The sequence below is a fragment of the Pseudomonas anuradhapurensis genome, assembly GCF_014269225.2.
In the GTDB taxonomy this organism is placed as follows: domain Bacteria; phylum Pseudomonadota; class Gammaproteobacteria; order Pseudomonadales; family Pseudomonadaceae; genus Aquipseudomonas; species Aquipseudomonas anuradhapurensis.
Window position 1 is genome coordinate 2,108,855 of sequence record NZ_CP077097.1, and the last position, 112,211, is coordinate 2,221,065.

Consider the following 112,211-nt stretch of genomic DNA (forward strand, 5'->3'; position numbering starts at 1 on the left):
GCGACAACCGTATCGGTGTCATTGATGAAGCTCAGCTGGCATTCTTGAACGCCCATCCTGACAGGGTGCGCCTGCAAGGCAACCCGCTGCCCCCGGCCACACTGGAACGGATGAACGAGCAGGTGTGGCTGCCACCCGTGCGGCCATTACCTGAGCAGCCCGCTACCCACGAGTCGGACCGTTGGCTGGAAGGTGTGAGTGGGCAGGAAGCAAGCCGGCGCAGGGGGGCTTGGCAAGCGTTGCGCGCCGAGCAGGGCAGCGCCGACTTTTTTGCCTATCTCGAAGAGTTGCTGGGGGCTCCCGAGTTCATGCGCCAACCGGTAGAAATGCGCCGACGGGTGGGCGAGTTGCTCGAAACCATGCAGCACAATGCGGTTGTCCGCAGTGCCATGTTCCGCCAGGCTGCGATGCCGCGCGGACGCGCCGATCTCGATGTGTTGGTGACAAGGCTTCAGGTTGCATTGCGCACCGAAGGAGTGAGAGGGCGGCGGGTGGAACGGGGGCTGCGCGATCTGGCTCGTGAGCTGTTCCGGCTGGAGCAAGTCAACCGATTTGCAACTCAGCATATCGAGCGCTTGCGCTTGGTGCCCGGCCAAGCCAGTTCGAATGACGTCTACCTCGCCTTCAGAGTGGGCCTGGCTGACGCATTGGGCATTCATGGGCAACCGACCTACCTGAACCTGCAACACGTTCGCAGTGTAACGCCTGAGGTGCTGTCAGAAGCCGAAGCCATGGTGTATGAAGCTGAAACGCCTGAGACGTTGAGCCAGTTTCTGTCGCGGCAATTTTTCTGGGAAGAATATGTCCGTGGCGCTTATGCCGACCAATTCGCCGCGATTCGTCAGGAATACGCGCCGCAGCTAGCTGCACTGGAGCCCGAGCCGGGTCAGGCGCATGCCCCGATGGACGCTGTAAACAGGATTGTCGCCCAGCGCCAGGCGGCAGAGCGTGCACTGACCTTGGAACTGGCACGTGGCAATGGCTGGGCGTGGTGGCACTTTGCGCCGTCCCATGGGCCTGGCCTTCGAGCGTTTACCCGGCTGTCGAGGCAATTGGAGCAAAGCCTCGAAACCTGGCAAGGCTCGTCGACCGATGCGGAGTATCACGCGCGCTTCTCGGTTGCGCAGACATTGCGTCAGGTCTGGTACTCAGGCTTGCGCGGTGAAGGCCCAGCCTTCAATCCTGCTATCGAGGGACTATCGGTTAGCACGCTGCCGGAGCTTCCGGTGGGTATCCGCTTCGACAGGCTTCGTACATTGTCGCTGTGCAACCAGCAGCTCACGGTCATTGAGGGTGATTTTCTACGGCGCTTTCCCAATCTGGAACTGCTCGACCTGTCGGGCAGCCGTATTTCCCGACTGCAAGGGCTGGAGCACTTGCCGCACCTGCGCAGCTTGAACCTTGGGGGCAACCTGCTTGATACAGTGTCAGGCCTCGAAAGCCTGGGGCAGTTGGTCGAGTTGGACCTCAGTGGTAACAGGTTGGAGGTATTCCCGGCCGGTATCGATCGTTTGACCCACCTTACAAGCCTGGACTTGGCCTTCAACCAGTTGAGTGAGCTTCCAGAGCGGCTGGGTTCGCTGTCAGCGCTCGAGAACCTGCAGCTCGGTGGCAACCTGTTGACCGACCTGCCACGCGCTATCGGTAACCTGGCGCGGTTGAACATTCTCAACCTTGGTAGCAACCGATTGAGCGTGGTTCCGGAAAACCTGAATAGCTTGGCAAGGTTGACCCAGCTATACCTGCACCATAACGCTATTGTGCTTGACGCCGTAAGCGAATCGCGACTGGAGTGGTTCTCAAGACTAGAGGTGCTGAGTCTGGAGGGGAATCCGCTAGGCAGCGTCCCACCGCTGCGTTACAACGTCCACCTGCGTTATTTGTCCCTGCGTGCCACTGGATTGAGGGCTTTCCCGCTTCAATTGATGCTGAATCATCCAGGCCTGAGTGTGGACTTGCGTGGCAATCACATCACTGCCTTGAACGAGGATGCGCTGCGTTGGGTGGAGGCACAGCCTCAAACGGTCAACCTCGAAGACAATCACTTGAGTGAGGCGGTAATGGTTCGTTTGCGCGAAGCCTTGGGGCGTCTGCAATTGCAACGAGCCAGGGAAGAAGAGGGGAACGTGGTCGCGATTCGAAAACCGCCAAGCCGCCGAGGCTAGGTATTCAAGCCATGGCCCACAGCGGGTGGGCCATGGCTTGGGGCGGTTAGCGGCGGCGGAACAGCGGCAGCGGCTCGTCGGTGGCAGCCTGGTAGGTCACCGAAAAGTCTTTCAGGCTTTGCAGCGCGTCTTCCGGGTCCTTGTCGGCACGGATGGCGAACGCGTCGAAGCCGCAACGGGCCATGAAGAACAGCTGGTCGCGCAGCACGTCACCAATGGCCCGCAGCTCGCCCTTGAAGCCGTAACGGTCACGCAGCAGGCGCGCATTGGAGTAGTTGCGCCCGTCGGTGAAAGCCGGGAAGTTCAGGGCGATGACCTGGAAGTGGTGCACGTCGTCGCCGATTTCTTCCGCTTCTTCATCACTGTCCAGCCATATGCCCAGGCCGCCGTCGCGGGCTTTCAGCGCATGGGCATGGTCGCGCCACATCTGCAGCGGGACAATGTAGTCGTCGCAGTTGGTCAGCTCGTCGAACGAGGTCTCCTTGGGCAGCAGGTGCCAGGTTTCGTCGACGATCTGGTTGTTCTTAATGATTCGCTGCATAGACGCGTTCCTTGAAGGGGTCGATGCCGATACGCTGGTAGGTGTCGATGAAACGCTCTTCCTCGGTACGTTGCTCGACGTACACGGCGATCAGCTTCTCGATCACATCGGCCATGTCGTCCTGGGCGAAGGACGGGCCGAGGATCTTGCCCAGGCTCGCGCCTCGCGCAGCATTGCCGCCGAGCGACACCTGGTAGAACTCCTCGCCCTTCTTGTCCACGCCGAGAATGCCGATGTGGCCCACGTGGTGGTGGCCGCAGGCGTTCATGCAGCCGGAAATGTTCAGGTCGATCTCGCCGATGTCGAACAGGTAGTCCAGGTCGTCGAAGCGGCGCTGGATGGATTCGGCGATCGGGATCGACTTGGCGTTGGCCAGCGAGCAGTAGTCACCGCCCGGGCAGCAGATGATGTCGGTCAGCAGGCCGATGTTCGGGGTGGCGAAGCCGGCCTCGCGCAGCTCCAGCCACAGTGCGTGCAGCTGGCGCTGCTCGACATCGGCGAGGATGATGTTCTGCTCGTGCGAAGTGCGCAGGAAACCGAAGCTGTAGCGCTCGGCCAGGTCGGCCACGGCATCCAGCTGCTTGTCGGTCAGGTCGCCCGGGGCAACGCCGGTGGGCTTGAGTGACAGGGTCACGGCCACGTACCCCGGGCGCTTGTGGGCGCGGGTGTTGCGCGAGCGCCAGCGGGCAAAGCCTGGGTATTCGGCATCCAGGGCGCTGTAGTCGACATTGTCGAGGGCCAGATAGTCCGGGTCGACGAAGTGGCGCGAAACGCGCTGCACTTCGGCTTCGGTCAGGGTGCTGCTGCCGCCGCGCAGGTGGACCATTTCGGCCTCGACCTTCTCGGCGAACACTTCCGGGGTAAGGGCCTTGACCAGGATCTTGATCCGCGCCTTGTACTTGTTGTCACGGCGGCCGTAACGGTTGTAGACGCGCAGGATGGCATCGAGGTAGCTGATCAGGTCCTGCCAGGGCAGGAACTCGTTGATGAACGAGCCGACTACCGGCGTACGGCCCAGGCCGCCACCGACCAGCACGCGGAAGCCCAGTTCGCCAGCGGCATTGCGCACCGGCTCCAGGCCGATGTCATGCACTTCGATGGCGGCGCGGTCTTCCTGCGAACCGTTGATGGCAATCTTGAACTTGCGCGGCAGGTAGGCGAATTCCGGGTGGAAGGTGGTCCACTGGCGGACGATTTCGCACCAGGGGCGTGGGTCGATGATCTCGTCCGCAGCGACACCGGCGAACTGGTCGGTGGTGGTGTTGCGCAGGCAGTTGCCGCTGGTCTGGATCGCGTGCATCTGCACGGTGGCCAGCTCGGCGAGGATGTCTGGGACGTCTTCCAGCGCCGGCCAGTTGAACTGCACGTTCTGGCGGGTGGAGATGTGGGCGTAGCCCTTGTCGTAGTCGCGGGCGATCTTGGCCAGGGTGCGGACCTGGCGGGCGTTCAGCTGGCCGTACGGCACGGCGACACGCAGCATGGGTGCGAAACGTTGGATGTAAAGGCCGTTCTGCAGGCGCAGAGGGCGGAATTCTTCTTCGCTCAGTTCCCCGGCCAGGTAGCGGCGGGTCTGATCACGGAACTGCTTGACGCGGTCCTCGATGATCCGCTGATCGTACTCGTCGTATACGTACATAAAAGTCCTGTCTCAGGCATGCAGCTATTCGCGCGCACGGCCGCGCACTCCGCTTCGGAGCCGGGGAACGATAGCAGGTTGCGTTTATGCGCTAAAGTGATGTTTTTGCATATGAAAAGAACCAAACGGACTATGTGAGACTGAATGCCATTTGTGCGCTGGCTGCGCCCCAGCGTTTATAATCCTTGGTTTGTTTTGCAGGGATTACCCATGCTCAAGGCGTTGTGCCAAAGCTTGTGTCTGATTCTGCCGCTGGCGGCAAGTGCGCAACCGGCTTCGGTGGTCTTTCTCAACCCAGGGCTGTCCACCGAGACGTTCTGGACCAGTTATACCCGTTTCATGCAGGCCGCCGCAGACGAGCTGGGCATGACCCTGCGCGTCGAGTACAGCGAGCGCCGTGCCGACCAGGCGCTGAGCCACGCCAGGGCGATCCTGGACGGGCCGCAGCGGCCGGACTACCTGGTACTGGTCAACGAGCAGTATGTAGCCCCGGAAATCATGCGCCTGTCGCGTGGCACCGGGGTCAAGCTGTTCCTGGTCAACAACGGCCTCACCACCAGCCAGGCGCTGAGCATCGAGGCCCAGCCCGACAAGTATGCCGAGCCCCTGGGAACCTTGGTCAGCAACGATGAGGAGGCAGGCTACCAGATGTTGCATCAGATGGTCGCGCAACTGCCCCGTGACGGTGGGCCAGTGGACCTGGTGGCCTTTGCCGGGGTCAATACCACCCCGGCCTCACAGCTGCGCGTAGAGGGCATGCGCCGCGCCTTGGCCGACTGCCCTCAGGTGCGCCTGCGTCAGGTGGTATATGGTGGCTGGAACCGTCAGCGCGCCTACGAGCAGGCGCAGCAATTGCTGGAGCGCTACCCGGACACCCGCTTGGTGTGGTCGGCCAATGACGAGATGGCCTTTGGTGCCATGCAGGCGTTCGAAGAGGCTGGGCGCCGACCGGGCCATGACGTGCTGTTCGGTACCGTGAACAGTTCGCCCGAAGCCCTGCGTGCGCGTATCGACGGGCGCCTGAGTGTGCTGCTGGGCGGGCATTTCACCCTCGGCGGCTGGGCCATGGTGATGCTGCACGACGATGCCCAAGGGTTGACGGTGAACCGTGATGGCCTGCGCGAGCACCGCGTGCCAGTGTTGCAGTCGATCGACCAGGCCAAGGCGCAACGTTGGCTCAAACTGCGGGAACGGGCCGATTATGGGGTCGATTTCCAGCGTTACAGTGCCCTAGGGCGGCCGGCCGATTACCAATACCCGTTTCTCAAGGCGCCCATGGACTTTTGAGCGGGGAGCCGGGTACTGGCAGGCGCGGGCATAGTTAACTACCACGGCGCGGTAGGGTTGTTCGGTTCAGATGACAGCTTCCAAAACAAAGGAGTTTGTCATGTCAGATCTGCCTGTTGCCAACACTATGAGCCCCGCTGAGGTTGAGCCGATCATCACCCTCTACCCCAGTGGTCATGAACCCATTCTGCTGACAGCTGATGAGCGCAACGCAGCTGACCTGATGGCCAAGGCCGTGGGGGCTATCGAGCGGTTCTACGGGCGGTTGAACAAAGCGCAGCGCGCTCGCCTTGACGCTTTGTATGCTACGCCCCGGGTGGCTACCGATGGGCTCATCAAGATTGTTCAGGACGTCAAGGCGCAAGCCAGTGCTTACCTCACTTCGCTGTGTGGGCGTGATGTACAGGTGGATGATGTGTGCATTCATACCGCCCGTGCGCAACAACCTGCGGTCAGCGAGCCGCTTTGGGCCTGGCTCTCCCGGGGCACGCCTGTCCAGCTTGCGCAGCCCCGCCTGACCCGGGATGCCAATGATTTTGTCGACAACAGCTGGCTGACGCTCAACGGCGATGCTGTTGCCAAGCTGGATGGCAATCTGCTGACGGTCGATGAAATTGTCAGCATGGGGCGTGAGCTGGACATAGGAGAAGCGATAGCTAGCCGATGCGATGCCTGGCTGCTTCAGCAACAGGTCGCTTCGACGATCAGGGGTGAAGCGAATGCCAACTTCGAGATCTCGTTGCTCAACGCCCTGAAAGAGGGGGCGATTACTGCTGAGCAGTACCGGCAACTGCAAGTCAGTGCCAGCGGCCTACCGATAATGGGCCAGTTGCAGCATGAAGGCAACTTCATGTTGAGGGTAGAAAGGCATGACCTGCCAGTGTTTGCGTTGAAGACCGCCAGCGGCATTTACATTTACGCCAGTGGCTTGCCCGAGGGCAGGCTTTTCCTAGCGGATGCCGCGCAAGGCTTCACGGCGATGCAGGTGTTTACCAAAGCGTTTCGAAGCGACTTATGGGCTACTCGACGCGGGCGCTCGGGGTGGTCATGGTCGCTGCTCTCGCCCTCGGCGCAGCTGACGGTCAGCGCGAGAATGCCCCAACCATTGCCATACAGTGATACCTATCCTGCAACCGCGTATTGGGCCAACGGCGCCGGCATATACGCAAGCAAGGCGGATTATGAGCGTGGAGCGAGTGAGGTACGCTTCACTGCAGCATTTCCGTTGTCGCGGATCTCGGTTGCCAGCAAATTGGCAAGCACTTATGCCGCGTTGCTGGTGGGGCAGGTCAAGGAGCATTTCACGCCCAACAAGAACAGTAGCCTGGAGCATGCCCTGCGCATCGGTGCCGAGGTGCTTGCCTTCATCCTGGAGGTCGTCTTGATCGCGGTTCCGGGCAAAGTGAAGTTCCCTGGCAGGGCCTTGCTGTTCAAGGTCATGTTTGCCAAGCAACTGGCGGTTGACCTGCCTCAGAGCCTGGTGCAATCGAAATGGGATGAGGCGGCAGAAGTGCTCGTGGACTTTTTCGAGACCGTGCTGGAAATGCAGCTCCTCGGGAAGGCTGGCAGGCTGGTCAGATCGAGGCTCGATCAGCTCAATCGAGCCCTTTTGCCTGGGCGTGCTCGTCCTTCTGTTGAGCCTGATGGCGTCAGTGTGTCATCCGCTACTGCGGCACTGCGCTTGCGCAGCATGTTGCCGCCGGCGCTGCAAACCTTGGGGGATGAGAGCATGGCCTTGTTGCTGAGCCACGCGCGGGTCGGCAACAAGGCTTTGAATGCCATGTGGCAGGGAAAGGCACCGATGGACATGGCGCTCGCTGCCGCAGCCAGTGAGGTGATGACCCGTGAGTTGACAGGGCAGACGGTATCGCTGCTGGGCGGTCCGCGTTATCGGCAATTGCCAGAAACCGTGGAATGGCCGGTGGTGGCTTGGCTTGCGCAACGCCTGGATATTCGTCTCAGCGTCGAGGACGCCGAGGGTCACCCACTCAGGGTATTTGAGCCGGAAGGCGCGACCGCGGACGGCCAAAGCGCAGTGCGGCGTGAAGTCGTTCTGACCCGCCATGGCAGGTGGCATTACGGTACCGGCCAGGACAACCGCAATGACGAAACCGTCGACTCGCTGTTCTTCTATGTGCAAGAACCCAGTGGGCCCGCTCAGCTCAGCGACAGACGCGGTGAGGTGGCTGCGCGTTTGAAGGAAGATGCGGCAACGCAGTTCAAACGACCACAGCAAGCCTACCTTTTGCAGCGGGCCATTCACCATGACACCCGAACGCGCACCAGTGTACCCAAGGGGGAAGGCACTTTGCTGGCAGTGTCGATAGAGGGCAGCCGTAACCTCCCGGAGGGGCGGCTGTCGGGTAGCGCCGCACGCAGCGTCAGCGCACACTGCGAGCGCTGTGTTGCGCAGCCAGGAAGCCCAGCAAACCTGGCCAAGGCCAGGCACCAGGCGGACCTTGCCGCGTTGGCCGGCGCACCAGGGCCCGCTGGGTTGCAATCTTTGACTCAGAGTGCTGAATCGCTGTACCTGGGCGGGCTGCTGCGCCTGTTCATTGACCGTGGCCTTGGGCAGCGTGTTGCGCTGAGGGTGGTTGACGGTGGCAGAACCGTCGCGGCCTGGGGGCACGAGCAGGCATCGCAGGTGCTGGTCCTGCAGCGCCAGGGTGAAGAGGGCGCCTATGTATACAGGGGGGAACTCGTCGGTGCGGACATTGTGACGCCGGCCAAGGATACCCCGGCGCCGCTGAGCGATGTGCTGCTGCGAATCATGGATGACAGTGTTCGTGAACGCCTTGATGTCAACATCGGTGATGCGCAGGCACTGAACCGGGCCGTGATGGACAAAGTACTGTCCGGCGCGGAGAACGCGCCTGCGCAAGGTAGCCTCAAAGGCGTGGATGCGCGCCGCGATCCGGAGCTGGGCACGTGGCTGCAGGCCGTGACACTGAACGGGGTGCCGGGAGCCGACGGGCTGACCCGGGAAGGCAGCAAGACCTGGCTGCCATGGGCAGCAGGGGCGCTTGAGTTGCGGCAGGAAGGCCCTGCATGGCGAGTGCAGGGGCCGGGTGCGCTGCACGGGCCGCTGTTGCTCTGTAGCTACGGTGAATGGCGCCGTTTGCAGGAACCTGTGGAAGCTGTCGCGGGGTTGGTTGACGGCCCGGTACAAGGCGCTGCCGTGTCAGCCAGGTTGTCAGCGATGCACGTCCGAGACCCGTTGGCGCGTATCTACCATGACGACAATGCTGCAGGCACCGGAGGCGGCGCGAGCTACATCGCCTTCCGTGGGCTGAATACCACGTTCTACCGGATCAAACCCGCTGAGCCGGGGGCGCTGGAAGTAGAGGTGGTCCGGCCTGGTGGTACCGGCGGTGGTGTATGGCTGCATCGACTGCCGTCGGGCATATGGCAACCTGCGCGCACCTTGCCAGGAGGTATGGACAATGGTGATGAGCTGCCATGGCGGCCATGGCCCAGGCCCGGGGCGCAGCAGCTTCCCCGTACGCTGGGTTTGCTTGGCTCAGTGCACGAGAATACCTTCAGTCTCGCTGGCGGCACCCATAAGTCGACCAACCCGTTCTACCCCTTCGTAAGGCCCTTCAATCGCCGTGCAGATTTCGCCAGGCGCCTCGCCAGTGCTCCGGCCAGGGTGCGGGAGAGCACCGACAGCACCAATATCGCCGCCAAAGTGGCATTGTTTCACCACGATTGGCAGTTGCCGGTGGATATCACAGCGTTACGTTTCTTTCGTATGCCGGGGGAAATCACCTCTGAAGCCAAGCAGATCAACGGGGCGCTGATCGCCGACCTGATCACGGCCCGGCAAGCGGGGCAGCCGCTGATCACGCGGCTGTTGGAGCCGATGTCTGGGAGCGGTTTTTACAGTAGCTTTGTCCGCGCAGCGGGGTTTCGCGGCGAAATAAGGGTCAACGATATCAACCCGTTGGTTAGCCTGGCGCAGGCTGAAATCGCTCGGCAGCCAGATCGGGTCAAGCACCACATCAATGCCATCAAACAGGCACTGGTGGACCTTTGGCAGGTCGATAACCCTGACTTCGTATTTGACCCGCAAACGTTGAAAATCCAGTTTCCCAATGGCGACGCCGCACGCGACTTTGTCAACTCTCCCCAGGTCAGGCGTTATCGAGACGATGTGCGGCACTATTTCTATTCAACAGTTGAAACACAGTACAAATTGATCGACGGAGGTATCGTGGTCTCACCCGATTCCTCGTTCCTGGCAGACCCGGTAAACGGCGAAGCGGAGGCAAGGGCCTATATCGCCGCCGCGTTCTATATCATGCAAAACAACTCTACCCGGCATCGGGCGCCTGTGCAGGTCAATGAGCTGGGTCGTCTTGATCTACCGATGGCAATTGTCGTCCGGGATGGGAACGGCGGTACGGTGTTGTTGCTGGGCAGTGGCTTGGCGAACCTCGATGGCCTGAACTACCTGAGCTACCTCCACAACGGTGAGCGGGGGCCTACGTCCTTTTCTCGAACGGACGGCTGGAGTCTGTTCAGGGTTACCGAGGGCGAAAGCAACCTGGGGGACTTGGCCATACTCAGCGGACACTTCAGCGATGTCCACCTGGATGAGGTGCAGTTCATCAGGAAGGTCGAGGAGCATGTCATGCCGTTTGTTCGTAATCGGGGTCGGGTCATCATTACCAATGCCTATTCCCCTTATAAAGAACGCGCTTTCCTTGCCTTGGGTTTGCGGGTATTCGTTCTGGAAAACAGGACCAATGGCTTCTTGCTGGTGATGAATGATGCCGTGGCCAGGGATGCTGGCCTAGCCAACGCATGATTGACCGTCCTGGTGCCACAGAGGTCATCCGTCGACAGTCGAACGACCCTGCTTGAGTGAAGGGCATTGCTCGTCTTAACTGCTGGTGGCGAAGTGCATTCCCATAACACTAACAAGAGGCAATGCAATGGGAAACTCAACCAAGGTCCGCAAAGCTGACAGCAGCGTCGATGCCTGGGCGATCCTCTGCCTGATCGTCCTTGTGGTGGTCACTGCCGTGTATTGGGTCAGTCACCAGTAGACTTGTCTTCAAGACCGTGATGCAGCCAGGCGCCTGCGGGAGGGAATCCCGCAGGCGCTTTATCGTGCCGGCGAAAGGACGCTAACGGCTAGCGGGCAAGGTGCAGGGCCAGTTGCACCAGGCCGATCAATACGGCGACGAACACCAGGGTGAACAGCGTCCCCAGCACAATGAAATGGCTGGCCTTGCCGTGGGTGAAGTCGCGGGCGCGGTTCTTGCCGCTTTGTACGCCGAAAGCGGCGGCGAGGATGCTGTGCAGCATCTGCCAGAAAGTTGGGGGTTTGCCCTGGCTGGAATCGTCCATGGTGGCTCCTGGGGAAATCAGAGGCAATCAGGGACAGTGTAGGTAGCTATTGAGGCTGCTGCGCAGTCCATCGCGACACAAGGCCGCTCCTGCAAGGATTGCATTTTCCTGTAGGCGCGGCCTTGTGTCGCGCGATGGGCCGCAAGGCGGCCCAAAGGCCTTAGCTGTCGTAGCCGAGGTTGGGCGCCAACCAGCGCTCGCTCACGCTGATGTCCTGGCCTTTGCGCGCGCTGTAGTTCTCGATCTGGTCCCGGTCGACCTTGCCCACGGCAAAGTACTGCGCCTGCGGGTGGGCAAAGTACCAGCCACTGACCGCCGCCGCCGGGAACATCGCGAAGTGATCGGTAAGGAACACACCGCTGGGCCCGGTCTCGCCGATGGCGGTGCCATCGAGCAGGCGGAACAGGGTTTCCTTCTCGGTGTGGTCCGGGCAGGCCGGGTAGCCCGGTGCCGGGCGAATGCCGCGGTACTGCTCCTTGATCAGCGCCTCGTTGTCGAGGTGCTCGTCGCGGGCATAGCCCCAGTATTGCTTGCGTACCTGCTCGTGCAGCCATTCGGCGCAGGCTTCGGCCAAGCGGTCAGCCAGGGCCTTGACCATGATCGAGCTGTAGTCGTCACCCTTGTCCTGATAGGCCTTGGCCACTTCCTCGGCACCGATGCCGGCGGTGGTGATGAAACCACCGACATAATCGGTGATGCCGCTGGCCTTCGGCGCGACGAAGTCGGCCAGCGACCAGTTGGGCTTGCCGTCCGGCTTGATGGTCTGTTGGCGCAGGTGATGCAGGGTGGCCAGGGCCTGGCCATTGTCGCCGTACACCTCGATATCATCATCGGCCACCTGGTTGGCCGGCCAGAAGCCGAACACCGCGCGGGCGCTGATGAGCTTTTCGTCGATCAGCTTGTCGAGCATCTCGCGCGCATCCTGGTACAGCGCCGTGGCAGCCTCGCCCACCACCTCGTCGGTGAGGATGCGCGGGAACTTGCCGGCCAGGTCCCAGGAAATGAAGAACGGCGTCCAGTCGATGTATTCGGCCAGGGTGCGCAGGTCGATGTTCTCCAGCACCTTGACGCCGGTGAAGGAGGGCACTGCCGGTTGGTAGCTGGCCCAGTCGTACTGCGGCTTGGCTGCAATGGCCTGGGCGTAGCTCAGGCGTTCGGTGCGGGCACTGCGGTTGGCCGTGCGCTCGCGCACTTGCTCGTATTCCTCGCGGGTCTTCTCGACGAAGCCCGCTTTCAGCTCCTTGGACAGCAACTGGGTAGCCACGCCCACGGCACGCGAGGCGTCGGTGACATAGACCACGGCGTCGTTGCTGTACTTGGGTTCGATCTTGACGGCGGTGTGCGCCTTGGAGGTGGTGGCACCACCGATCATCAACGGCAGGTTGAAGCCCTGGCGCTGCATCTCGCGGGCCACGTGGACCATCTCGTCGAGTGACGGCGTGATCAGGCCGGACAGGCCGATGATGTCGCACTTCTGGTCGCGGGCGGTTTGCAGGATCTTCTCGGCCGGCACCATCACGCCCAGGTCGACGATGTCGTAGCCGTTGCAGCCCAGCACCACGCCGACGATGTTCTTGCCGATGTCGTGCACGTCACCTTTTACCGTGGCCATCAGGATCTTGCCCTTGGCTTCCGGCTTGTCGCCTTTCTCGGCTTCGATGAACGGAATCAGGTGGGCTACCGCCTGCTTCATCACGCGAGCCGACTTGACCACCTGCGGCAGGAACATCTTGCCCGCACCGAACAGGTCGCCGACCACGTTCATGCCGCTCATCAGCGGACCTTCGATCACTTCGATGGGGCGCGCGCACTGCTGGCGGCATTCTTCGGTGTCTTCGACGATGAACGCCGTGATGCCCTTCACCAGCGCGTGCTCCAGGCGTTTTTCCACCGGCAGCGAGCGCCACTCTTCGTTTTCCACTTCACGGGTTGCGCCGCCGCCCTTGTAGTCGTCGGCGATGGCCAGCAGTGCGTCGGTGCCATGCGCGGTGCGGTTGAGCACGACGTCCTCGACCTTTTCCCGCAGCTCGGCAGGGATCTCGTCGTAGATCTCCAGCTGGCCGGCGTTGACGATACCCATGGTCAGGCCGTTCTGGATCGCGTGGTACAGGAACACCGAGTGGATCGCTTCGCGCACCGGGTTGTTGCCACGGAACGAGAACGACACGTTGGACACGCCGCCCGAACTCAGTGCGTACGGCAGGTGGTCGCGGATGTAGGCACAGGCCTCGATGAAATCGACGGCGTAGTTGTTGTGCTCCTCGATACCGGTGGCGACGGCGAAGATGTTCGGGTCGAAGATGATGTCTTCCGGCGGGAAGCCCACTTCGTTGACCAGGATGTCATAGCTGCGCTGGCAGATTTCCTTCTTGCGTGCGGCGGTGTCGGCCTGGCCGACCTCGTCGAACGCCATCACCACCACGGCGGCGCCATAGCGCTTGCACAGGCGGGCATGGTGCTTGAACTGCTCGACGCCTTCCTTCATGGAAATCGAGTTGACGATGCCCTTGCCCTGGATGCACTTCAGGCCGGCTTCGATCACTTCCCACTTGGACGAGTCGATCATGATCGGCACGCGCGAGATATCCGGCTCGCCAGCGATCAGGTTGAGGAAGCGGACCATGGCGGCCTGGGAATCGAGCATCCCTTCGTCCATGTTGATGTCGATCACCTGGGCACCGGCCTCGACCTGCTGCAGGGCGACTTCCAGGGCTTCGGTGTAGTTCTCCTCACGGATCAGCCGGGCAAACTTGGCCGAGCCGGTGATGTTGGTGCGCTCGCCGACGTTGACGAACAGCGACTGGCGGTCGATGGTGAACGGTTCCAGGCCCGACAGGCGGCAGGCCTTGGCGATTTGTGGAATCTTGCGCGGCGGGTACTTGGCCACCGCCTCGGCGATGGCCTGGATGTGCCCCGGCGTGGTACCACAGCAACCGCCGATGATGTTGAGGAAGCCGCTGGCGGCGAATTCCTCGACCACGGCGGCCATTTCTGCCGGGGTCTCGTCGTACTCGCCGAAGGCGTTCGGCAGGCCGGCATTGGGGTGGGCCGAGACGTGGGTGTCGGCCTTGGTCGCCAGCTCTTCCAGGTACGGGCGCAGGTCCTTGGCGCCAAGCGCGCAGTTCAGGCCAACGGAAATCGGCTTGGCATGGCGAACCGAGTTCCAGAACGCCTCGGTGGTCTGCCCTGACAGCGTGCGGCCGGAGGCGTCGGTGATGGTGCCGGAGATCATGATCGGCAGTTCGATGCCGTCTTCTTCGAACACCTGCTGCACGGCGAAGATCGCCGCCTTGGCGTTGAGGGTGTCGAAGATGGTCTCGATCAGCAACAGGTCAGCGCCGCCCTCGATCAGGCCGCGGGTGGCCTCGATGTAGTTGGCCACCAGTTCGTCGAAAGTGACGTTACGGTAGCCGGGGTCGTTGACGTCCGGGGAAATCGAGCAGGTGCGGCTGGTTGGTCCGAGTACGCCGGCGACGAAGCGCGGCTTGTCTGGGGTTTCCAGGGTCTTGGCATCGGCCACCTGGCGAGCTATGCGTGCGCCTTCGACGTTCAGCTCGTAGACCAGCGATTCCATGCCGTAATCGGCCTGGGAAATTTGCGTGGCGTTGAAGGTGTTGGTTTCGAGGATATCGGCCCCGGCATCCAGGTAGGCCTTCTCGATGGCTGCGATCACATCGGGGCGGCTGAGCAGCAGCAGGTCGTTGTTGCCTTTGACATCGCTTGGCCAATCAGCGAAACGCGTGCCACGATAGTCGTGTTCCTCCAGCCGGTAGCTTTGGATCATAGTACCCATGCCGCCGTCGAGGATCAGGATGCGCTGCTGGAGTGCGTTCTGGAGTGCTTGGAGACGAGCGCTACGGTCGGACATAGGAACTACCTGGTCGGGCAAATTTCAGAAGGTGCCGAATCATAACAAAGCTGCGCGGTTTTTAGGCATGTCGCCCCATTTGCATGAAAACTGCTCATGTTGGCGGGCGTCTGCAAGCGGTGCATCCAAGGACGACCAGGCAAAACGTGATGGCTTTCAACACCCAGGACTTTCCGCACATGGTGCATCGTATCCTTGCCGCCGCTTGCGCGCTGTTGATCAGCAGCGTGGCGTTCGGGCAAGCCCCCCAATCGAGCCCGGCTATCTCCTATACCCGGGACATCCAACCGATCTTCACCGAGAAATGCGTGGCCTGCCACGCCTGCAACGACGCCGCCTGCCAGCTGAAGCTGGAAAGCCCCGAGGGCGCGGTGCGCGGGGCGAGCAAGGTCCCGGTGTACCAGGGCGACCGCAGCAAGGCGGTGCCCACCACGCGGCTGTTCTACGATGCCCACAGCGAGGGCGAGTGGCGCAAGAAGGGTTTCTACTCGGTGCTCGACAGCCAGGGCAGCCAGGCCGCGCTGATGGCGCGCATGCTCGAACTGGGCCACAAGACCCCGCTTACGCCCAATGCCAAGCTGCCCGAGGACATCGTCCTGGGCCTCAACCGCGAGAACATGTGCCCCTTGCCCCACGAGTTCGACGCCTATGCCGGCGCCCACCCCAGGGAGGGCATGCCACTGGCGGTAACCGGGCTGACCGACAAGGAGTACGACACCCTGCGCCGCTGGCTGGCCGCCGGGGCGCCGGTCGAGTACCAGCCAATCAAGCCAAGCGCGATCGAAGCCACGCAGATTGCCGAATGGGAAGAGCTGCTCAACCGCCCCGGTTCCACCGAGGCGCTGGTCGGCCGTTGGCTGTACGAGCACCTGTTCCTGGCCCATATCTACTTCGCCGGCGGCGAGCAGGGCCACTTCTTCCAGTGGGTGCGCTCGCGCACACCGAGCGGGCAGCCGGTCGACCTGATCGCCACGCGCCGCCCCAACGACCCGCCGGGCACCGACTTCTATTACCGCCTGATCCCGGTGCAGGGCGTAATCGTGCACAAGACTCACATCACCTACCCGATGGGGCCGCAGAAGCTCAAGCGGGTCAAGCAACTGTTCTACGCCGGCGACTGGCATGCCACCGCGCTGCCAGGCTACGGGCCGCGCCACCGGGCCAACCCGTTCGAAACCTTCGAGGCGATCCCGGCGGTGGCGCGCTACCAGTTCATGCTGGATAACGCCGAGTATTTCGTGCGGACCTTCATCCGCGGCCCGGTATGCCGTGGCCAGATCGCCACCGATGTGATCCGCGACAACTTCTGGGCGTTGTTCCAGGAGCCGGCCCATGACCGCTACATCACCGATGCCCAGTACCGGGGCGAGGCCACGCCGCTACTGGCCATGCCTGGGCAGATCGATGACGTGGGCAGTGTGCTGAGCCTGTGGCACGCCTACCGCGACAAGCGCAACGAGTACGAGAAGCTGCGTCGCGAAGCCTATGCCGACATGCCGGCGCCGGGCTGGGCGACGTTGTGGGCCGGCAACGACAATGCGCTGCTGAGTATCTTCCGCCACTTCGACAGCGCCTCGGTGACCAAGGGCCTGGTCGGCGATGTACCGCTGACCGTGTGGCTGTTCGACTACCCACTGTTCGAACGTACCTATTACCAGTTGGCGGTCAACTTCGACGTGTTCGGCAATGTTTCGCACCAGTTGCAGACGCGCCTGTACTTCGACCTGATCCGTAACGGTGCCGAAGTCAACTTCCTGCGCCTGATGCCGGCCGACCAGCGCAAGGCGATCCTCGGCGATTGGTACCAGACCAGTGGCAAGGTGAAGATGTGGATGGACTACGAGGACATCGACACCGACACCCCAAGCGGCATCAAACTCGACCCGCGCGACCCCAAGCGTGACTTCGGCCTGAAACTGTTGCAGCGCACCGGCAGCCTGAATGCCGCGCCCGACCCGATCAACCGCTGCCAGGGCGCGTACTGCTCGCGGCCGCAGATGAGCGCAGAGTTCCGTGATGTCGAGCAGTCGCTCAGCCGCCTGGTGTCGCGCCCGGCTGCCGGGCTGAAGGTGATCAACCAGCTGCCCGAGGCGACCATGCTGCGCATCGAAGGGGCGGGTGGCCAGCGTCAGGTGTACAGCCTGCTGCGCAACCGCGCGCACAGCAACGTGGCTTTCCTGCTGGGAGAGGCATACCGCTACCAGCCAGGGCTGGATACCCTGACCCTGTACCCGGGCGTGCTCAGCAGCTACCCGAACTTCATCTTCAACATTCCGGCCGCAGATGTGCCGGAGTTCGTCGAGGACATGGAGTACGCCAAGGATGATACCGCCCGCTTCGAGCGTATCGTCATGCGCTGGGGTGTGCGCCGCAGCCACCCCGAGTTCTGGCGCTACTTCCATGACCTGAACAGCTTCATCAAGGAAACCGAGCCGGTCGAGGCGGGCGTGCTGGACATGAACCGCTACGAGAACCTCTGATCGGGCGGGATGACCTTTCCGCATACCCTGCGGTCGGAAGCGCTGGGTGGCCGGGCTGCCATGCAGCCCAAAGGCCTCAATGCACCGGCAAGCGCAGGGTATTTCATGCTGTATTCGCTTCAGGCACTGCGGGCGTTCGCCGCCTGGGTGGTGGTCTGCCACCATTTCATGCAGATCTTCTTCGACTTCCATGCCACTGGCCCCATCGGCCAACTGCTGACCGACCGTGGCGCTGTAGGCGTCGATATCTTCTTCGTCATCAGCGGCCTGGTCATCTACCTGTCGACCCGTGACAAAACCATCGAACCTCGCCAGTTCCTGCTCAACCGCGTGCTGCGCATCGTTCCGGCCTACTGGTTCTATACAGCGCTGATGGCCACGCTGCTGCTCGCTTTCAGTCAATGGATGCCGCACCAGGCGTTCACCTGGCAGCACCTGTGGCTGTCGCTGTTGTTCATCCCGGCGGAAAACCCTGGCGGCTACGGCTTGTACCCGACCCTGAACGTGGGCTGGACGCTGAACTTCGAGATGTTCTTCTACTTGCTGTTCGGCCTGGCCTTCCTGGTGCGCCAGCGTCATCACCAACTGCTGGCTACCGCCGCGCTGCTGCTGGCCAGTGAAGTGCTGGGCCGGCTGGGCGTGCTCAGCCGTTTCTACAACAACCCCATCATCTACGAATTCCTGCTCGGCATCGGCCTGGGCGTGCTGCACCGCAGCGGGCTGATCCGCCATGCCCGCTGGTTGCCGTTGGTGTTGTTGGCGTTGGCGAGCCTGGCCATCTATTACCTGGACGCTTCGCGGCGGCTGCTCAACTGGGGCGTGCCGAGCGCAATGATCGTGCTGGCCTTCGTCGCCCTGGAGCCGCAGTTCCGTGGCAACCGGCTGCTCAAGGCCCTGGGCGACTGTTCGTATTCGGTGTACCTGGTCCATGTGCTGGTGCTGTACGCCGGCTGGTTCGCCAGCCAGCGCCTGCAACTGAACCCGTACCTGGTATTCGCCCTGTGCGTGCCGTCCATTGGACTAATGTCGTGGTTCAGCTACCGCTGGCTGGAGCGCGGCCTGTACCGGCGCCTGCAGGCCTGGTTGGCGGCGCCACGGGAGCCAGCCCCTGAATATGCGCTTTCCCGAGTCAAATACTAGGACTTTGTTCGAAGGCCGGGTTGGCGTACACTTGGCCGCAAGTCTGTGAGGAACCTACATGAGCGCTATAACCATTACCGACGCCGCCCATGACTACCTGGCCGATCTGCTTTCCAAGCAGAATACGCCTGGCATCGGCATTCGCATTTTCATTACCCAGCCAGGCACCCAGTACGCCGAAACCTGCATCGCCTACTGCAAGCCGGGCGAAGAAAAGCCTGACGACACCGCCGTGGGCCTGAAGAGTTTCACCGCTTACCTGGATGCCGTCAGCGTGCCGTTCCTGGAAGACGCGCTGGTCGACTACGCCACTGACCGCATGGGTGGCCAGCTGACCATCAAGGCGCCGAACGCCAAGGTGCCGATGGTCAACGAAGACAGCCCGATCAACGAGCGCATCAACTACTACCTGCAGACCGAGATCAACCCTGGGCTGGCCAGCCATGGCGGCCAGGTGAGCCTGGTGGATGTGGTCGACGACGGCATCGCCGTGCTGCAGTTCGGGGGCGGTTGCCAAGGTTGTGGCCAGGCCGACGTAACCCTGAAGGAAGGCATCGAGCGCACGCTGCTCGAGCGCATTCCCGAGCTGAAGGGCGTACGCGACGTGACTGACCACAGCCAGAAAGAAAACGCCTACTACTAAGGCTGGCTGGTCTGCTTGTAGGAGCGGCCTTGTGTCGCGATGGGGCGCGAAGCGGCCCCAGGATCTTGGCATCGCCGCTGAGATTGCAGGGGCCGCTACGCACCCCATCGCGACACAAGGCCGCTCCTACAAAATCGCGCTCCTAGCAACAAAGTGTTACGGTTTCAAGCCCTGCGACAACAGGCCGCAGCCCGTATTCAAAGGGCTGCAGCCGACCATCGTCTTGCCCGGGTAGAACCCCTCGGGGTGTCATGCCAGAATGCCCCGGCTTTTCGTCCGGCCCGTCCCGAGGGTCGGCACCTTCCCTGTAAAGGACGGTTTCATGAATGATCTATATACCCGGCGCGCCGTTGTCGCCGGGATGGGCGTTCTCGGGCTTGGCCTGCTGGCAGGCTGCAGCCCGGCCCGGGGGCTCGAGTTCAAGTACGGCAAGAACATGAGCAACGAAATCCTTGGGCGCAAGTTCAGCCTCAAGGACACCCAGGGCAACGTGCGCACCCTGTCGAGTTTCTACGGCAGCATGCCGATGATCTTCTTCGGCTTTACCCAGTGCCCGGCGGTCTGCCCGACCACGCTGGCGCGCGCGGCACAGATCCGCAAGCTGCTCAGGGGCCGCGATCGCGATCTGTTCCAGGTGGTGCTGATTACCCTGGACCCGGAGCGCGACACGCCGGAAGTACTCGATGCCTACGTCAAGGCGTTCGACCCGTCGTTCACCGCGCTTACCGGCACCCCCGAGGAAATCGCCGCGGTAGCGAAGGAATTCAAGGTGTTCTACGAGAAGGTCCCGGCCGGGGATACCTATACCGTCTCGCACTCGTCCACCAGCTATGTCTACGATACCCGCGGCACGCCGCGCCTGAGCCTGGGCCATTCCCTGACCGCCCAGGAATGCGCCGAAGACCTGGTTACCCTGATGGAGATCTGCTGAATGTCGATGCAACCGTTCAAGCGCGGCCTGGCCGCCCTGGTCCTGATGGGCCTGGCCCTGCCAGCCCTGGCCCAGACCACCGTGAGCGATGCCTGGGTGCGTGCCAGTGTGCCGCACCAGCAGTCCACCGGTGCCTTCATGACCCTGACCGCCAGCAGCGACAGCAAGCTGGTGGGTGTGGCGTCCAAGGTGGCCAAGACCGTCCAGGTGCACGAGATGACCATGAATGGCGACGTGATGGGCATGCGAGAGGTGAAAACCGTCGAGTTGCCTGCCGGCAAAGCCGTGACGCTGGATCCGAATGGCCTGCACGTGATGCTGATGGGGCTGCACAATCAAGTGAAGGAAGGTGACAAGGTGCCGCTGACCTTGACCATCGAGGATGCCAAGGGAGCCAGGGAAACCGTGGACGTGCAGGCTGAAGTGCGCGCGCTCAGCGCCGAGGCGGGTGCGGGGCATGAGCACATGCACATGAACCACTGACAGATGTGAAACAGGGCCGCACAGCGGCCCTGATCTTTTCTAGCTGCGAAACTTGGGCAGCGGCCTGTCGAGCGTCAGCGAGGTCAGGGTCTTGCGTACCTGGGCCTCGTCAGCCTCCAGGGCCTTGAGGCTCGCGCGGATCTTGCCGGCGGCGGGCACATCGCCCTGCCGGTCGATCCAGTCGGCAATCTCCTTGCAGGCGCTGCTCAGGCAGGCTTGGCGCTGGTTCATCAGCGACAGCAGGGTGGTGAGCTCTCTTTCGGACATGGCAGGATCCTCCGTTCAGCCCTGTCAGTGTAGCAGTGGCTGGCGGGAACACCTGTGGCCGGCTGTCGCAGTTCAGGCCTGCAGGCAGGCGCTGCGGTAGGCCCCAGGAGTCACCCCATAGGCCTGCTTGAACTGCCGGCTCAGATGGCTTTGGTCGGCATAGCCCAGGTCGAATGCCACCTCCGAGGCTGCCCAGCCACGCTTGAGCAATTCCCGTGCCCGGGCCAGGCGGCGCTGCTTCAGCCAGGCATGGGGCGGCAGGCCGGTGGCCTGGCGGAACACCCGGGCGAAATGGAACGGTGACAGGTTGACTGCCGCCGCCAGCGCTTCCAGCGAGGGCGGGCCGGCCAGCTGGCTTTCCAGCAGTTCGCGGGCGCGGGCCACTGCCAGCGGTTCCTGGCCGGGGGCCGCAGGTTCGGCGCATTGCCCGTGGCGCTGCACCAGGGCCAGTACCGCCTGGCGCCAGGCTGTCTGTTGCTGCAGGGCACTGGCGCCTGCTTCGGACAGCTGGTGCAGTTGGCTGAAGGCACTGGCCAGGGCCGGGTCGTGGATCACGCTGTCCTTGAAGCGGGGCATGCCGTGGCGGCCCAGTTCCAGTTCGTCGAGCACCCCGGTTACCCGCTCGTGCTCTGGGTAGAAGCCGCGGTAGCGCCAGCCCGCTTCGTGGGCGGTGGCACCGGTGTGCAGCTCGTCCGGGTTGATCAGCACCATGCTGCCGACCGGTGCCAGGTGCTCGCTGCCGCGGTGCCAGAAACGCTGGGCGCCCGACTCGATCACGGTGAACACATAGCCTTCATGCACATGCGGGGCGAAGCGTTGCTGGAAATAGCGTGCGTGCAGCATTTCCACGTCGCCCAGTGCCGGCGCCTGCCACAGGTGTGTCTGTTCGCGCAGGGGCGTGCTCATGCCAGCCAGCTGCGCAGGAGGTAGAAGATCAACATGCTTGCCAGCATGCTCAGCAACACGCTGCGGGTCAACAACACCAGGGCGATGGCCACCAGCGAGCCCAGCAGGTAGGGGTTGAGCAGGCTCAGGTTGAGTTGCTGCCCGGGCATGAAGATGATTGGGGCACAGATTGCGGTAAGCATGCCCGGAACGGCAAAGCCGAGGAATTGCCGGGCGTTGGAGCTCAGGCGCAACGGCAGGCGTGGCTCCAGGAACGCATAGCGGTTGAGGAACACGATGGCGCCCATGGCGAAAATAAGGATCCAGATCATGCTCGGGCTCCGGCGAATTTCTGGCAGATGAAACCGGCACTCATGCCCAACAGGCCTGCGGCTACCAGGGCGGTTTCCCAGTGCCAGTGGCTGAACAGTACCGAGCAGAACAGTGACACGGCCACGCATACCACCGTTGCCAGGTTGCGCACCAATGGCGCGATCAGGGCGACGAAGGTAGCGACGATGGAAAAGTCCAGGCCGAACTGGTCCAGATGGGGAATGTTCTGGCCCAACAGGATGCCGGCCAGGGTAAACAGGTTCCAGGCGATATAGAACGTCAGGCCGACGCCCAGGGCATACCAGCGGTTGAATTGCTGCTGGTCGTACTGGCTGGTCAGGGCAAAGAACTCGTCGGTCAACAGGAAGCCCAGGCCCAGCCGCCAGCGCAACGGTTGGCGCGACAGCTGCGGGCGCATCGACAGGCCATACAGCAGGTGTTGCGAGGTCAGCAGCAGCGTGGTCAGCAGGATCGACGCCAGGTTGGCGCCGCCCTTGAGCATGCCGATGGCGACCAGTTGCGCAGCCCCGGCGAAGACAATGGCCGACAGCCCTTGCCCCTGCCAGGCGCTGAGGTTGGCCTCGATGGCCATGGAGCCGGCCAGCAGGCCCCAAGGGGCAACGGCCAACGACAGCGGCAGGCTGGCGATGGCACCGTGGAGGTAAGCTTGGCGTGCAATGTGGGGCATGATGGCTGCAGTGCATGTACAAGGTAGGCCAGCATGCCAGAAGGTGCGGGGCAATGGCTTGAACGATCTTGCTGGTCGATGCGGCTTCCTGTTTGCCGGTCGATGCGGTTCCTTGTAGGAGCGGCCTTGTGTCGCGATGGGGCGCGTAGCGGCCCTGGCAATCTCAGCGGCAACGCCGAAATCCTGGGCCGCTGCGCGCCCCATCGCGACACAAGGCCGCTCCTGCAAGGGCGCGCTCAGGGATGACTGGTCAGGTGCTGTTGCGCCGTCACGCAGCCGTTTATCTCGACGGCCTTCTGCAGCAGGCTCTGGCGCTGTTGCGGGTCGAGGTCGCCAAGCAGGCGGTACACCTCGGCCTGGTAGTCGCGCTGGCGTCCCCACTGCATTTCCAGCCCCTGTGGCTTGCTGCGGTTGCAGGCCAGGCGCGTGGCTGGCTGCGGATAGTAGGCGGCATACACCGTGGCCATGTTGGGGATGGCTTCCAGCGCGGCACGGTATTCGCTGCTGGCGTTGTAGGGCGGGCACCAGGTGGCAATGGCCGGTGCTGGAGCGGCAAAGCCCTGCTTGAGGCTGGCTTCAAGCAGCGGGCAGGCGGCATCCGGGATTTGCGCAGCGGGCAGGTAGGTCATGTAGTACAGCGCCAGCCGGTACTGTGCGACCGGGTGGCCCAGCTCCACCGACTTTTTCAGCAAGGCAACCGCGGTGGGCAACGTGTGGGCCATGGCCTGGCCCTGGCGGCTGAGTTCCGGGTCAGCGTCCATGGCCGTACGCAGCGTGCTGGCACTGTCATCGCGGCTGTCGGCCTGCTCCAGCAGTGGCAGTGCCTGGCGGTAGAGCAGGTCGGCGTGCGGGTCGATGCGTACCTCATGGGCCTGCGTGGCCAGCGGTATCAGGGCGATCAACAGGGGGGGCAAGCGAAGCATGCGGCTCACAGGCAGGCTCCACGGGATGCCAGGTACTGATGGACGGCTTCGATGTTCATGGCGGTCAAGCGTGCGCCTCGCGCAGATCGGAACGACGGCCTATTCTAGCCACCCAAGGGGCCTGGCCGGAAGAGCACCTGGCAACTGTCAGACGAGCTTGACGGGCGCGCCCTTGCGTTGCGCGTGTTTTTCCTGGGCCAGGCCAAGCTTGGCGGTGATCACCTTGGCCAGTGCATTGTTGCCCAGGTCGTTCAAATGCAGGCGGTCGATGAACAGGTCGGCGCCGAACACCGGTGAGCTGCTGAGCATGCAGTTCATGTCGTAGCAGGGGACCGGGTCGGCCTGTTGCTTGATACGGCGGAAGAAGGCCGAGTGCAACTGGCTGTCGAAGGCGCCGTCCAGCAGCCGGTCGAAATTTGCCGGTTGCCGCTCCAGCGCACCCAGCATGGTCTGCTCGCCAGCGGGAAGGCTATCCCGGCACCAGGGCAGCAACGGCTGCAGGATGAAGGTGAGCGTGGAGTGGCTGTCCGCCAGCAGACGGTCCCATTGCAGCAGGGTCCGGCCAATGTGGTCGGCGGCGCGGGCCATGCGTTTTTCCGGGGGCGACAGCGGCCAGCTGGCTGGCGCTTCGGCCGCAGGCGGCGCAACCAAGGCCTGGCTGATGCGCCGCCAGAGTGATGGCCGGCGGGGCGCAGCGGCAGGCTGCACGCCTTCGCTGAAGCTGTTGAGAAAGTCCTGGTAGGCCTTGGCGTGCTGCGGATCGTGCGGGTTGCCGAGGACTTCGCAGAGGGCTTCGTGGGCCAGGCTGTTGACGCCGCTGAGCACCACCACATGCCCCAGCTGGCCAAGGCGATGCTGGTGGGTGAGAAACAGCAGCAGCTCCTGGCTGGCGTTGAGCCCGCAACCGGCCAGGCTCAGCCAGACTTCGCCGGTAAGCATCGACAGCTGCGAAGCGACCGTGTGTTCATCGGAACTCGCGCCGATGCCCAGGGCGGTGGAGCCACCGACCAGCAGGTTGATGCGCGTCGCGCCACCGCGCTCGGCTGCGGAAAAGCGCTTGCCGGCGCAATGGCTGTAGCGCAGGCCCACGGCATCGGTGTTGATGGTGCCAGAGCGGTAGCCGCTTTCATGGATATGCGCAATGTGCGGGGCACGTCGGCTGCCCAGCAGCAGGAAGCGCTGGTAGTCCTGTTGCAACGCTGGAGGCGCCCGGTTCGGGTCTGTCGCTGTCATGGGTTCTCCTTCTGTTGCAACGGGCGCCTGCAGCCCGGTCAGGCTGCCAGTTCCCTGAGGTTGTACAGCAGGCCGCCGGCAGCGATCAGCAGCAGGGCGACGCCCGAGGCCAGGCTGATCAGGCGGTTGCTGCGCTGCGAGGCGATCTTGCCGATGGCGAAGATGTACAGGCTGAGTACGGCAAAGTCGATGGCCACCCACAGCAGCGACAGCACCACCATGCTCTTGCCGAATGACTCGGTGATCTGGATGAACTGCGGGAAGAAGGCGATGAAGAAGATAATGTCCTTGGGGTTGGAAATGCCCACCATGAAGCCTTGCAGCAGCCCGCCGCGGCCGGGCTTGGCCACCTCGGCCGGGGCCTCCGCTGCAGCGGCCCCCAGGGCTTCCCTCAGGGTGCCCACGGCGATGTAGCCGATGAACAGGCAGCCCAGCAGGCTCATGGCGCTCAGCCAGGTCTTGTCGATGGCGGCGCTGGTGAGGATGATCCAGGCGGCCGCGCCGATCAGCACCAGTGATGCCCAGTTGGTGCCGACGGCGGTGAACATGGCCTTGCGCGAGCCCGAGGCGGCCGCGGTGTTGACGATCAGTGCCACCACCGGGCCGGGGGTGGCGATCAGCAGCAGGACAGTGAGGGCGTAGGTAGCGGTGAGTGCGGTATTCACGGTCAGGTCTCGATCAGTAGGTCGGGTGTGGCCGAGTGTGCGGCATGGGCATGGAAGGGGCAGCGGGAGGGGTTGAGCGACCCGGCCTCCTGCAGTTGGTACTGCTTCCACTCGTAATTGTCGGCGTCGCCGAAGAAACCAAGGGTGTCGGGCATGACCCCGTCGTTGTAGTGGCGTACGCGTTCGCGAATGCGTTCGCGGATCCGCTGGCCACTTTCGGTATTGGCATTGGCCACTTCGTCGAAGTTGGCCCTGGGGTTGATGACGAAGGTGATGTGCGGCCCCAGGTTGCGGCTTTTCATCTGCTGGTGGCCGGGAAAATTCATGTTGATGAACAGCGGCATGCCGGCATAGCAGAACGACCAGGCGTTGTCTTCGGGATCGGTCGGCATGCCTTGCGGCCAAGGGTGCGGGTCGCGCGCGTGCACACCTCGCAACACTTTCCAGGCCAGCGCCTGTTGCTCGGCCAGGGTGTAGTCGGCAGCGGTTTCGAGGAATACCACCAGCGGGCTGCCGATACGCTGCTTGGTTGGGATCGGGGCGACCGTGCGTACGTAGTCGGCCAGGCCCTGGGCGATGTCATCGGCCAGTTGCTCGGCGCGGGCGAAGAGGATGTGGCAGGTAGCGCCGTTCACCGCCTTGCGGCCGAACAGGCAAGGGAACTCGGGGTTGGCAAGGACAGTGCGAAAATGTTCTATGGTTTTGTAGGTCCAGTGTTGCGTACAGCGGACATGTTCAGCGGCCAGCTCCAGCGCGTCCAGGCGATAGCAAGTTCCATAACCCGTAAACATGATTTCCCCAGGCGTTTATTAGATGATATTTCCAGTCATATGCAGGCAGGATCTTGGTTATCTTTATTATTTAGCTGCATTTTCCGAGACGATCCGGGCGTTGTAAAACGCGTGGAACTATGACCTACTATTAGTCTCATTCATGCTCGGGGCGTCGCCATGTCGGAACGGATTCAGGCCTTGCACGCGCTGCGTGCCTTCGAGGTGGCCTCTCGCTATGGCTCATTTACCCGCGCGGCGGAAGAACTGGCCCTGACCCAAGGGGCCGTCAGCCACCACATCAAGACGCTCGAAGCCATGTTCGGTTGCGACCTGTTCGAGCGGCGCGGGCCGAAACTGGCCCTGACCGAGCATGGCCGCCTGCTGGCGCAGGAGCTCAAGGTCGGTTTCAAGATCATCGAAAATGCCTGCGCCCTGCTGCGCCAGGATCGCTATGGCCTGCGCCTGAAGGCGCCGTCCACGCTCACCGTGCGCTGGTTGCTGCGCGCGCTGGATGCGTTCAAGAAGGTCGAGGACACCTGCAGCGTGCAGCTGTCCAGCGTGTGGATGGACATTGACAGCGTGGACTTCTATTCCGAGCCCTACGACTGCGCAATTCTCCTGGCCAACGGGCGTTTCCCCGCCGATATCGAGAGTTTCAAGCTGTTCGACGAGTGGCTGATCCCGGTGTGCCATCCCGATTACATGGCCCAGGCGCAGCCGGACCTGGCCGACCTGGCCCAGTGCGAGCTGCTGCACCCGTCACCCGACCGCCGCGATTGGCGGCGCTGGCTGGCACGCATGGATGCGCTGGACATCAGCATCGACCGCGGGCAGGTGTTCGATACCCTCGACCAGGGCATCTCTGCTGCCCAGCAAGGCCTGGGTATCTCGGTGGTCGACCTGGTGCTGGCCAGCGCCGACCTCGGCGCGGGGCGCCTGGTCACGCCATTCAAGCACGCGGTGGCCACCGGCGACGGCTACTACATGACCTGGCTCAAGGCCAGCCCCAAGGCGCGGCAAATGCACAAGCTGCGCGAGTTCCTGCTTGGCCAGGTGCCGCCGCTGGCGAGCAAGGACATCAACTACCTGTACGGTTGAACACGCGTCCGACCATGAAGTCGATGAAGACCCGCAATTTCGGCGGCATCTGCCGCCCGGATGGCCATAGCAGGTAGAAACTGCCGCGCCGCTCCATGAAGTCGTCCAGCACGCTGACCAGCGCGCCACTGGCCAGTTCGCGGCGTACGGTGAAGTCCGGCAGGCAGGTGATGCCGCGATGGTTCACGGCAAAGCAGACGCGTGTCTCGACATGGTTGCAGACCATCGAGATCGGGATGTCGTAGCCCTGCTCGGGCTGCTCCTGGCGCAGCGGCCAGGTTTCCAGCTTGCCATTGCTGGGGAAGCGGTAGTGCAGGCAGGTATGCGCCGCGAGGTCGCGCGGGTGCAGGGGCGTACCGCGCTCGCGCAGGTATTCGGGCGAAGCCACCAGGCAGTGCTGGAAGTGCCCCAGGAACTTGGCGTTGAGCCGTGAATCGCCCGGTTGCCCGCCACGCATCACCACATCGAAGCCTTCGCCGACGATGTCCACCATGCGGTCGGAGAAGTCCAGGTCCAGCTCCACCTGCGGGTACCGCGCCATGAACTCGGCCAGCGCCGGCATCACCAGCCCGGTGACTTGCGGCATGCTCACCCGCAGGCGACCGCGCGGGGTCTCGCTGGCCTGGGACAGTTCCTGCTCGGTGGCCTCGATTTCGGCCAGGATGCGCCGGCTGCGCTCGAGGAACAGCGAGCCTTCGGCGGTGAGGGTGATGCTGCGCGTACTGCGGTGGAACAGGCGCACGCCCAGGCGGCTTTCCAGGCGCGCCACGCGTTTGCCCACGGCCGAGGCACTGATGCCCAGCGACTGGCCGGCGGCGACGAAGCTGCGGGTCTCGGCTACCCGGTTGAAAACCACGAAGCCGCTGAGGCTGTCCATGCGGTATCCCTGATTGCGGACATTGGTGTCCTGGGTGAACGGCATTGTAGCCGTCTTTTTCCGCAATGGTCTTGGCTTGCAGACTGTCCGCCTGGTTTCCCACACAAGGCATCTGCAATGTCCCAGACATCTTCCGTACCGCTGCTGGCCGCCGGCAGCGAACGTCTACCCCTCAGCGGGCTGTTGGCGCTGGCCATGACCGGCTTCATCGCCATCCTCAGCGAAACCTTGCCGGCCGGCCTGCTCGACCAGATCGCCAATGGCATGCACATCAGCCAGGCCATGGCCGGGCAATGGGTCACGGCCTATGCCCTGGGCTCGCTGCTGACCGCGATCCCGCTGGTGACCCTGACCCAAGGCTGGAACCGCCGTCGCGCCCTGTTGCTGGCGATCGCCGGTTTCGTGCTGTTCAACGGGCTGACCGCCTTGTCGTGGTCCAACACCCTGACCCTGGTGTTACGCTTTTGCACCGGTGCTGCGGCCGGGCTGGCCTGGGGCTTGATTGCCGGCCACGCCCGGCGCATGGTGCCGGTGGCGCTGCAGGGCCGCGCCATGGCGGTGGCCATGCTCGGCCAGCCGATTGCCTTGTCGCTCGGGCTGCCGATCGCCACCTGGCTGGGCGCGGGGCTGGGATGGCGGGCCACCTTCGTGGTGGTCACCGTGGTAGCGCTACTGCTGCTGGCCTGGGTGCTGCGGTCGGTGCCGGATTACCCGGGGCATCCTGCCGGCAAGCGTCCGGCGGCCCTGCAGGTGCTGCGCACGCCAGGGGTATTGGTGGTGCTGCTGGTGATCCTCTGCTGGATTCTGGGCCACAACATTCTCTATACCTACATCGTGCCGTTGCTGGCGGCAGCCGGCATGGCCGCCGACATCGGCCCGGCGCTGTTGGTGTTTGGCCTGTCGGCCCTGGCCGGGATCGGCCTGGTGGGGCTACTGGTAGACCTGCATCTGCGCCCGCTGGTGTTGTTGAGCCTGGCTGGCTTTGCCCTGGCCACGCTGGTGTTGGGGCAAGCGTCGGCGTGGCAGGTGTACCTGGGCATCGCCTTGTGGGGCGTGACCTATGGTGGCGCGCCGACCCTGCTGCAGACCGCCTGTGCGGATGCGGCAGGTGAGGGTGGGGATGTGGCGCAGTCGATGCTGGTGACGGTGTGGAACAGCGCCATTGCCCTGGGCGGGATCGTTGGCGGGCTGTTGCTGAGCGGGGCAGGGGTGGAGTGGTTTGGCGCGGTAGTGCTGGGGCTGGTCGGGGTTGCCTGGCTGCTGGCCTGGGCTGGGCGGCGCAATGGCTTCGTGGCGGGGGCTCGGTAGAGGGTTTCAACGGTCAGCCCTAGCGCCGGCAAGCCAGCGCCCACAGCTACCGCGACGGCTTCAACGCCAGAGCTGTACTTGTGGGCGCTGGCGTGCTGACGATGCCGCCCGTCCAGGCAACACGAGGCCGTTGCCCTCAGAAAATCCCTTTGCTTTGCTGTTCACAAATATCCTGAGGAAGCGGCACGATCCCGCTCTACAAAAATGCGCGGCAACGGTGCGTCAGAGGTAGAATCGCCACGATCAGCACAACAAACGATTCAGAGGTCGACGCGGTGGAGTTGCAGCAGGGCTTTGTCCTGACCCGGCATTGGCATGACACGCCCGAAGGCACCTGTGTGGAGTTCTGGCTGGCGACCGACCAGGGGCCGCGGCAGTTGCGCCTGGCGCCGCAGGTGTCGGTGGCCTTCATTCCCCAGGCGCAGGAAGCGCATGCCCGGGCATTGCTGGCCAACGAACCCGGCGTGGAACTGCGGCCGCTGCAGCTCAAGGACTTCGACCAGCGCCCGGTGCTGGGCCTGTACTGCCGTCAGCACCGGCAGTTGATGCAGCTGGAGCAACGCCTGCGCGCGGCCGGTATCGACGTGTTCGAAGGCGATATCCGCCCGCCCGAGCGTTACCTGATGGAGCGCTTCATCACCGCCCCGGTGCAGTTCACCGGCCAGGCGGATGCCCATGGCGTGCTCTGCGATGCCCAGATCAAGCCGCTGCCAGGCTATCGCCCGCCGCTGCGCCTGGTGTCGCTGGACATCGAGACCAGCGAGCGCGGTGAGCTGTACAGTATCGCCCTGGAAGGCTGTGGCCAGCGCCAGGTGTACATGCTTGGCCCGGCCAACGGTACCGCCGCCGGCCTCGACTTCGACTTGCACTATTGCGCCGACCGCGCTGCGTTGCTCACCTGCCTCAACCGGTGGTTCGCCGAGCATGACCCCGACGCAATCATCGGCTGGAACCTGGTCCAGTTCGACCTGCGCCTGTTGCATGAGCACGCCAAGCTGCTGCAGGTGCCGCTGGCATTGGGGCGCAAGGGCGCGCCGATGACCCTGCGCAGCCATGCCAGTGGCGGCCACGTGTTCGCCGAGGCCCCGGGGCGGCTGCTGATCGACGGTATCGAGGCCCTGCGTTCGGCAACCTGGAGCTTCCCGTCGTTCAGCCTCGAAAGCGTCGCCCAGACCTTGCTCGGCGAAGGCAAGGCGATCGACACACCGTACCAGCGCATGGATGAAATCAACCGCCGCTTCGCCGAGGACAAACCGGCCCTGGCGCGCTACAACCTCAAGGACTGCGAGCTGGTCACACGCATTTTCGCCCACACCCGCCTGCTCGAATTTCTCCTCGAACGCTCGTCGGTTACCGGCCTTGCCGTGGACCGCAGTGGTGGTTCGGTGGCGGCGTTCGGTCACCTGTACATCCCGCAGATGCACCGCCTGGGCTTCGTCGCGCCCAACCTTGGCAGCCGCCCCGAGGAAGCCAGCCCCGGTGGTTTCGTCATGGATTCGCGCCCGGGGCTGTACGACTCGGTGCTGGTGCTGGACTACAAGAGCCTGTACCCGTCGATCATTCGTACCTTTCTGATCGACCCGGTCGGGCTGGTCGAAGGCTTGCGCCTGCCCGACCAGGCGCACTCGGTGGAAGGCTTCCGGGGCGCGCGTTTCTCGCGTAGCCAGCATTGCCTGCCGGCCATCGTCGAGCGGGTCTGGCAGGGCCGCGAGGCCGCCAAGCGCGAGGGCAACGCGCCGCTGTCACAGGCGTTGAAAATCATCATGAATGCCTTCTACGGCGTGCTGGGCTCCAGCGGCTGCCGGTTCTTCGACCCGCGCCTGGCCTCGTCGATCACCCTGCGTGGCCACCAGATCATGCGCCAGACCCGGGCCTTGATCGAAGCCCGGGGCTACGAAGTCATCTACGGCGATACCGACTCCACCTTCGTCTGGCTCAAGGGGCCACATGAGGATGAGGCTGCGGCCCGCATCGGCCGCGAGCTGGTGACCGAGGTCAACCGCTGGTGGCGCGAACACCTGCGTCAGCAGATGAACCTGGAAAGCGCGCTGGAGCTGCAGTACGAGGTGCATTACCGGCGTTTCCTGATGCCCACCATCCGTGGTGCCGATGAAGGCAGCAAGAAGCGCTATGCCGGGCTGGTGCGGCGCGCCGATGGCAGCGAGGAAATGGTCTACAAGGGCCTGGAGTCGGTGCGCACCGACTGGTCGCCGTTGGCCCGGCAGTTCCAGCAGGCGCTGTACGCGCGGATCTTCCGTGGCCAGCCGTACCGCGACTACGTGCGTGACTATGTGCGACAGACACTGGCCGGTGAGCTGGACGCGCTGCTGGTGTACCGCAAGCGCCTGCGCCGGCCGCTGGCCGACTACCAACGCAACGTGCCGCCGCACGTGCGTGCGGCCCGGCTGGCCGATGACTACAACCGCCGCATTGGCCGCCCGATGCAGTACCAGCGCGGCGGCTGGATCAGCTACGTGATCACCGTGGCGGGCCCGGAACCGTTGGAAAACCTGCAAGCGCTGGTGGACTACGAACATTACCTGAGGCGGCAGCTGCAACCAGTGGCCGATGCCATCCTGCCTTTTGTCGGCGACAGTTTCGAGGGGGTGATCGGCCAACAGTTGGCGCTGTTCTGAAGGGGTGGTACTTATCTAGCCTCGCGCTTGGCATGCCTGTGTCTATTGTCGGGCCTTTGGCTCAACCAGAGGCACAACGACGTGACCACACCCCTTGAAGGACAGCCGCCACCCGCCGATACGCTGGCCATGGAACAGGCCTATCAGGACAGCCTCATTGCCAAGCGGCTGCCCGAATGGATCCGCCGGCTTCGTATCGTAGCGCCGACCGAACAGAACATCCCGGCAAACGGCCTGTATGAGTCGCAACATGTCGCTTTGCGTGACGCGTTCAAAGCCAGCCTGGCCTGCCGACAATGGCTGGCAAAGGAACTTGCGCGGATTGACGGCATCGACCGTTTCGTCAAGCCGTTGCTTCAACATGCCATGCGTGAAGAATTCGGCATCACGCAGGATGTAGACGGCCTGTATTTCAGGCGCTGGTATACCTACACCGCGCCAAGCCAGGGAACCGTGTGGGGCCGCTACCCGATCCCGGGAAAGGACTGTTTCGAGGTCCCGCTGATCGAGGCGGTACTGGACAATTTCACGCCTGGCGAAGGGCGGGACGAACAGCACAAGGACAACGGCATCGTCGACAGCCTGTCGCAACCGCTCGCTACACCAACCGCAACCGCGCCTGCCTTCGCCCGCCTGTGCCGCCGGCTTGACCTGGGCAAACGCTATCAGCAGCACCTGGATAGCGTACTGAAAGCGCCGGCCAGCCAGGCCAGCGGCTGGCGCAGCATGGCGTCGACCCTTGCGCAACTGTACAGCTCGGCCATGCTGATAGACGCTTGCAAGGCCAAATACGATGGAGCGTTGACCGCTGCCGAAACGGCGCTGGTGCTGGACCTGTGCAAGCATGGACGGCCCGGCACGTTTTACGGATCGAAGGTTGTAGCGCGGCAGCTGCGGGCCTTCGACAGCGATTTGCAACAGATCGTGGTACTCGAGGTGCTGCACGAAGGATGGCTGTTCAACGCCAGCCGCAAGATCATTGTCTACATTCCCGATGACCCGTTTGGCCCCTGGAGCGTAAGCCGTGATCTGGAAACCTTCACCCGCAAGGTACTGGGCAAGCGACTGCGGGATACGCACTACCAGGCGTTCTTCAAACGTTTCGTACGACGACGCGACAGCCAGCAGTTCTTTTTCAGGGTCGCCAAGGAGCTGGTGGGGGTCGCTGATTGGGCAACGCGGGAAATGGACCAGCACCTGCACGATTACCCGCTGCCGTTGTTCGAACACCTTGCCGCTGCGCGGATTGCCCATATCAAGGATGATGCAGCGCTGATCGCCACTCCGGTGGCAGATCTGGACCGCACGGCCCAGGAGGCCCATCGACAGAGGTTGGCGGTCGAGGGTTGGACGCTGCTCAGCGTGGCCGGGGTATTCATCCCTGCACTTAATGCGCTGCTCCTGGCGGTGATGGTGTGGGACCTTCTGAGCGAGTTGTTCCAAGCGGTGGAAGACTGGCGTGAGGGCGATACCAGCGCAGCGCTGGAGCATGTCCTCAGTGTGACCAAGGACCTGGCTGTGATCGGTGCCGCCGCGGTGGTTTGGCGCGAAACGAGCCGGGCCTGGGTCGCGTTGGACCAATGTGTGCCGGCGCGCCTGGAGGACGGAACCGAGAAGCTCTGGAATGCCGACCTGAGGCCGTTTCGCAGCGTGGCACCTCCTGCCGGCGAAGTGGCCGATGCCAGGGGGGTGTACCGCGTTCAGGACAGCAGCTGGATGGTCATGGACGGCCATTACTACCAGATCGTCCAGCGAGCGGACGAAGAATGGCAGCTGGCGCCACGAGATGGCCATGGACCTTTGTTGCGTCACAATGACGCCGGTGCCTGGCGGTTATGGACCGAGCAACCTGCCAACTGGACGGACAAGCACAGGATGTTCCGCCGCCTTGGTGAGCGTTTCGCTCGCCTGGATGATGAACAGATTGACCAGGCCATGGCCATCCACGCACTGGATGCAGATTACCTTCGGGCGTTGCATGTTTATGGTCGGCCGCCTGAAGCTGAGCTGGTCGATACCGTTGAACGCCTGCTGATCGACCGCCGGCTGCAGGCCTTGCTGGACGGTTTGAGGCTTGGGCGCGTAGCGGCTGACGCACCGTTGCTGCTGAAGGCCCGCGCATTACCTGGCGTTACCGAGCACGAGGGGCCAGCATTGGCAGCGCAGCTGTCGACAAGGCGTCGCCAACTGTTCCAACAGCTGTACGAAGAGCAGCAGCAACCAGACGACGCTGCATCGGCGACGTTGCGCCGGACATTCCCTAGCCTGCATCGCCTGGCTGCCCGCCAGCTTGTGAACGGGTTGTCACAGGACGGCGCCGAGTTTCAGGCCCTGGCCAGCGGCACGGTGCCGTTCCGGCTGGTCGCCCGGGCCAGGTTGAGCGTATTGCGCATTCGCGTTGCGCGAGCCTGCGAAGCGCTGTTCATCCATCCGCCTCAGTCGCTGGACCAGGCCAAGGTAGCGTTGACGCTGCTCGATAACTTCGACACCAGGGAGATCAGGCCGCGCTGGCGGCTCTACGACGGCGATAGTCCGCGGCCGGTCATGACGACCAGTGGCAATGGCGCGAACTACAGGCTTGTGCATGAAAACGGGCGATTCTGGCTTGAGGACGCGCTGGGCGTCGAGTTGCGTGGCCCCGGCGAGCTGTTCGAAATACTGGTTGATGCGTTCGCCCCTGCAGATCTTGCGGCCCTTGGCATCCATCAACCCTATGCCCAAGGCCTGAGAGAACTGCTGGCTCGGCAAGTGCAGACGCACAGCAAAGTGCTCGCCCAAGCGTTGGGCAAAGACCCTCGACAGCCGTGGCTGCTGACGCCGCTGCGGCTGGACGACGGCAGGGTCGGCTACCCGTTGGGCGGCGGTCAGGGACGCTTTGCCCGGCCTGCGTCGCGACCCCGGGCGTTCGCGGCGCGTCTGCGCGACCTTTACCCGGATTACTCGGATGAAGAAATCGAAGACTGGCTGGCCAGCTTGCACGCCTCTGGACGCGATACCGCCAGTGAGCTTGGCATCCTCGAAGAGCAGGCACGCCGGCTGAGTGACCATCTTCGAAGCTGGGAGCGCCACGGGTTGATGGCCGGTGAAAAGGCTGAACGCAGGCGGTTTCGCAAAGCGATCATGCAATGCTGGCGGGAACGGGTGCCTGCTCAGGTTACCCCCGAGGGGCAACGGCGGTCGGTAACCTGGCAGTACAGCGGGCATGACCTGCACTCGTTGCCAGAGCTGGGGCCGCTGTTCACCTTCCCACATGTCACCGAACTTTCCCTGCGCAGCCTGCTGTTGAAAGCGGTGCCGGCGCAGTTTCTGCTCTCGTTTCCGAACCTGACATCTCTGGAACTCGGCTACAACCAGCTGCGACATCTGCCAAGCAGCCTGTGGTTGCTTGGCAACCTGCGCATACTCGACGTGAGCGGCAATCAGATCTCGCTGGACGCGCTTGAGGCGGAGATGCTGGCAAGTTGTCGGCAGTTACGCTACCTGAACCTGTCGAACAATCGCTTGCAATGCGCGTTTTCGGTGGCGCGGATGGAGCATTTGTCCGAACTGCGTTTGCGCAATACCGGGCTGGCCGCGCTTCCCGAAGGCACCATGGACTGCCAGAGTTTGTACATGCTCGACGCTTCCAACAACGCCATTGCATCGCTGCCCCGCGATTTCACCCAGTCCCGTTTGTGGCAGAACGGCTACGTGGTGCTCTCGGGCAACCCGGTCCTGGAGCGCCAGGCTGCAGAGCTGCAGGAGGCATGGGAAATTCCGGAAACCAGCACTGTTCCTCATAAACTGCGCTGGCTGGACCGCCTGGACGGTGAACAGCGCGAGGACCTTGGTTGCCTGTGGATCAGTACCGAGCTGATGGATGGGGCGGCGAACTTCATGCGTTTGCTGGCGCAGCTCCTGCGCTCGCGGGACTTCCTCCACCCCCGGTACGGGGAGATGCTGGCTTCGCGGGTTTTGGCGATGATGCAAAAGATCGAGGATGCGCCGGCACTGGCCAAAGACATATTCGCCAATGCCGTGATCGAGAACTGCGCGGACAATGCAACGGTGGTTTTCCAGCAGCTGGAAATCCGATGTCTCGTCTGGGATGCAGAGCAGGGGGCCCCGTCGCGTGACCAGGAGAGCACGCTGGTGAAACTGGCGCGGCGGTTGTGGAGACAGCAGCAGGTCAACTTCATCGCGTTGCGCGAGGCCGAGGCGGCAGGTGCCGGGAACGAGTCGATCGAATGGGCGCTGGCTTATTCGATCCGCTTGCGAGACGACCTGGACCTACCGGTGAACACGCAGAGCATGCTCCATGAGGGGATTCCGAACCTGGACAGTGCCGCGGTCACACGCGCGCTGAGTGAGGTAATGCAGAATGAAACAGCCGAATTGGTGGCAGTGTGGATGGTCGAACAGCCGTTCTGGGAAAAGTACCTGCAGACCCGTTACGAGAAAAAGCTGTTGGTGCCGGAGAGCATGCAAACCGAGTTGGCCAGCCTTGCCGACGAAGTGGCCAAAGCGAAGGTCGAGCAGTGGACTGCAGATACCCGGTTGCAACTGACTACCGACGCTCTGCATCGCTGGGTGTAAGGGGCACATTGGGCTATCCTCAGGTCATGGCTGAGCGCGAGGGGGCGCGAACGGAACGGGTGACAGGCTACGTCTGGTAATGGCCAGTTACTTTTCGTTGAAGCCCCGCAGCGCCAGGTTGGTTTACGCTCGCTTGTCGGATCTTTCTCCCTGATCTGTAGTCTTCTGGTTTATCGAGAGAATAAGGAGATACGCATGCTCGTCCGGTCATTGACCCTCGCCACCTTGCTTGCACTGGTCGGCCCTGTGTCCGCTGCCGATAGTGACGCGCCGCTGGCCAAGGAACTGGGCAAGGCCAGGCCCTTGGTCGTCATTGCACCCAGCAGCGCCGACCCGACGTTGCGCGGCTTGAACGAAGCCCTCAAGGACCCGGCCACCCAGGCGGCCTTCAAAGAGCGCAACCTGGTGCTCTACAGCGTCGCCAACATGATGGGCAAGCGTGAGGACAAGAACCTCGAACAGCAGACCACCATGGCCCTGATCCGTGAGCTGAAGCTGGGCGCGAGCAAGGGCACCAAGGTAATCCTGGTGGGCAAGGACGGCGAGCGGCACATGCTCAAGGACGACGACAGCGGCGATACCCTTGATCCGCAGGTGATTCTCAAGGCAGTCGATGAGTTGTCCGCCAGCGAAAAGGCGGTGACGGCGCCCGAGCCTGTAGCGGCTGCACCGGAAACCAAGGCCAAGGACAGCAAGCCTGGTAAACCAGCCAAGCCCGCCAAGCCCGCGGCACCGCCCAAGCCGCTGGAAGACTGACCCTGCACAACGGCCCCAGCTTAGCCCTGGGGCCGTTGTGTATCGCACTGTATCTGGTCACGTTGCTGACCTATTCCCATACAAAACCACTTGCTGCGGGATACATCCACGACATACCGCAACGGCCTAATGGCTCCACATTCCAACCACAGTGGAGCGACACCATGACTCAAGTACGAAACACCCTCGGCCTGCTCGGCGCTGCCCTGATTGGCAGCATGGCATTGGGCAGCAGTGCGTTTGCCGTCGAACCGTTGGCCCAGGGTTACCAGCTGGCGTCGGCCAAGGTGCCTGACGAAGGCAAATGTGGTGAAGGCAAGTGCGGCGGCAGCGGCAAGGCCACCCAGAGTGAAGGCAAGTGCGGTGAGGGCAAGTGCGGTGCCAGCGCCAAGGCTGGTACTGAAGGCAAGTGCGGCGAAGGCAAGTGTGGTGACGCCTCGTTCGCCAGGACCGACAGCAACCACGATGGCAAGGTCTCGCGCGATGAGTTCCTGGTAGTGGCCGAGGACCGTGCTGGCGATTTCGACAAGATCGACCGCAACCATGATGGCTTCATTTCCGAGCAGGAAGCTGCGGATCACCTCAAGGCGATCTACCAGGCCAACGGCAAAAGCATGCCTGAAGGGCTGTTCAGCCATCTGACCGGCAAGCCCTGACTGTAAATCCCGTGAAACGCGCAACGCCCCTCCTGCTGGCCAGGCGGGGCGTTGTGCCTGTTGGAGAGCCGTTATGCAGCTTACATCATTGTTTCCTCGGCCCTTGCGGGCAGGGCTTGGCCTGCGCCGCGGGCTGTTGCCGCAGTTGCTGGCCATGGATGCCGGCGCAGTGGATTTTCTTGAATGTGCGCCGGAAAACTGGATCGCCGTGGGTGGTGCCTACGGCAAGGGCCTGGCTCAGTTGGCCGAGCGTTTCAGCATTGCCTGCCACGGGCTGTCGTTGTCGCTGGGGGGCAGCGCGCCGCTGGACCGGGTTTTCCTGGACCAGACCCGGCAGTTTCTCGATCGCTACCAGGTGCGCTTGTACAGCGAGCACCTGAGCTACTGCAGCGATGACGGGCACTTGTATGACTTGATGCCCATCCCGTTCACCGACGAAGCCGTACGCCATGTCGCCGCGCGCATACGTCAGGCCCAGGAGCACCTGGAGCGGCGCATTGCGGTCGAGAACATCAGTTACTACGCCGCGCCATACCAGGCGATGAGCGAACTCGAGTTCATCCGTGCGGTTATCGAGGAGGCCGACTGCGACCTGCTGCTGGACGTCAACAATGTCTTCGTCAACGCCTGCAACCATGGCTACGACGCCCAGGCCTTCCTTGCAGGCTTGCCCCAGGCACGGGTGACCGGCATGCACATCGCGGGTCATTACGATGAAGCACCGGACCTCAAGGTCGACACCCACGGGGCTGCGGTGAAGGAAGATGTCTGGGCGCTGTTCGCGCTTGCCTGTGCGCGCTTTGGCGTGCAGCCGACCGTGCTCGAGCGAGATTTCAACTACCCACCGCTGGCCGAACTGCTGGCCGAGACGGCGCGTATCCGCAAGCTCCAGCGTGTGTCGGAGGGGCAAGCCAATGAATGAGACCTTGCGCGAACAGCAGTACACCCTGGCCCGCCATCTGCGCGACCCTCAGCGTCATGCCCCGCCACCCGGCGTGGAGGTGCGGCGGCTGCAGGTTTACCGTGAACTGTTCTATGGTGCTATCGAAGGCCTGCTCGGTGGCAGCTTCCCAGTGATGCGCCAGGCATTGGGTGAGCAGCGTTGGCACGCCCGGGTGCGCGACTTCTATGCCAACTATCGCAGCCAGACGCCGTTGTTTACCGAGCTCGCCGAGGCCTTTGTCGATTATCTGCAAGGGGTCGAACTGGATGCGCCGTGGCAGCTGGAACTGGCGCACTATGAGTGGATCGAGGCGCAGCTGTACCTGAGTGATGCCGAGGACCCGGCTCACGACCCGGCGGGCGACTTGCTCGAAGGGCAACCGCTGTTGTCATGTGTGGCGCGGGTGTTGGCGTATCGTTGGCCAGTGGAGCGGATCGGCGCGGACTACCAGCCTGTGGCTGCGCCTGAGGCGCCGACCTTGTTGCTGGTGTATCGCGATGCGCAGTTGCAGGTGCGCTTCGCGCGCCTGGCGCCGCTGGCGTATCGGTTGCTGGCGCTGGAGCAGGGCAGTGGGCGCGCGCGGCTGGAGGCGTTGGGCGGGGATGTGCAGCAGGGGTTGGCATTGCTGCAAGGGCTGCGCAGGCAGGGGGTCATTATCGGGACGCGTTGAGGCGAGGTACTGGGGGCGCGTTGCGCCCCCTTGCTCTTGCAAGCCAGCTCTTGCCTGGGCAGCATTGACCTCAAGCCATGGGCTCTCGCTGCGGGCGCTGGCTTGCCGGCGATGGGCTGCACAGCAGCCCGCGGCGGTTCACCTGCAGAACCGCCCTCTGAGCCAATGGTCCAGGCTCAATCGCCCAGCCCCCTTGAGCAGCAGTGGCAGCAATGCCACCAGGTAGATCAGCGGCAATTTGAAGTTGCCAAAACCCTGGTCGGTAATGGCGTAACCCTGGGCCAGCTCGGCCAGGCTCGACCAGTGCGCGGGCCAATGCACTGCGGCAATCGCCACCACCGTCACCACGATCAGCCCCGCCGATGCCAGCCGGGTACCCAGGCCCAGCAACAGCAGCAACGGCAGGATCAGTTCCGCCCACATCGACAGCTGCCAGTTCAGCTCCGCTGGCAGCAGGTTGAAGGGGAACGGGAAGTTCGCTTGCAAATCAGCGAACCAGTTGCTGCCATTGAACTTCTCCCAGCCGGATTCGAAAAACTCCCAGGCCAGGAACAGTCGCAACGGCAGGTCGGCGCTCCAGGCGCCGAAACGGTCAAAAGTGCCCAGGGTGCGAGTCAAGGTGGTCATGCTGTGTTCTCCTCAGGAAAGGGCGTGGGTGTTTCGGCGTTGCTGGCGGGCCAGCTTGGCGGTGAGTTTGATGGCGATGGCGCTGCACATCAGGGCGAACGCCAGCGGGTACCAGCCACCCATGGGGATGCGTTTGTAGAACGACAGGCAGAACACGGCCGCCAATAGCCACATGCCGGTGCTGTGCAGGGCCTGCCAGGCACGGCCACCCAGCAGGCGCATGGCGGCCTTGAACGAGGTCACGGTGAGCAGCAGCAAGAACAGGTAGCCGACGCTGCCGGGCAGGCTGGAAGTGACCGTGCGGTTGGCCCAGAACAATTCGGGGAACTGCTGGGCATAGTGGTAGATCAGCACGCCGTGCACGGTATGGGAGAAGGCGAATGCCAAGCCCAGGTAGCGCCGTTCCTGCAGGAGGCGGCGGCTGCGGGGGCCCGGCAGCAAAGTCACCAGGGATGAGCCCAGGAATGCCAGCAGGAACAGCGCGAACGAGCTGCGGGCGGTGGCGCGGATGGCGCTGCGCAGGCCGTCCGGGTCAGGCTGGCTGGCCAGGACCACGGCGGTCATCGCCAGGGTCAGCCCGGCGAGGGTAGCGAACAGCTTCCAGCCAGAGGGCAGGGTGAGGGCTTTCATCAGGGAGGCTCCCGGGTTGTTTGGGTGTGACCGGGAGTGTGTCGGAGCGGGGTATCTGCAGTGTGTCGGCGGACGTTGGGTTGTGTATCTGTTTGTAGCGCCGACGCCCGCTTTTTGTAGGCGCGGCCTTGTGTCGCGCCAGGGCCGCACAGCGGCCGCGGCAACTCAGGCGGCGAAGCTGAAAACCGCAGGCGGCTGCCCAGCCCTGTGGCGCATCACGGCGCTACTGCGAACGCTGTCATTTCAGTTCGATCTGTGCGCACAGCCCGCCACTCGCGCGGTTGCTCAGGGTCAGTCGGCCGCCCATGGCCTGGATCAGCTGGTAGGCGATGGCCAGACCCAGCCCGGTACCACCGGTGCTGCGGTTGCGTGAGCCTTCCACGCGGTAGAACGGCTTCAACACCTCATCCAGTTCGCCAGCGGGTATCCCCGGCCCATTGTCGAGCACGCGGATCACCGTCATGTCGCCCTCGCGGCATACTTCCAGCTCGGCAGCGCCGGCGAACTTGAGGGCATTGTCCACCAGGTTCACCAGGACCCGGCGCAAGGCGTGCGGCCGGGTTTCCAGCAGGCTGTCGCTGCTGCCATGGCGCTCGACCCGGGCCCCGCTGTCCTGGTAGTCGAATACCAGGCTGTCGAGGAATGCATCGAGGTTGACCCGGCAGGGGGCTTCGGTGCTGGTGTCCATGCTGCGGGCATAGGCCACGCCTTCGCGCACCAGGTGTTCCATCTCGCCCAGGTCGCTCCACAGCTTGTCCTTTTCCACCCCGTCGTCCATCACCTCGACACGCAGCTTCATGCGCGTGATCGGTGTTTGCAGGTCGTGCGAAATTGCCGCCAGCAATTGCATGCGCTCTTTCAGGTAGGCGGCGATACGCGCCTGCAGGGCGTTGAACGCCACTGCGGCGTAGCGCACTTCGCGCGGGCCGCTTTCATCCAGCTGCACGCCGGGCTTGTCCGGGTCGAGGTTGTCCACCGCGCGGGCCAGGCGGGTCAGCGGGCTGATCGCCAGGCGCACGGCCAGCCAGGTGCACAGCAACAGCACGGCCAACTGGATCAGCAGCACCACCGGCAGCCAGCGGGCCACCGGGACCGGCGCCGGGGTCACGTCGATGGTCAGCGGTGCGCCGTCGGCCAGGCGCAGGTGGGCCTGGAAGTGCGCGATCGGGCCGGGGATTTCCTGGAAGGTCAGGCGGTAGTCGCTGCCGATTGCCTTGACGATCGAATCGGCGGCCATGGGTGGGTCGCTGCTGGGCATTGCCTCGCCTGCCAGGCCCTGGTCCAGTCGGTAGCGGTAGGTGCGCCGTTCCAGGCGCGGCAACCAGGCGGCGCGTTCAGCTGCGGGCAGGCGGTCGAGGATGGCTACCGAGGTGGCCACGTCCTGTTCCAGGGTGCTGAGCATCATCGAGCGGCTGCTGATGTAGCGCTCGTAGGCCTGCAGGCCGAATGACAGGCCATAGGCCAGGACCAGGCCGGTGAAGAAGATCAGTGCCAGGCGCGAGGCAAGGGTGCGTGGCCACTTCATGACGGCGACTCGAGCAGTTGCACCGGCAACGAGAACACGTAGCCCTCGCTGCGCACGGTCTTGATGCAGCTGGGTTCGCGCGCGTCATCACCCAGGCGCTGGCGCAGGCGGCTGACCAGCAGGTCGATGGAGCGGTCGAAGATGTCGGCCTCGCGGCCCTGGGTCAGGTTGAGCAACTGCTCACGGCTGAGCACCCGCTGCGGGTGGTCGAGAAACACCCGTAGCAGGCGGTATTCGGCGCCGCTCAGGGCCACCAGGGTGCCTTCGCGGTCGAGCAGGTGGCGCGCGGTGGTGTCCAGGCGCCATTGGCCGAAGCCGAGCAGCCGGCTGCTTTCGCTGATGGTCAGGTTGGGCGGCAGCATGCGGGTGCGGCGCAGCACGGCATTGATGCGTGCGAGCAGTTCGCGAGCCGAGAACGGCTTGGTCAGGTAGTCGTCGGCACCCATTTCCAGGCCGATGATGCGGTCGGTCTCGTCGTTACGGGCGGTCAGCATCAGCACCGGGGTGTTGCGATGCTTGCCGGCGCGCAGCTCGCGACACAGCAACAGGCCGTCGTCGCCGGGCATCATGATGTCGAGCACGATCAGGTCGACACTGTTGGCTTCGAGAAAGGCGCGCATCTGCCGGCCGTCGGCGACGATGCTGGTGCGCAGGCCGTTCTTCTTCAGGTAATTGCCGACCAGTTCGCGGATTTCGCGGTCGTCGTCGACGATCAGGATGTGATCGACATGTTCCATGCTGCGTTCCTGTGCAGAGGGTGTGGGCGCAGTGTACCGAGCGCATGCGCGCTTGCCTGCTGGGGTTTGTATTGCAGTGTATCTGGCTCTGCGGCTGATACAGGAGGAAGCAGATCACCCCGCTGGGCGACACATACGGGATACCTGGCAGCGCTGAAATGGCTCTCGACCGGGGAGCACGACTCCCCACCCCCAAAGCGTCACACAGGAGAGATGCCATGAACTTCAAGACCTTCGCCAGCGCCAGCCTGTTCGCCGTGCTCAGCTTCGGCACCCTGGCCGCCCACGCTGCCAGCGCACCGATGGACGACGCTGCCGTGATGCAGTACCGCTACGGCGACCACCTGGATGTGCAGAAAGTGTTATCGGTGCAGGATGACCAGAGCAACGCCTGCGGCCTGGTGAACACCCGCATGGACTACCTCGACTCCAAGGGCCAGCAGCAAAGCGTGCAGTACCGCAGCTACGCCACTGGCGGTTGCCATGAAAATTGATCGCCGCCTGATGCTGAAGGTGGGCGGTATTGCCCTGGCCGTGGTCGGCCTGGGCCTGGCCGGGCACCTGCTGGCCCGCGACAGCTACGGTGCGATGCCGTCGCTGTCGGGCGCCAGCCAGTGGCTCAATTCGGCGCCGCTGGATGCCCCGGCACTGAAGGGCAAGGTGGTGCTGGTGGATTTCTGGACCTGGGACTGCATCAACTGCCAGCGCAGCCTGCCGCATGTGAACGCGTGGGCACGGCGCTATGCCGACCAGGGCCTGGTAGTGGTCGGCGTGCACACACCGGAGTACGACTACGAGCACGATGTCGGCACCTTGCGTGACAAGGTGGCCAGGCTGGGGATTGCTTACCCGGTGGCCGTCGACAACGACTACCAGGTGTGGAATGCCTGGGGCAACCAGTTCTGGCCGGCGCACTATTTCGTCGACCGCAAGGGCCAGGTGCGCCATGTGCATTTTGGCGAGGGCGATTACACCGGGCAGGAGCAGGTGATACAGGCGTTGCTGGATGAGCAGGGATGATTGGCCTGTGCCGGCCTGTTCGCAGGTGAGCCCGCTCCCACAGGAGGTACGCAGTACCTGTGAGGGCGGGCCGGCGGCGAAGCAGCCTGCGCCGCATCATCCGCCAAAGCTGGCAAAATGCGCCTGCATCCGCGCCGCATCAGCCTGGCGCCCGCTGAACAGTTCGAATGCTTTCACCGCCTGGAACACCGCCATGTTGCTGCCATCCAGCGTTCGGCAGCCCAGTGCCCGGGCGGCGCGCAGCAGTTCGGTTTCCAGCGGGAAGTAGATGATCTCGGCTACCCACAAGCGCGCATGCAGCAGCGCCACCGGCAGTGGTGTGCCAGGCAGCTTGGCCATGCCCACCGGGGTGGTATTGACCAGCCCGTCCGCTTCGGCCAGCGCCACGGCCAGGTCGCTGCCGACCACGGCGCGTCCGCTGCCGAAATGCGTATTCAGGTTGTCCACCAAGGCCTGCGCACGCGCCGCGTCCACTTCGAACAGCACCAGCCGCTCGACCCCTTCCCCCAGCAGGGCATGCGCCACAGCCGAGCCGGCGCCACCGGCACCCATCTGCACCACCTGGCGCCGGGCCACGTCGGGCAGGCCACGGCGCAAGCCTTCGGCAAAGCCCAGGCAGTCGGTGTTGTGGCCGACCCGCTTGCCGTCCTTGAGCACCACGGTGTTCACCGCGCCGATGCCGCGGGCTTCCTCCGACAGCTCGTCGAGCAATGGCAGGATTGCCTGTTTGAACGGGTAGGTGATGTTGAGCCCGGTAAAGCCGGTGTACTGCGCGGCGTCGAGCAGGCCGGGCAGGGCACTGTCGTCCAGTTGCAATTGGTCGGCATCGATCAGCCGGTACAGGTAGCGCAGGGCCTGGGCATCGCCTTCGTGTTCGTGCAGGGCTGGGGTACGCGATAGCTGGATACCGCGGCCGATCAGGCCGGCGAGGATGGCTGGCTGGCTCATGCGCCGCGCTCCTGCAGCATTTCGGCGAAGTGGCTGAGGGCCATGCGGTAGCCGTGGCTGCCCAGGCCGCAGATCACGCCAACGGCAACGGCGGATACGAAGGACAGGTGGCGGAACGGCTCGCGCTTGTGCACGTTGGACAGATGCACCTCGATCACCGGCAGTTCGGCGGCGACCAGGGCATCGCGGATGGCCACCGAGGTGTGAGTCCAGGCACCGGGGTTGATCACGATGCCGGCGCAGCGGCCGCGGGCGGCATGGATCCAGTCGATCAGTTCGCCTTCGTGATTGGTTTGCCGGAATTCGATTTCCAGGCCATGGGCATGGGCGGTATCGGCACATCCCTGGGCCAGGTCGGCGAGGGTTTCGTAGCCATACTGGGCAGGCTCACGGGTACCCAGCATGTTCAGGTTGGGGCCGTTGAGCACGAGAATGAGAGGCTTCATGACGAGCATCGCTTTGTTGTTGTTGGATGCACCCAGTTTTGTACCGACTGGTTAGTTTAGTCAATCGAGCTGAAGCGTGACCCCGGGAAAGTGGGCGATTATCGAACCCTGATTACCGAGAAGCGTACGCATTACAGAATTGTCATTTTGCCGCCACCGCGCCGATAAGCAGCGCTTTCTACAGTGCCTCGCCAACGTTCGCCGACGAGGAGCTGTTTCGTGCCCATCCCCCGCAAGATCGCCTTGCTCTGCCTGTTGCTGGCGGGCGCCGCCAGCGCCGAGACCGGCCCGAGCCTGAGCCTGCCCCAGGCGCTGGCCGCCGCCTTTGCGAATAACCCGGAGCTGGCTGCGGCCGGCCAGCAAATCGGCATCGCCGACGGCGAACGGCGCCAGGCCGGGCTGATTCCCAACCCGGAGCTGGCCTGGGAACGGGAGGACACCCGCCGCGACACCAGCACCACCACAGTCACCCTCAGCCAGCCATTGGAATTGGGCGGCAAACGCGGTACACGCATTGCCGTGGCCAGTGCCGGCCAGGCCATCGCCCAGCTGGACCTCGAGCGCCAGCGTAATGGCCTGCGCGCCGACGTGGTGCAGGCATTCCACGCCGCCTTGCGCGCGCAAACTGCCGTGGCACTGGCGCAGCAATCCCAGGCGTTGACCGAGCGTGGCTTGCGGGTGGCGCAGGGGCGGGTAGCTGCCGGCCAGTCGTCACCGCTGGAAGCCACCCGCGCCCAGGTGCAGCTGGCTCAGGCCGTGGCTGCAGTGCGCCGCGCGCAAACCCAGCGCAGCGTGGCCAACCAGGCCCTGGCACGCTTGACTGGCAGCCCGCAGGCAAGCTTCGGGCAATTGCAGACGGCCAACCTGTCGCCCGGTGCTGCGCCCAGCGCTGACGCGTTGCTCGACCAGGTCGAGCAAACCGTCGAGTGGCGCCTGGCTGCCGCCCAGGTCGAGCGCGGCGACGCGTCCCTCGGCGCGGAAAAGGCCCTGCGTATTCCCAACCTCACAGTCAGCCTTGGTAGCCAATACAGCCGAGAAGACCGCGAGCGGGTCAACGTGGTCGGCCTGTCGATGCCGTTGCCGCTGTTCGACCGCAACCAGGGCAACGTGCTGGCTGCAGCCCGCCGGGCGGACCAGGCGCGGGACCTGCGCAATGCCGTGGCGCTGCGCCTGCGCAGTGAAACGCGCAACGCTGTCAGCCAGTGGGCGACGGCCATGCAGGACGTGCAGGCCTATGACCGCACCATCCTGCCTGCTGCGCAGCAGGCGGTGGACACGGCCACCCGCGGTTTCGAAATGGGCAAGTTCGCCTTTCTCGATGTACTCGATGCCCAGCGCACGCTGATCGACGCACGTGGGCTGTACCTCGAGGCGCTGGCCATGGCGAGCGACGCGCGGGCGCAGGTCGAACGCATCTATGGCGACCTCGATGACTTCAGCAAATTTCCGCACAGCAGGAGCAACAATGACTAACCCACGCAAGATCGCCCTTGTGCTCGCGGCAGTTGCCGTTTTCGGCCTTGCTGGCCTGGCCTGGACCGGCACCCTCGGCAAGGCCTCCAGCGCGCAGACCGTGCACGATGAGCAGGGCGCAGACAGCCACGGCCATGCCGAAGCAGCGGCCGGCGAAAGCCACGGCGAAGAAGCGGGCGCGCTGCACCTTACCCCTGCCCAGTTCGAAGCTGCCGGGATACAGCTGGCCACCGCCGGCCCTGGTGAACTGGGTAGCACCATCAGTTTTCCGGGTGAGATCCGCTTCGACGAAGACCGCACCGCGCACGTTGTGCCACGCGTGCCAGGCGTGGTCGAGGCGGTACAAGCCGAGCTGGGCCAGGCGGTCAAGCGTGGCCAGGTGCTGGCGGTGATTGCCAGCCAGCAGATTTCCGACCTGCGCAGCGAACAGCAGGCCGCCCAGCGCCGCCTGGAACTGGCGCGCCTGACGTTCCAGCGCGAGCAGCAGCTGTGGCAGGCACGCATCAGCGCCGAGCAGGACTACCTGCAAGCCCGCCAGGCGCTACAGGAGGCCGAGATCGCCATGGCCAATGCCCGGCAGAAGGTTGCCGCCGTGGGCCCGGCCGGCGCCGGCAACCGCTATGAATTGCGCGCACCGTTCGATGCGGTGGTGGTGGAAAAGCACCTGTCCGTGGGCGAGGTGGTCGATGAGACCAGCAATGCCTTCACCCTGTCCGACCTGAGCCGGGTCTGGGCCACCTTCGCCGTGGCCCCGCGCGACTTGGGCAAGGTGGTGACCGGCCGTCATGTCACGGTCAGCGCGGCGGATCTGGAGGCCCAGGTCGAGGGCCGGGTGAACTACGTCGGCAGCCTGCTCGGCGAGCAGAACCGCGCCGCCACCGTGCGCGCCACTCTGGCCAACCCCAATGGCGCATGGCGCCCTGGGCTGTTCGTCAATGTCGCGGTCAGCATTGAACGCTTCACTGCCGCCGTGGTGGTACCGCAAAGCGCTCTGCAAACCTGGCAAGCACAGACCGTGGTGTTCGCCCGTACCGAGGAAGGTTTTGAGGCCCGCCCGGTGCAGACCGGCCGGCGCGACGCTGGCCAGGTGGAAATCACCGGCGGCCTGGCCGCCGGAACCCAGGTGGCCGCCGCTGGCAGCTTTGTCCTGAAGTCCGAGCTGGGCAAAGGCTCGGCCGAACACAGCCATTGATCCTGGGGACCCCTGCATGTTCGAACGCCTGATTCAATTCGCCATCGAGCAGCGCCTGGTGGTGATGCTGACCGTGGTGCTGATGGCCGCGGTGGGTATCCACAGCTACCAGAAGCTGCCGATCGATGCTGTACCGGACATCACCAACGTCCAGGTGCAGGTCAACACCGCCGCGCCCGGTTACTCGCCGCTGGAGACCGAGCAGCGCATCACCTTTGCCATCGAGACTGCCATGGCCGGCCTGCCCGGGCTCAAGCAGACCCGCTCGCTGTCGCGCTCGGGCCTGTCCCAGGTCACGGTCATTTTCGACGACGGCACCGACCTGTTCTTCGCCCGGCAGCTGGTCAACGAGCGCCTGCAGGTAGCCCGCGAACAGCTGCCCGACGGCATCGAAGCGGGCATGGGGCCGATTTCCACGGGGCTGGGTGAAATCTTCCTGTGGACGGTGGAGGCCGAGCCGGGCGCCCTCAAGGAGGACGGCACGCCCTACACCCTCACCGACCTGCGGGTGATCCAGGACTGGATCATCAAGCCGCAGTTGCGCAATGTGCCGGGGGTGGCCGAGGTGAACAGCATCGGTGGCCATGCCAAGCAATACCTGATCGCACCGGAGCCCAAGCGCCTGGCGGCGTACAAGCTCACCCTCAACGACCTGGTCGCGGCGCTGGAACGCAACAACGCCAACGTCGGCGCCGGTTATATCGAGCGCAACGGCGAGCAATGGCTGATTCGCGCGCCAGGCCAGCTGGCGTCGGCCGAAGACATTGCCAATATTGTCATCTCCAGCGTCGACGGCACGCCGATCCGGGTCAGCCATGTCGCCCAGGTGGGCCTGGGGGAAGAGTTGCGCTCGGGTGCGGCCACCGAAAACGGCCGAGAAGTGGTGCTGGGCACCGTGTTCATGCTGATTGGCGAGAACAGCCGTACGGTGGCCCAGGCGGTCGCTGCCAAGTTGCTGGAGATCAACCGCAACCTGCCCAAGGGCGTGGCTGCCGTGACGGTTTACGACCGCACCAATCTGGTCGAGAAAGCCATCGCCACGGTGAAGAAGAACCTGGTCGAAGGCGCCATCCTGGTCATCGCCGTGCTGTTCCTGTTCCTCGGCAATATCCGCGCGGCGCTGATCACTGCCATGGTCATCCCGCTGTCGATGCTGTTCACCTTCACCGGTATGTTCGCCAACCAGGTCAGCGCCAACCTGATGAGTCTTGGTGCGCTGGATTTCGGCATCATCGTCGACGGCGCGGTGGTGATCGTGGAAAACGCCATCCGGCGCCTGGCCCATGCCCAGCAGCGGCATGGCCGCATGCTGACGCGTGCCGAGCGCTTCCATGAGGTGTTTGCCGCGGCACGTGAGGCACGTCGGCCGCTGATCTATGGGCAACTGATCATCATGGTGGTGTATCTGCCGATCTTTGCCCTGACGGGGGTGGAGGGCAAGATGTTCCACCCCATGGCCTTTACCGTGGTCATGGCCCTGCTCGGTGCGATGGTCCTCTCGGTTACCTTCGTACCGGCGGCCATTGCCCTGTTCGTCAGCGGCAAGGTCAAGGAAGAAGAAGGCTTGCTGATGCGCACGGCGCGCCAGCGCTATGCGCCGCTGCTGGCCTGGGTGCTGGGCCGGCGCCGGCTGGCGTTTGCCGCTGCCGCCAGCCTGGTGCTGCTGTCCGGGCTGCTGGCCAGCCGCATGGGCAGCGAGTTCATCCCCAGCCTCAGCGAGGGCGATTTCGCCCTGCAGGCCCTGCGTGTGCCGGGCACCAGCCTGTCGCAGTCGGTGGACATGCAGCAGCGCCTGGAGCAGGCGATCATTGCCCAGGTGCCGGAAGTGCAGCGGGTGTTCGCCCGCACCGGCACCGCCGAGATCGCCGCCGATCCGATGCCGCCGAACATCTCCGATGCCTATGTGATGTTGCGCCCGCGCGAGCAATGGGCGGACCCGGGCAAGCCGCGAGAGGCACTGATTGCCGAGGTACAGCGTGCCGCGGCCAGCGTGCCGGGCAGCAACCATGAGCTGTCGCAGCCGATCCAGTTGCGTTTCAACGAGCTGATATCCGGAGTGCGCAGCGATGTGGCGGTGAAGCTGTACGGCGATGACATGGACGTGCTCAACCGCACCGCCGCGCAGATCGCCAGCAGCCTGCAGGGGGTGCCGGGCGCGTCCGAGGTGAAGGTCGAGCAGACCACCGGCCTGCCGGTGCTGACCATCGACATTGACCGCGACAAGGCGGCGCGGCATGGCTTGAATGTCGGTGAGGTGCAGGATGCCATCGCCATAGCCGTAGGGGGGCGCACGGCCGGTACGCTGTATGAAGGCGACCGCCGTTTCGACATGGTGGTGCGCCTGCCGGAACCCTTGCGTACGGATGTCGACGGGCTGGGCAGCCTGTTGATTCCGGTACCTGCCAGTGCGGCGACGGGCACTGGGCAGATCGGCTTCATCCCGTTGTCGCAGGTGGCCGCGTTGAACCTGCAACTGGGGCCGAACCAGGTCAGCCGCGAGGATGGCAAGCGGGTGGTGGTGGTCAGTGCCAATGTGCGTGGCCGCGATCTGGGCTCGTTCGTCAAGGAGGCGGAACAGACGCTGCTCGCGCAGGTGCAGATTCCGCCGGGTTACTGGACCCGCTGGGGCGGCCAGTTCGAGCAACTGCAATCGGCGGCTGCGCGCCTGCAGGTGGTGGTGCCGGTGGCCTTGCTGCTGGTCATGGCGCTGTTGCTGATGATGTTCAACAACCTCAGGGATGGCCTGCTGGTGTTCACCGGCATTCCCTTCGCCCTCACTGGCGGGGTACTGGCCCTGTGGCTGCGCGACATTCCGCTGTCGATTTCCGCCGGCGTGGGCTTCATTGCCTTGTCGGGGGTGGCGGTGCTCAACGGGCTGGTGATGATTGCCTTCATCCGTGGCCTGCGCGAGCAGGGGCGCACGCTGCGCGCGGCGGTCGAGGAGGGCGCGCTGACGCGCTTGCGGCCGGTGCTGATGACGGCACTGGTGGCGTCGCTGGGGTTCATTCCGATGGCCTTGGCCAGCGGGACCGGGGCGGAGGTGCAGCGACCGTTGGCGACGGTGGTGATTGGCGGGATCCTGTCCTCCACCGCGCTGACCTTGCTGGTGTTGCCGGCGTTGTACCAGTGGGCGTATCGGCGCGAGGAGGGGTAGGAGGGTTGAGATTGCCGGGGCCGCTTCGCGGCCCATCGCGACACAAGGCCGCTCCTGCAACGGTATGCGTCAATCTGCGGTGAACGCGTACCGTTGCAGGAGCGGCCTTGTGTCGCGATGGGCTGCAAAGCAGCCGCGAATGCTCAGACTGTACGACGAGCCGCAGCCCGCACACCGTCGCCTTCCACCTCATCATGCAAGGAAATCCGGGAAGTCTCCGGCAACGCCAACCCGCCCAGCAGCGCCACCAGCGCGATCACCACCAGGTAGAACGCCGGAGCCAGGCTGCTGCCGGTCTGCCCGATCAGCCAGGTCGCCACCAGCGGCGCGGTACCGCCAAACAGCGTGTAGGCCACGTTGTAGGTAATCGCCGAAGCGGTATAGCGGGTACGGGTAGGGAAGCTTTCCGACAGCAACGCCGCAGTCACCACGCCACTGCACAACGCCCCGACCGCCAGCAGGATCACCCCCAGCAGCGCGCCGGCTATCGAACCGGAGCTGGCCAGCCAGTAGGCCGGGAACACGCACAGCATCACCCACAGGCAGGTAAAGCCGATGGTCCTGCGCCGCCCGACGCGGTCCGAGAACGCCCCGGCCAGCGGGCAGCCGACAGCAGCGAACAGCAGGGCTACCGTGGTCACCAGCAGCGCCTGCGCCCGGGTCAGGTTGCCGACCAGTTGCAGGTAGGTAGCGAAGTAGGTGGTGAACATGTAGAACGACAGCGCAGTGAGCGAGATGAACGCGCCCAGGTTGCGGATCGCCCGGCCATGGTGGCGCAGGGTTTCCTTCAGCGGCGAATGCTCATGCGCCTTGCCTTCGGCGAGGGCTTCGCGGAACGCCGGGGTTTCCTCCATGCGCCAGCGCAGGTACAGGCCAACCAGCCCCAGCGGTGCAGCGATAAGGAACGGGATGCGCCAGCCCCAGGCATTCATGGCTTCGGCCGACAGGCTGGCCTCCAGGCCATAGGCAATCACCGCCGCGCAGGCAAAGGCGGAAAAGGTCGAGACCGGCACGAAGCTGCCATAGAAGGCACGCTTGTCGTGGGGGGCATGCTCCATCAGGTAGGCGCACGCCCCGGCATACTCGCCACCGGCAGAAAAACCCTGCAGGCAGCGCGCCAAGGTTAGCAGCGCAGGGGCCGCCAGGCCGATGCTGGCATAGGTCGGCAGCAGGCCGATCAAGGTCGTCGAGCCGGCCATCAGCAGGATGGTCAGCGACAGGATGCGTTTGCGTCCCAGGCGGTCACCCAGCGCGCCGAACACGATGCCGCCCAGCGGGCGCAGGGCAAAGGCCACGGCGAACACGGCGAAGGTTTTCAGCAAGGCCACGCTGGCGTCTGTGCTGGCGAAGAACTGGCTGGCGATCAGGGTAGCGAGAAAGCCATAGACGGCGAAGTCGAACCACTCGACGAAATTGCCAATGGCCGAGGCGGCGATCACCCGGCGCAGGGTGGCGGGTGATACCTCATGCGATGCAGACATACGGAAGCTCTCCGGTTTCCATAGGCAGCCTGGATGAATGTGGCGCGCTTCAGCGCGCCATCGTTGTTATCAGCGCCAGTAGACCGAGTCGGGCAGCGGCGTGCTTCGTTCAGGGCGACCTTGGGATGCCTGTTTCGACCGTTTCGGGCAGGCGCTACACCGCAAACACCACGCCGGTGCGTGAAGCGGCATTGCGAATGTGCTCGTGCATTGCCTTGTGCGCCGCAGCCTGCGAACGACGGCTCAGGGCGCGAAGGATCTTGCGGTGTTCCTGCCAGGTCTCCATGGCCCGCTCCGGGCGAATGAACGGCAGCTTCTGGCTTTCCAGGAAGATGTCCTGGCTGGCGGTGATCACCTGCAGCATGGCGTGGTTGCCACAGGCTTGCAGCAGCAACTGGTGGAAAGCGAAGTCCAGCTGGGCGGCGGCTTCGAAGCGGCCGGCACGAAGCTCCTGGCGCATCGCCTCGACATTTTCCTCAAGGCGGTCGATGTCGTCCGCCGTCAGCGCCAGCGCCGCCTGACCGGCGGCAAACCCTTCCAGGGCATAGCGCAGCTGGAAGGTGTCGCTGGCCGACACCTGTTCGGCGTAGGGCCAGGCGAACGCCGCGGGCGCCGGCACCTGGACGAACACACCCTTGCCCGGCTGGACGCTGACCAGGCCCAGGGCGCTGAGGGATGACAGGGCCTCGCGCAACGACGCCCGGCTGACCCCCAACTGCTCGGCCAGGTCGCGCTGCGAGGGCAGGGCATCGCCGGGCTGATAGGCACCTTCATCGATCAACTTGCGGATGCCTTGCAGGGCCTGTTCGGGGACGGCGCGGGGGAGGGTGTCGAGCATGCTGTTCAGACCGGTCGGAGGCGATGACCTTGGCTTTTTACGGCTATTGCCCGGTGCTGGCAAGTGTTGCGCCGCGCTGGCGCAAGCTGCAGCGGGGCTGCACGAAAGCGGGGCGTAGGCGTTTGGCCGTCCATCGGCACCGGCTGACTGTTCAGACCAGTAAGACCGTGCAATGCCGCCCTTCGCCACGTTCGTGCAGGGGTGGCGGCCTTCGCTGGCATGCCCTGTGCACTGCCCAGCCGGCACCTTCCTTCCATTGATTTCTGCGAGGCCGTTCGATGAAGACATTCCGCACCCTGTTCCTGGCCAGCCTGTTCTGCAGCGGCACCCTGGCACTGCCAACCGCCCAGGCCGATGCGCTGGCCGACATCAGCGCCCGTGGCGTGCTCAAAGTGGCAGTACCGCAGGACTTCCCACCGTTCGGCTCGGTCGGCCCCGACCTCAAGCCCCGTGGCCTGGACATCGATACCGCGCAGCTGTTGGCCGACAAACTGGGCGTAAAGCTGGCCCTGACCCCGGTGAACAGCACCAACCGCATCCCGTTCCTCACCACCGGCAAGGTCGACCTGGTGATCTCGAGCCTGGGCAAGAACCCCGAGCGTGCCGCGGTAATCGACTTCTCGCGCCCCTATGCGCCGTTCTACCTGGCAGTGTTCGGCCCGGCCGACGTGGACATCGCCGGCATCGACGCGGTCGCCGGCAAGACCATCAGCGTCACCCGCGGCTCGATCGAGGACATGGAACTCAGTGCCGTGGCGCCCAAGGGCGCGGTGATCAAGCGCTTCGAAGACAACAACTCGACCATCGCCGCCTACCTCTCCGGCCAGGTCGAATTGATCGCCAGTGGCAGTGTGGTGATGGCGGCCATCGCCGAGAAGAACCCGGCCAAGGTGCCGGTGGTCAAGGTCAAGCTCAAGGACTCGCCGGTCTACGTGGGCGTGGCCAAGAACGAGCCGGCGCTGCTGGAAAAGGTCAACGCCACGCTGGACACCGCCAAGGCGGACGGCAGCCTGAACCGTAATGCCGAAAAATGGCTGAAGCAGCCGCTGCCGGCGGAACTCTGAGTGTTGCCTGGAGCCTGCCGACATGGCCTATGAATTCGACTTTACCCCGGTGCTGGCACAGGCCGACTTGCTGCTCAAGGGTGCCGGGTTCACTCTGCAGTTGACAGCAGTCGGCACGCTGCTGGGCGTAGCCATCGGTGTGCTGGGCGCCGGTGTGCGTGCCTGGCGCGTGCGGCCTTTCGATGCATTGTTCGGCCTGTATGTGGAGCTGATCCGTAACACGCCGTTCATCGTCCAGCTGTTCTTCATCTTTTTCGGCCTGCCGGCGCTGGGCCTGCGCCTGAGCGAGTGGCAGGCGGCGGTGCTGGCCATGGTGATCAACCTTGGGGCCTATTCCACCGAGATCATCCGAGCGGGCATCCAGGCCATTCCCAAGGGCCAGCTGGAAGCCGCCGCGGCCTTGGCCATGAGCCGCTTCGAAGCGTTCCGCCACGTGGTGCTGCAACCTGCGCTGGCCAAGGTCTGGCCGGCGCTGTCGAGCCAGATCGTGATCGTCATGCTGGGCTCGGCAGTGTGCTCGCAGATCGCCACCGAAGAGCTGTCATTTGCCGCCAACTTCATCCAGTCGCGCAACTTCCGCGCATTCGAGACCTACCTGCTGACCACCGCGCTGTACCTGCTCATGGCCATTCTCCTGCGCCAGTTGCTGGCGTGGCTGGGGCAGCGCCTGCTGATGGGGAGACGCTGATGGATTTCACCTTCTGGGACATTCTGCGCAACTTGCTGATTGGCCTGCAATGGACCTTGCTGCTGTCGCTGGTGGCGTTCCTCTGCGGTGGTGCTGCCGGCTTGCTGGTGCTGGTCGCACGGCTGTCCGGGCAGCGGCTGTGGCGCGGCCTGGCGCGCGGCTATATCGAGCTGTTCCAGGGCACGCCGCTGTTGATGCAGCTGTTCATGGTGTTTTTCGGGATCGCCCTGTTCGGCCTGGATGTGTCGGCATGGATGGCTGCGGCCATTGCCCTGACGCTGTTCACCAGTGCCTTTCTCGCCGAAATCTGGCGCGGTTGTGTCGATGCGATCCCGCGTGGCCAGTGGGAGGCCTCCGGCAGCCTGGCGCTGAGCCGGCTGGAGCAGCTGCGCCACGTCATCCTGCCGCAGGCGTTGCGTATCGCCGTGGCGCCGACCGTGGGCTTTTCGGTGCAGGTGGTCAAGGGCACGGCGGTCACTTCGATCATCGGTTTCACCGAGCTGACCAAGACCGGCGGCATGCTGGCCAATGCCACTTTCGAACCCTTCATGGTCTACGGCCTGGTCGCGCTGGGCTATTTCATTCTCTGCTACCCGCTCTCGCTGAGCGCCCGTTACCTGGAAAGGAGGCTGCATGCCCCTGCTTAGAGTGTCTGCTTTGCACAAGTACTACGGCGACAACCACGTGCTCAAGGGCGTCGACCTCAGCATCGAAGAGGGTGAGGTGGTGGCCATCATCGGCCGCAGCGGCTCGGGCAAGAGTACCCTGCTGCGTACTCTCAATGGCCTGGAGTCGATCAGCGACGGGGTGATCGAGGTGGACGGGGAATACCTCGACGCCAGCCGCGCCGACCTGCGCGCCTTGCGCCAGAAGGTGGGCATGGTGTTCCAGCAGTTCAACTTGTTCCCACACCTGAGCGTGGGCGAGAACGTGATGTTGGCGCCGCAGGTGGTGAAGAAGGCCAGCCGCGCCGAAGCGCGCCGCCTGGCCGAGCAGATGCTGGCGCGGGTGGGGCTGGCGGAGAAGTTCGATGCCTACCCCGACCGGCTCTCCGGTGGCCAGCAACAGCGCGTGGCGATCGCCCGCGCCCTGGCCATGTCACCGAAAGTGCTGCTGTGCGACGAGATAACCTCGGCGCTCGACCCCGAGCTGGTCAATGAAGTGCTCGGCGTGGTGCGCCAACTGGCCAGCGAAGGCATGACCCTGATCATGGTCACCCATGAGATGCGCTTCGCCCGTGAAGTGGGCGACAAGCTGGTGTTCATGCACCAGGGCAAGGTGCATGAAATGGGCAACCCGCGTGAGGTGTTCGCCGCGCCGCAAACAGCGGAGCTGGCCAACTTCATCGGGGCAGTGGCGCCGGCCTAGCTGCGTTTCATCGCACGCCGACTTTCCAGGGGGCATATTCCATCTCGCTGTAGCCCTTGGCCAAGCCATCATCTTCGGCCTTGAAGCCCGGCAGGTTGGCCAGCTCCAGTGTCATGCAACGGCTGTTCAGGCGGGCCTGCAGTTTGCCATCGAGGCGGAAATCGTCCGGCCGTAGCGGGTGAGGGTAGATCTGCACCAGGCAGCCTTGCACCTTGCCCTGGGCATTCGCCTGGTAATACACCGAGGCCCGGCCAATGCTGTCGACCGGCAGGTTGCCGAACAGCTGCTGCCAGAAGAACTCACGCTGCGCGTTGCTCCGGCGCCGTGCAGTGCCAGGCGCTTGGGCGGACGCCGGCAGCACCACCAACAGCGGCGCACGGATTTGCGCAGTACCGTTGTCCTCGCGCAGCGCCTGGGGCACCACGGGATAGATGGTGTTCCAGCATTGCGCCTCCACCACGCTGGCCAGTGACTTGAAGTCGGTGCGGATCAGTTCGGCAGGCAGTTGGTTTTCGTACCGCAGCGGCGCCCTGCTGGCTTTGCAACTGACCGGTGCAGAGGATGAGTCGAGTTCGACCTTCAGCATGACCACGCCGATTTGCGGGCCCGTATCAGCGGTGGCGATGCCCAGCTTCAACGCTTGCTGCATGTCGCGGACGAATGCCCGGCGAGCCAGTTTTTCCGCCTCGGAGGAGCGCTGGTGCTGGCAACCTGGCAACGCGATGAGTGTGGCGGCCACAAGTACGGGAAACAGCGTTCTGAACACAGGGACTTCCTTGATGAGGCAGGAGCGAGCGTCTTGCCGCGTGAATGAAGACTCGCATTATCCGTCAGGACGGTTTGGGATTCTCTGTGGTTGTGTGTAGGAAGTGTCTTGTTCGGCGGTATCGGCGCCAGGCCGACACCGCCTTGTACATCAGAAACGCAGGTCCAGCGCCAGCTCGAGGGTACGTGGTGGCCCCATGTAGTACTGGCTGTTGTAAGCCTGCTTGGCATAGACCTCATCGGTCAGGTTGCGTACCCGCCCGGTCAGGCTGGTGGTTGCATCCAGCCGGTAACGGGCGAATGCGCCGAACAGGGTGTAGGCCGGGGCCTTCAGGCTGTTGGCATTGTCGGCATACACCGAGCCCACGTAACGCCCGTCCGCGCCTACCGACCATGCCGGTGAAAGGCTGTAGGTCAGCCACAGGTTGGCGACGCTGGCCGGCACGTTCACCGGTGCATTGCCCTTGCGCGACACCGATACGCCGTTGACCGCCTCGTTGAATTCATCGTACTGGGCATCGACGTAGGCGTAGTTGGCTTCGGCCAGCAACTTGGGAGTGACCTGCAGGCGCCCGGACAACTCGATGCCCCGCGAAGTCTGCTGGCCGGCCTGGACCGTAAGGTTGGCGTCGTTGGCATCCCGCACGGCAAAGTCCTTGCGCACGATCTGGTACAGCGCCAGCGTGGCCGCGCCGCGCCCGGCGAGGAAGTCGACCTTGCTGCCTACTTCCCACTGCTCTCCCTTGGACAGGTCGAACAGGCCAACGTTGGAGTAAGTCGCTGCCGCCAGCGAACCGGCCGGCAAGTCGGCGGACGTGCTGTACTGCGCATACACGCTGGCAGAGGGGGTCAGTGCGTAGGTCAGGCCGATACGCCCTGACAGCGGCTCCCAGCGCCGTTGGAAGTAGGCCGGCGAGGTTGGCGTTACCGGGCCGTAGTTGGTCACCTGCATGTCCAGGTAGTCGTAGCGCAATGCGCTCAGCAGGGCCAGGCGCTCGGTGAGTTGCAGGCGGTTTTCGGCAAACACGGCGCGGTTGCTGACCTCGTGGCGGCGCTGCTTGGTCAGGCCGGCGTTGACCCCGGGGATGTCATCGAAGCTGCCGGGGGCGAAGTGCTCGGCATCGACCACGTCGCTCCAGCTGCTCGAGGTGGGGTAGAGCGTCTGGTGCATGGTTGAGTATTCGAGCCCCAGCGACCACTGGCTGGTCAAGCCGAACAGCTGGTTGTCGTGGCGCAGCTCGATGCGGTTGCCCAACAGGTTGTGGTCGTGGCGTTGCAGGTAGGGGCTGCTGCGCCGGACCTTGCCATCGTCGGTGTAGCGGTAGCGTTCGAGGTTGCGGTAGTCGCGCTGGGCGTTGTAGTGGTACAGCGTGTTCTGCACGCTGGTGCTGTCGCTGAGCTGGTAATCGAGGATCGAACGCAGCCAGCGTACTCGCTGCTCATAGCGACCATCGCCGACGTTGTAGTTCTCGAAGCGGCGGCTGTTGTCGATTTTCATCGTGCTGCGCCCGGGCAGGATCGGCGAGCCCCAGTAAGGGCTGTCTTCGCGATCTTCCTGGTACTCCAGGGCCAGGGTGTGGGTGAGGTTGGGCGCGAGGTCGCTGAGCAGCGAGAATGCCAGGCTGTCGGTGTGCCGCTCATTGCGGTCGATGTAGCCGTTGCCGTGCCCGCGGCTGAAGTCCAGGCGCAGGAAATGGCGGGCATCGGCGGGGTTGCTGGCCAATGCCTGGTTGATGCCGAAGGCTATCTCGCTGTCGTCGAAGCTGCCGTAGCGGATCCGCCCGTCGACGGTGTGCTGGTCGCGGCTGGCCAGCTTGGTGAGGTAGTTGATCGAGCCACCCACCGCACCTGCGCCATGCAGGAACGACGACGGCCCGCCGATCAGTTCGACGCGATCGAGCACCCAGGCATCTACCGGTCGGGTGGCGCTGCTGTAGCCGAGGTTGATGCCGTTGTACAACTGGGTGACCTGGTTCTGGGTAAAGCCACGGTAGGCGACGAAGCCGCCAAAGCCGGGGTTGGCCGAGGCGTTCACCCCGGTCATGGCGTTGAGCACCTCCTGGCTGTCCCGGGCACCGCGTTCTTCGATCAGGCGGCGGTCCGAGACACTGACCGAGGCGGGCGTTTCCCGGGCGGTGAGGCCGAGGCGAGAGCCGGTGCGGATCGGCTCGTCCAGTTGCACGCCGCTGGCGGCGTCGCGGTCACCGTCGATGGTGGTGACGCTGAGTTCCAGGGGGGCGGTGTCCGCCCAGGCAAGGCTGCAGGTGCCCATGAAGAGCAGCAGGGAAGTATGGCGAAGCATGTTGGCAGGTTTTCCACGCAAAGGTCATGGCTGACCGCGGGCGCGCCGGCAGGCGCGCCCGGTTGAGGTCAGGCGAAATGAATAGCTGCTGCGGGGAAAACAACGGGGGGAGCGCGAGGGGTGAGGGCTGGGCGTAGGTGACGTGGCGGCGGTTGCGCCCAGCTGCGTATCACCATGGGCGAAGTGGCCACGACCTGGGCCGGGGTGAACGACCAGCCGCCACTGTTGAACGGCACGGCCAGGCCGAACGAGGAGCACACCGGGCAGTCGAGCTGGGCCATGTGCTGGTCGCCGCCAGTGCCCTCGAGGTCGATGGCCATGCCGTGCTCGCCGTCGAGCGCACAGAAACTGCCTTGCAGGCCCGCCAGGCGCAGGCCGCCCATCTGGCCATGGTGCAGGCCGCACAAGGCCAGGCCGAACAGGACGCTGGCGTAGAGCGTCCAGGCAGTCAGCAGGCGAATGTGGCGGGTGGTTTTCATGGCGCGAATCTACCACCCGGATGAACGGTCGGGTAGCGCTTTTGCGTGCGATGCCTGAGCGCTGTCCTGCAACCTTGATCAATGCAAGATGTCAGGCAATGACAACCCGGTTGCGTCCCTCCTGCTTGGCCCGGTAAAGCGCCCGGTCGGCGGCACTCAGCACATACCCTGGCTCGCCACCAGCCTCGCCTTCCCAGTGCGCCACTCCCAGCGAAATCGTCACCGCACCTACTGGCTCGACCGGGGTATCCTGCACCGTCACCCGTAGCCGCTCGGCCACTACCGCCGCCACGTCCGGGCTGGCCCCGGGCAACAGCATCAGAAACTCCTCGCCGCCGGTACGGCACAGCAGGTCACCTTCCCGGCAGCAGCGGCGCATCAGCTCCGCCAGCCGGCGCAGTACCTGGTCGCCGACTTCGTGGCCATGGTTGTCATTGACCCGCTTGAAATGGTCGATATCCAGCACGATGGCGGCAAACGGCCGCCCTTCGGCCTCCAGCAGTGACAAGCTGAACTCCAGGCTGCGGCGGTTGCCCAGGCCGGTCAGCGGGTCGGTCTGGGCGTCACGGTTGAGCCGGCCGATGCGCTCATGCAGCAAGTTGAGGCCGAACAGCAGTGCGCGTTTGAGCTGCGCTGCCTCGAAGTACCAGGCCGATACCCGATGCAGGCGCTCGGCGGTGCCGGCGCGGTCCATCGAGCGCGCGCCGGCGGCCAGTTGCCACAGTGGCCGGGCAATGATCATGGCCAGCCACCACAGCAGCAGGCTGCCTACCAGGGCCAAGGGTACCGAGATACCCACCACGTTCAGGATCAGCCGGTTCAACGGCGCTACGGTCTGCGCCAGTGGCTGCTGCGCCACCACCCCCCAGCCGGCACTGGGCACCGTGGCGAAACCGGCAACCATGGCCACACCATGGCTGTTGGTCAGCTGGCGGGTGCCATTGCCCAGGGTCGCCAGCTGGTCGATCAAGGCATTGCCTTCAACCACTTTGCCCACCCGTTGGCCATCGGGGTGATAGAGCAGGCGACGGTTGCGGTCGACCACGTACAGGTACGAACCGTCCTTGTAAAAATGTTCGCCCAGCAGGCTGTTGAGGATGTTGCGCTCACGCAGGTACAGGCTACCCCCCACGTACCCCAGGTAGCGACCGTTGCTGTCGAGAATAGGGTGCGACAAGGCCACCACCAGGTTGTTGGCCGCCGACATGTAGGGCGTCGACACCAGTGGGCTACGCGCCTGCAATGCTTCCTGGACACCGGGCGAATGCATGCGGCTACCGACCAGATGCCGCAGCGGCGCAGGAGAAATGGCCAGCAGCACGCCGTTGGCATCGAGCACGAAGGTGGAGTTGAAGGCCATGCTCTGGCTCAGCACACGTTCTGTTTCAGCCTGCAGCGCCTGGGCGTCACCCAACTGCCGCGCTTGCACGCCGGCACTGAACGACAGCTGCTGCTGGGCATTGCTGATGAAGGTTTCGGTAATGCTGGCCAGCTTCGTCGCATACACCCGGTTGGCTTCCAGGGCGTGGTCGATCAGCAACTGGCGCTGCACCCGGTAGCTGGCAAAATAGCTGGCGCACAGCATGACCAAGGCGGTAAGGGCGCAGAGCACCAGGATGAGGGTGCGTAGATCCAGGCGCAATCCGTGCTTGCTGTTTGGCAATCCTGACCTCGAATAATGGAATAAGCATCTACGAAATAGGAATAACCTTACGCGTTATGCACGCGATGGGAAACCGTATTCACGAGCCTGCCTTTTCCAGCGCATCGAGTTCGTCTTCCACCTGCTGCATGCGCTGCTCGGCCAGAGCCTGGACGTTGACGTCGCGGGCCGTTTCGCGCATCAGTGCAGTGAGCTTCTCGCCCAGGCGCTTGCCGGCTTCGGTGTCTTCCAGGGCGCGGGCCTTGGCCGGGTCATGGGTGGCCTCGACGATGGTGGCGAACTCGGCATCGCTGAAGTTCTTTTCGCTGTACAGCCGGAACAGGTCCTGGCGCTGGTCTTCGACGGTCAGGTGCTTGCGTAGCACATCCTCGATGGCCGCCTGTGACAGCTGTGGGTGCCTGCGGCCGAGCAGCACGGCCATGCGCTCGATGTTGTGCGTATAGGCATCCTGCAGGGGCAGCTGGGCCAGAATCTGTTGTTCACGCGAGGGCTTCTGGTCGCAGGCGGTGAGGGCGGCAGTCAGCAGCAGGGGCAACAGCAACGTGAGGAAGCGAGGCATGGCGTGGCCTGGTCGGGCAATGATAGCGGGGATTATACCGACGTCAGCCGGGCCACGACGACCCATCCTTTGCCTTCGTCTGCCGTTGTTGCTGCGTTGCGGTTCAGAAAACGCCTACAAAGGCCCTGGGTTGATGATCCACGCGTTCATTTCCAAACCTGCCCGCCTTGCTTACCTTCCGGGTGCACGGATTGTTCACTGCACCAAGGGAGACTCGGCATGCCACACCTGGCCCTGTACAAACTCAAACTGCTGGACGAGTTCGAAGACCGCAGAGACCTGTGGACCTTCGGTGATTTCGAGAACCGGTTGATGGACCTGTGGCGTGGTGCGACTTACCACGACGCCAAGAGCATCATCAATGCAGCGCACAAGGAGCGGCGTTGGCCCAGGACGGTGAAGCGCTACCTGCTGACCAACTACCAGGCATTTGGCAATGTCAGTGCCGAGCTTGAGCGTACGTTCGCCGAGGTGGTAGCGGCGATGAATGCGCAGGAGCGGGCGCAGTGGGGCTTGCAGCCTGTCGGCAGTTCGGTCGCCTGAGCGCTCCCGGGGCTGCCTGGCAGCCCCGATTCGGTTGATGCGGTCGATCAGAGCGCACCCGACAACGGCCATTCCACGGCCAAGCGGATCTGGTCCCCGTCCAGTTCCGCCTGGGCGGTATTGCCTCGATGCAGGTTGTGCCTTAGCGAAAACGCGGTGCCTTTGGCCTTGCCACTCTGCACCACATAACGCGCTTCCAGGTCGCGCTCCCAATGCTTGCCACCCTTGCCATAGCCCAGGTAGGCATAACCGCCCGCCGGGTCGACATGCGTGCCATCGATATCGAAACCGCGCACATACAACGCCGTCAGGTTCAGACCCGGCACGCCATAGGCGCCCATGTTCAGGTCATAACGTGCCTGCCACGACTTCTCGTTGGGCGCGTTGAAGTCCGACATCTGCACCGCGTTGGCCAGGTAGATCGCCCCGCGCGTCACGTAATCGAATGGCGTGTCGCCATGCACCTGCTGCCAGCCCAGGCTGAAACCGTGCGGCCCCTGGTCGTAGCGCGAGACCAGGCTCCAGGTGGTGTTGTCGATGCGCCCGGACAGCGCCTTGCCGGTGTCGGTGGTGCGGTACAGGTTGAGATCCAGGCTGAGGCTGCGGCGTTCATCCAGGGCGTGGCTGAAGGTGCTGCCCAGGTAATGCTGGTTCCAGCTGTCCTCGTAGCGTGAGCTGTACAGGCTGCCGCGGAAAGCGGCACCCGGGTCCCACACCACGCCAGCCAGGTCGAAGCTGTTGCCCTGGCGGCCGTTGGAGTAGTTCACCACGAAGCCCTGGTCGTGGCTGGAGGCATTGCGGTCGGTGTCCTCGGTGAAGTGCCCGGCCACCAGCTTGAGGCTGTCGAGTTCACTACTGGTGAGCAACAGGCCGCTGACGGTCTCGGGTAGCAGGCGGCTGTCGGAGGCGCTGAACACCGGGGTCTTGACCCTTTGCTCGCCGTAGGACAGCACGGTATCGGACATTCTCAGTTTCAGTGCTGCGCCGGCACGGCTGTAATCGCTCTTGGGGTGCCCGGCGTTATCGACCGCGAGCAGGCGCGCCTTGCCCGCGCGCCCACCACCACTGTCGAGCTGCACGCCCAGGTAGGCGTGGGCGTCGACCCCGACGCCGATCAGCCCCTGGGTGAAACCGGACTGCAAGGTCGCCATCAGGCCATAGGCCCACTCCTCAGCCTTGCCGTTACGTTCATTGCGCGGCTTGTAGGCATTGCGCGCTGCGCTGTTGCGCCCACCGTGCTTGTAGTCGCGCTGGTCGAATACGCTGCGGTTGAGCAGGCTCCAGCTGCCATCCTCAACCCAGCCGTTGCTCTGCGATTGCGCGGATTCGGCCAGCGCGGTCGGGGCTAGCAGGGCGCTGGCGAGCAGCAGGGCAAGAGGGCGCGACATGGGTGGAACTTCCTGTTCAGGGGGTGCGAAAACGCAGGATGCGTGCACCGTCGAAGGGGTCGATGAGGTAATGGGCGTGCACGCCGAAGGTGCTCAGCAGGCGTTCCGGGGTCAGCACCTCGGCTGGCTTGCCGAGGGCAACCAGGCGGCCCTTGTCGAGCACTGCCAGGCGGTCGCAGGTGAGCGCCTGGTTGAGGTCATGCAGCGCCACCAGAGTGGTCACCGGCAAGGCTTGCACCTGTTGCAGCAGGCTCAGCTGGTGCTGGATATCCAGGTGGTTGGTCGGCTCGTCCAGCAGCAATACCTGTGGCCGCTGTGCCAGGGCACGGGCGATATGCACGCGCTGGCGCTCGCCACCGGACAGCGAACCCCACAGGCGCGTACGCAGGTGCAGCGCATCGAGGTCAGCCAGGGCCTGCTCGACGATCGCGTGGTCTTCCGGCGAGAACGGCGCCAGTGCCGACAGCCAGGGGGTGCGGCCCAGGGCAACGGCGTCGAACACGCTGATCGCATCGAGGGTGTCGGCCTGCTGTTCGACCAGCGCCAGGGCCTGGGCGACACGCCGACGGGGCAACCGCGCCAGCGCTTCGCCGAGCAACTGCACGCTGCCGCTGGCTGGCTTGCGCAGCCCGGCCAGCACTTTCAGCAATGAGGACTTGCCGGAGCCGTTGGGGCCGACGATGCCCAGCGTCTCGCCGGCGATGAGGTGCAGGTCTATCTCGTGCAACACGGCATTGCCAGCCAACTGCAGGCCCAGCCCCTGGCAACTCAGCGGCGAGAGGTTCACCGCGGTCATGGCGGTCATGGGCGCCCCCGACGGCTGACCAGGATCAACGCGAACACCGGTGCGCCGATCAGTGCGGTGACCACCCCCACGGGGATGACCTGGCCAGGGATCAGGGTGCGCGACAGGATGTCCGCGGCAATCAGGAACAATGCGCCACCCAGCGCGCTGGCGGGCAGCAGGCGGCTGTGCCCCGGGCCGAGCAGCAGGCGCAGCGCATGGGGGATCACCAGCCCGACGAAGCCGATGGCGCCGACGATCGACACCATGACCGCGGTGACCAGCGCTGCGCAGCTGATCAGCAGCAACTGGGTACGCCGCACCGGTATGCCCAGCGATGCCGCCGAGTCGGCACCGAAGGTGAACGCATCCAGCGTGCGCCGGTGCCACAGGCACACCAGCAAGCCGAATACCGCCACGGGCACGGCCAGCCACACCGAAGGCCAGCGTACGCCACTGAGGTTGCCCAGCAGCCAGAACAGGATGCCGCGCGCCTGCTCGGCAGTGGCCGACATGGTAATGAGCAAGGCGGTGAGGGCGTTGAACAGTTGCGAACCGGCGATGCCAGCGAGGATCACCTGGGCGTTGTTGGCGCCGCTGCCGGCCGCGCGAGCCAGGACCAGCACCAGGGCGAACGCCGCCAGGGCACCGATGAAAGCACCGCCGGACATGCTCAACGCCAGGCTGCCGAAGCCCAGCAGGCCGACCAGTACTGCCCCGGTCGAGGCGCCAGCAGACAACCCCAGCAGGTACGGTTCGGCCAATGGGTTGCGCAACAGCGCCTGGAGGATCACGCCGCAGGTGGCCAGGCCGGCGCCGCAGGCTGCGGCAACCAGGGTGCGGGTGAGGCGATAGTTCCAGACGATCCCGGCGTCGATCGGGTCGACCGGGTAACCGGCCTGCCACAGCTGGTTGGCCAGAACCTGGGCGACCACAGCAGGTGCCAGGTTGCTCTCGCCAATGGCGGTACCGGCCAGCACGGCTGCCAGCAGTGCCGCCAGGGCCACCGTGATGGACAATGACAAGCGCATGATCACTGGCCTGGGTTGCCGCTGGCGAAGGCGGCCGCCAAGGTCTGCAGGCCGCTGAACAGGCGGATGCCGGCCTGCATGGCCTCGGCATCGAGGACGATGATGCGGTTGTGCTTCACCGCTTCCATGTTGCGGGTTACCGGGTCGCTGCGCAGAAACGCCAGCTTCTTCTGGTAGTCGTCGGCAGGGTAGCGGCGGCGGTCCATGCGGGCAATGATCAGCCAGGTGGGGTTGGCCTTGGCCAGGGTTTCCCAGCCGACGGTGGGCCATTCTTCGGTGGACGTGACGACGTTGCGCACGCCGAGGGTGCGCAGCATGAAATCGGCAACGCCCTGGCGGCCCGCTACATAGGGCGCGATGCCCAGGTCGGCGCTGGAAAACCAGAACAGCGCCGAGGTGCTGGCCAAGTCCTTGCCGGCCAGCTGTGCCTTGGCGCTGTCCAGGCGGCCCTTGAGCTCGGCGTTGAGGGCGCTGCCGCGCGCCTGCACGTCGAAGATCTCGGCCAGCTGGCTGATGCTTTTGTAGATACTGTCGACCTGGAACGCCTGCAGGCGGGTACCGTCGGCGCCGACCAGGTTGTCCTTGCCTTCGCAGTCCGATGGCAGCAGGTAGGTGGGGATCTGCAGCTCGTCGAACTGTTCGCGGGTGGCCACCGCGCCCTGGGCACCGACCATCCATTCGAACTGCACCGCAACCAGTTGCGGGCGCTTGCCAACCACTGCCTCGAAGCTGGGCTCGTTGTTGGCCAGGCGCGGTACCTTGGCGTCCTGTGCCTGGTACTCGGGCAGCACGTTGTTGAACCACAGCGAAGTGCCTGCCAGCCTGTCGCCCAGCCCCAGTGCGTAGAGCATCTCGGTACTGGCCTGGCCAATGGTGACGGCGCGTTCCGGTGCCTGGGCGAAGGTCTGCGGCTTGCCGCAGTTGTCAATCGTCAGCGGGTAATGGGTAGCTGCGGCCTGCGCCAGGCCGGTGAGGCCGAGGCCGGCGAGCAGGGTGGCAAAACGGGGCAGCATGCTGGGCGATCTCCTATCGGACAGTTCTGGTGAGGAACACACGGACAGGCATCGCCGAGCCCTGCGGCAGCAGGGCAACACTGATGGCCAATCCCGGACACCCCGCCGGTTGGTGAATGTAGGCCGGCAGGTCTCCTGACTGGTGCGTCATGGCCTGGCTCCGGCCTTCCCGGGGTAGACCCAGTGGCATCGTTGGAGCAGGCTCGGCACCTACAGTTGCGGGGGCAGTTCCGTTTGGCCCGTTTACTTGGGCCTGGGATTCCCTATTGATTCCGTGATGGAAACCGGCGGCCGGCATGGTAGACCATCGCGCCGCCGGCTGAAAACGCTTTTCACAAGTACTTCAGCCAGGCCAGGTCGCGCCGCCGCGCCTTCAGCCGGGCGAACCAGCGCACTGGCAGGTACAGCGAAAACGCCAACAGCAGTGCCCCCAGCCACACGGCGGTGATGCTGTCGAAACCGAAGTAGTCACCTTGGTTGCGGCCATACAGCGCCACGCTGGCCAGGTACAGCAGCTTCAGCACATACAGGTGCAACAAGTAGAAGAACATCGGTGCCGCGCCGAACACCGCCAGGCCATTGATCCAGCGCGCCTGCCCGGCGCGTTCGAAGGCGCGCAGCAACAGCAGGCCACAGCCCAGGGTCAGTGCCAGGAACAGCAGCGACGGTGGGTACTTGGTGATGTTGAAAAAGCTCATCAGGGTTTGCGTAAGGGCGGGGTAGACGCTCCACGGCCCATCGCCGTAGCCGTTGAACAGGCGCAGCGCGACAAAGCCCAGCAAGGCGGCCAGGCCGGCCAGCAGCAAGCGTTGCTGGCGCCGAGTGTCATCACTGTGGCGGGCGAACCACGGGCCCAGGCCATAGCCCAGGGCGATCACGCCGAGCCACGGCAGAACCGGGTAGGAGGTGCGCAGGCGCAGGTTGTCGGAGAGCTCCAGCCAGCCGCGATCATGCAGGATCGCCCAAGGCACATGCAGCGCCGATCCGACTTCGAAGTGCACAGTGTCGAGCAGGTTATGGCCGGCGATGAGGGTTGCACCCAGGGCGATCAGTGCGCCACGTGGCAGCCAGACCAGCAGCGACAAGACCATCATGCTGATACCAATGGCCCAGATTACCTGTAGGTAGATGACGCTGGGCGGCAGCTGGAAGGTCCAGGCGAAGTTGACCAGGGTGAACTCCAGCACCACCAGGAACAGCCCGCGTTTGAACAGGAATGCCGAGACGTCGCCGCGGCCCTGATGTTTTTCGCCGTACAGCCAGGCCGACAGGCCGGTCAGCAGGACGAACACCGGGGCGCACAGGTGGGCCAGGGTGCGGCTGAAGAACAGCGCGGGCTCGGTGGCGTCGATGGCCATCGGGTCGCTGACCTGGCGATGCAGGAAAAAGGTTTCGCGTACGTGGTCAAGGAGCATGAACAGGATCACCAGGCCGCGCAGGGCATCGATGCTCTGCAGGCGCTGGGTGAGCAGGGTGGGGGTGGCACTGGCGCTTGTCATGGCGGGTCGCTGCTAGGAATGAATGTCAAATGAAACGTTATCTTATAACTAAAAATTCCCGGTTGGTAGCGCTTTTTGCCTGTGCCGGCCTCTTCGCGGGCACGCCCGCTCCCACAGCTACAGCGCCGGCCTGGCGAGCCGCGCGACAGTTGCGGGAGCGGGCGTGCCCGCGAAAAGCCCAGTTCTGGAAGGCGCGCCTAGCGCCCGCGCCGCCGTGAAACCCGAGCCTCGATATTCTTGCGCCCGATCAGCAACGGCGGTTTCTCCAGCACCGGTTCATCCGCCAGCCACTTGTACATCACCAGGCAGTCCACCAGCCCCAGGCTGGCATGGCGATAGGCCTTGGGTAGACGCCCGACGGTTTCGAAGCCGAGCTTGTGCCACAACGCCACGGCCACCTCGTTGGTGGCGACCACCGAGTTGAACTGCAGGGCCAGAAAGCCCTCCTGGCGCGCCAGTTTCTGCGAGTGTTCACACATCAACCGCGCCACACCCCGGCCACGGGCGCGTTCGCAGACCATGTAGCCGCAATTGCCCACATGCGCCCCAGGCCCGGCGGCGTTGGGCTTGAGGTAGTACGAACCGAGCAATTCGCCGTCGTCCTCGGCGACCAGCGTACGCAACGGCATTTCCAGCCACAGCTGGCGCGCCTGTTCAAAACTCAGCGCCGGGTCGAATGCGTAGGTTTCGCGGGCCTGGACGACAGCCTGGAAGGTAGGCCAGAAACGTTCGAAGTCGTCGGCCATCATGGGGCGGATATGGATCATGCGGGTTCCTGCAAGGGCTGGGCCGCCCAGTCTGGTGGGCGCGGCGCCGTCGCGCAAGGGCGGCGACGCCGATTGCGCTCAGTCGGTCGCCTTGCCCACCGCATCCATGGCCCGTGCCGAGTAGACCAGTGCAGCACCGGCATTCATCGCCACGGCCACGCCGAGGGCCTCGGCGATTTCCTCGCGGCTGGCACCGTGCTTGACGGCTTGCTGCGAGTGCACGGCAATGCAGCCGTCGCAGCGGGTGGTCACGGCCACGGCGAGGGAAATCAGCTCGCGGGTCTTGGCATCCAGGTGGTTGGTCTTGGCGCCGGCGCCGCTGGCGGTCATGTAGCCGGCAACGGTGTCGGGGGAGAGTTGCTTGAGATCGCCGATGCCGGCCATCAACTGCTTACGGTAGGCGTCCCAGTCCATCATGCTCATTGTCTTCACCTTGGTAAGGTTGCGAGTGGAGCTTTCAGGCTAGTCGAAGCGCGGCAAGTGGGACTTGTACTTTGGTGCTGGCCAGCGTTGAAGCGGCCAGACCCGGCCGCTTATGCACTTGCCAGCGGGCCGCTCAGATGTAGATGAACACCAGCACCAGTGCTGCGACGAACGCCCACTTTTCCAGGTAGTAGCGGGTGCGGTTGCGCTTTTTCAGCGCCTTGCCCCGTTCGCGGATCTTGTAGATACGGGTGAACAGCCGGTTGATGCCCCCGGTCTTGTCGCCTGCATCATTGGGCGCGGCGGCCGCGGCCATGACGTTGCGGCTGAACCAGCGGTTGAACGCAGTTGCCCAGCGGTACTTGAGCGGGCGTTCGATGTCGCAGAACAGGATGATGCGGTTGTGCTCGGTAGTGTTGGCCGCGTAGTGGATGTAGGTCTCGTCGAACACCACACCTTCACCATCGCGCCACGAGTACTTTTCGCCGTCCACGTCGATGTAGCAACCGTCATCGTTGGGCGTGTCGAGGCCCAGGTGGTAGCGGTACGAGCCGGCATACGGGTCACGATGACGTACCAGCTTGGCGCCCGGTGGCAGGGTGGCGAACATCGCGGCCTTGACCGTGCCGATGCCCTTGAGCAGCTCGGTGGTGCGCGGGCACAGGGTCATCGCCGACGGGTGGCTTTCGCCGTACCACTTCAGGTAGAAGCGCTTCCAGCCGGTCTTGAAGAAGGAATTGAAACCGACGTCATCGTAATTGTCGGACTTCTTGATCTCGCCCACATGCAGCAGCTGGCGCGCCTCTTCGCGGATCTCCTGCCAGTGGTCCTGCAGCGTTTGCAGTTCCGGGAAGGCTTCCACCGGCAGGTAAGGCTTGGCCGGGTGCCTGGAAAACAGATACAGGAAGCTGTTGACCGGGGCCAGGAAGCTGGAGTGATCACCCAGCTGGCGGGTCAGCTTGTGGCGAACCCGACCGCGCAGGTGAACATAGGCGATCGAGAGGGCGAAGAGGAGTACGAGTGCAATTTTCATGGACGTTTACTTGTCGAAAAATGGCCATGCGCCATGGCATTAGCCCGCCAGCATAAACAATCATGGGAATAGTTTGTAACTATTGTTACGAAACACCGGGGCGACTTAGGTGTAATACCCTACAGTCTTGCGCAAACGTTTCATGCTAGGGAGTTCCCATGATTCAGGATGTACGAAGCACTGGTACCCCCTTCAAGCGGTTGTTCTTCGCCTTGCCGGTAAGTGATACCCAGCGCCGGGCGCTGGCCCAGTGGCGAAGCAGTCTGAACCTGCGCAGCGGCAAGCCGGTGCCAGCCGCCAACTTCCATGTGACGCTGCTGTTTCTCGGCGACGTGGACACCGCCCAGGTGCCGGCAATCTGCGCAGCGGCCGATCAGCTGGCACTACCGGCCACGCCACCTCGCCTGCGACTCGATCGCTTGCAGGTGTGGCCGCGGGCCGGCGCGCTGGTACTGGAGGCGCAGCAGAGCCCCGCGACGCTGTTGCAACTGGTGTATGGCCTGCAGCAAGCGCTGCTGCCGCTCGGGGTGGAAGCGGCCAGCCGCGACTATCGCCCGCACCTGACACTGGCCAGGGATTTTCGTGGCCAGCCGCCAGAGGCCAGCAGCGCGCCGGATTTTTACCTCGCTGCCCGCCATTTCACCCTTTACGAGTCACGCAAGGGGGCCTACTGGCCATTGGCGCAGTGGCCGCTGTCGAACTGATTCAGGCCGTCACTTCGCAATCTGCGAACAAGCGCTCACCCAGTGCGCGTGCCGTGCCCAAATGCGGGGCCGGGTTCATACCTTCGCTGTCTTCCAGCAGGGTGGAGCTGAGCACCTCGGCGCCGCAATAGTCGAAGATGCCGTGCTCGATCTGCACGCGCATCGCTTCGCCATAGCCATGCCGTTCAAAGGTACCGCGGTCGGCGCCGGCGACGCCGACCAGGTGCACCTTCATGCCGCGCAATTTCTTCACGGTGGTGCTGCCGTCATAGTCGAACGCCCAACCGTTGCTGAACACCCGCTCAACCCAGCCCTTGAGCAAGGCTGGCAGCGACCACCAGTAAATCGGGTACACCAGCACCAGGGCATCGGCGCGTTCGATGCGTGCCTGCTCCTTGCGCACATCCGCCGGCGGGGCAGCCAGGCGGCGGTGCACGGCATGGTCGGCCAGGCCGAACCGGGGGTCGAAACCTTCACTGGCGAGGTCGGCGATTTCGCTGCTGTGGCCGGCTTCGGCCAGGCCATTGGCGACCTGCCGGGCCAGGGCGTGGGTCAATGAGTGAGGGTCGTGGTGGCCGACAACGATCAGGGCGTGCATGGTGAATCTCCTGGATGAGGATGCAGGGTTACCTTCAGCGCTATATACTCAAGGTAAGTTACGTCCAGTAAGTTACTTTTGGTAGGTTAGTGATGTCAAGCGATGATCCAACCCGCTCGCGCAAGCGCCTGAGCCGTGACGAGCGCCGTCGCCAGCTGCTCGACATGGCTTGGCAGCTGGTGCGCGAGGAGGGCACCGATGCCCTCAGCCTGGGCCGTCTGGCCGAGCAGGCGGGAGTGACCAAGCCGGTGGTCTATGACCATTTCGAAACCCGTACCGGGCTGCTGGTGGCGCTGTATCAGGAATACGATGCCCGCCAGTCTCGAATGCTGGAACAGGCCCTGGCGCGCTGTGACGCCAGCCTGGCCAGCCGCGCCAGGGTGATAGCCGAGGCCTACGTCGACTGCGTGATGAGCCAGGGGCTGGAAATACCCGGTGTCTCGGCCGCGTTGGCCGGGTCGCCGGAGATGGAAGCGCTCAAGCGGGCCTATGAGCAACCCTTCCTGGACAAATGCCGGGAGGCGCTGGCCGGCTTTTCCCCCAGCGGTACCGTCGGGGCTGCTGGCATGCGCCTGTTGGTGGGGGCAGCGGATGCCTTGTCACAGGCGGCTGCGGCGGGAGAGCTGGAAGCTGAGGCGGCCAAGGCCGAACTGCAGGCCGCCATCATGGCGATGGTCGAGCGCCAGTGAAGGTTCGAGATTGCCCGGCTGCAAAGCCCATCAGCTCAAACCGGCAAGCTTTGATAGGGTAATTCGTCGCCGGGGCTGCGGTTGAACTGGCGCTTGTATTCGCGGCTGAACTGCGAGGTGCTCTGGTACCCCACCCGGTGGGCAGCCTGGGCCACCCCCAGGCCTTCGCCAATCAGCATCTGCTGTGCCTTGAGCAAGCGCAGGCGCTTGAGGTATTGCATCGGCGCCATGTCAGTGCAGCGCTTGAAATGTTCGTGGAAGGTGGAAACGCTCATGTTGGCGCGCGCAGCCAGCGCCTCCACGCTCAGTGGCTCGGCGTAGTGCTCGCGCAGGTGGGCGAGGGCGGCGCCAATGCGGGCAAAATGTCCCTGTTGCTCGACCAATGCCCGCAATACGCCCGCCTGTGGGCCACGCAAGGCGGTATACAGCACCTCGCGTACCCGCGCTGGCCCCAGCACCTTGGCATCCAGCGGGTCCTGCAGGCAGTGCAACAGGCGTTCCACGCATTCGCGCATCGGTGCATCGAGCGCCGCCGAAGTCATCGATTGCGGCGTTTGTGCCTGCACCGCTGCATCCGCGGCCAGGTCCATGCTTTGTACCAGCTCCCCGAGCACGCCGCGGTCGATGTGTACTGCCACGCCCAACAAGGGCGCTTCGGGGGTGGCGAAGGTTTCGCACATGAACGGCACCGACAATGCCTGCACCAGGTAATGCCCGGCGCCGTACTCCAAGGTTCGAAGCCCTAGGCGTGCCAGTTTGCTGCCCTGAGCCAGGATCATCAGGCTGGGTTCGTAGATCTGCGGGCTGCTGGCCACGTAATGGTCCCAGCTCAGTACTTGTACCTGGGGCAGGTGTGTGGGCACGAAGCCTGGACGTGTGGCGAGGCTGCGGATCAGCGCGCAAAGCGGCGCGTTGGCGTCGACGTGGCGGGTCAGTTGCATGGTGGACCAGGGCAGAGAATCAGACAGTTTGATCATCGCAGATTAGAGGCTGGGCGCCAGCTGCGGCAGGGCATCTTCGGAGAATCAGGCATGAATGTCGGAGGATCTGCGGTGGGCGGGGCGGTACATGGCGCGCAAAATGCGCCGCCTGAATCGTTTCACTCCACAGCGAGGCCCTGTATGTACACTGCCATCGGCTATGCCGCCCAGACGCCAACCAGCCCCCTGGCCCCCATCACCTTCGAGCGCCGCAGCCCGCGCCCGGACGACGTCGCCATCGAGATCCTGTATTGCGGCGTGTGTCACTCCGACATCCACCAGGCACGCAACGAATGGGGCATTGCCGTGTACCCGCTGATGCCTGGTCACGAGATCATCGGCCGGGTCACCGCAGTCGGGGACAAAGTGACTGCGCACAAGGTCGGTGACCTGGTTGGCGTTGGCTGCATGGTCGACGCCTGTCGCCATTGCGACGCCTGTGCCAAGGACCTGGAACAGTACTGCCTTGAAGGCCCGACCATGACCTACGCCACTCCGGACCGGGTCGACGGCAGCAATACCATGGGCGGGTACTCCAGCAGCATCGTGGTCAACGAGCATTTCGTGCTGCGCATCCCGGCCGGCATGGACCTGCCCAGCGCTGCGCCGATCCTGTGTGCCGGGATCACCACCTACTCGCCACTGAAGCACCATGGCGTCGGCCCTGGCCACAAGGTTGGCATTCTCGGCATGGGAGGCCTCGGCCACATGGGCATCAAGCTGGCCAAGGCCCTGGGCGCCGAGGTCACGCTGTTCACCCGTTCGCAGGCCAAGGCCGACGAGGCGCGTCGCCAGGGCGCCGACCATGTGATCGTGTCTACCGATGCCGAGCAGATGCGCGCGGCTGCCGGGCGGTTCGATTTCCTGCTCGACACCATCCCGGTCCAGCATGACCTCAACCCCTACCTGGAAACACTGAAGTTCGATGGCGTGCATATTCTGGTGGGCCTGATCGAACCGATCGACCCCGCGCTGCATGCGGCCAATCTGGTGTTGAAGCGTCGGGTGCTGGCGGGGTCGCTGATCGGCGGGATTGCCGAAACCCAGGAAGTGCTGGATTTCTGTGCTGAGAACGACATTCGCTGTGATATCGAACTGCTGGATATTCGCAACATCAACCAGGCCTACGAGCGGATGATCGCCGGCGATGTGAAGTACCGCTTCGTCATCGACATGGCCACACTTCAGGGCTGATGCTCGGGCAATCCCGCTCCCGCTGGTCCATGCACCGCGGGCGCGGGGCTACGCGCACGGTTACCAGGCCATCGGCCTGTCCCAGCCCTTCCAGAACAACCAGCGCCGCACTTCACCATGGTCCCCGGTGCCGATCTGCCAGGCTGGCCGCTGGCTGTCCAGCGCAATCAGCGAAACGAACCCGGCATGGCTGGCCGCCACCAGCGTCCGCCCATCGGCACTGACATCCAGCGCGCTGATGGTCGAGCCCAGGTAATGCTGCCAATGCTCCACGCCGTCTTCACCAAACGCCCGCAGGTAACCATAGGCATCGCCGACGATGTATTCGCCGTCACGTGCCACGGCGGCATACACCCGTGCGCCCTCCTGCACCTGTGGGGTACGCGGGTCCTGGCTGTAATAATCGGTATCCAGCCCCGGCAGGTCGGCCACCCTGACTGCCAACGTGGCCCCGCTGTAGAAATGGCAGGCGTTGAGTATCAACTGGTCCCCCGTGCGGTTGAACAGGGCGAAGTGCGGGTATTCGCTGGCCGGCCCGATTGCGGCCACGGGCCTGAGCTGGTCGTCCAGTACCAGGTGGCGGCTGCCCTGCTCACCGACCGCGATCAAGCGGCCATCCGCCGACACTGCACCGTGCTCCATGCTCAGCCCCAGGCTGATGTCGTCCGGGTCGGTGCCTTCGGCCAGTTCATCGAGCACCCGCGCCTGCTGCGGCAGTAGCCGGGTCGCGCCCTGGCAGGTCAGCAGGAAGATACCCTCGGCACTTACCAGCAGTACCCGCTGGCCATCCGGGAAGGGGATCAATGCGGTGGGGGTGGGCGGTAGCTCGAACGGCTCGAACGGGTAACCTGCCGGCAACCCTTCCAGTCCCGTCGGCCAGGCCAACCGCTGTACCTGGGGGCCGCCCCAGCCATCGGTCACGCGTATGCCTTCGGCATTGGCCAGCGCGAAGTAGCGACGCCCAGGGCAGCGGCCGAAATGCTCGACGCCGATCACCGGCGTTACCCCGAGGTTGTCGATATGCACGACCTGGCCTTTTTCATAGGGCATGCCGATGCGCGCCAGCAGGCTGCCGTCATCCAGCAGCAGGACACTGCTGATACCCTGGCCGTGGGTATCGAGCAACGGCAGCAAGGGATGGTGCGCAGGCGGCCAGGCCTCGCGGAAGGCCTGGCGCTGCTGGTCAGCAACGCCGGGGCGGTTGGCCGCCTGCAGGGCTGCCAGCCAGGCCTCCAGCAAGTGCTCGGTGGCAGCGGCCTGCGGTGCTTCGAGGTGGTCCCAGCCGTGTGCGCGGCCCTGCGCGACGTAGTCGTTGACGGCCTGGGCGTAGGCGGTGACCGCCTGGTGCCACTGTTGCTGGGGAGGCTGCTTGTCCATGCGCGGGTCGGGCTCCAAGTTGCATACAGGTTTCACACAAAGCGCGCATGGTACTCCTTCTGCCCGATGCGCGGTTGTGAGGCCCGGGTGTGACGCGTACCATGCCGGGCATTCCTTCCAATAACAAAGCGTACGTCGACACCCAGTGCAACCGGGTGGCCGGCGCGCGGTCTGTTGCCTTGTCTGCGGAGAACCGGTTGCAACCCATGAATGGACCCATACCCACCCACATGCCCCCTACGGCCGGCAGCGGCAGCTGGCTGAGCGTGATTGCCCTGGCCCTGGCTGCGTTCATCTTCAATACCACCGAGTTCGTCCCGGTGGCGCTGCTCAGCGACATTGGCCGCAGCTTCGCCATGAGCACCGCCCAGGTCGGCCTGATGCTGACGATCTACGCCTGGGTGGTGGCGCTGGCCTCGTTGCCGATGATGCTGCTGACCCGCAACATCGAGCGGCGGCGCCTGTTGCTGCTGGTGTTCCTGGTGTTCATTGTCAGCCACCTGCTGTCGTGGCTGGCACAGAGCTTTGCCATGTTGCTGGTCAGCCGGATCGGCATTGCCCTGGCGCATGCGGTGTTCTGGGCCATCACCGCCTCGCTGGCGGTGCGTGTGGCGCCGCCGGGCCAGCAGGCCAAGGCGCTGGGCCTGTTGGCCACGGGCACAACCCTGGCCATGGTCCTGGGCATCCCGCTGGGCCGCGTGGTGGGTGAGGCACTGGGCTGGCGGGTGACTTTCCTGAGCATTGCCGGTGTGGCGCTGGCGACCATGTTGTGCCTGATGAAGTCGCTGCCGCTGCTGCCCAGCCAGAACTCCGGCTCGCTGCGCAGCCTGCCGATCCTGTTCAAGCGCCCGGCGCTGGTGATCACCTATGTGCTGGTGACGTTGGTGATTACCGCGCAGTTCACGGCCTACAGCTACATCGAACCGTTCGCCTTGCATGTGGCGCAGATTGGCGGTGAACGCACCACCTTGCTGTTGCTGCTGTTCGGTGGCGCCGGGGTATTCGGCTCGTTGCTGTTCAGCCGCTACAGCGAGCGCTTCCCGCATGGCTTCCTGGTCGGCTCGATCGGCCTGCTGGCGGCGTGCCTGCTGCTGCTGTTGCCGCTGTCAGGCAATTTCTATGCGTTCGCTGTGCTGAGCATGTTCTGGGGTGTGGCAATCCTCAGCTTCAGCCTGTCGCTGCAGTCCAAGACCCTGAAGCTGGCCTCCGATGCAACCGACGTGGCCATGGCGTTGTTCTCGGGTATCTACAACATCGGCATCGGCGGTGGCGCATTGCTCGGCAGTATCGTCAGCAGCCAGCTGGACGTGGCGTACATCGGCCTGGTGGGCGGAAGCGTGGCGGTGCTCGGGTTGCTGCTGGCGGTTGCCAGTGCACCGCGGTTCCGCGAGGCACTGGCACACTGAGCTGACGCAGGCACGCGCTCCTCGGATACCCCGCAGACCTGCGCAGACAGTTCAGGCCAGCACGGCAGCCCACGCAGACACCAGCAGCACCATTGCCAGCACCTGGTTGAACAGCCGCAACCGCTGCGGCGCCTGCAGCCAGAGCGCGCTGCCTGCCCCCAGCAGCGCCCAGGCTGCCATGCACGGCAGGGCGATCAGCAGGAACACCAGCGCCAGTTGCCACACCGGCAGCGACGGTGCGGCAAACACCCCGACCACGGCCACGGCCATCAGCCACACCTTGGGGTTCACCACCTGCAACGCGGCCGCGCTGAGCGCACTGAAACCTTGCCCGGTGGCTGCCTGCAGCGGGGCGCCCGCACTGCGCAGCATCTTCCACGCCAGCCAGCTCAACCACAGCACACCGGCGCCACTCATCAACTGCTGAGCCAGGGGGTGGCGCAGCAGCAGCTCACCCAGCCCCAGGCCGACCATCAGCACGATCGCGGCGGCTGCGCCACAGGCCGCCACGATCGGCGCCAGGCTCGCGCGCAGGCCAGCGCGGGCGCCATGCGCAAGGATCAACAGGTTGGTTGGCCCGGGGCTGATGCTGGACACCAGGGCAAACAGGATGAAAGGCAACAGCGACTGCGACATGATCAATGGCTCCGGATGAACGAAGCACCATGCTGGCTGGCTGCCGCCGTTCAGTCTGGAAGGTTTGAGCAGCGCTTGCGGTAGTCGGCTGGGGTCAGCTGGTAGGCACGGCGGAACCAGCGCCCCAGGTGGCTCTGGTCGGCAAAGCCCAGGGCCATGGCCACCTCGGTGGGTGTCTGGCCCTCGGCGAGCAGGCGCCGCGCGCGAGCCAGGCGCAGCTGGATCAGGTAGGCGTGCGGCGCCAGGCCATATGCGGCCTTGAACGCGCGGGTCAGGCGGAAGCGGTCGATGCCACAGGCCTGGGCCAGGTCTTCGAGGCCAATGTCGCATGCCAGGTGGGCGTGCAGGTAATCCCGCGCTCGCTGGGCGGTCAGCGGCAGGCGCGGGTCGGGGTTGATGCGCCGGCGCCAATGCAGGTGGCGAGTCAGGCAAGCCAGCAGGTCGTCCATGGCGGTCTGGCGCACAATCCGCCAGTCCTGCTGGTGCACGGCCCGGAAGGCGAGGGCGGTGGCGCGGGCCAGGCGTTCGTCCTGGCACAGGGTATCGGCAAAGCTGGGCAGGCTGTCGCCTGGCACGTGCTCGAACAGCGCCCGCAGTTGCTGGTCGAGCCAGGCGGGCTGCAGGTACAGCGTCGAATAGGTGAAGCCTTCCGCGGTCGGTGCCAGGCCGTCATGGATGTCGCCGGGCTCGAGCAGGAACACCTGCCCCGGTGTACTGCGATGGCGTACCCGGCGGCAGTTGAACTGCTGCACCCCCTGTTCGGTCACGCCGACCAGGAAGCTGTCGTGCCAGTGCGGGTCGTAGGCATGCCCGACGAAATGCGCGCGGACCGACTCGATGCCGGTATCGGCGTCCTGCTTGAGGTCGATCCAGTTGCTCATTGGCGGCGTGCCCGGGTGGAAAATTCCCACCTTAGCGTAAAGGCCTGGCTCAGTCTGGAACGATTGTGCAACCGTTGCTCAGCACCCGTGTGCGCAGGGCCTCGAAGCGTTCGCGCAGCCACACATGCAATTGCCTGATCGCGGGCGTGAGTTGCTTGCGGTGCGGGCATACCAGGGTGACCGGGGCAGCCTCACCGAGGTGCTCGGGCAGGATGATTTCCAGTTCGCCGGCGACCACGTTGGCGCTCACATCCAGCCACGACTTGTAGACGATGCCTTCGCCTTGCAAGGCCAGGCGGCGGATCACGTCGGCATCGTCGCTGACCAGCGGTCCGCGCACTTGCACGGTACGGTTGCCCACCCGCCATTTGTCGTAGACCCGATTGTGCTGCATGTACAGCAGGCAGGCGTGCTGTTGCAGGGCTTCAGGCGTGAGTGGGCGGCCGTGGCGGGCAAGGTAGTCGGGCGAGGCGACCAGCACCCGGCGGTTCCAGTCGGCCAGGGGCAGGGCAATGTAGTTGGCGTCCTGGTTGAGGCCGTAGCGGATAGCCACGTCCACCGGGTCGCGGTTGAGGTCGGCGATCTGGTCGGACAGGAACAAGCGCAGGTGCAGCGCCGGATGCTCGCGGCGAAAGGCGCTCAGCCACGGCAGCAGCAGGTTGCGGCCCAGGTCTGAAGGTGCCGACACCTGCAGCACGCCACGCAGCATGCTGGAGTTGCCATGCAGGTCTTCGCGGCCCTGGCGCAGGCTTTCCAGCACGTTCACTGCGGTCGGCAGATACAGCTCGCCTTCGGCAGTCAGGCGCAGGCTGCGGGTGGTGCGGGCGAACAGGCGCACATCGAGGTCGCGCTCCAGGCGCTTGATCGCGGCAGCTACCTGGCCGGGCAACAAGTCGGCCTCGTGGGCGGCGGCGGTGAAACTGCCCAGTACGCTGCTGCGGACGAACAGTTCGAGGTCGGCGATGCGCAGCATTTTCACTCCAGGCGTTAAAGTGTTGTTGCATTGTGCCGGTTTTTCTTTTCTGCAGGGAAGATAGGATGGCCCGCAAATCCCTTGTTGATTCCAGGAGTTGTTGCATGGATACCGTCTCGCTGGCCAAGCGCCGCTACACCACCAAAGCCTATGACGCCTCGCGTCGCATTCCCCAGGCCACTGTCGACGCCTTGCTCGAGCAACTGCGCCACAGCCCGTCGTCGGTCAACTCGCAGCCGTGGCATTTCATCGTCGCCGACACTGCCGAAGGCAAGGCGCGCCTGGCCAAGAGCACTGCCGAACGCTTTGCCTACAACTCGCCGAAGATCCTCGATGCGTCACACGTGATTGTGTTCTGCACGCGCACCGAGATGAGCGAGGCCCACCTGAACGCAGTGCTCGAGCAGGAGGCAGCGGATGGCCGCTTCCGCGATGAGCAGGCGCGCGCCGCGCAGAACCAGAGCCGTCGGCACTACGTCGACCTGCACCGTTTTGACCAGAAAGATTTGCAGCACTGGATGGAAAAGCAGACCTACCTGGCGTTCGGTACGGCCATGCTGGGGGCTGCGGCCCATGGCCTGGACGCGACACCGATCGAGGGCTTCGACAGCAAGATCCTCGATGCCGAACTGGGCCTGCGCGAGCGTGGCTTCACCAGCGTGGTGCTCCTCAGCCTGGGGTATCGCAGCGAGACGGATTTCAATGCCGGGCTGAACAAGTCGCGCTTGCCAGCTTCGCAGGTGTTCACCTTCCTGTGACATCGCCGGGGCCGCTCTGCGGCCCCCTGCCATTTATCAAGCTCCCGCGCTCGACCGCTCGGCAACCGGGTTGGCAAGTATTCGGCAAATACCGCATACTTGTCGGCAAACGCCGGAAAGGAGCTTGCCATGCTTGCCGAAGTGCTTCGCGACAACGGTTACCACGAGTACCGGGTGCGCCTGCATGCGCTGCTGGAAATCCCCGAGCTTGCCAGTGATTTCGAGATCCACACGCGCATCACCCATGGGTTTGCCGCCACCTGGCTGGTAAAGCTGACCGAGCTCGGGGTATTCACGCCAGTGGAGCGTGACCAGATCATTCCCCTGCGCACCCTGAAGTCGCGCATCGAACGTGACCAGCCACTGACCGTCGAGGAAAGTGACCGGCTGTTCCGCTCGGCGCATATCACCGCCATGGCCGAAGCCGTGTTCGGCGACGCGGCCAAAGCCAAGCGCTGGCTGTCCAAGCCCAAGGAGCGCTTCGCGGGGTTGACGCCGATGCAGATGCTCACTACCCAGCAAGGTACTACCCAGGTCGAGGAAATGCTGCTGCAGATCGCCGAAGGCTTTGGCTTGTGATCCTGTGGCGAATCAGCGCCTATGCCGACCTGAGCGGAACCGGCGGTCTGCGTGTCAGCGGCCGCTGGCACCAGGCCGGGCGGCCGGTGGTCTATGCCGCCACCAGCCCGGCCGGTGCCATGCTCGAGGTGCTGGTGCACCTGGAGATCGACCCCGAGGATTTCCCCACCACCATGCGTTTGCTGCGCATCGAGTTGCCCGACACGGTATCGCAAGCGCAACTGCCAGCCTTGCAGCCCGGTTGGTCAACGCAGACCGAACTTACCCGCGGCCTGGGCAACCGCTTCCTCGATGACTGTTCGGCATTGCTGCTGCCGGTGCCCAGCGCGATCATGCCCAGAACCATCAATTACCTGTTCAACCCGCGGCATCCGCAGGCGCACAGTGCCAGGCTCGACGTCGAGGACTTCACGCCGGACAGCCGGCTGTTCTAGGGCGGGCTTACCAGAGAGCCGCCGCTGCCGCCGCCAGCACCCTGGCAAACACTTCGATCGCTTTCTCCACTTCAGCCGCGTTGCTGAAACGGCCGATGCTCAGGCGCACGCTGTTGCGTGCCCGACGTTCGTCCAGCCCCAGTGCCAGCAGTACGTGCGAGGCCGCATTGCTTGCCGAATTGCAGGCGGAGGTGGTCGACAATGCCAGCTCACTGGCCAGTGCTGCACTGTTGAAACGCGGGTTGTCGATGCACAGGTTCAGCGTATGCGGAATACGCTGGCGGGCGCAGCCATTGAGGGTGACCCCAGGCAGCGCCAACAGGCCTTCGCGCAGGCGCCCGGCCAGCTGCTCGAGGCGCTGGTACTCGCTATCGCCGGGCTGGCCGGCCAAGGCAAAAGCGCTGCCCATGCCGACAATCTGGTGGGTCGCCAGGGTGCCAGAGCGCAAGCCCTGTTCATGCCCGCCACCGTGCATCTGCGCGCACATCAGCGGGCGTGCGCGCGGCCCGACGTAGAGTGCACCGATACCCTTGGGGCCATAGACCTTGTGCGCCGAAAACGACATCAGGTCCACGGCCATCAGGTTCAGGTCGATGGCCAGTTTGCCTACCGCCTGCGCCGCATCCACGTGCAGCAGGGCACCGTGGGCGCGCACCTGTTGGCCAATCGCGGCAACGTCAGTGAGCGTACCGAGCTCGTTGTTGACCGCCATCAGCGACACCAGGCGCGTGTCGGCGCGCAACGCCGCCTGCACGGCTGCAGGCTGGATCAGGCCGGCGGCATCTGCTCCCAGGCGGGTAACCGCCCAGCCCTGGCGCTCCAGTTCGGCCACGGTGTCGAGCACGGCCTTGTGTTCCAACTGGCTGGTGATCAGGTGCCCGGGCTGGCCGAGGCCTTGGGCGATGCCCTTGAGCGCCAGGTTGTTGGACTCGGTCGCGCCTGATGTCCAGACCAATGCGTCAGCCTGCGCGCCGACGCGTTCGGCCACTTGCTGACGGGCCTGCTCGACAGCCTGGCGGGCGGCCTGGCCGAAGGCATGGCCAGTGGATGCCGGGTTGCCAAAGTTGGCCTGGCTGCCGAGGCAGGCGAGCATGGTTTCGATGACCCGGTCGTCGACCGGAGTGGTGGCGGCGTAGTCGAAGTAGAGCGGGGCGCTAGGCATTGGGCGGGTCCGTGTGTGCTGCCGTGAAATCGGCGATCGATGGCGCAAGCGTACCCGCCACGTACGCGATGGTTTTCGCTTCTTGTGGCCGTTTTTCCAAATCTTCAAACAGATAATTCTAGCTGCTGATGAGTTTGTAGGAAATTTTTCTCTTGGCTGCTTCGGATTTCACCCTAAACCAATTGGCTACCCCTTCATGCCGGTGCCAGCGCCTTCTCTTCCTCGGCGACGACGCGCTCGCACAACTCGGTGATCTGTTCGCGCATCCAGCGGTTGGCCGGGTCCTGGTCGGTGCTTTCATGCCAGTACAGGTGGGTCTCCAGCGCCGGTACTTCCACCGGCAGGGGCTGGTAGCGCAACTGATGGCGGCGGGCGAAGCGCTCGGGAACGGTCATTGCCATGTCGGTCTGCTGCAGCACCTGCGAGGCCATCAGGTAATGCTGCGAGCGCAAGGCAACCTTGCGCTGCACGCCCATCTTGCCCAGGGCCAGGTCGACATAGCCCAGGCCGTTGCGGCGGCTGGAGATATGGATATGGGTCATGCCCAGGTAGCTTTCCAGGGTCAGTTTGCTGTCTGCCAATGGATGGCCCTGGCGCAGGGCGCAGACATAGCGATCCTGCATCAGTTTGATGTGGCGTACTTGCGGGTCGGTATTCAAGGGCGCGTCGATGGCGAAGTCCAGGCGCCCGGCGGCCAGTTCCTTGGTGGTCTCGCGGCGCTTGCACAGGAAACTTTCGATCAGCACCGCCGGTGCCAGGCGGCGCAGGCGCTGGAACAGCGGCGGCAGGATGACCGCCTCGGTCAGGTCGGTCATGCTGATGCGGAAGGTCTTGTTGGCCTGTTGCGGGTTGAAGATGCGGCTTTCCTGCACCGAAGTACGCAGCAGCGCCAGGGCGTTGCGCACCGGGCCGATGATGTTCTGCGCCATGGGCGTGGGCACCATGCCTTGCGCGGTGCGCACGAACAACGGGTCGTTGAAGGTTTCGCGCAGCCGCGAAAGGGCATTGGACACCGCCGGCTGGGTGATGCCGACAATCTGCCCGGCGCGGGTCAGGTTGGCTTCGGTGTAGATGGCATCGAACACGATGAACAGGTTGAGGTCGACCTTGCTGAGGTTCATGGGTGCCGCTCTTTGTTGGAATTATCGGCCGATCATATATCGGTTATGAATGTTTATACACGCGGAAAATAGACTAGGTGGATGGTGGCATGCTGCTCTAGGCTCTGCTCCATGTACTTCGAACCGTGAAGGTAGCCCCGATGGATTTCGCCTATTCGCCCAAGGTCCAGGCTCTGCGCGAGCGCGTCAGCGCGTTCATGGACGCCCATGTCTACCCCGCCGAGGCGGTGTTCGAGCGGCAGGTCGCCGAGGGCGACCGCTGGCAGCCCACCGCAATCATGGAAGAGCTCAAGGCCAGGGCCCGCGCCGAGGGGCTGTGGAACCTGTTTCTGCCTGAATCGGAATACGGCGCCGGGTTGAGCAACCTGGAATATGCCCCGCTGGCAGAGATCATGGGCCGCTCGCTGCTCGGGCCGGAGCCGTTCAACTGTTCGGCACCGGACACCGGCAACATGGAAGTGCTGGTGCGTTATGGCAGCGATGCGCAGAAGCGCCAGTGGCTGGAGCCGCTGTTGCGCGGCGAGATCCGTTCGGCATTCGCCATGACCGAACCGGACGTAGCGTCCTCGGACGCTACCAACATGGCGGCCACGGCTGTGCGTGACGGTGACGAATGGGTGATCAATGGCCGCAAGTGGTGGACTTCGGGCGCCTGCGATCCCCGCTGCAAGGTAATGATCTTCATGGGCCTGTCCGACCCGCAGGGGCCACGCCACCAGCAGCATTCGATGGTGCTGGTGCCCACCGATGCGCCCGGGGTGAAGATCATTCGGCCGCTGCCGGTGTTCGGCTATGATGACGCGCCCCACGGCCACGCCGAAGTGCTCTTCGAAAACGTGCGGGTGCCGTACGAGAACGTCATCCTCGGCGAAGGCCGCGGTTTCGAGATTGCCCAGGGGCGGCTTGGTCCGGGCCGTATCCACCACTGCATGCGCTCGATCGGCATGGCCGAACGAGCACTGGAACTGATGTGCAAACGCGCGGTAGAGCGCACCGCTTTCGGCCAGCCACTGGCGCGACTGGGTGGCAACGTCGACAAGATTGCCGACTCGCGCATGGAAATCGACATGGCCCGGCTGCTGACGCTGAAAGCGGCGTACATGATGGACACGGTCGGCAACAAGGTGGCTCGCAGCGAGATTGCGCAGATCAAGGTCGTCGCCCCGAACGTAGCGTTGAAAGTGATCGACCGGGCGATCCAGATCCATGGCGGGGCAGGAGTGAGCGGCGACTTCCCGCTGGCCTACATGTATGCCATGCAGCGTACCCTGCGCCTGGCCGACGGGCCGGACGAGGTGCACCGGGCGGCGATTGGCAAGTATGAAATCGGTAAATACATGCCGGCGCGCAAGGGGCATGGTTAACGGCTGGAGCGGCTGTTGGTGTTTTCCGGAGTCGCCTTGGTTGGGCGGTGGAGGTGGGCGCCGGTCGGGTCGACGAGCTGAATCACATCGCCCCGTTGCCAGCCGTTGGCCTGCGGGTCTGTTGCCGGTATCGCGATGTCGGCCCGTTGCGCCCTGCTTTTGACCGTATCGATGCCCAGGCGCCGGTTGCGTTGCTCGACCATGGCCGGGTTGGCCTGGCCATCGGCGGTAAAGCCCATCATCAATTGCGGGACCCCGAGCGGCAGCGCCTTGTCCTGGTCGGTGTGCCAGGTATGCCAGGTTTTTCCATAGGTATGCGCCAGGCGCTGCATCAGCGCATGTTCTGCCGGTGCGGGGATGCCCGGCGCGACCAACTGGCCGGACGATACTTCATAGCCGTGGCTGTGCCACATGGCTTTTTCCTTTGCCGGCAAGTGGGTGAACAGTTTCCGGTCGATGATGTACTCGATGCCCATGATCTTGGCGCTACGGGTATTGCCGTCGTAGATCACGCACTGAATCACATCTTCGTTCAGCAGCGAGCAGTAATGGTGGGCTTCCATCTGGATCTCGGGGTGGCCATTGTAGAAGTGGAAGCCATCCAGATAGGCATTCAGCGCTTCGATGGGGGGCTTGTCCTGCAACAGCGCTGCGCCTGCCTCCAGTAGTTGGGTGGTTGCGGACTCGGGGCTGCCGGGTGCGTCGACAGGCGATACTGTTCGGGGTGTCGAGCAGCCCCAAAGGGCGAGACAGGCGACTGAAAGGCTCAGGCAGCATGTGGTGAACTTCATGTAATCGGTCTCCATGGGGTGTGGGCAGAAGACCGTCGGTTGGTGCATAACATTGAATGTACGGGACGGGCGGTACTGCTGGCGCAATGGCCTGGAACTTAGTTCTCGCCCGGCTGCACTAATTCGTTGTCAACCTCGCAACCCAGGCCGTCCTGAGGAAGGTACCCCCATGTCCCGTCTCGCAGAATTCCGCCAGCTGGAACAGAAACTGGCTGCTCAACTTGCCGAACTGGAAGCCATGAAAGGCAGCCCCGAGCTGCAAAGAGAAATCGAGTTTGAAACCAAACTGCGCAACTTGTTGGCCAAGTATGAGTTCAGCCTGCGCGACATCATCAGCCTGCTGGACCCGCAAGGCGGTCGCCGCCCGGCTCAGCCCGCCATTGCGCCGAAAGCCAGGCGTCGCGCGCGCCAGGTGAAACAGTACAAGAACCCGCATACGGGTGAAATGATTGAAACCAAGGGCGGCAACCACGCGAAGATGAAGGCGTGGAAAGCTGAACATGGCGCTGAAGAAGTCGAGAGCTGGCTGGTTCGTTAGTGTGCCCAGGCAGGGAGAGTTATTGCTTAAGTCTGACTAGCTAGAAATCAGACCCGCATTTGCGGGTCGTCCTCTTTTTGGTTGGCTGTAGAATCAACCTTCACTGGCTGTTGGCATGCAGCATCCCTGGTTTCCGGTTTTCCCCCGCGCGTCTTGACCAGTGAAACCACCACGCCACCCAGCAACAGCCCGAACGTCACCCCCAACGACAGCAACGCCGGCACCTTGCCCACCATGCCGTGGTAGAAAATCTTGCAGCCAATGAAGATCAGCACCATCGCCAGCGCGTACTTGAGGTAAACGAAGCGGTGCATCAGCGCCGCCAGGGCGAAATACAGCGAGCGCAACCCCAGGATGGCGAAGATGTTCGAGGTATAGACGATGAACGGGTCCTGGGTAATCGCGAAGATCGCCGGCACGCTGTCGACGGCGAACACCAGGTCGGCCAGTTCGATCAGCACCAGCGCCAGGAACAGTGGGGTGGCATGGCGCAGCGGCTTGTGCTGGCCGGGCGGGGCCTGGCGTACGAAGAAATGCGCGCCGTGAATCTGCTCGGTGACCCGCATGTGCCGCCGCACGAACTTCAGGATCGGGTTGTTGGCCAGGTCCGGCCGGTGGTCTTCCTTCGACAGCGCCATCTTCACCCCGGTAAACAGCAGGAAGGCGCCGAAGACGTACAACACCCAGGCAAAGTTCTGCACCAGCGCCGCGCCCACACCAATCATGATCGCCCGCAGCACGACCACGCCGAGGATGCCCCAGAACAGCACGCGGTGCTGGTAGCGGCGGGGGATGGCGAAGTAGCTGAAGATCATCGCCATGACGAACACGTTGTCCATCGACAGCGACTGCTCGACCAGGAACCCGGTATAGAACTCCAGCGCCGGTTGCGCCCCCAGGTAGTACCAGACCCCGATGCCGAACAGCACGCCGACGCTGAAATAGCCTGAATACAGCAACAGGCTTTCGCGCATTTCGATTTCCCGGTCGTGGCGATGCAGCACGCCAAGGTCGAGTACCAGCAGGCCGACGACGATGGCCACGAACAGCAGCCACAACCAGGCGCTGGTGCCGAGGAACGGGGTGGTGAGGAATGTGTGTAGAGCTGTCATGAGCCCCTCCTTGAATGTCGACGTTGCATGGCAACAGTGATCCGACATGGCGGCCTGGCAGCCGTCAGAGGGGCCCGGTATCACATGCTCTTGAGCCTAGACCTGATTGCCGGGGATGCCGAATGGGGAGCTGTTACATTTTTTTGCCAGGACCTGTGTGGCGGCGACCTGGCGTGCAGCTTCCAGGTCAGTTCACCCACACCTCGACCCGGCGGTTGCGCAGGCGGCCTTGCTCCAGTTCGTTGCCCGCCACCGGTAGTTCATCGCCCATTCCCATCACCTGCAATACCTCGACACCATCGCGCGCCAGCTCGCGGCGCACCGCTTGGGCGCGCAGGCGGGAAAGCAGGGCGGCACGCCCGGGCGTTTCCTTGGGGTCGCCAAACCCCACCAGCACCGCCTTGCCGTTCAGCTTGCCGGCCTGGCGCAGGTACTCGGCCACTCGCTGCACATCGCGCAATGCCTTGCTGTCGAGGCTGGCGCTGCCCTCCTGGAAGCGGAAGTTCACGCTCAGCCGCTGCGCTTGCTGGGCTAGGGCGCGATAGCGCGGCGGCATGTCGGCCAGCGGCACGACAGGTTGGGCATTGATCTGCTGCGAGACGAAACCTAGCTGGGCGACGATTGCCTGCCCGGCCGGGCTCTGGGCGAAGTCCGCCAGGGCCTTGGCCTGCGGTTTCGGCTTAGCCGGCAGGTAGAAGTACAGGCGCCGCGACAGTGGGTAGTCTTCGCTGGCCACCAGCGCGCGCTCGGGGAGCATGGCCGGGGCATCGCCTTCAGCCACCGCCAGTACCTTGGCGCGGTGCACGGCCGGCAGGCTGCTGAAGCCGATGGCCTGTCGGTCGGCGCCGACTTGCGCGGCCAGCTCGTCGCTGGATTCGAAGCGCCTGGCCGTGGCTGACAACGTTTCGTGCTGCGGTTCCAGCACCAGCGCCTTGAAGGTTTCGTAGGTGCCGGAGCGGTCGTCACGGGCGTAGAGATGGATGTTTCCACCGGCAATGCCCAGTTGCTCCCAGCGCTGGATCTGGCCGGAGAAGACCTGTGCCAATTGCGCTGTAGTGAGTTGGGGTAGCGGGTTGTCGGGGTGGACGATGACCGCGACGCCATCGAGGCCGATCACCTGCTCGGCGGCGGCACTGCGCAGGTCGCCGAGTGCGCGCAGCTGGCCCGCTTCGCTGTCGTTGATCGGCCGCGAAGCGGCGGCCAGGTCGGCCTCGCCACGCCCCAGGGCGGTGAAGCCGGTAGTGGAACCGTGGGCGGCGATATCGACGCGTATCGGCTGCCCTTGGGCGTCGCGCGCGGTGATCACGGTTTCATTGGGCAGTTGCCCGGGGTGCTGTTCGATCGCAGTGGCTTGCCGGGCGCGCAATTGCGCCTGGACCAACGCCGGCAGCAGCGCTGCGCCAATGGTGTTGGATCCTTGCACCCGCAGGTGCTCGGCGTGGGCCGTCAGCGGCAGCAGGGAAAGCAGCAAGACAAGCAGGCGGGGCATGCCGGTTAGCCCTGTGGCATAGAGTTGGCCGGCAGATTACGACAGTAGCGTGATGATAATGTGACTGTTGCCGGGCGATACGATGGGCCGCGTAGCGGCCCCGGTTATTTCAATGCGCCCCGGCGGACTTGCTCAAATCGCTCTCGGCCCATTCGGTGTAGATGCAGGCATCTGCCACCGCCCAGCGCACCTTCACGGTATCGCCCGGCCGCATCGGCATGCCGGCAGCCGACAGTGCCTTCACGGTCAGCTCGGTGCCGCCCGCAGTGACCACATGGCAAGTCTGGCTCTCGCCTAGGAACAACACCTCGCCAACTTTGGCACTGACCTCGTTCCAGCCCGCCGGCAGCGGCTCGCGTACGGCCTGTTCGGCGGTGAGGGCCAGGGCCTTTTCCGGGCGCACCATGATCAGCGCCTCCTGGGCGGCGGCCAGGCCCGGCGTCAGGCGAATCGCCACCGGCTGCCCTTCGAAGCTGCCTGCGCCGTTGCTGCTGGCCTTGATCCGCAGGAAGTTGGAGTTGCCGAGGAACGAGGCGACGAAGGCATTCGGCGGGTTCTGGTACAGGTCGTAACCGGTGCCCAGGCCGACGATCTTGCCCTGGCTGAAGATGGCGATGCGCTGCGACAGGCGCATGGCTTCTTCCTGGTCGTGGGTGACGTAGACGATGGTGATGCCCAGGCGTCGATGCAGCTGACGCAGTTCGTCCTGCAGGTCTTCGCGCAGCTTCTTGTCCAGCGCACCCAGGGGCTCGTCCATCAGCAGGATGCGTGGCTCGTACACCAGCGCTCGGGCGATCGCCACGCGTTGCTGCTGGCCGCCAGACATCTGCGCCGGCTTGCGGTGGGCGAACTGCTCCAGCTGCACCAGCTTGAGCATGGCGTCGACGCGCTTGCTGGTCTCGGCGGCGCTCAGCTTGCGAATGGCCAGCGGAAAGCCGATGTTGTCGCGCACGTTCAGGTGCGGGAACAGCGAATAGCGCTGGAACACCATGCCGATGTCGCGCTTGTGCGGTGGCACGTTGACCAGCGACTGGCCGTCGACCAGGATTTCGCCGCTGCTGGGCGTTTCGAAACCGGCCAGCATCGACAGGGTGGTGGATTTGCCCGAACCGCTGGAGCCAAGAAAGGTGAGGAACTCGCCATCCTGGATGTCCAGGTCGAGATTATCGACGGCGGTGAAGTCGCCGTAATGCTTGTTCAGGCCGCGCAGGCTGACCAGGGTCTTGCCTGGCACGTTTTCTTTCATCATTGCACTCATTATTGTTTTCTCCGCGCGCTCAGGCGTTGACTTCGGTGCGCCGGCGCAACGCGGCGGCAATGAACATGACAAGCAGCGACAGGCCGATCAGCAGGGTCGAGGCCACGGCAATGACCGGGCTGAGGTCCTGGCGCAAGGTGGTCCACATCTTCACCGGCAGGGTCTGCAGGTCGGGGCTGGCCATCATCACGCTCAGCACCACTTCATCCCACGACACCAGGAAGGCGAACAGGCCGCCGGCGATCATGCCCGGGCGAATCGCCGGGAAGGTCACCTTGAAAATCGCCTGCAGGCGCGAGGCGCCGCAGATCACCGCGGCATCCTCGATCGACTGGTCGAACAGCTTCAGCGAGTTGATGATCGAAATGATGGTGAAGGGCAGGGCAACGATGACGTGGCTGACCACGAAAGCGAACAGCGTGCCGGTGTAACCAAGCTTGAGGAACAGCGCATACACCGCTACCGCGATGATCACCAGCGGCACAATCATCGGCATGGTGAACAGCCCGTACAGCAGTTCGCGGCCAGGGAAACGGCCACGCACCAGGGCGAACGCGGTGGGCAGGCCCAGCAGCACCGCAGCCGCAGTGGTCAGCAGGGCCACCTTCAGGCTGGCCAGGGCGGCATCCATCCATTCCGGGTTGGAAAAGAACTGGCCATACCATTTGAAAGTCCAGCCCGGCGGCGGGAACACCAGCCATTGCGACGAGCCGAACGACAGCAGCACGATGAACACCACCGGCAGCAGCAGAAAGGCCGCGATCACGCCAGTGGTCAGGTACAGGCCGGTACGCAGCGGGCGGCCCATGGCATTGGGAGACAGGAGCATGGCGGTTTACCTCGCGTTGCCAACCGGGGATTCCGGCTGCAGCTTCAGGTACAGGTAGAAGAGCACCAGGGTGATGACCACCAGCAGTGCGGCGGCGGCGCTGGCCAGGCCCCAGTTGAGGAAGGACTGCACCTGCTGGATGATGAATTCGGGCAGCATCATGTTCTGCGCACCGCCCAGCAAGGCAGGGGTGACGTAGTAACCGAGCGACATCACGAACACCATCAGCGCCCCGGAGAACAGCCCCGAGCGGCACAGTGGCAGGAACACCTTCCAGAAATTGGTCCACGGGCTGGCGCCGCAGATCGAGCCGGCCTGCAGCACCATCGGATCGATCGCGTGCATGGTGGCCTGCAGCGGCAGCACGATGAACGGGATCATGATGTAGCTCATGCCGATCACCACGCCGGTCAGGTTATGCACCATTTCCAGTGGCGTATCGATGATTCCCATGGCCATCAACGCCTTGTTGATCACCCCCGAACTCTGCAGCAGCACCAGCCAGGAATAGGTGCGTGCCAGCAGGCTGGTCCACATCGACAGCAGTACGATGTTCAGCAGCCAGCGGCCCCAGCCCTTGGGCACCAGTGTGATTGCCCAGGCCAGCGGGAAACCCAGCAGCACGCTGATCAGGGTGACCACGCCGGCCACCGAGAAGGTGTTGAACAGCACCCGCGCATAGGCCGAGTTGGCGAACAGCTGCTCGTAATTGCCCAGGCCCGGCGTCGGCTCCAGCATCCCGCGTAGCAACAGGCCGGCCAGTGGGGCGAAGAAGAACAGGCCAAGGAAAAGCAGGGCCGGCAACAGGTTGCGGCTGCCTTTCCAGCGCTGGCTCAGGCTGACGCGGCGCGCGGCCGCGCCCGGTGCGCCGGTGCCCGTGGGGGCACCTTGCGCGCTATGCAGGGCGTTGATGGCGACTTTCATTTGACCAACCACTCATTCCAGCGGGCTGCGATGGCCTGGCCGTTCTTGGCCCAGTAGGCGAAATCGAGGGTGACCTGGTCCTGGGCGTAGGCGGTGGGCAGGTTCTGTGCAAGGTCCTTGTCCAGCTTGGCCACGCTGTCGACGTTCACCGGCGCGTAGGCGGTCTTGTTGGCGAACTCGGCCTGGCCTTCGGCGCTGCTGGCGTTGGCCAGGAACTTCATGGCCGCATCCTTGTTCTTGGCACCTTTGGGCACCACGAGGAAGTCGGCCATGACCAGGTTCTGCTTCCAGCTCACGCCCACCGGCGCACCGTCCTGCTGCAGGGCGTAGACGCGGCCATTCCAGAACTGGCCGAGCGAAGCTTCACCCGAGGCGAGCAGCTGCTGCGACTGGGCGCCACCCCCCCACCAGACGATGTCTTGCTTGATGGTGTCGAGCTTCTTGAAAGCGCGGTCCAGGTCCAGCGGGTAGAGCTTGTCGGGGGCTACGCCGTCGGCCAGCAGGGCCAGTTCCAGCACACCAGGGCTGGGCCATTTGTACAGGGCGCGTTTGCCGGGGTAGGTCTTGGTGTCGAACAGCGCGGTCCAGTCCAGTGGTTTGTTGGCGCCGAGCTTGCCTTCGTTGTAGCCGAGCACGAAGGAGAAGAAGAACGAACCGACGCCGTGGTCTGAGACAAAGCGCGGGTCGATCTTGTCGCGCTTGATCTGGGAGAAATCGAGGGGTTCGAGCAGGCCTTCGCTGGCAGCCCGCAAGGCGAAGTCGGCTTCGACGTCGACCACGTCCCACTGCACGTTGCCACTCTCGACCATGGCCTTGAGCTTGCCGTAGTCGGTGGGGCCGTCCTGGACCACCTTGATGCCGGTGGCCTTGCTGAAAGGTACGGCCCACGCTTCCTTTTGGGCGTCCTGGGTGGTACCGCCCCAGCTGACGAAGTTCAGGCTGTCGGCAGCCTGGGTGGCCTGGCAGGCCAGGGTCAGCAGGCTGGCGGACAGCACTGCGGTTACACGTTTGCTCAACAGCATGGTTACGCCCTCGTTGCTTTTGTTATTCGAGGCGGGGCTTGTGGTGCGCCCGCCAATCGTGTTCGGGGAGCCGCTAAAACAAGGTGTCTGAAGGCCGTTTGTAATTGTAGGAGCCGGCCGACAGATTTAAGGTCTACGGGATATCATATTATGGTATTCCAAACTTTTGGCAAGCGTTATGGGGCTACCGGCCATCACTCCATCCCGTGTAGGGGCGGCCTTGTGTCGCGAAAGGGCTGCGAAGCAGCCCCCGGGTTTCAGCGCAGATGCACAAATTGCTTGGGGCTGCTTCGCAGCCCTTTCGCGACACAAGGCCGCTCCTACAAGGCTCCGTATCAGCCCACCAGCTCAGGCTCGAAGGGGATGCTCTGCACCACCTCCAACTCGTACCCAGCCAGCCCGGCATACTTCAGTGGAGGGCCCAGATGACGCAGCTTGCCGACACCGAGGTCCTGCAGAATCTGCGCCCCGGTGCCGACCTCGGAGTACACCTTCGATTGCCCTCGCTGGTAAGGCCGCACCGGGTGGGTGAGCTGCGGTACGCGTTCGAGCAGGGCCTGGGAAGACTCATGGTTGGCCAGGATCACCACCACACCCGCGCCTTCCTCGGCCACCTTCTGCAGCGCCGCCCACAGCGTCCAGTTCGGCGGCCCGGCGTATTCGGCACCGACCAGATCGCGCAGCGGGTCGATCACATGTACCCGCACCAGGGTCGGCTGTTCGCGGCGGATGTTGCCCATGACCATGGCCATGTGCACACCCCCTTCGATGCGGTCCTCATAGGTGACCAGGCGGAAGCTGCCATGCACGGTCGGCAGTTCGCGTTCGCCGATACGCTTGATGGTCTGTTCGGTACTCAGGCGGTAGTGGATCAGGTCGGCGATGGTGCCGATCTTGATGCCATGCCGGGCGGCGAATACTTCCAGGTCGGGGCGGCGGGCCATGGTGCCGTCGTCGTTGAGCACTTCGACGATCACCGAAGCCGGGGTGAAACCGGCCAGGCGCGCCAGGTCGCAGCCGGCTTCGGTGTGGCCGGCGCGGGTCAGCACGCCGCCTTCGCGGGCGCGCAGGGGGAAGATGTGCCCCGGTTGCACCAGGTCCTCGGGGCGGGCGCCGGGGGCCATGGCGGCGGCCACGGTGCGCGCCCGATCAGCGGCGGAAATGCCGGTGGTCACGCCGCTGGCCGCTTCGATCGACACGGTGAAAGCGGTGCTGAACGCGCTGCCGTTGGCCGGTACCATCTGTTCCAGGCCCAGGCGCTGACAATGTTCTTCGGTCAGGGTCAGGCAGATCAGGCCACGCGCTTCGCGGGCCATGAAGTTGACGGCCTGGGCGTCGCAACGCTCGGCGGCGATCAGCAGGTCGCCTTCGTTTTCCCGGTCCTCGTCATCCACCAGCAGGACCATCTTGCCCTGCCGGTAATCCTCGAGAAGTTCCTCGATGGTGTTGAATGCCATGTTGCACGCTCACGGTGATAGGGTGATTATTATGGTATACCATCATACATAAATATCGCCGTAACAGGAGAGCAGCGCATGAAGGCCTACTGGATCGCCCATGTGGACGTGACCGACCCCGAGCAATACCAGCAGTACACCCAGCGCGCCCCGGCCGCCTTCCAGGCGTTCGGCGGCCGCTTTCTGGCCCGTGGCGGGCGCAGCGAGGCGCTGGAAGGTCGGTCTACCCCTCAGCGTAGCGTGGTGATCGAGTTCGATTCGTACGAGCAGGCATTGGCGTGTTACCGGTCGGCGCTGTACCAGGAGGCGTGCAGCCATCGCCAGGGGGTGGCGAAAGCCGAAGTGATCATCGTCGAGGGGTTCGAGCCTTGAGTGTTGCCTGATGCCCTCTTCGCGGTTCAACCCGCGAAGAGGGCGGACCTGCGTCAAGGCATGCCCGGCAGCTCGTGCGGCCGCAGGTCAAACACCAGTACCTCGGCATCCACCCCATGGCTCAGCTCCAGCACCTGTTCCTGCCTTACCCGTACCCCATCGCCTTCACCGAGCACCTGGCCATTCAGCGCGATGCTGCCCCGGGCCACGTGCACATAGGCATGGCGATGTTCCGGCAAGGTCAGCGTGGCGCGCTCGTCACCGTCGAACAACCCGGCATACACCCGCGCATCCTGGCGCACCTGCAAAGATCCTTCGGCACCCTCCGGCGAAATGATCAGGCGCAGCTTGCCGCGCTTTTCCTCGGCGCTGAAGTGCTGCTGCTGGTAACGCGGCGTGGCGCCTTGCACGTTCGGCACGATCCAGATCTGCAGAAAGTGCACCGGCTGCACCTGGCTGTGGTTGAACTCGCTGTGCGCCACGCCATGGCCGGCGCTCATCAGTTGCACGTCGCCCGGGCGGATGACCGAGCCGGTGCCCAGGGTGTCCTTGTGCTCCAGCGCGCCTTCGAGCACGTAGGAGAAAATCTCCATGTCACGGTGCGGGTGCTCGCCGAAGCCCTTGCCGGCGATGACGCGGTCGTCGTTGATCACCAGCAGGTCGGAGAAACCTTGCTCATCCTGGTTGCGGTAGTGGCCGAAGGAGAAGGTGTGGAAGGATTTCAGCCAGCCATGGAAGGCCAGGCCGCGGTCTTTGGCGTTGCGTACGGTAAGCATGGTCATTCTCCTGGAAAAGCCGGCACCGTGATCGGGTTGGCTAGTAGATGGGAGAAGCTTAACTGTCAGCTCAGGAGGTAAAAACCAGCGAAATGGTGAAAAATTGTCTCTTTTAAAGTGACTATTGATGTAGCGGCGTGTAGGGCATCTCGATGTACTTTGTAGGACCGTTCTTGGTCTGTTCCTGCGTGATTTTCATGCTCTAGCGGGTGCTAGCCTCCCGGCTTTCACTCAAGGAGTTTCACATGGCACGTTTCAGGATCAACGGCAGGAACCAGGCCTGGGATGGAGACCGGACCACTCCAGGAGCCGTATGCCTGGCCAGTGGCCGCGGATTCAAAGGCGATGGGCGTGAAGCGCTGAGGTTGCAGGACAAGACCACCCCATGTCCTACCTGTGGTGGAACGCTGGTGGAAGGTGCGAGCAATTTCGTCATCCATGGTCGTCCGGCAGTGGTTGATGGGGCTTTGGTAGCCTGCGGCTGCCCAGCGGGAGCAAACCGTCAGGACAGGCCATGGGATCATAAGCTGGCGATTGCAGAACGGTTCGGCGGGGTTTGGCAGAAGCAAGGTGAAGTTGACTTCTATTACGACATTTGGTCAAACATTCACTACGGTTATGTAGGGCGGGCGGGTGGTTTTTCAGAAAGTGTTCTTCTGGATGGTGCTGGGCTTGAGCAGATTTCATCTGACTCCATTCGGAAAGTTAGAAAGTGGGATGAACATAGCGGGCCTCACCGTTCCGCTGATATAGAGGGGCTGCGGGCATGGGATGACATAGGTGATCGTGTCGCTATCAGCATTGGCGTCAAACTGCACGAGATGCATCCAAGCGGTGGAATTACTGCAAAGATACTCATGGCCGAGTATTAGCATTGCCACGTTCAAGCTGGGGAGGTGGCATACGTGATCACGTCTGCAAATAAACCGAAACGGCACATCTGGCGCTGGGTGCTGGTGATAATGCTTACACCCATTATATTTTGGTATGTTGCTGCACCCCGAGTAAGTTTTCATTTTTCTGAAAAAGGCGAGGGTCGTCTCGGCTACATTTTGAATGTCCAGCACGATATTTCAAAAGGCGAAATCTACCCAGGTGAAACCACCGGCGGTGTCGGGCATATCTTCCCGAATGACCAATTCTTCATGCAACTCGATTGGAGCAACCGGGGCAAATGGCACTGCATTCGGGCCAAGCCCAGGTGGCCAAGTATTGATATCTACATCGGGGCGGACGGCGCCATCGATAGCCGCACCGATGGAAATTTCATTGAAGCCTGCGGGCCATTTCCCCCATAGAAGCAAAAGACCCGCCTAGGCGGGTCTTCTAGTCATCGGCTCACTGCAGATGCACTTTAAGTTCAGTGCCCGCCTGTCTCATCGCCGCCTTCACCGCCGGCACCTCGCTCAACGGGTTCAACAACCCATAGTCATGAATCATCCCGTTGTAGCGCACCGACGTCACCGTCACACCTGCCGCATTCAACTTGCGGGCATACGCCTCACCTTCATCGCGCAGCACATCGAACTCGGCCGTCTGCACCAGTGCCGGCGGCAAGCCTTTCAGCTGCTCGCTGCTGGCACGCAGCGGCGAGGCGTAGATCTGCTCCCGTGCCTTGGCATCGGTGGTGTAGTTGTCCCAGAACCATTTCATCATCCCGGTGGTCAGGAAGTGCCCCTCGGCAAACTGCTTGTAGGAAGCAGTCTCGAAGCTGGCATCGGTGACCGGCCACAGCAGCAGCTGGAAGCGCAGCGCCGGGGTACCGGCTTCTTTGGCCTTGAGCGCAACCACCGCCGCCATGTTGCCGCCGACGCTGTTGCCGGCCACGGCCAGGCGCTTGCCGTCCACGCCGATTTCCTTGCCATGCTCGGCCACCCAACGGGTCGCAGCGTAGGCCTGGTTGATCGCCGTCGGATAATGCGCTTCCGGCGACGGGGTGTAGTCGACATACACGGCCACTGCACCGGAGCCGACCACCAGGTCACGGATCAGCCGCTGGTGGGTCGGGAAGTCGCCGAGCACCCAGCCGCCGCCGTGGAAGAACATGAACACCGGCAGCTCACCCTGCACATTGGCCGGGCGTACCACTTGCAGCGTGATCGACTGGCCATCGGCCTGGATGGTGCGTTGCTTCACCTCGATGCCGGAGAGGTCGACCTTGACCGAAGCCTGGGCGCCGGTCAGCACGGCACGGGCGTCTTTCGGGCTGAGCTGTTCCAGTGGCTTGCCGCCACCTTGTTGCAACGCGTCGAGGAACGCCTGGGTGTGGCTTTCGACACCCGGGCTGCCGGCAGCGAAAGCGCTGGAAACGGACAGCGCGAGCAGGGAAGCGGCGAGGGTTTTGTGGACAATGTTCATGAGCGAATCCTTTTCTATGCAAGTGTTGGTAATGGGCGTCTTGCCTGGCCTGGCGGGCCATCGTTGCGACCTGTGCGTAGATTAGGGAGATGCACTGATGGGAAAAAGCCGCTATAAAGCGTTTGACTGTCACCAAGAGTGAGACAATGAACCCTTACGAAGACATGCGCATCTTTGCCCAAGTGATGGAAGCCGGCAGTTTCACTGCCGCTGCCGAGCGCCTGGGCATGTCCAAGCAATCGGTCAGCCGGCGCCTGATGCAGCTTGAAGAGCGCCTGGGTGTGCGCCTGCTCAACCGCTCCACGCGGCGCCTGGATGCCACCCCGCTGGGCCAGCACTACTACCAGTCGGCGCTGCGCCTGCTGGGCGAGGTGCAGCAGGTGGAGCATGACATCAGCGGCCAGGCCCAGGCCTTGCGCGGCACCTTGCGCCTGAGCGCGCCGCTGTCGTTCGCCATGGCCCACCTGGGCTGCCTGCTGACCGAGTTCCTGCAACTGCACCCGCAGGTCGATGTGGAGGTGGACTTGAGCGACCGCGCCGTGGACCTGATCGGCGAGGGCTATGACCTGGCGCTGCGGATTGGCGTGCTGGAGGACTCCAGCCTGATTGCGCGGCGTATTGCGAGTGTCGAGCGAATTTACTGCGCAAGCCCGGCGTACCTGCAAGCGCGGGGCGTACCAAGCCGCCCGGGCGAGCTGGCCGGGCACGACTGCCTGCCTTACGGGCATGCGCGGCAGGTGCAATGGCAGTTCCACCAGGGTGGCAAGGCCCAGGCGCTGCAGGTGACCGGGCGCATGCGGGCGAACAACGGCGAGTTGCTCAGGGATGCCGCGATTGCCGGGATGGGTGTGACTTACCTGCCAACCTTTATCGTTGCGCAGGCGTTGGCCGATGGGCGGCTGGTGACCGTGCTGGATGAGTGGCGCCCGCCGGCGTTGCAGCTGTCGGCGGTCTACCCACAGCACCGGCAGGTGGCGCGGCCGGTGCAAGGCTTTGTGGCCTTCCTGCGCGAGCGGTTGGTGCAGCTGTGACAACCTGCAGAGCCTGCTACGGGCTATGCTTGCTGGCATGAGCACAGCACCCCCTTTGCGCCAGCCTTGCCCCCCTGGCGCCTGCGATTGCGGCCGCGAACAGCTGGTCGACCACCCGCAGGCTGCCCAGCGCATCCTCCTGCTGACCCGGCAGGAGGAAAAGCGCCTGCTCGAACGCCTGGAAAACCTCAAGGACCTGGAAGACCTGCAACGCCTGCAGCAACGAATGTACGAAAACCTCGGCATCCGCGTGCACATTGCCCCCGGGTACAACGAAGTGCGGACCATGCGCGGCATCGTCATCGAACTGGATGATCAGCCTGGGCTGTGCCGCAAGACCCGGCAGTCGATTCCGGCGGCGATCCGCCGAGGGCTGGAGCGCAACCCGCAGGTTGCCTTCCGTTTGCTCGATAGCCATGATTTGCTGCGGGAAACCTGAAGGCCAGCCAAGCGCGGATCTTGTAGGAGCGGCCTTGCGTCGCGATCGGGCGCGCAGCGGCCGCTATATCTGCAACCGACAGTCTTCTGGCAGGTCAGGATCATCTGGAATGCGGCCGCTGCGCGCCCGATCGCGACGCAAGGCCGCTCCTACACGTGCCAGGCCGCTAATTTTTTCACCGCGTGCCACGTCTACTACAAAGCTCCCCTGCGCCACGCGCGCAGTGGCATTCATCACTCAAGGAGACAGGCAATGACTTCCGTTTTCGACCGCGACGATATCCAGTTCCAGGTAGTGGCCAACCACGAAGAGCAGTACTCGATCTGGCCCGACTACAAGGCCATCCCCAACGGCTGGCGCGCCGTTGGCAAGAGCGGCCTGAAGAAAGACTGCCTTGCCTACATCGACGAAGTCTGGACCGACATGCGCCCGCTGAGCCTGCGCCAGAAAATGGCCGAAGCCGCTGCCCAGTGACCGCGCTGAACCTGCTGTGCCTGCCGTACTCCGGCGCCAGCGCCATGGTCTACAGCCGCTGGCGGCGCAAGCTGCCAGCGTGGCTGCAGGTGCGCCCGGTCGAACTGCCCGGGCGCGGTGCGCGCATGGCCGAGCCACTGCACACCGACCTGCAGGCCCTGGCCCGGCAACTGGCTGCCGAGCAACGCCTGGCGGCCAGTGCCCCTTATGCGCTGCTTGGCCACAGCCTGGGCGCGCTGCTGGCCTTCGAGCTGAGCCATGAGCTGCAAGCGCTGGGTTGCCCGCCGCCGCTGGCCCTGTTCGCGTGTGGAACCGCTGCGCCGACCCGTCGCGAGGACTACGAGCGCAACAATTGGCGCGAACCCAAGGGCGACGCCGAGCTGATCAGCGAATTGCGCGAACTGCAGGGCACGCCCGAGGAAGTGCTGGCCAACGCCGAGCTGATGAGCCTGACCTTGCCCATCCTGCGCGCCGATTTCCTGCTCTGCGGCACCTACGCCTACCGCCAGCGCGCGGCTTTGCAGTGCCCGCTGCACGTATTGGGTGGCGTGGACGACCGCGCCAGCGACGAGCAACTGCAGGCCTGGCGCCAGGAAACCCATGGGCCATTCTCACTGCAGATGTTCCCGGGGGGGCACTTCTTCATCCACGAACAGGAAGACCAGGTGCTCACTGCGCTGGTCGCATCGCTCGAACCGCTCCGGCTTTCCGCCTGATTGACGTCACCGCTTGCCTGGGTGAGGCTAGGCCTTTTTCCAGGCAAGGGGCAGGCAATGCTGATCGATCCACACAAGGCGACGCTGCTGGTCGTCGACATCCAGGAGAAGCTCATCGGCGCCATGAGCGACCCTGCAGGCACCCGCGCACGGGCCCGCTGGTTGCTGGCCGCAACTGCCGAGCTGGAGCTGCCGACGGTGATTTCCGAACAGTATCCCAAGGGCCTGGGGCATACCCTGGCCGAGCTGCTGGCCGTGGCGCCCGCCGCCGAGGTGGTGGAGAAAAGCCACTTTTCCTGCGTGGCCGCCGGCTGTCTGCCAGCCAGCCTGCTGGCGCGTGAGCAAGTGATCGTCTGTGGCATGGAAACCCACGTCTGCGTGCTGCAGACCGTGCTCGGCCTGCTGGCGCTGGGCAAGCAGGTGTACGTGGTCGAGGACGCCTGCGACAGCCGCACCCCGGCGAGCAAGGCCGCCGGCCTGGCGCGCATGCGTGCGGCGGGCGCTCAGGTGGTGACCCGCGAGATGGTGTTGTTCGAGCTGATGGGCAGTGCCGGGCACCCGCTGTTCCGCCACATCAGCAAGACCTACCTGGTCGGTGAACAGCCCTGAACGGCCGGATACTGGCGATCGGGCTGATGGCCCTGGCGCTGCTGCAAGGTTGCGCCGGGCGCCGTGAGCAAGCACCCGAAGCAGACCCGGCCAAGGTCCGCGCGCAACTGCTGCGGTTGTTGCCCGCCCAGGCCAGGGACCGCGAGGGCTGGGCCAGGGACATTCAGCAGGCATTCGAAACCCAGCGCATTGCCCCGAGCAAGAGCAACCTGTGCGCGGTGCTGGCCGTGACCGAGCAGGAGTCGACCTTCAACGCCGACCCGCAGGTGCCCAACCTGGGGCGCATTGCCCGCGAGGAAATCGACCGCCGTGCCGCACGCCTGCATATTCCCAGGCTGCTGGTCGATGGGGCGCTGAAGACCCCTTCGGCCAATGGCAAGAGCTACCAGCAGCGGTTGCAGGCGGTGCGCAGCGAGAAGCAGCTGAGCGAACTGTACGATGAGGTCATCGCCCGCGTGCCGCTGGGCAAGACCTTGCTCGATGGGTTGAACCCGGTGCATACCGGCGGGCCGATGCAGGTCAGCATCGACTTTGCCGAACAGCATGCGCGCGATTACCCCTACAGCTACACCGGCAGCATCCGCCAGGAGGTGTTCACCCGGCGTGGCGGCATGTATTTCGGCATCGCCCACTTGCTGGGTTACCCGGCGAACTACGAACGCCAGCTGTATCGCTTTGCCGATTTCAATGCGGGCTGGTACGCCAGCCGCAACGCGGCCTTCCAGGCAGCACTGAGCAAGGCGAGCGGGGTGACACTGGCGCTCGACGGGGACCTGGTTGTACCGGGCTCGATCATGCCGGGGGCCACCGAACAAGCGGCGCGCAAGCTTGGTACCCGACTCGGGTTGCGCAACCCGCAGATTCGCCGCCAGCTTGAGCAGGGCGACCGCCTGGCATTCGAGGACAGCGACCTGTACAGCGGTGTATTCGCCCTGGCCGATGCTGTGGCGGGCAAACCGCTGCCACGGGCGGTGTTGCCGGGGATCGAGCTGAAGAGCCCGAAGATCACCCGCAAGCTGACCACGGCGTGGTTTGCCGGACGGGTAGATGAGCGCTATCAGCGCTGCATGAAGCGTTAGCAGGGGCTCGCCTGTGCCAGCCTGTGCGCAGTTCTACTCGCGAACAGGCCGGCACAGGTCACTTCAGCCTCCGCTCAGTGCGCCCACCACCTGGTCGACACTGGCCTCCAGTCCGGCAAAGGCATCTTCAGGGTCGCTCTCCACCACCACCAGCTTCGCCCCGGCGGCCCTGATCACCTCGATCACCGCCGGCTCCGGCTGGCGGTGGTCCAGCACCACTGCCACCTCCTGGGTCTTCAGGTTCTGCTCCAGCGCCTGCAGCGCGGCGGCATCCCATGCGGCCGGCAGCGGTTGCTCCAGCACATCCAGGTTCAGCCCACTGGCCAGGTAGCCCAGGCGCTCCGACAGGTTCACCACGGTCAGGTTGTCGGCCTTGGCCAGGCGCGTCTGGCTGCTGGCGGCAAGTTCCAGCAACTGGCGCTTGAGCCTGGCCAGGTTGCCCTGGATCGTCGTCTTGGCTTCCGGCGCCAGCCGTCCCAGGTCGTTGGCCATTACGTCGGCCATGCGCCCAAGGTTGCTCGGGTTCAGCCAGGGGTAGGCGCCATAGGCATCGTCACCGGTGACGGCAATGCCTGGCAGCGCGCCGTCCAGCGGCCGTGCGGCGTCGATTTCGACAATACGGATATTGCTGCGCCGGGCCATCGGGTACAGCGGGTCGTCACGCCAGATCGAACGCAGGCCGATCACTGCATCGGCCTGCTGCGCGGCCTTATCCAGGTTGGCGCCACCACGTCCGCTGAAATACGCGGGCTGACGGCTGGCCGGCAGGTTGGCCGGCGCCGCGCGGGTGAGCTGTACCGCAGTGCCGTCGAGCAGGGCACTGGCCAGGCTGTGAGTGACCGGCAGGCTGGTCAGCACCTGGGTGGCGAAACACAGCGATGGCAAGCCGGCCAGGGCCAGCGCCAGGGTCAGGCGTTTAAGGTTCATGCCGGGTTTCCTTGCAGGTGGGGGACGAGGGCGCGGGCCAGCGCAGCCAGGGCAAAGCAGATGCCGGCCACCAGGATGATCGCGGCACCCGACGGCACCGGCAGGTCGAAGACGATCGGCAGCAGGATGCCGAGCAGCGTACTCAGGGTGGCGATCAGCACCGAGAGGAAGAAAAAGCCCTTGAGCGACTGGCTTACCAGGCGCGCAGCGGCGGCCGGGATCACCAGCAGCGCCCCGACCAGGATCGCCCCGATCACCTTGACCGCCGCTACTGTCACCAAGGTCACCAGCACCACGAACAAGTAGTCCAGGGTCTTCACCGCCACCCCGCGCACCGCCGCCAGCTGCGGGTTGAAGCTGGCCAACATGATGCGGTTGTACAGGGGCACGGCCAGGGCCAGCACCAGCAGCGCGACGATGCCCAGCACCAGCAGGTCCTGGCCGCTCACGGTCAGCACCGAGCCGAACAAGACATTTTCCAGGATATGCACATTGATTTTGCCCGCCAGCATCAGCAGCAGGCTGGCGCCGAGTGCCAACGACACCGAGAGGAACACGCCGATCAGCGTGTCCGGCGATAGCCCGGTACGGTTGCGCAGGAAGTTGAGCAGCAGGCCAAACAGCAGGCAGTAGCCGAACAGGCTGCCGTACGGGCCTGTGTAGGGTTCGCCCAGCAGAATGCCGATGGCCACGCCGGTCAGCGCGGCATGGCCGACCGCCTCGGAGAAGAACGCGAAGCGCTTGACCACCACCAGGGTACCCAGGCCGCCCAGTACCGGGCCGATCATCAGGCCTGCCAGCAAGGCGTTGACCACGAAACCGTAGGCCAGTGCCTCGGGCAGGTAGCCGGCCGTGGCCCAGCCCTGGACCAGCAGGCGCAAGGATTCAACACTCATCAGGCACGCCCCTCGCTGCGCGGGTGAACGGAGAACAGCCCCAGCAGGCGCTCCGGGGTCAGCGCCTGGGCCGGCGGGGCATCGAACAGCACCTGGCGGTTCAGGCCGGTCACCCGGTCGCTCAGGCGCAGCACGGCCTGCAGGTCGTGCTCGATCCACAGCACGGTGGTACCGGCCTGGCGCCAGCTGCGCAGCAACTGTTCGAACACCTGGATACCGGCTTCATCAAGGGCCGACATCGGCTCGTCCAGCACCAGCAACTGCGGTGCCGGGACCAGGCCCTGCGCCAGCAGCACGCGCTGGCGTTCGCCACCCGACAGCGCGCCCATGCGCCGCTTGCGCTTGTCGAGCATGCCGACCCGCGCCAGGGCCGCGTCGATGGCCGGCTGCACTTGCCGCGACAGGCCGAGGAAGGCCGGGCGGCGCTGGCACAGCGCGGCCATGAAGTCGTCCACGGTCATTGGCAGGCCACGGTCGAACTCCAGCGCCTGTGGCACGTAACCGATCACCTGGTGTTCTGCGGGCCAGTGCAAGGTCAACTGGCCCTGGTGCGGCATCTGCCCGAGCAGGGTCTTGATCAACGAGCTCTTGCCAGCGCCGTTGGGGCCGACGATGGCGTGCACGCTGCCGGCGGCCACGCTGAAGCTGACCTGGTCGAGGATACGGGTGCCGCCCAGTCTCAGGTCGATACCGGCGAACTCTATGCGTGGCCCGCAGGCCGCCAGCAGGTTGGCCGCGGCGGTCATGTGCGGTTCTCCTGGATGGCGCGCACGACGGTGTCGAGGTTGCGCTGCATTTCCACTTCGTACTTGTCCTGGGTGTATTCGCCATAGGAGATGTGCGTGAGCGGGTAAAGGCGCACGCCGGATTCACGCTGGATGGTTTCGACATAGGCCGACGGGAAGTCCATTTCCGAGAAGATCACTCGCACATCCAGGGCCTTCAGCTGGTCGATGGTTTTCTTCAACTGGGCCGGGCTGGGCTCGATGCCATGGGCTGGCTCGACCACGGCCGTCACCTCCAGGCCGAAGTCGCGCACCAGGTAGTCGTAGGCGGCATGGATGGTCGCCACCCGGAAACTGGCGCCGGGCGCTTCGGTGACCTTGGCCAGGGCTTCGGCCCGCAGGGTGCGCAAGCGCTTGGCGTAGGCACGGGCATTTTGCGTGTACAGCCGGGCGTTGTCCGGGTCGAGCTTGCCCAGCTCGCGAGCGATATTGTTGACCTGGGCGATGCTGGTGCTGATCGACAGGAAGGTGTGCGGGTTGACCACCTTGCCGGCACCACGGGCGGCAATGCCGGTGGCCGCCAGCAACGGTACGTTCTGGTTGGCCTCGATGGTCGGGATGGCGGGCTTCTCGCTGGCGGCGATCATGCGCTCGGCAAAATCGTCATGGCCGACGCCGTTGAGCACCACCACATCCAGCGTGCCGATGCGCTTGATGTCTTGCGCCCGGGGTTCGTAGGCATGCGGGTTGAAACCTGCCGGGATCAACGGCACCACTTCGGCCTTGTCGCCGACGATGTTGCGCACATAACTGTAGTAGGGGTGCAGGGTGATGCCGATGCGCAGCGGCTTGCCGTTATCGGCCAGGGCCGGTGTCGGCAGGGCAAGTGCCAGAAGCAGGGCGAGGGCGGAGCGGAACATGGGCGGAGTCCTTGGGTTCAGTGACGGTGTTCGCGGGTGACCCCGGCGTCGTAATGGCTGACCACCTGCCGCCAGCCGGCCGCGATCAGTGCGGCCTGGCTGAGGTCGCCTGGCGGCACAGCGATGGTGTCGCGGCGTAGCCAGACATCCGCCTCGCCAGCGCTGTCGCTCGGCACGATCAATAGCAGGCTGCCGGCTACTTCCGGGGCCTGGCTGCGACCCAGGTAGGCACCGGCCTGCAGCCACGACCACTGATGGCTGCCGCGGCGCTGGCTGCCGGTGTCGGCCACGAACGGTGGCAGGCCTTCCTCGGCCAGGCCGCTCACGCTGGGGACGGCGGCGGTTTCTTCACGCAGCAGGCGGATTTCGTCGAAGGCCACCCGCAGGTCGGTGTACAGGCCTTGCTCGGCGGCGGTGAGGTCGCGCCGGGCATCGATCTGGTGGCTGGCGATGGCCTGTTCGTCCTCGCGCTCACCGCGCACCAGCACCACGCTGGCGGCGAGCGCCACGATCAGCAGGCTGACCAGCAGCACGTAGAGGGTTTCGTGCCCGGCACCGGCCGGGCGGATCACTTGGCAGCGGCTCATGGCTGGACGATGTCGGCGTGGTCGACTTCCACCACATGCCCGGGGCCAGCATCGAACAGCACATAGAACTCGCCGTCCGGGCGCTTGAAGGTCAGCGTCGAGTCCTCACCGAGCTTGCCGCCGACCAGTACCTGTTCGTCGTAGCCGATTACATCCAGCGTCACCCCGGGGGCAGCGCTGCCGTCAGAGAAGCCCCCGGTGCACTTGACCTGGCCATCGGCCAGTCCTTCGCATTCGCACATCGGGTTGTGTGCCAGGGCGGGGCCAGCGCCCAGCACCAGCACAGGCAGGGCGAGGATGCGCAACAGGTGTCTCATTTCTTGCCTCCTTGGTTCTCGAGCCAGGCCACGGTGGCGGGCGATGCTTGGGCCAGCGGGACTGACGCCTGGTGCAGGCTGCCGTCCCAGCCTTCCAGGGTGATCCAGATCTGCGCGTCTGCGCGGGTGCGGGGCGGGATGGGCAGCGACGTGCCCATGTGGTACGGCGCACCAAAGAAAATGGTGCCGGCGGTGCGCAGGCTGCGCGGTTTGCCGATGCGCAGGTAGGCGGCCTTGACCTCCTTGATACAGGCCTTGCACAACGAGGCGTTGAATACCTTGAAGTACCCGGCCGGGCCGTCGGCGCGGGGGGCCTCGTCACGCAGTTCGGCCAGATCGAGGCGGTAGGGGCCGACCTGGATGTCGCTGATCACATTGGCGCCAAGGCCGGCTTCGCCACGGAACAGCTTGGCGTCGGCGAAGTACTTCGGCATGAAGCCCAGCGGGATGAGAATCAGCAGGACATTCAGGTGAAAGCGCCACTTCAGCCACAGCTGCTTCAGCGGGCTGCCGGGCAGCGCGTGTGCCTTGCTCATGGGCGTACCTCCACGGTGCTGCCAGGGCGGGCCGGGCGTGGCGCGCGTTCGCTGCGCTTGAGTGCGGCGGCGGTGGCCTGGGCGGTGCGCCTGGTCCAGATCAGCAAGCCGCTGAACACCATCAGGGTGAGGATCAAACCGAAGAAGAACCACACCAGCTTGATCGGCAGGCCGCCGAAATCGCCGGTATGCAGCGGGCGCATGGATTCGGTGACGAACTCCAGCGCCGAGCGGTCGCTGAGCAGGAACTGGCTGTCGACCTTGCGCGTATAAGGGTTCACCGAAGCACTCTGGAACATCAGCGGGTACCAGCCCGGCCCGCCCAGGGTGACGTGGCTGTAGGCGGTGGCTGGCAGGGTGATGAAACTGATCTCCAGCCCCGGGATCGTCAGGCCGGCAATACGCGCGGCTTCATCCAGGTCGATGCGCGGTGCCGGGCTGCCATCCTTGCTTTGCGGCACGTCCTCGCGGGCGATCACCGGCACCACCGGGCGGCTGGAAATGGTGATGTGGTTGTCGAACAGGATCGCCTGGATCAGAAACCAGGTACCGGTGATGGAGATGACCGCAATGAACCAGATCGACCAGACCCCGGCCAGGCGGTGCAGGTCGCCCCAGAAAATCCGCGAGCCATGGCCGATGCGCAGCGGCTTGAAGAAGCCTTTCCAGAATTTCTTGTACACCACCAGGCCGGTGACCAGCGACGCCAGCATGGGCAGGCCGAGCAGCGACACCAGGTACCAGCCCCAGCTGAAGCCATTGGTGAATGGCACCAGCCACCAGCCGTGCAGGGCACGGGTGAAGGCCTCGAAGTCGAAGTCGGGCGTCTTGCCCTGGATTGCGCCGGTGTAGGGGTTTACGTACAACGTCGGGCGGCTGCCGTCCGCCAGGGTGACATCGGCCTTGACGGCAAAGTGCGAGCCGTCGGGTTGGCTCAGGCGCTCCACCACCATGTCCGGCTCGGCCCTGTGCAACGCATCCAGCAACTGCTGGAAGCTCAGGCGCTCGACGTCGCCATCGGGCTTGTTGGCGCGTACGTCCGGGTTGGCCAGCCAGACGATTTCCTGGCTGACCACGGCGAGCATGCCGGTGAAACAGACGATCAGTACAAAGAACCAGATCGGCAGGGCGAGCCAGCTGTGGACCAGGAACCAAAGCCTGGATTTCGATTTTTTCGCGGTTTTGGCCATCGGACAGTCTTCTGCAAGGGTGGTCGAGCGTGTGCCCAGCCAAAGAGGCTGTACTGATAAGGACGAATGAGAATCAAAATCCTGCCGTTTTAAATGCAAGTAAATGTTTCAGAAACGCCAAGGCCGGCCTGCGCGTATTGCGCCGGGCCGGCCAGGCAGTGGTAAGCAGCGGCTCAGGCGCGGGTCAGGGCGACCGCCGCCTGCGGTCTGCCGTGCAGCTGCGCCAGGTCCTGGTACAGCGCGCGGCCGATCTCTGCCGCGCGTGCCGGCAGCACCGAGAGCAGGGTGTCGCTCAGGCCATGGCTGTTTTCGCAGAAGCCTTGCAGGTACACCGAGGCCTGCAGGTCGGGGCTGGCCAGCACGCGGTAGTTGCGGTCGACCGTGAAATCGTCAAGGTAGCCGGCCAGCGGTGCCAGCAGGTCACGGTGCGAGCGGCGCTCGTAGCCGGTGGCAAGGATCACGGCGTCATAGCGGTGGGTTTGCTGCTGGCCGGTGGCAAGGTCGCGCAGGGTCAGCTCCAGCCCTTCGCCGGTGGCCAGCACCGTTTCCACCTGGCGCCTGCACAGCACGTTGTGGCGGTACTGGTGCGCCACTTTCTGCCGGTAGAGGATGCCGTAGATGCGCTCGATCAGGTTGAGGTCGACCACCGAGTAGTTGGTGTTGTGGTATTCGCCGAGCAGCTTGCTGCGCTGGTCGGCCGGTTCGTTGTAGACCAGGTCGGTGTAGTCCGGCGCGAAGATCTCGTTGACGAACGGGCTGTCATCGGCGGGCTTGAGCGCCGAGCCGCGCAGAATCATGTCGACCTTGACCGATGGGTAGCTGTCGTTGAGGTCGATGAACGCCTCGGCGGCGCTCTGGCCGGAACCGATCACGGCGATGCGCATCGGTGTGCCGGCGGTGCACGGCAGCTGGTTCAGGCTGCTGAGGTAACGGGAATGGTGGAATACCCGCGGGTCGTCGCCAAAGGCGGCGAACTTCTCCGGTATTTTCGGCGTGCCGCCGCTACCGACCACCACCGAACGGGTACGGCGGCTGTATTCGCGCCCTTGTATGTCACGCGACACCAGGCGCAGGTGTTCGACCCGGCCCGCCTGAACTTCCGGCTCGATGCGCAGCACCTCCTCGCCATACACCGCCTGGGTAGCGAAGTGCTCGGCGGCCCAGCGCAGGTAGTCGTTGTATTCGAGGCGGCAGGGATAGAAGGTGCCGAGGTTGATGAAGTCGGCCAGGCGCTGCTTCTGGTGCAGGTAGTTGACGAAACTGTAGGGGCTGGTGGGGTTGCGCAGCGATACCAGGTCCTTGAGGAACGAGATCTGCAGCTCGCTCTGGGTCGCCAGGGTTTCGCCGTGCCAGCGGTAGTCCTGCTGCTTGTCGATGAACAGCGCATCCAGGGCATGGCCCTGGGACTCGGCGAGTTCTTCCAGGGCGATGGCCAGGGCCAGGTTGGAAGGGCCGAAGCCCACGCCGATCAAGTCCTTGACAGTTTCCGGGGGGGCAGACTGGCTCATGGCTGCGATTCCATAGTGGTCGAAGGTGGACGCTCGCCGGGATGAGCCGGCGCCTGCGTAGGTACATGGGTTGGAACGAGCCAAACGCTCGGGAATTTACCGGCGCCCGGCTGCTTGGTAACAAGCCGGGGCTAAAGACCTGCGCCTTGCGGCCGATAGGCAGATCAGATCAAGGACCCATTTTTTCTTGCAGGGAGAAACACATGAGCGCCATTGCAGCAATCAGCGTCGGCACCGCGGGCCAAGTGTCGGGCAGTACCTCGGCGGTCGCCAGCCAGGATGTGCAGAAAAACGAAGAGGGCGGGGCAGCCAGCACTCAGGTCGACCTGTCGAAAGTCAGCGCTGACAGCAAAGCCCAAGGTGCCGAGAGCAGCAGCGACAGTGCTGAACCTGCGCATATCAAGCAATTGCGCGAGATGATCAAGCGGCTGCAGAAGCAGTTGGCCGACGAGCAGAAGCAATTGGCCCTGTTGATGGCTCAGCCGATGGAAGAAACGGCCAAACTGGCCGCCGTGAGTGCCAGGCAGGCGAGTATCGCCACGCTCAATGGTGAAATCCTGCAGGCTACCGCCCAGTTGCTCGAAGCATTGCAGAGCACCGGTGGCAGCAGTGCGGGTGGGATGGTCAGTACCCAGGCCTGATGCTAGATACAGCCTCGAGCGTGCGCGATGGTGCACTGGCTGAGCAGCTTGAGCGCCGCCCGCGCGGCGCTCGATCCGATAGGCGCAATCCCTCTTTCGACGGACACCCGCGCCCCCTGGCATAAACAGCGCTGTCATCAAGCGCCGTCATTCCGCCGCCAGGCGCCCTTTGTTCTGTCGCTCTGCCTTGTACTGCATGGCCACCGCCGGCGCTGGCTTGGCGGCACCGGTTTCCAGCCACTGGCGCATGCGGCTGGCATCGGCGAAGTGGGTGTACTTGCCAAACGCATCGAGGATGACCATGGCCACCGGGCGGTTGTCCATGCGGGTCAACAGCACCAGGCAATGCCCGGCCTCATTGGTGAAGCCGGTCTTGGTCAGCTTGATGTCCCAATTGCTCTTGTTCACCAAATGGTCGGTATTGCGGAAGCCCAGCGTGTAGTTGGGCTTGCGGAAGGCCACGGTCTTCTCGCGCGTGGTCGACAGCTCGCTCAGCATCGGGTACTTGCGCGAGGCCATCAGCAGCTTGGCCAGGTCGCGGGCGGTGGACACGTTCTGCGTCGACAGGCCGGTCGGTTC

The 112,211-nt window shown here is 64.2% G+C and carries 107 protein-coding genes and 1 riboswitch (2 of these 108 running past the window's edge); of the genes, 45 read left to right on the plus strand and 62 right to left on the minus strand.

The features are described from left to right. A protein-coding gene (locus tag HU763_RS09780; protein ID WP_189665666.1) for a dermonecrotic toxin domain-containing protein crosses the window boundary here: on the plus strand, window positions 1-2,165 show its 3' end. 3,277 nt of this gene lie to the left of the window's left edge; 2,165 of the gene's 5,442 nt are visible here — the last part of the coding sequence; the start codon falls outside the window, past its left edge; its stop codon occupies window positions 2,163-2,165. Window positions 2,166-2,211: 46 nt separating this feature from the next. On the opposite strand, the gene HU763_RS09785 is transcribed toward HU763_RS09780, so the two are convergent. Beyond that, entirely contained in the window at window positions 2,212-2,706 is a 495-nt protein-coding gene (locus HU763_RS09785) for a DUF934 domain-containing protein (protein WP_186684511.1), read from the minus strand. Beyond that, the gene (locus tag HU763_RS09790) at window positions 2,690-4,342 is read right to left on the minus strand and encodes a nitrite/sulfite reductase (protein WP_170029268.1); all 1,653 of its coding nucleotides are present in this window, start codon (window positions 4,340-4,342) and stop codon (window positions 2,690-2,692) included. The genes HU763_RS09785 and HU763_RS09790 overlap by 17 nt, the downstream gene beginning before the upstream one ends. 210 nt (window positions 4,343-4,552) lie before the next feature. On the opposite strand from HU763_RS09790, the gene HU763_RS09795 reads away from it, so the two are divergent. Further along, window positions 4,553-5,629, plus strand: a complete 1,077-nt coding sequence (locus HU763_RS09795) for an ABC transporter substrate-binding protein (protein ID WP_186684513.1) — start codon at window positions 4,553-4,555, stop codon at window positions 5,627-5,629. A gap of 100 nt (window positions 5,630-5,729) precedes the next feature. Continuing rightward, a complete protein-coding gene (locus HU763_RS09800) occupies window positions 5,730-10,439 on the plus strand; it encodes a hypothetical protein (protein ID WP_186684515.1) in 4,710 nt (1,569 codons plus the stop codon). Window positions 10,440-10,768: 329 nt separating this feature from the next. Here the strand turns inward: HU763_RS09800 and HU763_RS09805 are convergent, their stop codons facing one another. Together HU763_RS09805 and metH are read right to left on the minus strand one after the other, a co-directional pair. Then, window positions 10,769-10,984 carry a DUF2970 domain-containing protein gene (locus tag HU763_RS09805; RefSeq protein ID WP_170029270.1) on the minus strand — a complete coding sequence of 72 codons (216 nt, stop codon included), beginning with the start codon at window positions 10,982-10,984 and terminating at the stop codon, window positions 10,769-10,771. Between the two features lie 160 nt (window positions 10,985-11,144). Further along, window positions 11,145-14,852: a methionine synthase gene (gene metH / locus HU763_RS09810; protein ID WP_186684516.1), complete on the minus strand. Its 3,708-nt coding sequence runs from the start codon at window positions 14,850-14,852 to the stop codon at window positions 11,145-11,147. A 179-nt stretch (window positions 14,853-15,031) separates the two neighbouring features. Here metH and HU763_RS09815 point away from each other — a divergent pair, with 179 nt between their 5' ends. The 5 genes from HU763_RS09815 to HU763_RS09835 all read left to right on the plus strand — a co-directional run bounded on the left by HU763_RS09815 (window position 15,032) and on the right by HU763_RS09835 (window position 20,529). Then, on the plus strand, window positions 15,032-17,332 hold the full coding sequence (locus HU763_RS09815) for a fatty acid cis/trans isomerase (protein WP_186685050.1): 2,301 nt from the start codon (window positions 15,032-15,034) through the stop codon (window positions 17,330-17,332). A gap of 105 nt (window positions 17,333-17,437) precedes the next feature. Continuing rightward, window positions 17,438-18,472, plus strand: coding sequence for an acyltransferase family protein (locus tag HU763_RS09820; RefSeq protein ID WP_170029272.1), 1,035 nt, complete (start codon window positions 17,438-17,440; stop codon window positions 18,470-18,472). A gap of 58 nt (window positions 18,473-18,530) precedes the next feature. Continuing rightward, window positions 18,531-19,115 carry a Fe-S biogenesis protein NfuA gene (gene nfuA / locus HU763_RS09825; protein ID WP_003250416.1) on the plus strand — a complete coding sequence of 195 codons (585 nt, stop codon included), beginning with the start codon at window positions 18,531-18,533 and terminating at the stop codon, window positions 19,113-19,115. Between the two features lie 322 nt (window positions 19,116-19,437). Next, window positions 19,438-20,046 (plus strand): SCO family protein, encoded by a 609-nt coding sequence (locus HU763_RS09830; RefSeq protein ID WP_186684517.1) that lies wholly within the window; start codon window positions 19,438-19,440, stop codon window positions 20,044-20,046. Then, window positions 20,047-20,529, plus strand: coding sequence for a copper chaperone PCu(A)C (locus tag HU763_RS09835; protein WP_186684518.1), 483 nt, complete (start codon window positions 20,047-20,049; stop codon window positions 20,527-20,529). A 39-nt stretch (window positions 20,530-20,568) separates the two neighbouring features. Here the strand turns inward: HU763_RS09835 and HU763_RS09840 are convergent, their stop codons facing one another. The 8 genes from HU763_RS09840 to HU763_RS09875 all read right to left on the minus strand — a co-directional run bounded on the left by HU763_RS09840 (window position 20,569) and on the right by HU763_RS09875 (window position 26,314). Beyond that, window positions 20,569-20,796 (minus strand): hypothetical protein, encoded by a 228-nt coding sequence (locus HU763_RS09840; RefSeq protein ID WP_003260451.1) that lies wholly within the window; start codon window positions 20,794-20,796, stop codon window positions 20,569-20,571. A 72-nt stretch (window positions 20,797-20,868) separates the two neighbouring features. Continuing rightward, window positions 20,869-21,702 (minus strand): helix-turn-helix transcriptional regulator, encoded by an 834-nt coding sequence (locus HU763_RS09845; protein WP_186684519.1) that lies wholly within the window; start codon window positions 21,700-21,702, stop codon window positions 20,869-20,871. After that, on the minus strand, window positions 21,699-22,013 hold the full coding sequence (locus tag HU763_RS09850) for an AzlD domain-containing protein (RefSeq protein ID WP_170029275.1): 315 nt from the start codon (window positions 22,011-22,013) through the stop codon (window positions 21,699-21,701). Before HU763_RS09850 ends, HU763_RS09845 begins: the two co-directional genes overlap by 4 nt. After that, complete coding sequence (locus HU763_RS09855) at window positions 22,010-22,702, minus strand: AzlC family ABC transporter permease (protein ID WP_170029276.1); 693 nt, start codon at window positions 22,700-22,702, stop codon at window positions 22,010-22,012. Before HU763_RS09855 ends, HU763_RS09850 begins: the two co-directional genes overlap by 4 nt. Before the next feature lie 236 nt (window positions 22,703-22,938). After that, on the minus strand, window positions 22,939-23,634 hold the full coding sequence (locus tag HU763_RS09860) for an SEL1-like repeat protein (RefSeq protein WP_186684520.1): 696 nt from the start codon (window positions 23,632-23,634) through the stop codon (window positions 22,939-22,941). Window positions 23,635-23,772: 138 nt separating this feature from the next. Then, entirely contained in the window at window positions 23,773-24,858 is a 1,086-nt protein-coding gene (locus tag HU763_RS09865) for a hypothetical protein (protein ID WP_186684522.1), read from the minus strand. A 38-nt stretch (window positions 24,859-24,896) separates the two neighbouring features. After that, the gene (locus tag HU763_RS09870) at window positions 24,897-25,523 is read right to left on the minus strand and encodes a LysE family translocator (protein WP_170029279.1); all 627 of its coding nucleotides are present in this window, start codon (window positions 25,521-25,523) and stop codon (window positions 24,897-24,899) included. 2 nt (window positions 25,524-25,525) lie between these two features. Continuing rightward, window positions 25,526-26,314 carry a YqcI/YcgG family protein gene (locus tag HU763_RS09875; protein ID WP_186684524.1) on the minus strand — a complete coding sequence of 263 codons (789 nt, stop codon included), beginning with the start codon at window positions 26,312-26,314 and terminating at the stop codon, window positions 25,526-25,528. Between the two features lie 159 nt (window positions 26,315-26,473). Here HU763_RS09875 and HU763_RS09880 point away from each other — a divergent pair, with 159 nt between their 5' ends. After that, a complete protein-coding gene (locus tag HU763_RS09880) occupies window positions 26,474-27,394 on the plus strand; it encodes a LysR substrate-binding domain-containing protein (protein WP_170029281.1) in 921 nt (306 codons plus the stop codon). Here HU763_RS09880 and HU763_RS09885 read toward each other — a convergent pair. Beyond that, a complete protein-coding gene (locus tag HU763_RS09885; protein ID WP_186685051.1) occupies window positions 27,375-28,271 on the minus strand; it encodes a LysR family transcriptional regulator in 897 nt (298 codons plus the stop codon). The two genes, HU763_RS09880 and HU763_RS09885, sit on opposite strands and share 20 nt — an antisense overlap. Window positions 28,272-28,388: 117 nt before the next feature. Between HU763_RS09885 and HU763_RS09890 the strand changes: the two genes are divergently transcribed. The 7 genes from HU763_RS09890 to HU763_RS09920 all read left to right on the plus strand — a co-directional run bounded on the left by HU763_RS09890 (window position 28,389) and on the right by HU763_RS09920 (window position 39,815). After that, window positions 28,389-29,579, plus strand: a complete 1,191-nt coding sequence (locus HU763_RS09890) for an MFS transporter (RefSeq protein ID WP_186684526.1) — start codon at window positions 28,389-28,391, stop codon at window positions 29,577-29,579. A gap of 275 nt (window positions 29,580-29,854) precedes the next feature. Next, the gene (locus HU763_RS09895; RefSeq protein WP_186684528.1) at window positions 29,855-32,215 is read left to right on the plus strand and encodes a DNA polymerase II; all 2,361 of its coding nucleotides are present in this window, start codon (window positions 29,855-29,857) and stop codon (window positions 32,213-32,215) included. 129 nt (window positions 32,216-32,344) lie between these two features. After that, entirely contained in the window at window positions 32,345-36,790 is a 4,446-nt protein-coding gene (locus HU763_RS09900) for an NEL-type E3 ubiquitin ligase domain-containing protein (RefSeq protein WP_189665677.1), read from the plus strand. A 195-nt stretch (window positions 36,791-36,985) separates the two neighbouring features. Beyond that, the gene (locus tag HU763_RS09905; protein ID WP_186684532.1) at window positions 36,986-37,546 is read left to right on the plus strand and encodes a DUF4174 domain-containing protein; all 561 of its coding nucleotides are present in this window, start codon (window positions 36,986-36,988) and stop codon (window positions 37,544-37,546) included. A 164-nt stretch (window positions 37,547-37,710) separates the two neighbouring features. Next, a complete protein-coding gene (locus HU763_RS09910) occupies window positions 37,711-38,202 on the plus strand; it encodes an HvfA family oxazolone/thioamide-modified RiPP metallophore (RefSeq protein WP_186684534.1) in 492 nt (163 codons plus the stop codon). Window positions 38,203-38,275: 73 nt separating this feature from the next. Then, window positions 38,276-39,124 carry an HvfB family MNIO-type RiPP peptide maturase gene (locus tag HU763_RS09915; RefSeq protein WP_420831040.1) on the plus strand — a complete coding sequence of 283 codons (849 nt, stop codon included), beginning with the start codon at window positions 38,276-38,278 and terminating at the stop codon, window positions 39,122-39,124. Next, the gene (locus HU763_RS09920) at window positions 39,117-39,815 is read left to right on the plus strand and encodes an HvfC family RiPP maturation protein (RefSeq protein WP_186684536.1); all 699 of its coding nucleotides are present in this window, start codon (window positions 39,117-39,119) and stop codon (window positions 39,813-39,815) included. The genes HU763_RS09915 and HU763_RS09920 overlap by 8 nt, the downstream gene beginning before the upstream one ends. 138 nt (window positions 39,816-39,953) lie before the next feature. Here the strand turns inward: HU763_RS09920 and HU763_RS09925 are convergent, their stop codons facing one another. From HU763_RS09925 to HU763_RS09940, 4 genes are all read right to left on the minus strand, one after another. Further along, window positions 39,954-40,442, minus strand: a complete 489-nt coding sequence (locus HU763_RS09925) for an HvfX family Cu-binding RiPP maturation protein (RefSeq protein ID WP_170029288.1) — start codon at window positions 40,440-40,442, stop codon at window positions 39,954-39,956. 12 nt (window positions 40,443-40,454) lie between these two features. Next, window positions 40,455-41,072, minus strand: a complete 618-nt coding sequence (locus HU763_RS09930; RefSeq protein ID WP_186684538.1) for a ferric reductase-like transmembrane domain-containing protein — start codon at window positions 41,070-41,072, stop codon at window positions 40,455-40,457. Window positions 41,073-41,310: 238 nt separating this feature from the next. After that, complete coding sequence (locus HU763_RS09935) at window positions 41,311-42,597, minus strand: sensor histidine kinase (protein ID WP_186684540.1); 1,287 nt, start codon at window positions 42,595-42,597, stop codon at window positions 41,311-41,313. Next, window positions 42,594-43,334 carry a response regulator gene (locus HU763_RS09940; protein ID WP_186684542.1) on the minus strand — a complete coding sequence of 247 codons (741 nt, stop codon included), beginning with the start codon at window positions 43,332-43,334 and terminating at the stop codon, window positions 42,594-42,596. Before HU763_RS09940 ends, HU763_RS09935 begins: the two co-directional genes overlap by 4 nt. A 218-nt stretch (window positions 43,335-43,552) precedes the next feature. Here HU763_RS09940 and HU763_RS09945 point away from each other — a divergent pair, with 218 nt between their 5' ends. Together HU763_RS09945 and HU763_RS09950 are read left to right on the plus strand one after the other, a co-directional pair. After that, on the plus strand, window positions 43,553-43,828 hold the full coding sequence (locus HU763_RS09945) for a DUF2790 domain-containing protein (protein WP_170029292.1): 276 nt from the start codon (window positions 43,553-43,555) through the stop codon (window positions 43,826-43,828). Between the two features lie 10 nt (window positions 43,829-43,838). Next, window positions 43,839-44,354 carry a thioredoxin family protein gene (locus HU763_RS09950; RefSeq protein WP_186685053.1) on the plus strand — a complete coding sequence of 172 codons (516 nt, stop codon included), beginning with the start codon at window positions 43,839-43,841 and terminating at the stop codon, window positions 44,352-44,354. Between the two features lie 96 nt (window positions 44,355-44,450). Here HU763_RS09950 and HU763_RS09955 read toward each other — a convergent pair whose 3' ends face one another. Together HU763_RS09955 and aroQ are read right to left on the minus strand one after the other, a co-directional pair. Then, window positions 44,451-45,302 (minus strand): shikimate dehydrogenase, encoded by an 852-nt coding sequence (locus tag HU763_RS09955; protein ID WP_186684544.1) that lies wholly within the window; start codon window positions 45,300-45,302, stop codon window positions 44,451-44,453. After that, on the minus strand, window positions 45,299-45,748 hold the full coding sequence (gene aroQ / locus HU763_RS09960; protein ID WP_170029294.1) for a type II 3-dehydroquinate dehydratase: 450 nt from the start codon (window positions 45,746-45,748) through the stop codon (window positions 45,299-45,301). The genes HU763_RS09955 and aroQ overlap by 4 nt, the downstream gene beginning before the upstream one ends. Window positions 45,749-45,967: 219 nt before the next feature. On the opposite strand from aroQ, the gene HU763_RS09965 reads away from it, so the two are divergent. The 3 genes from HU763_RS09965 to HU763_RS09975 are packed head-to-tail and all read left to right on the plus strand — an operon-like array spanning window position 45,968 to window position 51,567. Then, complete coding sequence (locus HU763_RS09965) at window positions 45,968-47,221, plus strand: TolC family protein (RefSeq protein WP_186684545.1); 1,254 nt, start codon at window positions 45,968-45,970, stop codon at window positions 47,219-47,221. Next, entirely contained in the window at window positions 47,214-48,413 is a 1,200-nt protein-coding gene (locus tag HU763_RS09970; RefSeq protein ID WP_186684546.1) for an efflux RND transporter periplasmic adaptor subunit, read from the plus strand. Before HU763_RS09965 ends, HU763_RS09970 begins: the two co-directional genes overlap by 8 nt. Before the next feature lie 16 nt (window positions 48,414-48,429). After that, a complete protein-coding gene (locus tag HU763_RS09975) occupies window positions 48,430-51,567 on the plus strand; it encodes a CusA/CzcA family heavy metal efflux RND transporter (RefSeq protein ID WP_186684547.1) in 3,138 nt (1,045 codons plus the stop codon). A gap of 143 nt (window positions 51,568-51,710) precedes the next feature. Here HU763_RS09975 and HU763_RS09980 read toward each other — a convergent pair whose 3' ends face one another. Then, window positions 51,711-53,048, minus strand: coding sequence for an MFS transporter (locus HU763_RS09980; RefSeq protein ID WP_186684548.1), 1,338 nt, complete (start codon window positions 53,046-53,048; stop codon window positions 51,711-51,713). Window positions 53,049-53,202: 154 nt separating this feature from the next. Continuing rightward, entirely contained in the window at window positions 53,203-53,886 is a 684-nt protein-coding gene (locus HU763_RS09985; protein ID WP_170029299.1) for a FadR/GntR family transcriptional regulator, read from the minus strand. A gap of 278 nt (window positions 53,887-54,164) precedes the next feature. On the opposite strand from HU763_RS09985, the gene HU763_RS09990 reads away from it, so the two are divergent. The 4 genes from HU763_RS09990 to HU763_RS10005 are packed head-to-tail and all read left to right on the plus strand — an operon-like array spanning window position 54,165 to window position 57,006. After that, window positions 54,165-54,950: a transporter substrate-binding domain-containing protein gene (locus HU763_RS09990; RefSeq protein WP_186684549.1), complete on the plus strand. Its 786-nt coding sequence runs from the start codon at window positions 54,165-54,167 to the stop codon at window positions 54,948-54,950. 22 nt (window positions 54,951-54,972) lie between these two features. After that, window positions 54,973-55,638, plus strand: a complete 666-nt coding sequence (locus tag HU763_RS09995; protein ID WP_186684550.1) for an amino acid ABC transporter permease — start codon at window positions 54,973-54,975, stop codon at window positions 55,636-55,638. After that, window positions 55,635-56,285 (plus strand): amino acid ABC transporter permease, encoded by a 651-nt coding sequence (locus tag HU763_RS10000; RefSeq protein ID WP_186685054.1) that lies wholly within the window; start codon window positions 55,635-55,637, stop codon window positions 56,283-56,285. The genes HU763_RS09995 and HU763_RS10000 overlap by 4 nt, the downstream gene beginning before the upstream one ends. Next, window positions 56,272-57,006, plus strand: a complete 735-nt coding sequence (locus tag HU763_RS10005; RefSeq protein WP_186684552.1) for an amino acid ABC transporter ATP-binding protein — start codon at window positions 56,272-56,274, stop codon at window positions 57,004-57,006. The genes HU763_RS10000 and HU763_RS10005 overlap by 14 nt, the downstream gene beginning before the upstream one ends. A 7-nt stretch (window positions 57,007-57,013) precedes the next feature. Here the strand turns inward: HU763_RS10005 and HU763_RS10010 are convergent, their stop codons facing one another. From HU763_RS10010 to HU763_RS10030, 5 genes are all read right to left on the minus strand, one after another. Then, window positions 57,014-57,772 (minus strand): hypothetical protein, encoded by a 759-nt coding sequence (locus tag HU763_RS10010; protein WP_186684554.1) that lies wholly within the window; start codon window positions 57,770-57,772, stop codon window positions 57,014-57,016. Window positions 57,773-57,922: 150 nt separating this feature from the next. Beyond that, the gene (locus tag HU763_RS10015) at window positions 57,923-60,073 is read right to left on the minus strand and encodes a TonB-dependent receptor (protein ID WP_186684556.1); all 2,151 of its coding nucleotides are present in this window, start codon (window positions 60,071-60,073) and stop codon (window positions 57,923-57,925) included. Window positions 60,074-60,141: 68 nt separating this feature from the next. Further along, window positions 60,142-60,552 carry a DUF2946 family protein gene (locus HU763_RS10020; protein WP_186684558.1) on the minus strand — a complete coding sequence of 137 codons (411 nt, stop codon included), beginning with the start codon at window positions 60,550-60,552 and terminating at the stop codon, window positions 60,142-60,144. 91 nt (window positions 60,553-60,643) lie between these two features. Continuing rightward, window positions 60,644-62,215 carry a sensor domain-containing diguanylate cyclase gene (locus HU763_RS10025; protein WP_170029306.1) on the minus strand — a complete coding sequence of 524 codons (1,572 nt, stop codon included), beginning with the start codon at window positions 62,213-62,215 and terminating at the stop codon, window positions 60,644-60,646. Between the two features lie 79 nt (window positions 62,216-62,294). Then, entirely contained in the window at window positions 62,295-62,774 is a 480-nt protein-coding gene (locus HU763_RS10030) for a hypothetical protein (RefSeq protein WP_170029307.1), read from the minus strand. Window positions 62,775-62,993: 219 nt separating this feature from the next. On the opposite strand from HU763_RS10030, the gene HU763_RS10035 reads away from it, so the two are divergent. Further along, on the plus strand, window positions 62,994-63,317 hold the full coding sequence (locus tag HU763_RS10035; RefSeq protein WP_170029308.1) for a hypothetical protein: 324 nt from the start codon (window positions 62,994-62,996) through the stop codon (window positions 63,315-63,317). A 47-nt stretch (window positions 63,318-63,364) separates the two neighbouring features. Here the strand turns inward: HU763_RS10035 and HU763_RS10040 are convergent, their stop codons facing one another. From HU763_RS10040 to lpxO, 8 genes are all read right to left on the minus strand, one after another. Then, entirely contained in the window at window positions 63,365-64,705 is a 1,341-nt protein-coding gene (locus tag HU763_RS10040) for an OprD family porin (protein WP_186684560.1), read from the minus strand. Between the two features lie 16 nt (window positions 64,706-64,721). After that, window positions 64,722-65,510 (minus strand): ABC transporter ATP-binding protein, encoded by a 789-nt coding sequence (locus HU763_RS10045; protein ID WP_186684562.1) that lies wholly within the window; start codon window positions 65,508-65,510, stop codon window positions 64,722-64,724. Then, window positions 65,507-66,520, minus strand: coding sequence for a FecCD family ABC transporter permease (locus HU763_RS10050; RefSeq protein ID WP_186684564.1), 1,014 nt, complete (start codon window positions 66,518-66,520; stop codon window positions 65,507-65,509). Before HU763_RS10050 ends, HU763_RS10045 begins: the two co-directional genes overlap by 4 nt. A gap of 2 nt (window positions 66,521-66,522) precedes the next feature. Then, window positions 66,523-67,533, minus strand: coding sequence for an ABC transporter substrate-binding protein (locus tag HU763_RS10055; protein WP_186684566.1), 1,011 nt, complete (start codon window positions 67,531-67,533; stop codon window positions 66,523-66,525). 108 nt (window positions 67,534-67,641) lie between these two features. Next, window positions 67,642-67,837: riboswitch (cobalamin riboswitch) on the minus strand. Window positions 67,838-67,865: 28 nt separating this feature from the next. Next, the gene (locus HU763_RS10060) at window positions 67,866-69,032 is read right to left on the minus strand and encodes an acetyltransferase domain-containing protein (protein ID WP_186684568.1); all 1,167 of its coding nucleotides are present in this window, start codon (window positions 69,030-69,032) and stop codon (window positions 67,866-67,868) included. A 197-nt stretch (window positions 69,033-69,229) separates the two neighbouring features. Further along, a complete protein-coding gene (locus tag HU763_RS10065) occupies window positions 69,230-69,799 on the minus strand; it encodes a GNAT family N-acetyltransferase (RefSeq protein WP_170029314.1) in 570 nt (189 codons plus the stop codon). A 78-nt stretch (window positions 69,800-69,877) separates the two neighbouring features. Then, the gene (locus HU763_RS10070; protein WP_170029315.1) at window positions 69,878-70,222 is read right to left on the minus strand and encodes a carboxymuconolactone decarboxylase family protein; all 345 of its coding nucleotides are present in this window, start codon (window positions 70,220-70,222) and stop codon (window positions 69,878-69,880) included. Between the two features lie 133 nt (window positions 70,223-70,355). Further along, on the minus strand, window positions 70,356-71,255 hold the full coding sequence (gene lpxO, locus HU763_RS10075) for a lipid A hydroxylase LpxO (protein WP_170029316.1): 900 nt from the start codon (window positions 71,253-71,255) through the stop codon (window positions 70,356-70,358). A gap of 158 nt (window positions 71,256-71,413) precedes the next feature. Between lpxO and thpR the strand changes: the two genes are divergently transcribed. Next, the gene (gene thpR / locus HU763_RS10080) at window positions 71,414-71,959 is read left to right on the plus strand and encodes an RNA 2',3'-cyclic phosphodiesterase (RefSeq protein WP_186684570.1); all 546 of its coding nucleotides are present in this window, start codon (window positions 71,414-71,416) and stop codon (window positions 71,957-71,959) included. Window position 71,960: 1 nt separating this feature from the next. Here the strand turns inward: thpR and HU763_RS10085 are convergent, their stop codons facing one another. Then, the gene (locus HU763_RS10085; protein ID WP_186684572.1) at window positions 71,961-72,557 is read right to left on the minus strand and encodes an NAD(P)H-dependent oxidoreductase; all 597 of its coding nucleotides are present in this window, start codon (window positions 72,555-72,557) and stop codon (window positions 71,961-71,963) included. Between the two features lie 92 nt (window positions 72,558-72,649). On the opposite strand from HU763_RS10085, the gene HU763_RS10090 reads away from it, so the two are divergent. Further along, the gene (locus HU763_RS10090) at window positions 72,650-73,246 is read left to right on the plus strand and encodes a TetR/AcrR family transcriptional regulator (protein ID WP_170029320.1); all 597 of its coding nucleotides are present in this window, start codon (window positions 72,650-72,652) and stop codon (window positions 73,244-73,246) included. A gap of 35 nt (window positions 73,247-73,281) precedes the next feature. Here the strand turns inward: HU763_RS10090 and HU763_RS10095 are convergent, their stop codons facing one another. After that, the gene (locus HU763_RS10095) at window positions 73,282-74,187 is read right to left on the minus strand and encodes an AraC family transcriptional regulator (RefSeq protein WP_186684574.1); all 906 of its coding nucleotides are present in this window, start codon (window positions 74,185-74,187) and stop codon (window positions 73,282-73,284) included. Window positions 74,188-74,367: 180 nt separating this feature from the next. Between HU763_RS10095 and calA the strand changes: the two genes are divergently transcribed. After that, on the plus strand, window positions 74,368-75,420 hold the full coding sequence (gene calA, locus HU763_RS10100; protein WP_186684576.1) for a vanillin reductase: 1,053 nt from the start codon (window positions 74,368-74,370) through the stop codon (window positions 75,418-75,420). A gap of 60 nt (window positions 75,421-75,480) precedes the next feature. Here the strand turns inward: calA and HU763_RS10105 are convergent, their stop codons facing one another. Beyond that, complete coding sequence (locus HU763_RS10105) at window positions 75,481-76,797, minus strand: hypothetical protein (protein ID WP_186684578.1); 1,317 nt, start codon at window positions 76,795-76,797, stop codon at window positions 75,481-75,483. A 206-nt stretch (window positions 76,798-77,003) separates the two neighbouring features. Here HU763_RS10105 and HU763_RS10110 point away from each other — a divergent pair, with 206 nt between their 5' ends. Beyond that, window positions 77,004-78,203 (plus strand): sugar transporter, encoded by a 1,200-nt coding sequence (locus HU763_RS10110; RefSeq protein ID WP_186684580.1) that lies wholly within the window; start codon window positions 77,004-77,006, stop codon window positions 78,201-78,203. A gap of 51 nt (window positions 78,204-78,254) precedes the next feature. Here the strand turns inward: HU763_RS10110 and HU763_RS10115 are convergent, their stop codons facing one another. The 3 genes from HU763_RS10115 to HU763_RS10125 are packed head-to-tail and all read right to left on the minus strand — an operon-like array spanning window position 78,255 to window position 80,693. Further along, entirely contained in the window at window positions 78,255-78,839 is a 585-nt protein-coding gene (locus HU763_RS10115; RefSeq protein WP_186684582.1) for a LysE family translocator, read from the minus strand. A gap of 50 nt (window positions 78,840-78,889) precedes the next feature. After that, on the minus strand, window positions 78,890-79,720 hold the full coding sequence (locus HU763_RS10120; RefSeq protein WP_186684584.1) for an AraC family transcriptional regulator: 831 nt from the start codon (window positions 79,718-79,720) through the stop codon (window positions 78,890-78,892). A gap of 49 nt (window positions 79,721-79,769) precedes the next feature. Beyond that, window positions 79,770-80,693 carry a LysR family transcriptional regulator gene (locus HU763_RS10125; RefSeq protein WP_186684586.1) on the minus strand — a complete coding sequence of 308 codons (924 nt, stop codon included), beginning with the start codon at window positions 80,691-80,693 and terminating at the stop codon, window positions 79,770-79,772. A gap of 104 nt (window positions 80,694-80,797) precedes the next feature. On the opposite strand from HU763_RS10125, the gene nfsB reads away from it, so the two are divergent. The 3 genes from nfsB to HU763_RS10140 all read left to right on the plus strand — a co-directional run bounded on the left by nfsB (window position 80,798) and on the right by HU763_RS10140 (window position 82,464). Then, the gene (nfsB, locus tag HU763_RS10130) at window positions 80,798-81,451 is read left to right on the plus strand and encodes an oxygen-insensitive NAD(P)H nitroreductase (protein ID WP_186684588.1); all 654 of its coding nucleotides are present in this window, start codon (window positions 80,798-80,800) and stop codon (window positions 81,449-81,451) included. A gap of 129 nt (window positions 81,452-81,580) precedes the next feature. After that, window positions 81,581-82,030 carry an antitoxin Xre/MbcA/ParS toxin-binding domain-containing protein gene (locus tag HU763_RS10135; RefSeq protein ID WP_186684591.1) on the plus strand — a complete coding sequence of 150 codons (450 nt, stop codon included), beginning with the start codon at window positions 81,581-81,583 and terminating at the stop codon, window positions 82,028-82,030. Further along, window positions 82,027-82,464, plus strand: coding sequence for an RES family NAD+ phosphorylase (locus tag HU763_RS10140; RefSeq protein ID WP_186684593.1), 438 nt, complete (start codon window positions 82,027-82,029; stop codon window positions 82,462-82,464). The genes HU763_RS10135 and HU763_RS10140 overlap by 4 nt, the downstream gene beginning before the upstream one ends. Window positions 82,465-82,471: 7 nt before the next feature. Here the strand turns inward: HU763_RS10140 and HU763_RS10145 are convergent, their stop codons facing one another. Together HU763_RS10145 and HU763_RS10150 are read right to left on the minus strand one after the other, a co-directional pair. Then, on the minus strand, window positions 82,472-83,626 hold the full coding sequence (locus tag HU763_RS10145; RefSeq protein ID WP_186684595.1) for a cysteine desulfurase family protein: 1,155 nt from the start codon (window positions 83,624-83,626) through the stop codon (window positions 82,472-82,474). 194 nt (window positions 83,627-83,820) lie between these two features. Beyond that, a complete protein-coding gene (locus HU763_RS10150) occupies window positions 83,821-84,747 on the minus strand; it encodes a LysR family transcriptional regulator (protein WP_170029332.1) in 927 nt (308 codons plus the stop codon). A 140-nt stretch (window positions 84,748-84,887) separates the two neighbouring features. On the opposite strand from HU763_RS10150, the gene HU763_RS10155 reads away from it, so the two are divergent. Next, entirely contained in the window at window positions 84,888-86,111 is a 1,224-nt protein-coding gene (locus HU763_RS10155) for an acyl-CoA dehydrogenase (RefSeq protein WP_186684598.1), read from the plus strand. On the opposite strand, the gene HU763_RS10160 is transcribed toward HU763_RS10155, so the two are convergent. After that, window positions 86,108-86,902, minus strand: coding sequence for an OBAP family protein (locus HU763_RS10160; protein WP_420831041.1), 795 nt, complete (start codon window positions 86,900-86,902; stop codon window positions 86,108-86,110). The genes HU763_RS10155 and HU763_RS10160 overlap by 4 nt on opposite strands. A gap of 169 nt (window positions 86,903-87,071) precedes the next feature. On the opposite strand from HU763_RS10160, the gene HU763_RS10165 reads away from it, so the two are divergent. Beyond that, window positions 87,072-87,440, plus strand: a complete 369-nt coding sequence (locus tag HU763_RS10165) for a histone-like nucleoid-structuring protein, MvaT/MvaU family (protein WP_170029334.1) — start codon at window positions 87,072-87,074, stop codon at window positions 87,438-87,440. A gap of 47 nt (window positions 87,441-87,487) precedes the next feature. Here the strand turns inward: HU763_RS10165 and HU763_RS10170 are convergent, their stop codons facing one another. From HU763_RS10170 to ribBA, 7 genes are all read right to left on the minus strand, one after another. Further along, on the minus strand, window positions 87,488-88,552 hold the full coding sequence (locus tag HU763_RS10170; protein WP_186684600.1) for a TerC family protein: 1,065 nt from the start codon (window positions 88,550-88,552) through the stop codon (window positions 87,488-87,490). A 187-nt stretch (window positions 88,553-88,739) separates the two neighbouring features. Continuing rightward, window positions 88,740-90,041 (minus strand): substrate-binding domain-containing protein, encoded by a 1,302-nt coding sequence (locus tag HU763_RS10175; protein WP_186684602.1) that lies wholly within the window; start codon window positions 90,039-90,041, stop codon window positions 88,740-88,742. Between the two features lie 109 nt (window positions 90,042-90,150). Then, window positions 90,151-91,299: an ABC transporter ATP-binding protein gene (locus HU763_RS10180; RefSeq protein ID WP_186684604.1), complete on the minus strand. Its 1,149-nt coding sequence runs from the start codon at window positions 91,297-91,299 to the stop codon at window positions 90,151-90,153. Window positions 91,300-91,318: 19 nt separating this feature from the next. Further along, a complete protein-coding gene (locus HU763_RS10185) occupies window positions 91,319-92,128 on the minus strand; it encodes an ABC transporter permease (protein WP_186684605.1) in 810 nt (269 codons plus the stop codon). 6 nt (window positions 92,129-92,134) lie between these two features. Next, the gene (locus tag HU763_RS10190; protein ID WP_186684606.1) at window positions 92,135-93,052 is read right to left on the minus strand and encodes an ABC transporter permease; all 918 of its coding nucleotides are present in this window, start codon (window positions 93,050-93,052) and stop codon (window positions 92,135-92,137) included. Beyond that, window positions 93,049-94,074, minus strand: coding sequence for a polyamine ABC transporter substrate-binding protein (locus HU763_RS10195; RefSeq protein ID WP_186684607.1), 1,026 nt, complete (start codon window positions 94,072-94,074; stop codon window positions 93,049-93,051). Before HU763_RS10195 ends, HU763_RS10190 begins: the two co-directional genes overlap by 4 nt. Before the next feature lie 335 nt (window positions 94,075-94,409). Further along, a complete protein-coding gene (gene ribBA, locus HU763_RS10200) occupies window positions 94,410-95,531 on the minus strand; it encodes a bifunctional 3,4-dihydroxy-2-butanone-4-phosphate synthase/GTP cyclohydrolase II (protein ID WP_186684608.1) in 1,122 nt (373 codons plus the stop codon). A 78-nt stretch (window positions 95,532-95,609) separates the two neighbouring features. Here ribBA and HU763_RS10205 point away from each other — a divergent pair, with 78 nt between their 5' ends. Continuing rightward, window positions 95,610-95,903 (plus strand): DUF1330 domain-containing protein, encoded by a 294-nt coding sequence (locus HU763_RS10205; protein WP_186684609.1) that lies wholly within the window; start codon window positions 95,610-95,612, stop codon window positions 95,901-95,903. A 53-nt stretch (window positions 95,904-95,956) separates the two neighbouring features. Here the strand turns inward: HU763_RS10205 and HU763_RS10210 are convergent, their stop codons facing one another. Further along, window positions 95,957-96,679 (minus strand): pirin family protein, encoded by a 723-nt coding sequence (locus HU763_RS10210; protein ID WP_186684610.1) that lies wholly within the window; start codon window positions 96,677-96,679, stop codon window positions 95,957-95,959. Window positions 96,680-96,924: 245 nt separating this feature from the next. Between HU763_RS10210 and HU763_RS10215 the strand changes: the two genes are divergently transcribed. Together HU763_RS10215 and HU763_RS10220 are read left to right on the plus strand one after the other, a co-directional pair. Further along, window positions 96,925-97,551: a polymorphic toxin type 44 domain-containing protein gene (locus HU763_RS10215; RefSeq protein WP_225931941.1), complete on the plus strand. Its 627-nt coding sequence runs from the start codon at window positions 96,925-96,927 to the stop codon at window positions 97,549-97,551. 33 nt (window positions 97,552-97,584) lie between these two features. Then, the gene (locus HU763_RS10220; protein ID WP_225931942.1) at window positions 97,585-97,977 is read left to right on the plus strand and encodes a hypothetical protein; all 393 of its coding nucleotides are present in this window, start codon (window positions 97,585-97,587) and stop codon (window positions 97,975-97,977) included. Between the two features lie 40 nt (window positions 97,978-98,017). On the opposite strand, the gene HU763_RS10225 is transcribed toward HU763_RS10220, so the two are convergent. Continuing rightward, window positions 98,018-99,037 carry an alpha/beta hydrolase gene (locus HU763_RS10225; protein WP_186684612.1) on the minus strand — a complete coding sequence of 340 codons (1,020 nt, stop codon included), beginning with the start codon at window positions 99,035-99,037 and terminating at the stop codon, window positions 98,018-98,020. Window positions 99,038-99,183: 146 nt separating this feature from the next. Between HU763_RS10225 and HU763_RS10230 the strand changes: the two genes are divergently transcribed. The 6 genes from HU763_RS10230 (at window position 99,184) to HU763_RS10255 (ending at window position 103,385) form a co-directional block, all read left to right on the plus strand. Continuing rightward, window positions 99,184-100,068 carry a LysR family transcriptional regulator gene (locus HU763_RS10230; RefSeq protein ID WP_186684614.1) on the plus strand — a complete coding sequence of 295 codons (885 nt, stop codon included), beginning with the start codon at window positions 99,184-99,186 and terminating at the stop codon, window positions 100,066-100,068. 37 nt (window positions 100,069-100,105) lie between these two features. Beyond that, window positions 100,106-100,507: a hypothetical protein gene (locus HU763_RS10235; protein ID WP_170029346.1), complete on the plus strand. Its 402-nt coding sequence runs from the start codon at window positions 100,106-100,108 to the stop codon at window positions 100,505-100,507. 252 nt (window positions 100,508-100,759) lie between these two features. Continuing rightward, entirely contained in the window at window positions 100,760-100,981 is a 222-nt protein-coding gene (locus HU763_RS10240; RefSeq protein WP_133973591.1) for an MbtH family protein, read from the plus strand. Beyond that, complete coding sequence (locus HU763_RS10245; protein WP_170029347.1) at window positions 100,978-101,697, plus strand: thioesterase II family protein; 720 nt, start codon at window positions 100,978-100,980, stop codon at window positions 101,695-101,697. The genes HU763_RS10240 and HU763_RS10245 overlap by 4 nt, the downstream gene beginning before the upstream one ends. A 57-nt stretch (window positions 101,698-101,754) precedes the next feature. Next, on the plus strand, window positions 101,755-102,306 hold the full coding sequence (locus tag HU763_RS10250) for a hydrolase (protein WP_186684616.1): 552 nt from the start codon (window positions 101,755-101,757) through the stop codon (window positions 102,304-102,306). 26 nt (window positions 102,307-102,332) lie between these two features. After that, window positions 102,333-103,385: a DUF1615 domain-containing protein gene (locus tag HU763_RS10255; RefSeq protein WP_186684618.1), complete on the plus strand. Its 1,053-nt coding sequence runs from the start codon at window positions 102,333-102,335 to the stop codon at window positions 103,383-103,385. A gap of 63 nt (window positions 103,386-103,448) precedes the next feature. Here HU763_RS10255 and HU763_RS10260 read toward each other — a convergent pair whose 3' ends face one another. The 9 genes from HU763_RS10260 to HU763_RS10300 form a co-directional block, all read right to left on the minus strand. Continuing rightward, on the minus strand, window positions 103,449-104,312 hold the full coding sequence (locus tag HU763_RS10260) for a metal ABC transporter solute-binding protein, Zn/Mn family (protein ID WP_186684620.1): 864 nt from the start codon (window positions 104,310-104,312) through the stop codon (window positions 103,449-103,451). Continuing rightward, complete coding sequence (locus tag HU763_RS10265; RefSeq protein ID WP_170029351.1) at window positions 104,309-105,208, minus strand: metal ABC transporter permease; 900 nt, start codon at window positions 105,206-105,208, stop codon at window positions 104,309-104,311. Before HU763_RS10265 ends, HU763_RS10260 begins: the two co-directional genes overlap by 4 nt. Continuing rightward, the gene (locus HU763_RS10270) at window positions 105,208-105,954 is read right to left on the minus strand and encodes a metal ABC transporter ATP-binding protein (protein WP_186684622.1); all 747 of its coding nucleotides are present in this window, start codon (window positions 105,952-105,954) and stop codon (window positions 105,208-105,210) included. The genes HU763_RS10265 and HU763_RS10270 overlap by 1 nt, the downstream gene beginning before the upstream one ends. Continuing rightward, complete coding sequence (locus HU763_RS10275; protein ID WP_186684624.1) at window positions 105,951-106,853, minus strand: metal ABC transporter substrate-binding protein; 903 nt, start codon at window positions 106,851-106,853, stop codon at window positions 105,951-105,953. The genes HU763_RS10270 and HU763_RS10275 overlap by 4 nt, the downstream gene beginning before the upstream one ends. Before the next feature lie 17 nt (window positions 106,854-106,870). Further along, window positions 106,871-107,440 (minus strand): DUF6162 family protein, encoded by a 570-nt coding sequence (locus tag HU763_RS10280; protein ID WP_186684626.1) that lies wholly within the window; start codon window positions 107,438-107,440, stop codon window positions 106,871-106,873. Beyond that, the gene (locus HU763_RS10285) at window positions 107,437-107,757 is read right to left on the minus strand and encodes a hypothetical protein (protein WP_170029355.1); all 321 of its coding nucleotides are present in this window, start codon (window positions 107,755-107,757) and stop codon (window positions 107,437-107,439) included. The genes HU763_RS10280 and HU763_RS10285 overlap by 4 nt, the downstream gene beginning before the upstream one ends. Further along, window positions 107,754-108,293, minus strand: a complete 540-nt coding sequence (locus tag HU763_RS10290; RefSeq protein WP_186684628.1) for a thiamine pyrophosphate-binding protein — start codon at window positions 108,291-108,293, stop codon at window positions 107,754-107,756. Before HU763_RS10290 ends, HU763_RS10285 begins: the two co-directional genes overlap by 4 nt. Then, entirely contained in the window at window positions 108,290-109,483 is a 1,194-nt protein-coding gene (locus HU763_RS10295; protein ID WP_186684630.1) for a PepSY-associated TM helix domain-containing protein, read from the minus strand. Before HU763_RS10295 ends, HU763_RS10290 begins: the two co-directional genes overlap by 4 nt. A gap of 173 nt (window positions 109,484-109,656) precedes the next feature. Next, entirely contained in the window at window positions 109,657-110,991 is a 1,335-nt protein-coding gene (locus HU763_RS10300; RefSeq protein ID WP_186684632.1) for a lysine N(6)-hydroxylase/L-ornithine N(5)-oxygenase family protein, read from the minus strand. Window positions 110,992-111,194: 203 nt separating this feature from the next. On the opposite strand from HU763_RS10300, the gene HU763_RS10305 reads away from it, so the two are divergent. Beyond that, window positions 111,195-111,632, plus strand: a complete 438-nt coding sequence (locus HU763_RS10305; RefSeq protein ID WP_186684634.1) for a hypothetical protein — start codon at window positions 111,195-111,197, stop codon at window positions 111,630-111,632. A gap of 147 nt (window positions 111,633-111,779) precedes the next feature. Here HU763_RS10305 and pbpG read toward each other — a convergent pair whose 3' ends face one another. Continuing rightward, a protein-coding gene (gene pbpG, locus HU763_RS10310) for a D-alanyl-D-alanine endopeptidase (RefSeq protein WP_170029361.1) crosses the window boundary here: on the minus strand, window positions 111,780-112,211 show its final stretch. It continues 495 nt past the right edge of the window; 432 of the gene's 927 nt are visible here — the last part of the coding sequence; the start codon falls outside the window, past its right edge; the stop codon is at window positions 111,780-111,782.

Coding starts and splice junctions, on each gene's coding strand:
- HU763_RS09845 (WP_186684519.1), bottom strand. CDS start 21,702: ATGAGCACGCCCCTGCGCGAACAGACACACCTGTGGCAGGCGCCGGCA.
- HU763_RS10175 (WP_186684602.1), bottom strand. CDS start 90,041: ATGCCCCGCCTGCTTGTCTTGCTGCTTTCCCTGCTGCCGCTGACGGCC.
- aroQ (WP_170029294.1), bottom strand. CDS start 45,748: ATGAAGCCTCTCATTCTCGTGCTCAACGGCCCCAACCTGAACATGCTG.
- HU763_RS10055 (WP_186684566.1), bottom strand. CDS start 67,533: ATGCTGCCCCGTTTTGCCACCCTGCTCGCCGGCCTCGGCCTCACCGGC.
- HU763_RS10195 (WP_186684607.1), bottom strand. CDS start 94,074: ATGCTGTTGAGCAAACGTGTAACCGCAGTGCTGTCCGCCAGCCTGCTG.
- HU763_RS10235 (WP_170029346.1), top strand. CDS start 100,106: ATGAGCACAGCACCCCCTTTGCGCCAGCCTTGCCCCCCTGGCGCCTGC.
- HU763_RS09985 (WP_170029299.1), bottom strand. CDS start 53,886: ATGCTCGACACCCTCCCCCGCGCCGTCCCCGAACAGGCCCTGCAAGGC.
- nfuA (WP_003250416.1), top strand. CDS start 18,531: ATGAGCGCTATAACCATTACCGACGCCGCCCATGACTACCTGGCCGAT.
- HU763_RS10305 (WP_186684634.1), top strand. CDS start 111,195: ATGAGCGCCATTGCAGCAATCAGCGTCGGCACCGCGGGCCAAGTGTCG.
- HU763_RS10070 (WP_170029315.1), bottom strand. CDS start 70,222: ATGAGCATGATGGACTGGGACGCCTACCGTAAGCAGTTGATGGCCGGC.
- HU763_RS10155 (WP_186684598.1), top strand. CDS start 84,888: ATGGATTTCGCCTATTCGCCCAAGGTCCAGGCTCTGCGCGAGCGCGTC.
- HU763_RS09955 (WP_186684544.1), bottom strand. CDS start 45,302: ATGAGCCAGCCAGCCATCCTCGCCGGCCTGATCGGCCGCGGTATCCAG.
- HU763_RS10205 (WP_186684609.1), top strand. CDS start 95,610: ATGAAGGCCTACTGGATCGCCCATGTGGACGTGACCGACCCCGAGCAA.
- HU763_RS10150 (WP_170029332.1), bottom strand. CDS start 84,747: ATGAACCTCAGCAAGGTCGACCTCAACCTGTTCATCGTGTTCGATGCC.
- HU763_RS10285 (WP_170029355.1), bottom strand. CDS start 107,757: ATGAGACACCTGTTGCGCATCCTCGCCCTGCCTGTGCTGGTGCTGGGC.
- HU763_RS10250 (WP_186684616.1), top strand. CDS start 101,755: ATGCTGATCGATCCACACAAGGCGACGCTGCTGGTCGTCGACATCCAG.
- ribBA (WP_186684608.1), bottom strand. CDS start 95,531: ATGGCATTCAACACCATCGAGGAACTTCTCGAGGATTACCGGCAGGGC.
- HU763_RS10275 (WP_186684624.1), bottom strand. CDS start 106,853: ATGTTCCGCTCCGCCCTCGCCCTGCTTCTGGCACTTGCCCTGCCGACA.
- HU763_RS10110 (WP_186684580.1), top strand. CDS start 77,004: ATGAATGGACCCATACCCACCCACATGCCCCCTACGGCCGGCAGCGGC.
- HU763_RS09885 (WP_186685051.1), bottom strand. CDS start 28,271: ATGGACAGCCTCAGCGGCTTCGTGGTTTTCAACCGGGTAGCCGAGACC.
- HU763_RS09920 (WP_186684536.1), top strand. CDS start 39,117: ATGAATGAGACCTTGCGCGAACAGCAGTACACCCTGGCCCGCCATCTG.
- HU763_RS10280 (WP_186684626.1), bottom strand. CDS start 107,440: ATGAGCCGCTGCCAAGTGATCCGCCCGGCCGGTGCCGGGCACGAAACC.
- HU763_RS09905 (WP_186684532.1), top strand. CDS start 36,986: ATGCTCGTCCGGTCATTGACCCTCGCCACCTTGCTTGCACTGGTCGGC.
- HU763_RS10240 (WP_133973591.1), top strand. CDS start 100,760: ATGACTTCCGTTTTCGACCGCGACGATATCCAGTTCCAGGTAGTGGCC.
- HU763_RS09820 (WP_170029272.1), top strand. CDS start 17,438: ATGCTGTATTCGCTTCAGGCACTGCGGGCGTTCGCCGCCTGGGTGGTG.
- HU763_RS09925 (WP_170029288.1), bottom strand. CDS start 40,442: ATGACCACCTTGACTCGCACCCTGGGCACTTTTGACCGTTTCGGCGCC.
- HU763_RS10230 (WP_186684614.1), top strand. CDS start 99,184: ATGAACCCTTACGAAGACATGCGCATCTTTGCCCAAGTGATGGAAGCC.
- HU763_RS09890 (WP_186684526.1), top strand. CDS start 28,389: ATGTCCCAGACATCTTCCGTACCGCTGCTGGCCGCCGGCAGCGAACGT.
- HU763_RS10215 (WP_225931941.1), top strand. CDS start 96,925: ATGGCACGTTTCAGGATCAACGGCAGGAACCAGGCCTGGGATGGAGAC.
- HU763_RS09830 (WP_186684517.1), top strand. CDS start 19,438: ATGAATGATCTATATACCCGGCGCGCCGTTGTCGCCGGGATGGGCGTT.
- HU763_RS10050 (WP_186684564.1), bottom strand. CDS start 66,520: ATGCGCTTGTCATTGTCCATCACGGTGGCCCTGGCGGCACTGCTGGCA.
- HU763_RS09950 (WP_186685053.1), top strand. CDS start 43,839: ATGCTGAAGGTGGGCGGTATTGCCCTGGCCGTGGTCGGCCTGGGCCTG.
- HU763_RS10005 (WP_186684552.1), top strand. CDS start 56,272: ATGCCCCTGCTTAGAGTGTCTGCTTTGCACAAGTACTACGGCGACAAC.
- HU763_RS10185 (WP_186684605.1), bottom strand. CDS start 92,128: ATGCTCCTGTCTCCCAATGCCATGGGCCGCCCGCTGCGTACCGGCCTG.
- HU763_RS09910 (WP_186684534.1), top strand. CDS start 37,711: ATGACTCAAGTACGAAACACCCTCGGCCTGCTCGGCGCTGCCCTGATT.
- HU763_RS10210 (WP_186684610.1), bottom strand. CDS start 96,679: ATGCTTACCGTACGCAACGCCAAAGACCGCGGCCTGGCCTTCCATGGC.
- calA (WP_186684576.1), top strand. CDS start 74,368: ATGTACACTGCCATCGGCTATGCCGCCCAGACGCCAACCAGCCCCCTG.
- HU763_RS10090 (WP_170029320.1), top strand. CDS start 72,650: ATGTCAAGCGATGATCCAACCCGCTCGCGCAAGCGCCTGAGCCGTGAC.
- HU763_RS10065 (WP_170029314.1), bottom strand. CDS start 69,799: ATGATCCATATCCGCCCCATGATGGCCGACGACTTCGAACGTTTCTGG.
- HU763_RS10030 (WP_170029307.1), bottom strand. CDS start 62,774: ATGCCTCGCTTCCTCACGTTGCTGTTGCCCCTGCTGCTGACTGCCGCC.
- HU763_RS09995 (WP_186684550.1), top strand. CDS start 54,973: ATGGCCTATGAATTCGACTTTACCCCGGTGCTGGCACAGGCCGACTTG.
- thpR (WP_186684570.1), top strand. CDS start 71,414: ATGATTCAGGATGTACGAAGCACTGGTACCCCCTTCAAGCGGTTGTTC.
- HU763_RS10045 (WP_186684562.1), bottom strand. CDS start 65,510: ATGACCGCCATGACCGCGGTGAACCTCTCGCCGCTGAGTTGCCAGGGG.
- HU763_RS09945 (WP_170029292.1), top strand. CDS start 43,553: ATGAACTTCAAGACCTTCGCCAGCGCCAGCCTGTTCGCCGTGCTCAGC.
- HU763_RS09835 (WP_186684518.1), top strand. CDS start 20,047: ATGTCGATGCAACCGTTCAAGCGCGGCCTGGCCGCCCTGGTCCTGATG.
- HU763_RS09815 (WP_186685050.1), top strand. CDS start 15,032: ATGGTGCATCGTATCCTTGCCGCCGCTTGCGCGCTGTTGATCAGCAGC.
- HU763_RS09850 (WP_170029275.1), bottom strand. CDS start 22,013: ATGATCTGGATCCTTATTTTCGCCATGGGCGCCATCGTGTTCCTCAAC.
- HU763_RS09865 (WP_186684522.1), bottom strand. CDS start 24,858: ATGACAGCGACAGACCCGAACCGGGCGCCTCCAGCGTTGCAACAGGAC.
- HU763_RS10265 (WP_170029351.1), bottom strand. CDS start 105,208: ATGAGTGTTGAATCCTTGCGCCTGCTGGTCCAGGGCTGGGCCACGGCC.
- HU763_RS10035 (WP_170029308.1), top strand. CDS start 62,994: ATGCCACACCTGGCCCTGTACAAACTCAAACTGCTGGACGAGTTCGAA.
- HU763_RS09840 (WP_003260451.1), bottom strand. CDS start 20,796: ATGTCCGAAAGAGAGCTCACCACCCTGCTGTCGCTGATGAACCAGCGC.
- HU763_RS10165 (WP_170029334.1), top strand. CDS start 87,072: ATGTCCCGTCTCGCAGAATTCCGCCAGCTGGAACAGAAACTGGCTGCT.
- HU763_RS09915 (WP_420831040.1), top strand. CDS start 38,276: ATGCAGCTTACATCATTGTTTCCTCGGCCCTTGCGGGCAGGGCTTGGC.
- HU763_RS09880 (WP_170029281.1), top strand. CDS start 26,474: ATGTCGGAACGGATTCAGGCCTTGCACGCGCTGCGTGCCTTCGAGGTG.
- HU763_RS10120 (WP_186684584.1), bottom strand. CDS start 79,720: ATGAGCAACTGGATCGACCTCAAGCAGGACGCCGATACCGGCATCGAG.
- HU763_RS10225 (WP_186684612.1), bottom strand. CDS start 99,037: ATGAACATTGTCCACAAAACCCTCGCCGCTTCCCTGCTCGCGCTGTCC.
- HU763_RS10085 (WP_186684572.1), bottom strand. CDS start 72,557: ATGCACGCCCTGATCGTTGTCGGCCACCACGACCCTCACTCATTGACC.
- HU763_RS10060 (WP_186684568.1), bottom strand. CDS start 69,032: ATGACAAGCGCCAGTGCCACCCCCACCCTGCTCACCCAGCGCCTGCAG.
- HU763_RS10170 (WP_186684600.1), bottom strand. CDS start 88,552: ATGACAGCTCTACACACATTCCTCACCACCCCGTTCCTCGGCACCAGC.
- nfsB (WP_186684588.1), top strand. CDS start 80,798: ATGGATACCGTCTCGCTGGCCAAGCGCCGCTACACCACCAAAGCCTAT.
- HU763_RS10105 (WP_186684578.1), bottom strand. CDS start 76,797: ATGGACAAGCAGCCTCCCCAGCAACAGTGGCACCAGGCGGTCACCGCC.
- HU763_RS10300 (WP_186684632.1), bottom strand. CDS start 110,991: ATGAGCCAGTCTGCCCCCCCGGAAACTGTCAAGGACTTGATCGGCGTG.
- HU763_RS10135 (WP_186684591.1), top strand. CDS start 81,581: ATGCTTGCCGAAGTGCTTCGCGACAACGGTTACCACGAGTACCGGGTG.
- HU763_RS10180 (WP_186684604.1), bottom strand. CDS start 91,299: ATGAGTGCAATGATGAAAGAAAACGTGCCAGGCAAGACCCTGGTCAGC.
- HU763_RS10095 (WP_186684574.1), bottom strand. CDS start 74,187: ATGCAACTGACCCGCCACGTCGACGCCAACGCGCCGCTTTGCGCGCTG.
- HU763_RS09785 (WP_186684511.1), bottom strand. CDS start 2,706: ATGCAGCGAATCATTAAGAACAACCAGATCGTCGACGAAACCTGGCAC.
- HU763_RS10145 (WP_186684595.1), bottom strand. CDS start 83,626: ATGCCTAGCGCCCCGCTCTACTTCGACTACGCCGCCACCACTCCGGTC.
- HU763_RS09980 (WP_186684548.1), bottom strand. CDS start 53,048: ATGTCTGCATCGCATGAGGTATCACCCGCCACCCTGCGCCGGGTGATC.
- HU763_RS09800 (WP_186684515.1), top strand. CDS start 5,730: ATGTCAGATCTGCCTGTTGCCAACACTATGAGCCCCGCTGAGGTTGAG.
- HU763_RS10295 (WP_186684630.1), bottom strand. CDS start 109,483: ATGGCCAAAACCGCGAAAAAATCGAAATCCAGGCTTTGGTTCCTGGTC.
- HU763_RS09930 (WP_186684538.1), bottom strand. CDS start 41,072: ATGAAAGCCCTCACCCTGCCCTCTGGCTGGAAGCTGTTCGCTACCCTC.
- HU763_RS09970 (WP_186684546.1), top strand. CDS start 47,214: ATGACTAACCCACGCAAGATCGCCCTTGTGCTCGCGGCAGTTGCCGTT.
- HU763_RS09875 (WP_186684524.1), bottom strand. CDS start 26,314: ATGTTTACGGGTTATGGAACTTGCTATCGCCTGGACGCGCTGGAGCTG.
- HU763_RS10190 (WP_186684606.1), bottom strand. CDS start 93,052: ATGAAAGTCGCCATCAACGCCCTGCATAGCGCGCAAGGTGCCCCCACG.
- HU763_RS10020 (WP_186684558.1), bottom strand. CDS start 60,552: ATGAAAACCACCCGCCACATTCGCCTGCTGACTGCCTGGACGCTCTAC.
- HU763_RS09975 (WP_186684547.1), top strand. CDS start 48,430: ATGTTCGAACGCCTGATTCAATTCGCCATCGAGCAGCGCCTGGTGGTG.
- HU763_RS10270 (WP_186684622.1), bottom strand. CDS start 105,954: ATGACCGCCGCGGCCAACCTGCTGGCGGCCTGCGGGCCACGCATAGAG.
- HU763_RS09935 (WP_186684540.1), bottom strand. CDS start 42,597: ATGAAGTGGCCACGCACCCTTGCCTCGCGCCTGGCACTGATCTTCTTC.
- HU763_RS10040 (WP_186684560.1), bottom strand. CDS start 64,705: ATGTCGCGCCCTCTTGCCCTGCTGCTCGCCAGCGCCCTGCTAGCCCCG.
- HU763_RS10260 (WP_186684620.1), bottom strand. CDS start 104,312: ATGAACCTTAAACGCCTGACCCTGGCGCTGGCCCTGGCCGGCTTGCCA.
- lpxO (WP_170029316.1), bottom strand. CDS start 71,255: ATGAAAATTGCACTCGTACTCCTCTTCGCCCTCTCGATCGCCTATGTT.
- HU763_RS10115 (WP_186684582.1), bottom strand. CDS start 78,839: ATGTCGCAGTCGCTGTTGCCTTTCATCCTGTTTGCCCTGGTGTCCAGC.
- HU763_RS10160 (WP_420831041.1), bottom strand. CDS start 86,902: ATGAAGTTCACCACATGCTGCCTGAGCCTTTCAGTCGCCTGTCTCGCC.
- metH (WP_186684516.1), bottom strand. CDS start 14,852: ATGTCCGACCGTAGCGCTCGTCTCCAAGCACTCCAGAACGCACTCCAG.
- HU763_RS10015 (WP_186684556.1), bottom strand. CDS start 60,073: ATGCTTCGCCATACTTCCCTGCTGCTCTTCATGGGCACCTGCAGCCTT.
- HU763_RS10125 (WP_186684586.1), bottom strand. CDS start 80,693: ATGCTGCGCATCGCCGACCTCGAACTGTTCGTCCGCAGCAGCGTACTG.
- HU763_RS09795 (WP_186684513.1), top strand. CDS start 4,553: ATGCTCAAGGCGTTGTGCCAAAGCTTGTGTCTGATTCTGCCGCTGGCG.
- HU763_RS09990 (WP_186684549.1), top strand. CDS start 54,165: ATGAAGACATTCCGCACCCTGTTCCTGGCCAGCCTGTTCTGCAGCGGC.
- HU763_RS10290 (WP_186684628.1), bottom strand. CDS start 108,293: ATGAGCAAGGCACACGCGCTGCCCGGCAGCCCGCTGAAGCAGCTGTGG.
- HU763_RS09790 (WP_170029268.1), bottom strand. CDS start 4,342: ATGTACGTATACGACGAGTACGATCAGCGGATCATCGAGGACCGCGTC.
- HU763_RS10255 (WP_186684618.1), top strand. CDS start 102,333: ATGGCCCTGGCGCTGCTGCAAGGTTGCGCCGGGCGCCGTGAGCAAGCA.
- HU763_RS09940 (WP_186684542.1), bottom strand. CDS start 43,334: ATGGAACATGTCGATCACATCCTGATCGTCGACGACGACCGCGAAATC.
- HU763_RS09855 (WP_170029276.1), bottom strand. CDS start 22,702: ATGCCCCACATTGCACGCCAAGCTTACCTCCACGGTGCCATCGCCAGC.
- HU763_RS09900 (WP_189665677.1), top strand. CDS start 32,345: ATGGAACAGGCCTATCAGGACAGCCTCATTGCCAAGCGGCTGCCCGAA.
- HU763_RS09805 (WP_170029270.1), bottom strand. CDS start 10,984: ATGGACGATTCCAGCCAGGGCAAACCCCCAACTTTCTGGCAGATGCTG.